General features: G+C 47.8%; 84 protein-coding genes and 1 riboswitch (2 of these 85 running past the window's edge). Of the genes, 74 read left to right on the forward strand and 10 right to left on the reverse strand.

The features are described from left to right. On the reverse strand, positions 1–127 hold the beginning of the coding sequence (gene asnB / locus KB186_RS19540) for an asparagine synthase (glutamine-hydrolyzing) (protein WP_173611501.1). The gene continues 1,799 nt to the left of window position 1, outside the view; 127 of the gene's 1,926 nt are visible here — the first part of the coding sequence; its start codon is at positions 125–127; its stop codon lies beyond the left edge, outside the window. 204 nt (positions 128–331) lie between these two features. On the opposite strand from asnB, the gene KB186_RS19545 reads away from it, so the two are divergent. The 4 genes from KB186_RS19545 to holA all read left to right on the forward strand — a co-directional run bounded on the left by KB186_RS19545 (position 332) and on the right by holA (position 5,464). Next, the gene (locus KB186_RS19545) at positions 332–2,734 is read left to right on the forward strand and encodes a DNA internalization-related competence protein ComEC/Rec2 (RefSeq protein ID WP_370646708.1); all 2,403 of its coding nucleotides are present in this window, start codon (positions 332–334) and stop codon (positions 2,732–2,734) included. A 53-nt stretch (positions 2,735–2,787) separates the two neighbouring features. Continuing rightward, the gene (locus tag KB186_RS19550) at positions 2,788–3,333 is read left to right on the forward strand and encodes an RNA polymerase sigma factor (RefSeq protein WP_012685711.1); all 546 of its coding nucleotides are present in this window, start codon (positions 2,788–2,790) and stop codon (positions 3,331–3,333) included. Beyond that, positions 3,333–4,184: an anti-sigma factor family protein gene (locus KB186_RS19555; protein ID WP_173611500.1), complete on the forward strand. Its 852-nt coding sequence runs from the start codon at positions 3,333–3,335 to the stop codon at positions 4,182–4,184. The genes KB186_RS19550 and KB186_RS19555 overlap by 1 nt, the downstream gene beginning before the upstream one ends. A 242-nt stretch (positions 4,185–4,426) precedes the next feature. Continuing rightward, positions 4,427–5,464 (forward strand): DNA polymerase III subunit delta, encoded by a 1,038-nt coding sequence (gene holA / locus KB186_RS19560; RefSeq protein WP_173611499.1) that lies wholly within the window; start codon positions 4,427–4,429, stop codon positions 5,462–5,464. 61 nt (positions 5,465–5,525) lie between these two features. Here holA and rpsT read toward each other — a convergent pair whose 3' ends face one another. Continuing rightward, positions 5,526–5,801 carry a 30S ribosomal protein S20 gene (gene rpsT / locus KB186_RS19565; protein WP_005833151.1) on the reverse strand — a complete coding sequence of 92 codons (276 nt, stop codon included), beginning with the start codon at positions 5,799–5,801 and terminating at the stop codon, positions 5,526–5,528. Positions 5,802–5,979: 178 nt separating this feature from the next. Between rpsT and gpr the strand changes: the two genes are divergently transcribed. The 8 genes from gpr (at position 5,980) to KB186_RS19605 (ending at position 14,795) form a co-directional block, all read left to right on the forward strand. Then, positions 5,980–7,080: a GPR endopeptidase gene (gene gpr, locus KB186_RS19570; protein WP_173611498.1), complete on the forward strand. Its 1,101-nt coding sequence runs from the start codon at positions 5,980–5,982 to the stop codon at positions 7,078–7,080. A 140-nt stretch (positions 7,081–7,220) separates the two neighbouring features. Next, positions 7,221–8,399, forward strand: coding sequence for a stage II sporulation protein P (spoIIP, locus tag KB186_RS19575; RefSeq protein WP_221868941.1), 1,179 nt, complete (start codon positions 7,221–7,223; stop codon positions 8,397–8,399). Positions 8,400–8,404: 5 nt separating this feature from the next. Next, on the forward strand, positions 8,405–8,713 hold the full coding sequence (locus KB186_RS19580) for a YqxA family protein (RefSeq protein ID WP_007727739.1): 309 nt from the start codon (positions 8,405–8,407) through the stop codon (positions 8,711–8,713). A 313-nt stretch (positions 8,714–9,026) separates the two neighbouring features. Next, positions 9,027–9,995: an ABC transporter ATP-binding protein gene (locus KB186_RS19585; RefSeq protein ID WP_088906854.1), complete on the forward strand. Its 969-nt coding sequence runs from the start codon at positions 9,027–9,029 to the stop codon at positions 9,993–9,995. Positions 9,996–10,013: 18 nt separating this feature from the next. Beyond that, positions 10,014–10,985, forward strand: coding sequence for an ABC transporter ATP-binding protein (locus KB186_RS19590; protein WP_330873248.1), 972 nt, complete (start codon positions 10,014–10,016; stop codon positions 10,983–10,985). A gap of 129 nt (positions 10,986–11,114) precedes the next feature. Further along, positions 11,115–12,770, forward strand: coding sequence for an ABC transporter substrate-binding protein (locus tag KB186_RS19595; RefSeq protein WP_173611495.1), 1,656 nt, complete (start codon positions 11,115–11,117; stop codon positions 12,768–12,770). Positions 12,771–12,862: 92 nt separating this feature from the next. Beyond that, the gene (locus tag KB186_RS19600; protein ID WP_370646706.1) at positions 12,863–13,873 is read left to right on the forward strand and encodes an ABC transporter permease; all 1,011 of its coding nucleotides are present in this window, start codon (positions 12,863–12,865) and stop codon (positions 13,871–13,873) included. A gap of 16 nt (positions 13,874–13,889) precedes the next feature. Beyond that, positions 13,890–14,795, forward strand: a complete 906-nt coding sequence (locus KB186_RS19605) for an ABC transporter permease (protein WP_173611494.1) — start codon at positions 13,890–13,892, stop codon at positions 14,793–14,795. Between the two features lie 55 nt (positions 14,796–14,850). On the opposite strand, the gene KB186_RS19610 is transcribed toward KB186_RS19605, so the two are convergent. Continuing rightward, positions 14,851–15,621, reverse strand: coding sequence for an alpha/beta fold hydrolase (locus KB186_RS19610; RefSeq protein WP_173611642.1), 771 nt, complete (start codon positions 15,619–15,621; stop codon positions 14,851–14,853). A gap of 124 nt (positions 15,622–15,745) precedes the next feature. Between KB186_RS19610 and KB186_RS19615 the strand changes: the two genes are divergently transcribed. The 9 genes from KB186_RS19615 (at position 15,746) to KB186_RS19655 (ending at position 26,196) form a co-directional block, all read left to right on the forward strand. After that, positions 15,746–16,837 (forward strand): M24 family metallopeptidase, encoded by a 1,092-nt coding sequence (locus KB186_RS19615; protein WP_232774235.1) that lies wholly within the window; start codon positions 15,746–15,748, stop codon positions 16,835–16,837. Positions 16,838–16,853: 16 nt separating this feature from the next. Next, positions 16,854–17,053: riboswitch (cobalamin riboswitch) on the forward strand. Between the two features lie 169 nt (positions 17,054–17,222). Further along, positions 17,223–18,242, forward strand: coding sequence for an ABC transporter substrate-binding protein (locus KB186_RS19620; protein ID WP_232774236.1), 1,020 nt, complete (start codon positions 17,223–17,225; stop codon positions 18,240–18,242). 24 nt (positions 18,243–18,266) lie between these two features. Beyond that, positions 18,267–19,325, forward strand: a complete 1,059-nt coding sequence (locus KB186_RS19625) for a FecCD family ABC transporter permease (protein ID WP_229088213.1) — start codon at positions 18,267–18,269, stop codon at positions 19,323–19,325. Continuing rightward, positions 19,322–20,134 (forward strand): ABC transporter ATP-binding protein, encoded by an 813-nt coding sequence (locus tag KB186_RS19630; protein WP_232774210.1) that lies wholly within the window; start codon positions 19,322–19,324, stop codon positions 20,132–20,134. Before KB186_RS19625 ends, KB186_RS19630 begins: the two co-directional genes overlap by 4 nt. A 219-nt stretch (positions 20,135–20,353) precedes the next feature. Then, a complete protein-coding gene (locus KB186_RS19635) occupies positions 20,354–21,397 on the forward strand; it encodes a dipeptidase (protein ID WP_232774211.1) in 1,044 nt (347 codons plus the stop codon). 24 nt (positions 21,398–21,421) lie between these two features. Next, positions 21,422–23,596 carry a CocE/NonD family hydrolase gene (locus KB186_RS19640; RefSeq protein ID WP_232774212.1) on the forward strand — a complete coding sequence of 725 codons (2,175 nt, stop codon included), beginning with the start codon at positions 21,422–21,424 and terminating at the stop codon, positions 23,594–23,596. 6 nt (positions 23,597–23,602) lie between these two features. Next, complete coding sequence (locus tag KB186_RS19645) at positions 23,603–24,616, forward strand: methyltransferase domain-containing protein (protein WP_173611490.1); 1,014 nt, start codon at positions 23,603–23,605, stop codon at positions 24,614–24,616. Between the two features lie 57 nt (positions 24,617–24,673). Beyond that, positions 24,674–25,222: a sigma-70 family RNA polymerase sigma factor gene (locus KB186_RS19650; protein ID WP_173611489.1), complete on the forward strand. Its 549-nt coding sequence runs from the start codon at positions 24,674–24,676 to the stop codon at positions 25,220–25,222. Then, complete coding sequence (locus KB186_RS19655) at positions 25,192–26,196, forward strand: hypothetical protein (protein WP_232774213.1); 1,005 nt, start codon at positions 25,192–25,194, stop codon at positions 26,194–26,196. The genes KB186_RS19650 and KB186_RS19655 overlap by 31 nt, the downstream gene beginning before the upstream one ends. A 53-nt stretch (positions 26,197–26,249) precedes the next feature. On the opposite strand, the gene KB186_RS19660 is transcribed toward KB186_RS19655, so the two are convergent. Then, a complete protein-coding gene (locus KB186_RS19660; RefSeq protein WP_232774214.1) occupies positions 26,250–27,128 on the reverse strand; it encodes a GNAT family N-acetyltransferase in 879 nt (292 codons plus the stop codon). Between the two features lie 237 nt (positions 27,129–27,365). On the opposite strand from KB186_RS19660, the gene lepA reads away from it, so the two are divergent. The 13 genes from lepA (at position 27,366) to KB186_RS19725 (ending at position 41,229) form a co-directional block, all read left to right on the forward strand. Further along, complete coding sequence (lepA, locus tag KB186_RS19665; RefSeq protein WP_232774215.1) at positions 27,366–29,183, forward strand: translation elongation factor 4; 1,818 nt, start codon at positions 27,366–27,368, stop codon at positions 29,181–29,183. A 437-nt stretch (positions 29,184–29,620) separates the two neighbouring features. Next, on the forward strand, positions 29,621–30,763 hold the full coding sequence (gene hemW, locus KB186_RS19670; RefSeq protein WP_232774216.1) for a radical SAM family heme chaperone HemW: 1,143 nt from the start codon (positions 29,621–29,623) through the stop codon (positions 30,761–30,763). A gap of 153 nt (positions 30,764–30,916) precedes the next feature. Then, positions 30,917–31,942 (forward strand): heat-inducible transcriptional repressor HrcA, encoded by a 1,026-nt coding sequence (gene hrcA, locus KB186_RS19675; protein WP_088906868.1) that lies wholly within the window; start codon positions 30,917–30,919, stop codon positions 31,940–31,942. 58 nt (positions 31,943–32,000) lie between these two features. Continuing rightward, a complete protein-coding gene (gene grpE, locus KB186_RS19680; RefSeq protein ID WP_173611481.1) occupies positions 32,001–32,543 on the forward strand; it encodes a nucleotide exchange factor GrpE in 543 nt (180 codons plus the stop codon). Between the two features lie 51 nt (positions 32,544–32,594). Continuing rightward, positions 32,595–34,424, forward strand: coding sequence for a molecular chaperone DnaK (gene dnaK, locus KB186_RS19685; protein WP_232774217.1), 1,830 nt, complete (start codon positions 32,595–32,597; stop codon positions 34,422–34,424). Positions 34,425–34,574: 150 nt separating this feature from the next. Then, positions 34,575–35,702, forward strand: a complete 1,128-nt coding sequence (gene dnaJ, locus KB186_RS19690) for a molecular chaperone DnaJ (RefSeq protein ID WP_173611479.1) — start codon at positions 34,575–34,577, stop codon at positions 35,700–35,702. 99 nt (positions 35,703–35,801) lie between these two features. Next, positions 35,802–36,743, forward strand: a complete 942-nt coding sequence (gene prmA, locus KB186_RS19695) for a 50S ribosomal protein L11 methyltransferase (RefSeq protein WP_221868949.1) — start codon at positions 35,802–35,804, stop codon at positions 36,741–36,743. A gap of 18 nt (positions 36,744–36,761) precedes the next feature. Continuing rightward, on the forward strand, positions 36,762–37,514 hold the full coding sequence (locus KB186_RS19700) for a 16S rRNA (uracil(1498)-N(3))-methyltransferase (RefSeq protein WP_221868950.1): 753 nt from the start codon (positions 36,762–36,764) through the stop codon (positions 37,512–37,514). 107 nt (positions 37,515–37,621) lie between these two features. Beyond that, positions 37,622–38,980, forward strand: a complete 1,359-nt coding sequence (mtaB, locus tag KB186_RS19705) for a tRNA (N(6)-L-threonylcarbamoyladenosine(37)-C(2))-methylthiotransferase MtaB (RefSeq protein WP_173611476.1) — start codon at positions 37,622–37,624, stop codon at positions 38,978–38,980. Continuing rightward, the gene (locus tag KB186_RS19710; RefSeq protein WP_232774218.1) at positions 38,977–39,405 is read left to right on the forward strand and encodes an NUDIX hydrolase; all 429 of its coding nucleotides are present in this window, start codon (positions 38,977–38,979) and stop codon (positions 39,403–39,405) included. The genes mtaB and KB186_RS19710 overlap by 4 nt, the downstream gene beginning before the upstream one ends. A 4-nt stretch (positions 39,406–39,409) precedes the next feature. Beyond that, positions 39,410–40,075 carry a deoxyribose-phosphate aldolase gene (gene deoC, locus KB186_RS19715; RefSeq protein ID WP_048032270.1) on the forward strand — a complete coding sequence of 222 codons (666 nt, stop codon included), beginning with the start codon at positions 39,410–39,412 and terminating at the stop codon, positions 40,073–40,075. Between the two features lie 100 nt (positions 40,076–40,175). Further along, positions 40,176–40,571 (forward strand): CidA/LrgA family protein, encoded by a 396-nt coding sequence (locus KB186_RS19720; protein WP_047072553.1) that lies wholly within the window; start codon positions 40,176–40,178, stop codon positions 40,569–40,571. Next, positions 40,564–41,229, forward strand: coding sequence for an LrgB family protein (locus tag KB186_RS19725; RefSeq protein ID WP_221868952.1), 666 nt, complete (start codon positions 40,564–40,566; stop codon positions 41,227–41,229). Before KB186_RS19720 ends, KB186_RS19725 begins: the two co-directional genes overlap by 8 nt. Here KB186_RS19725 and KB186_RS19730 read toward each other — a convergent pair. After that, entirely contained in the window at positions 41,195–42,178 is a 984-nt protein-coding gene (locus KB186_RS19730; RefSeq protein ID WP_232774219.1) for a Na/Pi cotransporter family protein, read from the reverse strand. The two genes, KB186_RS19725 and KB186_RS19730, sit on opposite strands and share 35 nt — an antisense overlap. Positions 42,179–42,267: 89 nt before the next feature. On the opposite strand from KB186_RS19730, the gene KB186_RS19735 reads away from it, so the two are divergent. Next, a complete protein-coding gene (locus KB186_RS19735) occupies positions 42,268–43,563 on the forward strand; it encodes a class I SAM-dependent rRNA methyltransferase (RefSeq protein ID WP_232774220.1) in 1,296 nt (431 codons plus the stop codon). A gap of 64 nt (positions 43,564–43,627) precedes the next feature. On the opposite strand, the gene KB186_RS19740 is transcribed toward KB186_RS19735, so the two are convergent. Continuing rightward, complete coding sequence (locus KB186_RS19740) at positions 43,628–43,816, reverse strand: DUF4177 domain-containing protein (RefSeq protein ID WP_007727654.1); 189 nt, start codon at positions 43,814–43,816, stop codon at positions 43,628–43,630. A 100-nt stretch (positions 43,817–43,916) separates the two neighbouring features. Continuing rightward, entirely contained in the window at positions 43,917–44,408 is a 492-nt protein-coding gene (locus KB186_RS19745) for a hypothetical protein (RefSeq protein ID WP_173611471.1), read from the reverse strand. Positions 44,409–44,642: 234 nt separating this feature from the next. Between KB186_RS19745 and KB186_RS19750 the strand changes: the two genes are divergently transcribed. The 9 genes from KB186_RS19750 to KB186_RS28480 all read left to right on the forward strand — a co-directional run bounded on the left by KB186_RS19750 (position 44,643) and on the right by KB186_RS28480 (position 54,523). Further along, positions 44,643–45,770, forward strand: coding sequence for a D-alanine--D-alanine ligase (locus KB186_RS19750; protein ID WP_173611638.1), 1,128 nt, complete (start codon positions 44,643–44,645; stop codon positions 45,768–45,770). A 220-nt stretch (positions 45,771–45,990) separates the two neighbouring features. After that, the gene (locus KB186_RS19755) at positions 45,991–47,796 is read left to right on the forward strand and encodes an IucA/IucC family protein (protein ID WP_232774221.1); all 1,806 of its coding nucleotides are present in this window, start codon (positions 45,991–45,993) and stop codon (positions 47,794–47,796) included. A 40-nt stretch (positions 47,797–47,836) separates the two neighbouring features. Then, positions 47,837–49,705: an IucA/IucC family protein gene (locus tag KB186_RS19760; protein WP_232774222.1), complete on the forward strand. Its 1,869-nt coding sequence runs from the start codon at positions 47,837–47,839 to the stop codon at positions 49,703–49,705. 1 nt (position 49,706) lies between these two features. Beyond that, positions 49,707–50,951, forward strand: a complete 1,245-nt coding sequence (locus KB186_RS19765; RefSeq protein WP_232774223.1) for an AMP-binding protein — start codon at positions 49,707–49,709, stop codon at positions 50,949–50,951. Then, entirely contained in the window at positions 50,948–51,214 is a 267-nt protein-coding gene (gene asbD, locus KB186_RS19770; RefSeq protein WP_232774224.1) for a petrobactin biosynthesis protein AsbD, read from the forward strand. The genes KB186_RS19765 and asbD overlap by 4 nt, the downstream gene beginning before the upstream one ends. A 32-nt stretch (positions 51,215–51,246) precedes the next feature. Next, positions 51,247–52,230, forward strand: coding sequence for a DUF6005 family protein (locus tag KB186_RS19775; RefSeq protein ID WP_232774225.1), 984 nt, complete (start codon positions 51,247–51,249; stop codon positions 52,228–52,230). Positions 52,231–52,237: 7 nt separating this feature from the next. After that, complete coding sequence (locus KB186_RS19780; protein ID WP_232774226.1) at positions 52,238–53,074, forward strand: sugar phosphate isomerase/epimerase family protein; 837 nt, start codon at positions 52,238–52,240, stop codon at positions 53,072–53,074. 113 nt (positions 53,075–53,187) lie between these two features. Beyond that, positions 53,188–54,327, forward strand: a complete 1,140-nt coding sequence (locus tag KB186_RS19785) for a TolB-like translocation protein (protein ID WP_232774227.1) — start codon at positions 53,188–53,190, stop codon at positions 54,325–54,327. Continuing rightward, positions 54,314–54,523 carry a histidine phosphatase family protein gene (locus KB186_RS28480; protein ID WP_221868962.1) on the forward strand — a complete coding sequence of 70 codons (210 nt, stop codon included), beginning with the start codon at positions 54,314–54,316 and terminating at the stop codon, positions 54,521–54,523. The genes KB186_RS19785 and KB186_RS28480 overlap by 14 nt, the downstream gene beginning before the upstream one ends. Positions 54,524–54,668: 145 nt before the next feature. Here KB186_RS28480 and KB186_RS19790 read toward each other — a convergent pair whose 3' ends face one another. After that, positions 54,669–56,051, reverse strand: a complete 1,383-nt coding sequence (locus tag KB186_RS19790) for a UDP-N-acetylmuramoyl-tripeptide--D-alanyl-D-alanine ligase (RefSeq protein ID WP_173611462.1) — start codon at positions 56,049–56,051, stop codon at positions 54,669–54,671. A 145-nt stretch (positions 56,052–56,196) separates the two neighbouring features. Here KB186_RS19790 and KB186_RS19795 point away from each other — a divergent pair, with 145 nt between their 5' ends. The 25 genes from KB186_RS19795 (at position 56,197) to KB186_RS19915 (ending at position 77,420) form a co-directional block, all read left to right on the forward strand. After that, entirely contained in the window at positions 56,197–56,520 is a 324-nt protein-coding gene (locus tag KB186_RS19795; RefSeq protein ID WP_012685763.1) for a histidine triad nucleotide-binding protein, read from the forward strand. Between the two features lie 113 nt (positions 56,521–56,633). After that, positions 56,634–56,807, forward strand: coding sequence for a 30S ribosomal protein S21 (rpsU, locus tag KB186_RS19800; RefSeq protein WP_007727630.1), 174 nt, complete (start codon positions 56,634–56,636; stop codon positions 56,805–56,807). 17 nt (positions 56,808–56,824) lie between these two features. After that, positions 56,825–57,271 carry a GatB/YqeY domain-containing protein gene (locus KB186_RS19805; protein ID WP_007727628.1) on the forward strand — a complete coding sequence of 149 codons (447 nt, stop codon included), beginning with the start codon at positions 56,825–56,827 and terminating at the stop codon, positions 57,269–57,271. A gap of 165 nt (positions 57,272–57,436) precedes the next feature. Next, positions 57,437–58,780, forward strand: a complete 1,344-nt coding sequence (locus KB186_RS19810; protein ID WP_173611461.1) for an NfeD family protein — start codon at positions 57,437–57,439, stop codon at positions 58,778–58,780. Positions 58,781–58,787: 7 nt separating this feature from the next. Next, complete coding sequence (gene floA, locus KB186_RS19815; protein ID WP_173611460.1) at positions 58,788–59,792, forward strand: flotillin-like protein FloA; 1,005 nt, start codon at positions 58,788–58,790, stop codon at positions 59,790–59,792. Positions 59,793–59,803: 11 nt separating this feature from the next. Further along, complete coding sequence (locus KB186_RS19820) at positions 59,804–60,307, forward strand: hypothetical protein (protein ID WP_173611459.1); 504 nt, start codon at positions 59,804–59,806, stop codon at positions 60,305–60,307. 172 nt (positions 60,308–60,479) lie between these two features. After that, positions 60,480–60,650: a sigma-70 family RNA polymerase sigma factor gene (locus KB186_RS19825; protein WP_173611458.1), complete on the forward strand. Its 171-nt coding sequence runs from the start codon at positions 60,480–60,482 to the stop codon at positions 60,648–60,650. A gap of 206 nt (positions 60,651–60,856) precedes the next feature. Then, positions 60,857–61,153 (forward strand): sporulation protein YqfC, encoded by a 297-nt coding sequence (gene yqfC / locus KB186_RS19830; RefSeq protein ID WP_007727617.1) that lies wholly within the window; start codon positions 60,857–60,859, stop codon positions 61,151–61,153. A gap of 27 nt (positions 61,154–61,180) precedes the next feature. Beyond that, positions 61,181–62,365, forward strand: coding sequence for a sporulation protein YqfD (yqfD, locus tag KB186_RS19835; protein ID WP_232774228.1), 1,185 nt, complete (start codon positions 61,181–61,183; stop codon positions 62,363–62,365). Positions 62,366–62,421: 56 nt separating this feature from the next. Then, positions 62,422–63,393 carry a PhoH family protein gene (locus KB186_RS19840; RefSeq protein ID WP_173611456.1) on the forward strand — a complete coding sequence of 324 codons (972 nt, stop codon included), beginning with the start codon at positions 62,422–62,424 and terminating at the stop codon, positions 63,391–63,393. Between the two features lie 33 nt (positions 63,394–63,426). Further along, positions 63,427–63,906 (forward strand): rRNA maturation RNase YbeY, encoded by a 480-nt coding sequence (gene ybeY / locus KB186_RS19845; RefSeq protein WP_173611455.1) that lies wholly within the window; start codon positions 63,427–63,429, stop codon positions 63,904–63,906. 9 nt (positions 63,907–63,915) lie between these two features. Continuing rightward, entirely contained in the window at positions 63,916–64,287 is a 372-nt protein-coding gene (locus KB186_RS19850) for a diacylglycerol kinase family protein (protein ID WP_173611454.1), read from the forward strand. Between the two features lie 123 nt (positions 64,288–64,410). Then, positions 64,411–64,809, forward strand: a complete 399-nt coding sequence (gene cdd / locus KB186_RS19855; protein ID WP_173611453.1) for a cytidine deaminase — start codon at positions 64,411–64,413, stop codon at positions 64,807–64,809. Continuing rightward, a complete protein-coding gene (gene era / locus KB186_RS19860) occupies positions 64,802–65,719 on the forward strand; it encodes a GTPase Era (RefSeq protein WP_047072508.1) in 918 nt (305 codons plus the stop codon). Before cdd ends, era begins: the two co-directional genes overlap by 8 nt. A gap of 104 nt (positions 65,720–65,823) precedes the next feature. Continuing rightward, positions 65,824–65,979, forward strand: a complete 156-nt coding sequence (locus KB186_RS19865) for a YqzL family protein (protein WP_012685773.1) — start codon at positions 65,824–65,826, stop codon at positions 65,977–65,979. Beyond that, entirely contained in the window at positions 65,970–66,743 is a 774-nt protein-coding gene (gene recO, locus KB186_RS19870) for a DNA repair protein RecO (RefSeq protein WP_173611452.1), read from the forward strand. The genes KB186_RS19865 and recO overlap by 10 nt, the downstream gene beginning before the upstream one ends. A gap of 309 nt (positions 66,744–67,052) precedes the next feature. Further along, entirely contained in the window at positions 67,053–67,985 is a 933-nt protein-coding gene (gene glyQ, locus KB186_RS19875) for a glycine--tRNA ligase subunit alpha (protein WP_173611451.1), read from the forward strand. Continuing rightward, positions 67,978–70,047, forward strand: coding sequence for a glycine--tRNA ligase subunit beta (gene glyS, locus KB186_RS19880; RefSeq protein WP_232774229.1), 2,070 nt, complete (start codon positions 67,978–67,980; stop codon positions 70,045–70,047). The genes glyQ and glyS overlap by 8 nt, the downstream gene beginning before the upstream one ends. 122 nt (positions 70,048–70,169) lie before the next feature. Continuing rightward, positions 70,170–70,814 (forward strand): transcriptional regulator CcpN, encoded by a 645-nt coding sequence (ccpN, locus tag KB186_RS19885; RefSeq protein WP_173604593.1) that lies wholly within the window; start codon positions 70,170–70,172, stop codon positions 70,812–70,814. Positions 70,815–70,825: 11 nt separating this feature from the next. Continuing rightward, positions 70,826–71,662, forward strand: a complete 837-nt coding sequence (locus KB186_RS19890) for a pyruvate, water dikinase regulatory protein (protein ID WP_173611449.1) — start codon at positions 70,826–70,828, stop codon at positions 71,660–71,662. A gap of 203 nt (positions 71,663–71,865) precedes the next feature. Continuing rightward, positions 71,866–73,740 (forward strand): DNA primase, encoded by a 1,875-nt coding sequence (dnaG, locus tag KB186_RS19895; RefSeq protein ID WP_173611448.1) that lies wholly within the window; start codon positions 71,866–71,868, stop codon positions 73,738–73,740. 34 nt (positions 73,741–73,774) lie between these two features. Then, complete coding sequence (rpoD, locus tag KB186_RS19900) at positions 73,775–74,905, forward strand: RNA polymerase sigma factor RpoD (protein WP_047072497.1); 1,131 nt, start codon at positions 73,775–73,777, stop codon at positions 74,903–74,905. A 93-nt stretch (positions 74,906–74,998) separates the two neighbouring features. Beyond that, complete coding sequence (locus KB186_RS19905) at positions 74,999–75,913, forward strand: hypothetical protein (protein ID WP_173611447.1); 915 nt, start codon at positions 74,999–75,001, stop codon at positions 75,911–75,913. 63 nt (positions 75,914–75,976) lie between these two features. Beyond that, complete coding sequence (locus KB186_RS19910; protein WP_173611446.1) at positions 75,977–76,141, forward strand: hypothetical protein; 165 nt, start codon at positions 75,977–75,979, stop codon at positions 76,139–76,141. Positions 76,142–76,280: 139 nt separating this feature from the next. Then, a complete protein-coding gene (locus KB186_RS19915; RefSeq protein WP_232774230.1) occupies positions 76,281–77,420 on the forward strand; it encodes an acyl-CoA dehydrogenase in 1,140 nt (379 codons plus the stop codon). 78 nt (positions 77,421–77,498) lie between these two features. Here the strand turns inward: KB186_RS19915 and KB186_RS19920 are convergent, their stop codons facing one another. Then, complete coding sequence (locus tag KB186_RS19920) at positions 77,499–78,776, reverse strand: S8 family peptidase (RefSeq protein WP_173611444.1); 1,278 nt, start codon at positions 78,774–78,776, stop codon at positions 77,499–77,501. A 385-nt stretch (positions 78,777–79,161) separates the two neighbouring features. Between KB186_RS19920 and KB186_RS19925 the strand changes: the two genes are divergently transcribed. The 5 genes from KB186_RS19925 to KB186_RS19945 all read left to right on the forward strand — a co-directional run bounded on the left by KB186_RS19925 (position 79,162) and on the right by KB186_RS19945 (position 86,146). Then, entirely contained in the window at positions 79,162–79,896 is a 735-nt protein-coding gene (locus KB186_RS19925; protein ID WP_173611443.1) for a tRNA (adenine(22)-N(1))-methyltransferase, read from the forward strand. Further along, positions 79,872–80,987, forward strand: a complete 1,116-nt coding sequence (locus tag KB186_RS19930) for a Nif3-like dinuclear metal center hexameric protein (protein ID WP_173611442.1) — start codon at positions 79,872–79,874, stop codon at positions 80,985–80,987. The genes KB186_RS19925 and KB186_RS19930 overlap by 25 nt, the downstream gene beginning before the upstream one ends. A 56-nt stretch (positions 80,988–81,043) precedes the next feature. Next, complete coding sequence (locus KB186_RS19935) at positions 81,044–83,044, forward strand: S-layer homology domain-containing protein (RefSeq protein WP_173611441.1); 2,001 nt, start codon at positions 81,044–81,046, stop codon at positions 83,042–83,044. Continuing rightward, positions 83,041–84,537 (forward strand): S41 family peptidase, encoded by a 1,497-nt coding sequence (locus KB186_RS19940; protein WP_173611440.1) that lies wholly within the window; start codon positions 83,041–83,043, stop codon positions 84,535–84,537. The genes KB186_RS19935 and KB186_RS19940 overlap by 4 nt, the downstream gene beginning before the upstream one ends. A 124-nt stretch (positions 84,538–84,661) precedes the next feature. Continuing rightward, positions 84,662–86,146, forward strand: coding sequence for an alkaline phosphatase family protein (locus KB186_RS19945; protein ID WP_232774231.1), 1,485 nt, complete (start codon positions 84,662–84,664; stop codon positions 86,144–86,146). On the opposite strand, the gene KB186_RS19950 is transcribed toward KB186_RS19945, so the two are convergent. Beyond that, positions 86,100–86,240 carry the 3' portion of an endonuclease/exonuclease/phosphatase family protein gene (locus KB186_RS19950; protein ID WP_232774232.1) on the reverse strand. Its footprint extends 540 nt past the window's final position, so only the last 141 of its 681 coding nucleotides appear in the window; its start codon lies off the right edge, out of view; its stop codon occupies positions 86,100–86,102. The two genes, KB186_RS19945 and KB186_RS19950, sit on opposite strands and share 47 nt — an antisense overlap.

Here is an 86,240-nt window from a genome sequence, read left to right on the forward strand (position 1 = left end):
TGTTGTCTTCAAGGTGAAAACCATCGTCATCTGGACCACGGTGCAGGATGACACCCGTCATTGCACTAATCGCTTCTTGTTGAACAGGCTTTTGCCGCTTGTTATAGAGTGATACGATTCCGCACATAAGAAATGACTCTTCCTCTCACTGGATTGCTCCTGCTAACTCTATCATGTATCGACCATCAGCGCAATCTCTTATGAGTGCCAGTGATTGACCTCGAAAACGCTGATTCTACAAGGGAATTAGCCTTTCTTCTTTTCTATTTTTGTCCCCATTCGGTTAGATATACTCCCTGAGGAGACCATGAATCGTTCGACAAAACGGTTCATGAAAGAACAGGACGGGGGGATTGCAGTGTCAGTATGGATAGCAAGCCTAGCGATGATGATTGGTCTTATTCTGTCCGCCTATTTGCATCCTGCTTGGCTGCTGTTGGCTGCGGGCGTATCATGGGCACTCGTTGCATGTATCCCGTTACCATACCGCAAATACGTCGCATACTACTCACTGATTTCTATTCTAGCAGGTCTCTTTTTTTATGGGTACGAGAATCTCCACAGCTCTGAAGTGAAACCATTGGCAGAAAGGGAGCAGAGCATTTGGATAGAAGGAGTCATTGATTCTCCTGTGAGACGGGACGGGGATGTAGCACGTTTTTTTGTCACGATAACATCCTGGGGTGAAAACGAGCGTGATCAAAATGAGCATCGGTCTTTCGAAAAAATCGCGCTTCGTGTTAAACTTGCTTCTTTCCAGGAAGCTGTACAAATAGAGCAGTGGAGTCGTGGCAGTGTTGTCGTGGCACCGATTCGACTATCCTTACCGGCTCCCGCGCGCAATCCTTATGCGTTCGACTACGCTAGCTACTTGTATTGGCAAGGTGTCCATGTCACAGGGGAAACAAGCTTTCAATCGGTAGCGATGACACCTGCTTTTTCCGTGTGGGCGAGCTTCCAAGAATGGCAGGACTCGGGTGCCAAGCGAATTGAATCATTATTTACAGATACAGAAACGGCGGGATACATGAAGTCGCTCCTGCTTGGTCTTGGACAAGAGGTGAACCCTGAGCTTGCGGCGATGTATTCGAATTTGGGCTTAAGTCATATCCTCGCGATTTCCGGTTTGCATGTGACATTGGTCAGTTCCATGTTTATGTGGTGTTTGGAGCGGATTGGAATCAGACGCAGACTGGCATTTGTCGTAACGATTTTGTTCTTGATCGGGTATGTTCTCCTGGTGGGAGCAAGCGCGTCCGCGATTCGATCTGGATTGATGGGAAGTGTAGGTCTTCTCTGTCAAGTAATTGGAAAGAGGTTGGATGGCAAGGACGTTTGGGCTGGGGCACTTATTCTGATGCTGGTGGTAAATCCGTATCAGCTGTGGCATGTCGGTTTTCAGCTTTCTTTTGCGGTGACACTTGGTCTGATTATTTTTGTTCCATATAGCTTGCATGTGTTTATCCGGGTACCCGTCTGGATTCGTACACTTGTGGCGGTTACTTTGTCAGCCCAGCTCGTTTCTTTTCCGTTTCTCATCTACCATTTTCATCTGTTTTCACCTGTGTCATGGCTGGTCAATTTGGTGGTGACACCGATTCTTTCGGCCATAGCGCTACCATTCGGGTATATCGCGGTTGTCCTCGATTTCGTCCACCCGTTTTTGGCGGTGCTCCCTGTTTGGATATCGACGGCAATGTTGAAATGGATTCATCTCCCGTTGTTTGCTATTGAAAAAATAAGGCTCCCCTTCACTTATTGGCCGCATCCTTCGTGGTGGTGGCTTGCTTTGTATACCTGTTTTTTGGGGGTACTGCCCATTGCATGGAGGTTGGGCTATCATCGAAAGCGTGATATAATGCTTACTTTCGTTATATTTCTCTCGTTCATAGTAGTGGCCAGACAGCCGTTTTCAGGAGTCGAAGAAGTGCGAATTACCTTCCTTGATGTCGGACAAGGGGATTCCATCGTTGTCGAAATTGGTGATAAGAAGGTATACTTAATGGATGCGGGTGGGACAATGCGGTTCCCAGCGGCTGAACCATGGATGGAAAAGCGTGACCCATTTGAGGTGGGGAAAGACGTCGTTCTGCCGTTTTTGATGGCCAGAGGAATCGAGAAAATCGATCGTGTCATCATGACGCATGGCGATCTGGATCACATCGGGGGATTCAAATCGCTTGTTCCTCATTTTTCTTTTGGAGAGGTATTGGTGAATGGAACAGTACCTTCGAAATTGGAGGGCGAGATTGTCCGGCTTTTCCAACAGGAAGGAGTTCCGATACTAACCGGGCTTCCGGGTCAATCATGGTCAGATGGACCGGGAATCGAGTGGAAGTGGCTGCACCCAGGCGAATCGACCTTCTCAGGAAATGATGCATCCGTAGTACTCCAGCTGACTGCTTTCAACAAGTCTGTATTGTTTACGGGTGACATTGAAAAGGATGGAGAAAGTCAGCTTGTTCAAAACGGTTTGACTTCTGTGGATGTTTTGAAAGTAGCTCATCATGGAAGCAATACATCGAGTACCGAAGAGCTCCTTGCAGTCATAGCACCAAAAGCTGCTGTCATCTCTGCCGGGGTGAAAAATCGATACGGGCATCCTTCGTCCGAAGTGCTGCTTCGCTTAAAAAAATCGGGTTCTGCTGTGTACAGAACGGATGCTCATGGAGCGATTACGCTGGTTATTACACCTGCGGGATTGTATTGGCAGACCCAAATAATGGATACATAATCTGTTTGCAACTTTTTCAATGAGCGAACCGTCTGTAGGGGGGAGAAGCGAATATGCATGAGGCAGAGTTGATCAGGATGGCGCAATCCGGGGATCATGACGCGCTAGTCGAACTGCTTCGATCTATTGAGACCTCCGTTTACCGAAGCGCTTATTATATTCTAGGGAACGAACAAGACGCGCTTGATGCCTCCCAGGAAGTCCTCATTCGAATTTATCGAAAGTTGGACACCTATCAGGAAAAAGCAAAGTTCTCTACCTGGGTACAACGCATTGTCAGCAACGTCTGTATGGATAAATTTCGCGCGAAGAAGGAAACGGTCTCAATTGACGAGCACGAGTTGATCATTCCTGATCGTAACAACGTAGAAGAAGAAATCCTTCTCACCGGGCTGTCGAATGACATTCAGGAAGCCATCGGAAGATTGCCAAAGCAATATCGGATGGTTGTAGTACTCCGCTATCTGGAGGATTTGTCCTATCAAGAAATAGCGGAGGCGCTAGATTTGCCGCTTAACACGGTAAAGTCGTACTTATTTCGGGCTAGGCAACAGTTACAGGAGCTGTTGTACGACTACCAGAAAGGGGGGATCGGTTGATGACCAACGAAGAGATTTTTGAACTCATGCAGCGGGATCTGGATGGAGATCTGTCGGAGTCCGAGCAAGAACTGCTCCTACGTTTGATCCAGAAAGATGCTGATCTGCAGCTTATGTACAACCGTTTGAAAGATGTGTCACAACAATTAGAACATCTGCCCCCTGTCGTACCTCCGATCAGCATCGTAGATTCTATCCTGCCCAAGCTGGAGTTAGCCGCTGCAAAGCCTGTTGCGGTGAAATCTACGGTGAACGAGGAAATCCTGCCCACTCTGGAAGTTAAGCGCGAGTCGTCTTCGCTGCCGGAATCAAAAAAGTGGAAGCGGATGAAAGTGTGGATGGCCAGTCTTGGTAGTACGGCCGTCGCTGCTAGCTTATTGGTTGGCGTGCTGTTTTCGGGCGGTGATGGTAAGAAGCATGAAGTCGATTCGTTCCAGAACGGAACGGACATGACGCCAGCGGTCGTGGAACAACCCAAAGTTCCAGTCGATCCTACTCCTCAAAGCAATAATCCAATACCTTCAAATCCAAAAGAGGAAGAGGGCAAGGCCAAAAAGTCTACTGGAGCGGCTACTCAGACAAAGAGTAAAAAGCCACCGGCAAAGAACGTTCAAAAGCAAACACAGCCACCGAAGAAAACGAATCCGACACCACCACCAAAGAAAGCTGTACCTCCAACTCCAGTAGTTACAGAGGATCAACCAACGGGATGGCCGATCGGACTGGACGAGAATCCGGACAGAGAAGACAAAGAACCTGCTAATGACGATAAGGACGACGGCGGGGACAAGCAAGAGGAGAAAGACAAGGGAAAAAATAAAGAGAAGAAAAAAAATAAAGATAATGACTAACTTTTTTCCGCGTATGGACCGGCACCGCTTGCGGGGATTTTGCGTATAGTACATTATCAAGCACCCCCTGCTTACCGTTTGGGGAGGAGGAATCCCGGGGCTTTTCCCTAAACGTTTACATAGAGGTGCCAACGGATGAAAAAACCGCTACTGATTCACTGGTGGCGGTTTTTTTTCGCTTTGCCCTGATCAACATGTGCTATAATAACGCAGGTAAGAAGGAAGGAAAGGGGAGAAAACGTATGCCACTCCTATCGGCTATTCGCGAAATACGGCAAAAACAATTCTCGCCGATCTACGTCTTATACGGTCCAGAGTCTTTTATGGCCGAAGATTTATTGGCGTTGGCTCGCAAAGAAATGATTGATCCAGAATTTACGGATTTGAATTTGAGTGTGTACGATTGTACGGAAACAGGATTGAGTGAAATTTTGCAGGATGCGGAGACCTTGCCGTTTATGGGTGAGCATCGATTGGTGATTGCCAGACAAGCCTACTTTTTAACAGGAAGTAAGCCTTCGACCAAGGTAGAAAGCGATCCGGATGCTCTGCTCGATTATTTGCAAAATCCACCTCCGTATACCACACTTATTCTACATACAGAAGCTGACAAGCTCGATGAAAGAAAAAAGCTGGTCAAAACACTGCAACAAAAGGCGAAAGTGATCCCATTTCCGTTGCTAAAAGACGGAGATTTGTACGGCTGGGTGGAGAGGCAAGCAGGTAAATACCAGGCGAAAATCGATCGTCAGCAAGCCATGAAGCTTGTGGAGCGAGTGGGAGCCGAGCTGCGTCTTCTGGACAAGGAAATCGAAAAGATGGCTCTGTTTGTCGGGGTGGGTGAAAGCATCACGGACGACGTCATCGAGCTGCTCGGGGCACGTACGCTGGAGCAGGATGTATTCGCCCTGATTGAACAGGTCGCTTCGGGGAGATTGGACAAGGCACTCCGGATGATGTACGACTGCATGAAAACAGGAGAGGAGCCGATCAAGCTGCTGGCACTCTTGGCGAGACAGTTCCGCATGCTGTTGCATGTAAAGCAATTGGCTCCACGAGGTTATTCGCAGCAACAAATGGCAGGCATGATTAAAATGCATCCTTACGCGGTGAAAAAAGCAATGGAGCAAGCGCGTCATTTTTCCGAGGAGTCGTTGAAAAAGCTGTTGGGCATTCTGGCAGAAGAAGATTTTCGGATGAAGTCGGGGCAAGTGGACAAGCGTCTCGCCCTCGAATTATTCGTTGCACGTGCACACGACGAACGAACAAAACGGTCGTGATATTTTTACAGTAAAAAACCCCTAGAACTAGATGTTCGCGGGGTTTTTTGCGCTTGGTCTCTTACGCTACAGGAGCGCTCAGAACGTTAAGCTTTTTCATCAAACGAGACTTTTGACGGTTTGCTGCGTTTTTATGAATGAGACCTTTCGAAGCGGCCTTGTCCAGCTTTTTCACAGCCACCAGAAGAGTAGATTTCGCTAATGCTACATCGGAAGCAGCGACAGCTTTCTCAAAGCTCTTGATGGAAGTACGCAGATCAGACTTTTGAGAAGCACGGTGTGCGCGACGCTTTTCGATTGTTTTGGTGCGTTTAATCGCGGATTTAATGTTTGGCATGTGTGTCACCTCCTTAATACGACCATAGACATACAGTCATACAACAAAGTAATTCTAGCATGGGGCGAACCCATTTGCAAGAAAGGATTCGGAATAAAAATGAAGGATTCAAGCAAGCTAGTAGCAGGAACAAAATGGTCAGTACTTTTTTCACTTCGGATCAAAGGAGCTGAAGAACATGGCACATAACATTGACTTGTCTGGTTATTCCATTCGAACGGATCTGGCTTTGGAGGCCCACGAGCTTGCCCAGCAGCAAAACCAGAGTGATATTGAGGGGATTTGGCTGCAAGCTGACGACAGCGAGCCGAATGTGAAAGTAACGAGATTGCATGTGGAAACAGAGGAAGCGGGGAAGGAAATCGGCAAGCTCCCGGGGCATTACCTTACGATTGAAGTGCCCAAGCTGCGGGATAACGATACATCGATCGAGGAGCAGGTGGCCAAGCGATTCTCCGTCGAATTTGCAATGTTCCTCAAGCAACTGGGAATCACCCCAGACAAAAAGGCTCTCGTCGTTGGTTTGGGTAACTGGAATGTGACTCCCGATGCGCTTGGACCAATGGTTGTAGAAAATTTGTTGATTACACGCCATCTATACACGCTGGCGCCTGAAACCGTTGGAGAAGGGTATCGGGAAGTCAGTGCGCTATCACCGGGTGTCCTTGGGATAACAGGTATAGAAACGAGTGAGATTATTTTTGGTGTCGTGGAAAAAAGCAAACCCGATTTTGTCATCTGTATCGATGCTCTTGCGTCCCGCGCCTTGCACCGGGTCAACACGACGATTCAAATATCGGATACAGGGATTCATCCCGGATCAGGGGTCGGAAACAAGCGCAAAGCGATTGATCAGAAGACACTTGGTGTGCCTGTGATTGCGATAGGAGTCCCTACGGTTGTTTTTGCCTCCACGATTGTAAATGATGCGATTACATATTTGCTGGGGCATTTTGGACAATCGATGGTGGAGAGCAAGCGGGCGTTTAACAAACTGGCATTGAGTACGCTGCCCGAGCGGAAGGAACCGTATACGGAAGAGGATTTGCCTGACTTGGAATCCCGCAAGACATTCATGGGATTGGTAGGTTCACTGCCGGAAGAAGAGAAACGGCAACTGATTCATGAGGTCCTCCGACCGCTGGGACAGGATCTGGTCGTCACCCCAAAAGAAATTGATGATTTTATTGAAGGCGTGGCGAATGTGATCGCAACAGGTCTGAATCGCGCCTTGCACAGTGCTGTAAATGCAGAAAATAGCGGCTCGTATACCCACTAAGCCGTGAAAAGCTAGAGTGAGAGAGAAAAGCTAGAAAAGGGTTCTATCGTCTCTATGAGCCTCATAAGCTAAAGCATAGACAAGCGCGAGGGAAAGTTCTCCCGACGTGCAACCATGCTACAGCTAGAGGAGTGAGACAGATGGCGACTCTCATTCAACGCCAATTCGTTGTTCTTTCATTTATAACCGCCTTCCTGTTTGTCATGACAGGAGTGCTTTCGCTCGGCGGTAACCGAATCGCAATTTCGTCCTCAGCCATTCAACAGGCCGCTTCTCATATTTCCAGTCTGGCGATTTTGGGATGGATGGGGCAGGAGATTCCGGTTTTGTCCGAAACCGTGCAAGCACAGGCCGATGATCGCACGAATAGCGTAACCGGTTTTCTCTTTCGCTTGGCAACCAATATACAGCCGGGAGACTTGCGTAGCCTGTTAGGCAGGGAATTGCCTGGGATGGTGACGACAGAGGATGCCAGATTTGTCGTACAGGGAAAGGGAGCTTCTCTCGCAGATTTTTACTTGGAGTATCCCGCCCATCCGGGACAGGTAGCAGATCAATCGCAAGTAGTTCCAATCGTAGAGCCAAAGCCGGAGGATACCACAAAGTCAGGCGAAGCAAAGCCAGCACCTGTTCCCAATTCAATTACGGATGGCAAGAAAATCGTGTACATCTACAACTCGCACAACCGGGAATCGTGGTTTAGTGAGACGAAGTCAGTGGGAACCTCGGTCGATCATCCTACGAGAAATATATCGTTAATCAGCAAGCATTTATCAGAAGCGTTGAATGACAGAGGAATTGGTTCCGATGTGAGCACCGACGACATCTATCAGCAGCTGTTGAACAAAAAAATGCATTACTCTTTCTCCTACGCGGAATCTTTGCAAGTGGTCAAAGCCGCAACGGAGAAAAACAAGGAACTGTACTACTTCTTTGATTTGCATCGAGACACAGCGCCACGAGAGCGTACGACGGTCACAATCAAAGGAAAAACGTATGGAAGAGTATTGTTTGTCATCGGAAAAAGGAATAAAAGCTACGAGAAAAATGAGGCGTTTGCGACTGAACTACATGAGTTGATGGAAAAAATGTACCCAGAGCTTTCGCGTGGCGTAATGGAAAAAGGCGCAAAAACGGATCATGGCGAGTATAATCAGTCCCTCTCCCCGGGAAGCCTGTTAATAGAAATAGGTGGTACGGAAAACAGCGTGCAGGAAAGCAAGAATACGGCAGAGGCACTGGCTGACGTTTTCGCAGCCTATTATCAGCAAGCTGAAAAAGTAGGCAAAACAGTTTCTGACGAGCCTGCAAAGAGGTGACGGGCATGAACGTGACGATGAAGCTGACTGGACTGTTAATCATCTTGCTGGTCGGGGTAGTTTTGGGATTGCAAACGGCTGAGCGCGGAATATCCAAGGTGAGTGGAGTGCCTGAGGGGCAAGCGCAAACCTTTTCCATCAAAAAAGTGGACCAAGGTCAAGTGGAGATTGCGGTAATGGGAAAGCAGGTTCAGACTGCTAATCCGAAGGAAATGGTCAACTACGTCAGTCGGATCGGTTTGACTTTGGGCGGAAGCATTAAAAGTGGGGCGCAGAGTTTTGTCGATTGGGTCGGGAGTTTTTTTGAACCGTGAAAATGGTTTATGCGCAAAAAGAAGGGGTGCAGAAAGCCCCAGTGACAAAAGACCCGTACAGGCGGGTCTTTTGCATGTGACCACAGATACATCATACGATCTGCTAAAACAGTGCAAGTGAGGCTACATCAACAATGAAAGGGCTATCATAAAATTCCCCTAGATCATTTTTTAGTGCAAGCAAAATATTCTTTTTAGTCAGTAAAGAGCTAATAGTTTGAATTTATTGTGTTGCGAAAAAATTGAATAAATGTCATAATGTCTATTGATAGGGCTATTTTGGAAGTATATATCGGTGAGAGAGGTGAGCCACGTGTCACATCCTGTCCTGCAAATCGAAAACCTGCAAACGCACTTTTTCACGGACCGCGGCCAAATCCCTGCCGTTGATGGCGTGACGATCACGGTACAAAAAGGAGAAGTAGTCGGTATCGTAGGCGAATCCGGCTGCGGAAAGAGCGTTACCTCCCTTTCCGTTATGAAGCTAGTACCCAACCCCCCAGGGAGAATCGTGGGAGGCTCGATTAAATTCAAGGGGGAGGACCTCGTATCTGTTGACGAAAAGCGAATGAGAGACATCCGCGGAAATGAAATTGCGATGATCTTCCAGGAGCCGATGACGTCTTTAAATCCGGTGTTTACGATTGGAGACCAGATAGGAGAATCAGTCCGATTACATACGAAGGCGAGCAAAAAGGACGCAAGAGCACGTGCTATTGAGATGTTGAAAAAAGTCGGAATTCCTCGAGCGGAAGCGATTGTCGATGAATACCCGCACCAGCTTTCCGGAGGCATGCGGCAGCGTGTCATGATTGCGATGGCAATGGCCTGCAATCCAGCGCTTCTGATTGCAGACGAGCCTACTACTGCGCTCGACGTGACGATTCAAGCGCAGATTTTGGACCTGATGCGCCAACTCAACCGAGAAGCTGACACAGCCATTCTCCTCATCACCCACGATCTTGGGGTCGTCGCGGAAATGTGTCACCGCGTCGTGGTGATGTACGCAGGGAACGTGATTGAACAAGGAGATGTTCGTACGATTTTAAAAAATCCGAAGCATCCTTATACGATCGGCTTGTTGAATTCGTTGCCGAAGCTGGAAGGATCACAGGAGCGTCTCTATTCGATTCCAGGCAACGTCCCGATTCCGGGTTCTCTTACTGTCGGATGCCGTTTTGCACCAAGATGCGATAAAGTATCAGACCGATGCCGCAGTGAGATGCCAGAATTAAAAGTGGTAGGGGACAATCACCTTTCCCGTTGCTGGCTGACCGAATAACCCGAGAGGAGCATGCAGGTGGCTGAAGATCTTCTGATTGTAAAAAATTTAAAAAAATACTATCCAATCACAGGCGGTGTTCTTGGAGGGGAAATAGGTGTAGTAAAGGCGGTAGATGACGTATCGTTTACCGTTAAGAGTGGCGAAACTTTGGGGCTGGTAGGGGAGAGCGGCTGTGGAAAGTCCACGACGGGGCGTTCCTTGCTGCGACTGATAGAACCGACCTCAGGTGAAATCAACTTTGACGGGACAGATGTCATGTCACTTTCCACAGATGCAATGAGAAAGATGAGACGTGACATGCAAATTGTCTTTCAGGATCCGTTTGCTTCACTTAATCCTAGACATAATATTGAGAAGATATTGGAAGAGCCTCTGATTGTACATGGTTTGGGTTCTTCGGCAGAGCGAAAAAAGCGCGTGCAGGAAATGCTGGAGATCGTTGGTCTGAGCAGCTATCACGCGAGCCGCTATCCGCATCAATTCAGTGGAGGACAGAGGCAGCGGATCGGCATTGCGAGAGCACTGATGCTCAAACCCAAATTGATCGTTGCGGATGAGCCTGTGTCTGCACTGGACGTGTCGATTCAGTCGCAGGTGCTCAATCTCATGCAGGATTTGCAACGCGAATTCGGCCTTACATACTTGTTCATTGCCCACGATTTGAGTGTAGTGCGTCATATCAGTGATCGGGTAGGCGTGATGTACCTCGGCAGAATTGTCGAGCTGACGACGAGCAGCCAATTGTACGCCAATCCGCTCCATCCGTACACGAAAGCATTACTGTCGGCGGTACCTTCGCCAGACCCTGATGCAGTACGTGAAAGAGTTATCCTCCAGGGAGATGTGCCGAGCCCTGCAAAACCTCCGAGTGGTTGTACATTCCATACGAGGTGTCCCCATGTGACAGAGGAGTGTCGTACTGTCCGACCAGAATTTGCGGACACAGGCGACGGTCACTTTGTTGCTTGTCACTTATACAAGTCCTAATCGACAAAAGGGAGTTTGCCTGCCGAATAGGAAGTCTTGTAAAGGGGGGATGCAAAGCAGGAGGTATTGTATCGACCATCAACCAAAAAGGAACATGCGACCATTCATTAGAAAAAGGGGGATGTTTTCATGAAGAAGAGGGTTCTCTCCGCAACCATGACTAGCCTAGTGGCGCTGGCCATGCTGATTGCAGGATGCTCTAGCACTTCTACGACACAAGCGCCGGCAGAACAACCAAAGACAGAAACTCCGGCACCTGCAACTGAGCCTGCAAAAACTGGACCGAAGCAATTAATCGTCGGTCGCGGTGCAGACACAAAAGGGCTTGACCCAATCACGCAAACAGATGGTGAGACATTTAAGGTAACCGAGAACGTTATGGATACATTGATTGGCTTTGCGGATGGCTCAACAGAGCTCGCTCCATCGTTGGCTGAGAAATGGGAAGTAACTCCTGATGGTCTCGTTTATACGCTGAAACTGAGATCAGGCGTGAAATTCCACGATGGAACTGATTTCAATGCAGAGGCGGTCAAATACAACTTTGAACGCTGGAGCGACAAGAGCCATCCACAGCATTCACCAGAGGGCTTCGAGTACTACGTAAGCCAATTTGGTGGTTACAAGGGTGACGCGACTCATATCATCAAATCCGTGGAAGCAGTCGATCCGACCACTGTAAAATTCACGTTGAATCGTCCACTGGCTCCATTCCTTGCCAACCTGGCAATGTCTCCTTTCGCGATTGGCTCGCCTGAGGCATTGAAAAAGGATGTTAAGAAATTTAATGAGCATCCAATCGGTACAGGACCTTTCAAATTCGTAGAGTGGAAGCGCAACGACACCATCACACTCGAGAAAAACCCTGATTACTGGAACCCAGGATATCCGAAGCTGGATAAATTGGTGTTCAAGGTCATCCCAGAAAACACTGCACGTCTGACTGCATTGGCATCTGGTGAAATTGACTTGATGGATGGTCTAAACACAGACGATATCCCGGCAGTAAAAGACAATAAAGACTTGCAACTCTTCCTTCGTCCTACTAATAACATTGGATACATCGGCTTTAACGTAGAGAAGAAGCCACTCGACAATCCAAAAGTTCGTGAAGCTATTGCTTATGCGATTAACAAACCTGAAATCGTAACTGCCTTCTTCGATGGGGTTGGAGAACCAGCAGTCAACCCAATGCCAAAAACAATGTGGGGACATAACAACGATATTAAAGATCGTGAGTTCAACCTCGATAAAGCAAAACAATTGCTGGCCGAAGCAGGACATCCAAACGGTTTTAAAATCAAGTTTTGGGCAATGCCAGTTCCACGTCCGTACATGCCAGAGGGTGTGAAGATTGCAGAAGCAATCCAGCAAGACCTGAAGAAAATCGGGGTTGATGCTGAGATCGTGACGATGGAATGGGCAACGTATTTGGAAAAGACTCGTTTGGGTGAGCAAGAAATGTTCATGCTTGGTTGGACAGGTGACAATGGCGACCCTGACAACTTCCTGGCTGTCTTGCTCGACAAAAATAACATCGGAAGCAACAACTATACACGCTGGGCAAACGAAGAAGCACATCAATTGATGATGAAAGCACAGTCCACTCCAGACCAAGCAGAGCGCGAAAAAATGTACAAACAAGTACAAGAGATCATCTTCAAAGATGTGCCAATGGTTCCGCTGGCACACTCTACACCAGCATTGGCAGGAAAAGCGAATATCATAGATTACAACCCGCATCCAAAAGGGTCTGAAAGTTTGGAAAAGGTAGATTTCAAGTAAGCTGATTCATCGTAAAAGGGTAAGAGGAGTGCATACCTCTTCTTACCCTTCTTTCATTATTTGGCGATTATTTTATGCAGGAAGGCGAGGAGATGGCATTGCTAGCTTACAGCATTCGAAGAATTTTAATGCTCATTCCTGTCTTAGTGGGCATGTCAATCATCGTTTTTTCCATTATTCGTGCCATCCCTGGTGATCCGGCTTTGACGATTTTGGGAGAAAAGGCAACACCACAAGCGATTGCAGACATACGAGAAGCGTTGGGATTGAATAATCCGTGGTACATACAGTATTTCGATTATATGAAAGATATTTTGAGCGGAAATCTTGGGGAATCGTTACAAACGAATGCGCCGATTTCAGATGAAATCATGCCTTATTTGGCGGCGACGACTGAACTTACGATTGTGAGTATGCTGATTGCGGTGTTTATCGGTGTAAATGCAGGGATTCTTTCTGCGTGGAAGCAAAACTCCTGGTTTGACTACTGTGCGATGTTGATCGCCTTGGTTGGTGTATCCATGCCAATTTTTTGGCTAGGTTTGATGGAGCAGTGGGTGTTTGCCCAAGAGCTGAAATGGCTGCCATCAGTTGGTCGCGACGATTCGCGTAATCCCGTAGAGGCCATTACGCACTTTTATATACTGGATACGATGATGGCTGGTCGCTGGGATCAGCTATGGGAAGTTATCAAGCATTTGATCCTGCCAGGCATTGCATTAGGTACGATCCCGATGGCGATCATTGCACGTATCACTCGTTCGAGCATGCTGGAAGTCATGCGTGCCGACTACGTCAGAACCGCTCGTGCAAAAGGGCTGACACAGTTTTGGGTCGTGTACAAGCATGCGCTGAAAAATGCAATGATCCCTGTTTTGACGGTAATTGGTTTGCAAACAGGGTTGCTGCTGGGTGGAGCTGTTTTGACAGAGACGATCTTCGGATGGCCAGGTGTCGGTCGTTATATTGTGACCGCCATTGGAAACCGTGACTATCCGGTTATCCAATCCGGTATCCTTGTGATCGCGACGATTTTCGTCCTGATCAATCTCTTGGTCGACCTTCTGTATGCCTATATCGATCCTCGCATCAAATATCGCTAAGGAGGGACGAAGAGACATGGCACAACCACAATTACAACCACAAGATCAGGTAGTACCTTTAAAAGTGAAGCAAGAAGAAGTAGTCTCTCCTTGGAAGGATGCATGGAGGACACTACGAAAAAACAAGCTGGCGTTGGTGGGCTTCGGGATTATTTTGTTTTTCATTGTTGTGGCGGTATTAGCTCCATGGATTGCTCCGTATCCGTACGACGAAGGTCAGCTCGTAATGAAAAACAAGCCCCCTTCCGAAGAGCATTGGTTTGGAACAGATTACAATGGTCGTGATGTGTTTAGTCGCGTTATTTATGGGGCACAAATCTCCCTGTGGGTAGGGACGTTCTCTGTCATTGGCTCCGTTCTCGCAGGGACCTTGCTCGGTCTTTTGGCAGGATATTATGGCAGATGGATTGATACGATCATTTCGCGTCTCTTTGATATTATGCTTGCATTTCCAAGTATTCTTTTGGCAATCGCTGTCGTTGCCATCTTGGGGCCTTCTTTGCAAAACGCCTTGATTGCCATTGCGATTATTAACATTCCGACATTTGGACGGCTAGTACGTGCCCGTGTATTGAGTTTGAAGGAAGAAGAATTCGTCATGGCGGCACGGGCAATCGGAATGAAAAATTCCCGGATTATCATGCAGCATATTTTGCCGAACAGTCTCGCACCAATCATTGTGACCGGGACAATGGGGATCGCAACAGCGATTATCGAAGCAGCTGCACTTGGCTTTCTTGGACTGGGAGCACAAGCGCCAGAACCAGAATGGGGAAAAATGCTCGCTGATTCACGTCAGTACATTCAGAAAGCACCATGGACCGTTATTTTTCCGGGGCTCTCTATCATGCTGACCGTTCTCGGCTTTAACTTGATTGGGGACGGCCTGCGCGATGCACTTGACCCGCGGATGAAAAGCTAGTCCAATCGCAAAAAGACAGAAGGGAATGTGATGCCGTCCTTCTGTCTTTTCTTGTTTATTCTTCTTCCATGAAGGTGCGGCACAACTGATTGAAAGCAGGAGCAGCTTTCGTGATGACTTGATGCTTTACGTTCGGGATCATTTCGAGTCTTGCTTTTGGCAATTTCATGCTAAGCGTCTGCGCATAATGGTGCATCCGTTGATCACGTTCGCCATAGGCAAGTAAAATCGGAAGCTGGATGTTGCTCAGGCGCTCTGTACATTGATATCGATGTCCGGCAGCGTAAAGGTATTTCACGCTAGTAGGATCTGTTTTGGAGGCGTGTGCCGTCCATTTTTCGCGCATTTCTGGGTTATCGACATGTGAGGAAGCAATGGAACGGGCAAGAAGAGGAACTCCGTGAAGCATCGACAACGCCTGGGCCATCCAAAATCGTCCATGTAAATACAGGTCATTCACTTCGGAAAATCCGCTCACGAGTATACCGCCTTGTGCATGATCAGGATAGCGAAGACAATATTCAAGGGCGATAGAGGCACCTTGGGAGTAGCCCAAAATAAAGGGACGCTCAATGCCGAGTGCCGGGATCAGCTTATGGAGCCGTTCTGCCAACTCCCCAATGGAAAAGGGCTTCTCCATCGGAGAACTGTCGCCATGTCCGGGTAAATCAGGGACAATGAGCTGATATGTATCTGCGAGTGTTTGCTGATAAACAAAATTGATAGAGCCGATACATGGCGCATGGATACACAATAACGGCTGGCCTTTTCCTGATATGTGAAAAGCAAACTGTTTGCCATCCTGATGGACGAGTATTTGTTCCATTTTCATTTTCACCCCACTTATAGGTTGTCCGATCCAAGGGAGATTTTTCAATTGAACTCTTCTTTTTTTGATGGGGAAGTGGTATTCTCGCAATAGAATAATTGGTGAAAGCAGGGTGAAGAAGTTGTTTCAAGAGCGCATTTCGAAGCTCCACACGTTTTTGACAGAGCAAGAGCTGAACGCGGTGTTGATTACCTCTCCCAAGCACGTCTACTATTTGACCGGATTTTTTACTGACCCGCATGAACGTTTTATGGGTCTTGTTATTCCTGCTGAGGGAAAGCCTTCCTTGATTGTACCTGCTCTTGATCGTGAAGCAGCGGCAGAAGCTTCGTTCGTTCAAGATATCCATACACATACGGATATCCAAAACCCGTATGAAATTCTCAAGCAAGTGTTGCCAGCGAACTTGGCGAAGCTCGGTATTGAGAAAAGTCATATGACTGTCGAGCGCTATGAAGCACTTGGACAAGTTGTTCTGGCGTCAAGCTATGTGGACGTGGAAGAGCCTCTCCGTGAAATGCGTTTGATCAAATCCGCGGATGAAGTGGATCGTCTGAAACACGCTGTTCAGTTGGTCGAGGATTCCTTGCGGGAGACCCTGAAGAAAGTTCAGAAAGGCATGACCGAGACAGAAATCGTAGCTGAGCTGGAATTCCAGATGAAGCGCTTGGGCGCAGAAGGCCCATCCTTTACGTCCATGGTATTGGCAGGGGAGAAGTCGGCACTTCCACACGGAAAGCCAGGAACCCGCCAGGTGCAAGAAGGCGACTTGCTTTTGTTTGATATCGGAGTAGCTGCAAACGGATATGTATCCGATATTACTCGTACCTTTGCTGTAGGCGAGATCAGTGCCCAGCTGCAAGAGATTTACGAGACGGTATTGGCGGCCAACGAAGCGGCAATTGCTGAGATTCGTCCGGGTGTGACCTTTGCGCATTTGGATAAAACCGCTCGCGATGTCATCACTGCAAAAGGCTACGGTGAATACTTCATGCACCGTCTTGGGCACGGACTTGGGATGGACGTACATGAATATCCATCTGTTCACAGCCAGAACCAAGAAGTGCTTCGACCAGGGATGGTTTTTACGATCGAGCCGGGCATCTATTTGCCAGGTGTAGGCGGCGTGCGGATTGAAGACGATGTATTGGTTACGGAAACGGGCGTTGAAATACTCACGCAGTTCCCGAAAAAACTGACTTCCATCAACTAATGAAGAAATCATAAAAATTGAATACGTATCGAATGGTGCTGGATGGCATATGCCGTCAGCTTAAAAGGGAAGTCCGGTGAGAAACCGGCGCGGTCCCGCCACTGTAACGAGGAGTGCCTAGCAAATAGCCACTGTTTTTTGGAAGACAAAAAATGGGAAGGTAGCTGGGTGTGTTGATCCGTAAGCCAGGAGACCTGCCATGCGATCCTATACAATCGACCCACGAGGATGGGGCAGATGTGGAAGCAGTCTATGAAAGGGCGCCTTTATGCCTGCTTATAGTTATATCTACGTTTGTCATGCACCTCCCGATTGAAATGGGGGGTGCTTTTTTGTGGAGGATTTGGTTCAAGCCATCATTTCCAAACAGAAAAGAGGATTACAGATGATGAAGGCAAACAAAACGCATACAGTAATAAAAGGACTAGCTTTCGGTATTATGACAGCTGCCATGCTTTTGGTTTCGGCATGCGGCTCCACTACGACAACACAGGCTCCAGCCAAAACAGAACAAACAGCTGCTCCAGCAGCAGAAGGCAAGCCAGTAACACTAACCAATAATGGTATCGAAATGACTTATCCAACAGCACCTGAGCGTGCAGTGACTTTGAACCAGCACGTCACCGAAATCATGCTGGCATTGGGCCTTGCTGATAAAATGGTCGGAACTGCTTACCTGGATGATAAAATCCTTCCTGAGTTAAAAGCAGATTACGACAAGATTCCGGTACTGTCTGACAAGTATCCTACGAAAGAAGTGCTGCTGGCAGCGAACCCAGACTTTGTCTACGCCGGATGGAAAAGTGGATTCGGCGAGAAGGGCGTAGGATCGATGCAAGATTTGGAAAAGGTTGGCATCAAATCGTATCTGCAAGCGTCATCTAGCATGCCTGGTCCGACTATCGACGATGTGTTTGCGGACATTACGAACATTGGACGCATTTTCCGTGTGGAGGACAAAGCCAATGATTTGATCCATAAAATGAAGAGTGAAATGGATCAAACCATGAGCAAAATTGGCAAGATTGACGAGCCACTAAAAGTGTTCGTGTACGACAACGGGGAAGATAAACCATTCACAGCAGCCAACAACTACATGACATCCTTAATCAAAAATGCAGGCGGTAAGAACATTTTTGACGATATTCAAAAGGGGTGGGCAGAGGTAAGTTGGGAACAAGTAGTAAGTCGCAATCCAGACGTGATTATTATCGTAGATTACGGGGACAGAACCGTCGAGCAAAAACGCAATTTCCTTTTGAGTAAAAAAGAATTGGCGGATATCCCGGCGATTAAAAATCAACGACTAATGGTATTGCCTTTGTCCGCAGCTTCTGAAGGTGTTCGAGCACCGATTGCGCTGAAAATTTTGGCGGAAGGACTCTACCCGGATAAATTCAAATAGAGTACGCCCCTTTTAAGGGAGGGAATAGCACTGCAACAGATCAAGTTACCTTATATCATCATTACTTTACTGGTCGGACTTTTCCTCTCGATTACGTTCGCAGTTACCCTGGGATCAGTAGAGATTAAGCCGACTACGGTATGGAAAATCGCCTTATCAAAAATTCCGATGTTGACCCAATGGATCGAAGTGGATTGGTCCAAAGGTGAGCAAACGATTATTTGGGATATTCGCTTTCCTCGTGTACTCTTGGGGGCAATCGTCGGCGCAGGTCTGTCTGTCGTGGGAGTAGCGATTCAATCGTTGGTTCGCAACTCCCTGGCTGACCCGTATGTGTTAGGCGTATCTTCAGGTGCTTCGGTTGGCGCTACCTCGGTAATTATTTTTGGAGCATTCAGCATGTACGGGCAGTATGCGCTATCCTTTGGCGCTTTTACAGGCTCCCTTGTGTCCATCATTCTTATTTTTACGCTATCCCGTATTGGTGGACAAAACTCGACGGTACGCCTGCTCATGGCTGGAATTGCGATATCTGCGATCTTGTCGGCCATTACCAGTCTGCTTGTTTTTTCAGCGCCAAATGAGCATGGAATTGGGACGGTTCTGTTTTGGTTAAGTGGCAGTCTGGCTGGCGGGAAATGGGAGTACCTGACGATCCCTACAATGATTGTCGTCATCTGTCTCATCGTTTTAATGGCCCAATACCGCTCGCTCAATGCGATGCTGATGGGCGAAGAGTCAGCGGGGACATTGGGGGTGAATACGGTACAATTCCGCAAGCTTCTCCTGGTGATCACGGCACTGCTTACGGGTGTGATCGTGTCCATCGCGGGATCAATCGGTTTTGTCGGATTAATGATGCCCCACATCGTCCGTGTAATGGTTGGATCAGATCACAGACGTGTCCTGCCTGTCAGCGCTTTGTTTGGCGCGATCTTTCTCATCTGGGTTGATGTAGTTGCCAGGCTTGCCTTTGCACCGGAAGAGCTGCCGATTGGTATTTTGACAGCATTGTGTGGAGGTCCATTCTTTATCTGGTTGATGCTGCGGAGTTCTTATTCCTTTGGAGGTAGCGGACGATGAATTTGCAGGTTGAGAATATATCGGTCGAACTGGTGAAAAAGGGAATCCTGCACAACGTCAGTCTGGAGGTGCGCTCTGGAGAGTTTGTGGGGCTGATCGGGCCGAATGGCAGTGGGAAGTCCACGTTGCTAAAAAGCATTTATCGCGTACTGAAGCCGCGTTCGGGATGGATCTCACTCGATGGCGACGACGTATACAAGCTAACCTCACGCCAAAACGCTCAGCGAATGGCGGCAGTACGGCAGGAGACCTCTGTCGAATTCGATTTTTCGGTGACCGAAATCGTGAATATGGGACGTGCCCCGCATAAGCGACTATTTCAGTCCGATGACGCGGAAGACGTTCGGATTTGTGAAGATGCACTACAGCGGGTAGGGATGCATACATACGCTGATCGCAGCTTTTTCAGTTTATCCGGTGGGGAGAAGCAGCGAGTGCTGATTGCCAGAGCTTTGGTGCAGCAAGCGCAGTTTCTTGTTCTTGATGAGCCGACGAATCATTTGGATGTTCGATACCAGTTGCAGGTCATGGATCTCGTCAAAACGTTGGGGATTACGGTCTTGTCTTCGCTGCATGATCTCAATATCGCAGCGATGTACTGTGATCGGCTGTACGTAATCTGTGAGGGGGAAATCGTTACATCGGGAACGCCAGAGGAGGTCTTGACACCTAATCTGATCCGGGATGTTTTCGGAGTAGAAACAGAAGTGATGACCCATCCTATTACAGGAAAAAAGCATGTGTATTTCTACTCGGAAGCGATCCGTGTAAAGCCACCTATCCAGAAGGTAATGAGTGGAGCCAATTAATAGGGTGCAAGTTGAGTTTCTTTGATTTTCATAAGAGGGGGATGCCTAGTCGGCGTCCTTTTTTGTTAAGCCGACGGCAGAAAATTCAATCTTTCCACCAGTTAGATGAAAGGGTCTCTTATTGATCAGAGGAGCCGTGCAATACGTCGCGAATTTGTTGGATATAGCCAAATTTATTTCGATCAGAAAATTCATAGAACAAGATGGGAGATGACCCGTATGACGGAAGTAACGAGAGAACAGGCGCGCAAATTTCACGACGGTGTTCACGTTTTCGATGGGCATTTTGATCTGCTGATGGATGTGGAGATTCAGCGTGGATATGGTCGAACCAAAATGATCGAGACGGAGTACTTGCCACGGTTCCAGCAGGGTGGCGTGCATTCCATTGTGGCAGCCGTGTTCGTCGAGGATGCTTTTGTACCAGAGATGAGTCTTCGCAAGGCGCTCAACCAGATCAGTGCTTTGCATGCAGAGGCGGCAGAGTCTCCCGAGCACATCGTCATCGCCAAAAATCTGGGTGATTTGCAACGGGCAAGAGCGGAGCAAAAAGTATCGTTCATTCTGTCGTTGGAAGGGGCAGAGCCACTGCATAACGATTTGAGTCTCTTGCGTGTCTTTTATGAGCTCGGAGTACGGATGATGGGGCTGGTTTGGAGTCGGCGCAACTTTGCTGGGGACGGCAGCTTTTTTGCACCGGTTCGGGAAGGGAAAAAAGGAGGCATCACCGATTTCGGTGTTCGTCTTATCGAGGAAGCGGAAAAACTGGGTATCGTCATCGATGTGAGCCATTTGAATGACGAAGGGTTCTGGGACGTGATGGAGATCGCAGAAAAACCGGTGATCGCTTCTCACTCCAACAGTCGAACAATCGTGCCGACAATGCGCAATCTGACAGATGAACAGATCAAAGCAATTGCGGAAAAGGACGGACTCGTCGGGTTGAATGCGTGTAGCATGTTTACAGCGACTAACAGTGCCGACTCAACTATCGAGAGACTGATTGATCATGTTGACTATATGAAAAAGCTTGTCGGAGCAAGGTACATCGGTATTGGCTTAGACCTGTGCGATGATTTGACGAAATATTTGCCCTTGGACAAGATTGCCAAAACGAAAGAGATGCCATTTGACGTAGTAAAAGGCCATGCGTCACTGCCGGAAATTACGCGTGAGCTATTGAAGCGCAGATACACCGATGCAGAGATCGAAGGAATCTTGGGTGGCAATTTCCTCAGAGTGTATCAGCAAGTGTGGAAGTAGATCAGGTAACAGGAGGAATGACGGGTGGCACAGACTGGGCACAAACAAGCTTTTTTTGGCTATTATCAATCTGGCATCAAGGTAGCTGATATACGCTTTGAGGATGGGGAAGTTTGGCATCGGAGCACAGGTTGGGATACGGGTGGTGCGGTTGACGGTCCGTTTTTACTACTGGCTGAAGGGGAAGCAACCTACGAGTTGCCACTCCTTACCCTGGCACAGAAGCTTCCGGAATGGGAGCGAATTGACTGGGAGAGCGAATCAGTTGTGTTTCCGGGAAGTGGAGGGCACTACCAACGCCATCTATCCATCGAAGGAACAGGGCCCACAAGGCAAAAGCAAGCTTGGGTCTGGGCGGTGCGCGAAGCAGCGCAGCCAATTGACTTGATCATTTGTGAGAACGAAGTCATCGCGTTTGTGCTGACAGGTCGTGGTGATAGTGTCGTATTGGTGAAAACAGGGTGGGAAGATTTGACTCCGCTTACGATGTGGCAAGACCCTACGCTGTCTGAAGTTAACTACGGCGTACATCATTTGGGTAGGCATGATCTAGCGATGAGAGATGGCGTTCGGCTGGCTACCGAGGTATGGCTACCCGCAGGCTTGGCGGAAGGACAGCGGGTTCCAACAATTTTCATGCGCACTCCCTATGGACGGATGGATGGCATTTTTCGCCGTTTGCCCTTTGTAGCTCGTGGATATGCGTTGGTTGTTCAGGATACGCGCGGACGGGAAGATTCCGAAGGAGAGTGGATTCCACTCGTTCATGAGCGTAATGATGGAGATGACAGCCTCAACTGGATCGCGAGTCAGGAGTGGTCAGATGGCAACGTAGGGATGCTGGGCGGCTCCTATGTGGGGTACGTGCAATGGGCTGCGGCCGCAAGCGGAAATCCGTATCTGAAGGCGATTTTCAGCTACGTGACAGTAGGAACACCTTATGTGGACATCCCGCGCAAAGGGGGGACGATTCTTGGTGGCCTGTCATGGATTTTCATGATGGCTGAGAAGCGTCGAAATGTCGCGGCTCTTTCCCGAGATGACTGGAGTGAGGTCATCAAAGTGCGTCCGATCAAGGACATCCCGCAAAAAGTGCTGGGGAAAGAAATCCCGTTTTGGACAAAATGGATGGAACACCCGAATGGAGACGAGTTCTGGACCATGTCGGACTGGAAGCGGCATGCGGATCAGGTAAAGGTGCCTGCTACCCTGGTATCTGGCTGGTATGACGACAACGGGATGGGGACGAGCGAATCATGGGAGGTTGTCTCCCGAAATGTGCCAGAGCACGCCAGACTCATCTTGGGGCCATGGTATCACAAGGCGAATACGACACGAGAAATCCATCATGTGCCCTTTGGAAACAACGCCATCCGCTACGATCTGGATATAACGCAGCTACGGTGGTTTGACCGCTATCTAAAAGGAGTGGAAAATGGCGTCGATCAAGAGCCGCGGGTTGAGTACTACATGGTGGGAGAAAACGAATGGAAGACCTCGCAGACTTGGCCGCCAGCGGAGACGACGCTGACGAATCTGTATCTGAGCAGTGGGGGAAACGCCAATACGAGCGGCGGAGATGGAACACTGACCCTGTCTATCCCGGATGAACAAGCGGTGGATACATACAGTTATAATCCGCTAGACGCAGCACCGTATCTGTTGGATTTGTCCGAAAATGAAAATAGTGTTCCGGAAAACTATCGTGATGTGGAAGAACGAGCAGATGTACTTGTCTACACATCAGAGCCATTGGAAGAGGAAGTCGTCATCGCGGGAGAAATCTCGGCTATTATCTACGCATCCAGCTCGGCGCGGGATACTGATTGGCTGGTCCGGCTATGTGATGTAGACGAGGAAGGCAATTCGATTCGTCTATCGGACGGGATTATTTGTGCACGCTACCGACACTCATTCGCGGAGCCAGAGCTACTTGTTCCAGAACACATCGAACGCTATGAGATTCGCATGACCAAGATCGCCAATGTCTTCCGAAAAGGTCACCGTATTCGCGTCTCCGTTACTTCTGGTGCCGAGAACTTCTCGTTCCCCAATCCGAATACAGGCAACGATCTGGCAACGGAAACCGAGACGGTCATTGCCTCGCAACGTATATATCATGACAGCCAGTATCCGAGTCATATCAAACTCCCTCTCTTGCATTCTGGGGGAAGCAAGCAATTTTCAGGAGGTATCTAAATCATAATGACTGTTTATAGTTGCAGAATATGCAAGTTCCGTTACGACGAGTGGCTAGGTGATACGAAAAATGGCGTCCCGCCCGGGGTGCCTTTTCCTCATTTAGCAGGTTCTGTGTGTACTGATTGTGGGATGAATGAGGAAGGACGGCACTTGCCGCTTCCTGAAACGAAGTACACGAACGTAGAAGCAACGTATTACGATCAGTTTGCCGGGAAGGCTAGCATCGCTTTTTATCGAAACTGGTTGCTGCAGGAAGCGGAGCAATCTTCAGTCTCGGTGCTGGAGCTGGGTGTTGGAACAGGGAGAATTGCCATTGAGCTGGCACGGAATGGCTTGTCCGTCTGCGGGATTGATTGGAGCCCGGATATGCTTGCGATGGCCGCCAAAAAGAAACGGCGCATGTTAAAAGGGAAAGAAGAACTGTTGGAGCTGGTAGAACAAAATATGTGGGAGCTGGAACTTGATCGGCAATTTACACATGCGCTACTTCCGGAAGGGATTTTTCAGCAGGCCACCTGTAGAGACAAGCAACGTCAATTGCTTTCGGTCATCCACGATTACATAATGGAGGACGGAACAGTGGCAATTGATCTACTCTTGCCGCCAGTAAAAAATCAATGGACAACGATGCAACGCAAATTCGTTTTCCCAGACCGAATGGTATATCAAAAGGTAGAAGGTGAAACCTCGCTCTTGGATCAAAAGTTCCGCTACACGCTTACTTATGAGACTTTTCTTGATCAGATCGAGCAGCCGAGGTATCGCGTAGAGCGAGAGATGGCGTTGCTTTTGCCTACAGAGCTTGAGCTGTTACTGGAAGGATCAGGCTTTCGCGTCACCTATAGCAAAGAGAATGTCTTCCACAAGCAAGACTTCGAGTCGAGTCAAGCGGACGAGGGCTATGATATGGATCGTTGGCAGCATGGGGGATATCCATTCGCTGAACCTGTCGGGAAACCGGGTGGAGCTACCCGCTGGACGATTTTGGCGAAAAAAATTTCTTCCTCCTCTTTGTAACAAAAAGTTTGTAGCTGCATCTAACCAGTATGATAGCGAGTGAAGGAGGTCGCGCCCTTGGAAAAATTGCAGCAGACGACTGATGCTGCGTTTGAACAAATCATGAGGGAATATGGGACCCGTGTGCTTCGACTCGTCACCTTTCTGGTCAAGGATCGCAGCTTGGCGGAGGACATTACCCAAGATGTATTCGTTAAGGTGTACCGGCATCTTCCTCGCTTTCGGCAGGAGAGCAGTGTGCACACGTGGTTATATCGAATCGCGGTTAATGAGTGCAAAGGTTATTTGCGTTCTTGGTCGTTCCGTCATATCCTTCCCCGCTCGTGGATGAGACAGAATGGGGAGCTTTCTACAGAAAGTCTTGTTCTCGATCGAGCCGAGAGGGACCAACTCGTAGCAGAAGTGTTGCAGCTCCCCCCGCTCTATCGCCAAGTGATTGCCCTTCATTACTATGCGGATTTATCCATCGGAGAGGTGGCTGAGGTGCTAGGAGTAACGGAAGGAACAGTCAGAACCCGGTTGCATAGGGCCAGGCAGCAACTACGGCAGAGTATGGGAGAGGGGAGGGACTGGGAATGGACGAAAACCGATGGCTCACGGGCTTAAAGGAACGGGCAGATCAGACCATTTTTCGTGATGTACAGTTCACTGCATCGATGAAAGAGCATGTACAGCAGAGGGTGAGATCTGGGACTAGGTGGATGACTGGCTGGAGGAAGCTAGCCTTGCCAGGCGTTGTACTGACGTTGGGCTTGCTATTGTGGCTGGGGCTCCCCATTCAGGAGGAGAGACAATCTGCACAGCATGAGATGATACCTCCACAACAAGAGGCACGTATACCCTCCCTGTTGCCAGGGGGACAAATCGTCGAAGCGGATTTGTGGAAGCTGTCGCCTTCTTTGTCCTCCACTTACAACAATCAGTCCTTTTCTTATTTGGGAGAAAAACCTGTCCGGATCATGACAGATCAGGACGGTTTCTATGAAGGACAGACGCGGCGGGTGATATGGCTGTTGAATGGGAATTACGCACAAAAAGTAGAGATCGCTGCTTACAACACCGATGGGACCCGTTTGTCATTGGGCAGCTACGAGGTCATGGACCCGTTATACGATGCAGATGGTCATTTTCCTTCAGGGATCGTGTTGCCTGAACCGGGAAAGTGGAAGCTGGAAGTAAGATCAGGAGGCAAACATCTCGGACAAGTTTTTGTTGAGGTGAAAAAAGGGATAGCACCTGCGAATCGTCAGCTCGTCGGGCCTATCATTCAGCGGTATTTGGAGACGGAAAGCGATAAGTTGGGGTGGCTGGGAAAATATCGAGAGATGAACGTTGAGCTACTCGGAGTGGAAGCGCCAGACGCTGCAAAACGAACCGTATACGCTTGGGTGAAAATAACGGGTAGCAATTCTTCCGCACTCAGTGTACCGATGGTCTTTCAAATCGTCTACAATGGGAATGATTATCGGGTAACGGACTTCCAAATGCCCGAGGAAGGCAGCAACTACCAGAGCAGCCTGCAAAAACTGTTTCCATCTAAAGTGCTCGAGCAAGTTCACAATCGATCAAAAACAAAGTAAGGATGACAAAACGGACCTTAGCCTAAAAAAGGTCCGTTTTTCGCTTTTCATATCTATCCGTATATTTGAGCACCTATCGCCCAGTACGTCCCATTGCGGCGGGGCAGGTTACTAGCATTTGCAACCATCACTGGGGGATGAGAAACTTGAGTGAAGCCGTTTTGCTCCAAATAAGCGTGAAACGCTGCTTGTTCATCCGGTACGTCTATCCGTACGCGTCCGGTATGACATTGTGTCAGCTTGTACAGGATGTGTTCAGCTATGACGGCATTTTCTGCGACGATCGGTCCAGCGATAAGGTTGACGGGGCCTTGAACGGCAAAGCCATATCCAATGACCTTACCAGAGCGATTTTTGGCTACCAGACAGGTACTAGCTTGTTTCATGCGTTTCTCGAGAAAATGCGAGCGTTTACTACCCAGTGCTGCTTTGTCCAATTCAACCATACTCGAGAAATCGTCCAACTCCATTGACACAATTGCAAACTCATCATTGGCTTCGTTTTGCGGAGGAGCTTTAGGTACAAAGCGTTCAGCTATAAACTTTCGAATACGATCGACTGTCTGGAACCCGAGATTTTTGTACATTGGTTCTCCTTCTGGAGTTGCAATGAGCATGATGGTTGTATCGGTCGAAACAGACGCCATGCACGCCTTCATGAGCTGGCGACCATAGCCTTTGCCTTGTGACAAGGGATGGACAATCACCATGCCAATGCTCGCAAGCTTGTCATCGTACGGGATGATCGCCGCACATGAAAGTAGGGTGCCGCTCGCGTCTTTGTGACCAAAAACGGTTCCGATAGACAGAATTGTGTGAATTTCCGCTTCGTCGTAATCCCAGCCTACGGAATCAGATAAGGCAATGAGTCCGGGAATATCCGATATCGTTAAGGAATGCAAGCCAGAGTCAACGCTGTTCACTTTGATCATTCTCCGTTTCTTTCTTTGTGTTCGCGGCTGTGTTGCCAAAGAGATCGTTTCATGCTTCCGCCACCTTTTACCACTTTATCACAGAGAAAGTTTGGATTCGAGAAAAAGGAGGCAAATGCCTGATTCTCTTTGGTTGCTCTTTATATCATCGGTTTGTTATAATTACCGTTAGTGTATTTTTTGCGAGGCGCAATCTGAACGTTTGAATGGATTCGCGTGGGAGGGAACGAACAACACATGGATCGTCGTGAAAGACAAAAAAGGATACGAAATTTTTCCATCATCGCCCACATTGACCATGGAAAGTCGACGCTGGCAGACCGCATTTTGGAGCTGACCGGTGCTTTGACTGCACGTGAGATGGAAGCCCAGTTTCTTGACACGATGGAGCTGGAAAAAGAGCGCGGGATTACAATTAAGCTGAATGCCGTGCGTTTGAACTATAAAGCAGATGACGGTGAGGAATACATTCTCCACCTGATTGACACTCCTGGGCACGTCGACTTTACGTATGAAGTATCCCGCAGTTTGGCTGCCTGTGAAGGGGCTATTCTCGTCGTGGATGCGGCACAAGGGATCGAAGCCCAGACATTGGCTAACGTGTATTTAGCGTTGGACAGCAATCTGGAGATCATTCCAGTTATTAACAAGATCGACCTGCCGAGCGCAGAGCCTGAGCGCGTGAAGCAAGAGGTTGAGGACGTGATCGGTCTGGATGCCAGCGATGCGGTTTTGACTTCTGCCAAAGCGGGTATCGGGATTAAGGAAGTACTGGAAGCTGTTGTGCAAAAAGTACCTGCTCCAGAGGGAGATCCGGATGCACCTCTCCAAGCTTTGATTTTCGACTCCTATTTTGATGCGTATCGCGGCGTTATTGCCTCCATTCGTGTCATTAACGGAACCTTGAAAAAAGGTATGAAGATCAAGATGATGGCGACAGGCAAGTCGTTCGAGGTAACCGAAATCGGTACATCGACTCCACGCCAAACACAAGTAGAAGAATTAACGGTTGGAGATGTAGGCTACGTAGCTGCTTCCATTAAAACAGTGGGAGACACCAGTGTGGGGGATACCATTACAGATGCAAATCGCCCTGCAACTGAACCGCTACCAGGTTATCGCAAAATCAACCCGATGGTTTTCTGCGGTTTGTACCCAATCGAAACGAACGAGTACAATGATTTGCGCGATGCATTGGAAAAGCTTCAGCTAAACGATGCGTCCTTGCAGTTTGAACCGGAGACTTCCCAAGCACTTGGCTTTGGTTTCCGTTGCGGTTTCTTGGGTCTTCTGCATATGGAGATCATTCAAGAGCGCATCGAACGGGAATTCAACATTAACTTGATTACGACCGCGCCGAGCGTTATTTACCGCATTACCAAAACGAACGGCGAAGTATTCGAAATCGACAACCCGTCCAAAATGCCGGAAGCGCAAAAGATCGAAATGGTCGAGGAGCCTTACGTTACGGCGACTGTTATGGTACCGAAAGAATACGTCGGTGATGTTATGCAGTTGTGCCAAGGTAAACGCGGTGAGTTTCTTGACATGCAGTATATGGGTGAGAACCGTGTGCAGCTGAAGTACGACATGCCTTTGTCGGAGATCGTTTACGATTTCTTTGACATGCTGAAGTCGGGTACAAAAGGCTACGCATCCTTTGACTACGAGCTAGGTGGGTACAAAGCATCCAAGCTGGTGAAAATGGATATTCTCCTCAACGGCGAAGTGGTGGATGCTCTGTCGTTTATCGTTCACAAAGACACGGCTTATCCTCGTGGAAAAGTCATCTGCGAAAAGCTGAAGGAATTGATTCCGCGTCAGCAATTCGAGGTGCCGATTCAAGCGACTATCGGACACAAGGTTGTTGCTCGTGAAACGATCAGTGCGTTGCGTAAAAACGTTCTTGCTAAATGTTACGGCGGGGACATTTCGCGTAAACGTAAGCTGCTCGAAAAGCAAAAAGAAGGAAAGAAGCGCATGAAGTCTGTTGGTTCCGTAGAGGTACCGCAAGAAGCATTTATGGCTGTATTGCGCATGGATGATAAGAAGTAGGCCTGACCTTGTGTCAGGTCTTTTCCATTAAAAGCGGTGGTCAAAAAGTCGGCTTTTGATCACGAAGTAGTAATGAAAGTTGATTCGGCATCGAAAATGGCGTTCACCTTTGAAGTCCGGTGCTCATGTAGGTCCCCTACACTCCGCTCCTCCTTCTTCAGGTTCTCGCCACTTTCTCGGTGCTGAAAAGCCGATTTTTTGACTTTTATTGAAAAAGGTTGTCAAAAAGTCGACTTTTGATCACGAAGTCATTTATGAAAGTTGATTCGGCGTCGAAACTGGCGTTCACCTTCGAAGTCCGGTGCTCATGTAGGTCCCCTACACTCCGCTCCTCCTTCTTCAGGTTCTCGCCACTTTCTCGGTGCTGAAAAGCCGATTTTTTGACTTTTATTGAAAAAGGCATTCCAAAAGTCGTTATTAAAAGGAGGGAAAGGGACATGATGCCACAATCGGTTTACATTCACATTCCCTTTTGTACGAATAAATGTTACTACTGTGACTTCAACTCATTTGTGACGAACAATCCGCAGCTTATTTGGGATTACTTAGACGCATTGAAAAGCGAAATGGAGATCACCTTCAGTCAGCAGCCGATCGAGCAGGTGAAAACGATTTTTGTCGGCGGAGGGACACCTACGTTTCTCGATCATGCCCAAATGCGCGCGTTTTTGGAAATGGTACAAAAGCAATTGGGCAAGTACTTGGCGGATGATATCGAGTTTTCGATGGAAGCGAATCCGGGAACGACAGACGTGGAAAAGCTGCGGATCATGCGTGAACTGGGTGTCAATCGGCTGAGCTTTGGTGTGCAGTCCTTTGACGACGCGCTCTTAAAAAGACTAGGACGAATCCATGACCAGGAAGCCGTGTACCGCAGTATCGACAATGCGAAAAAAGTAGGCTTCGACAACTTCAGCATCGACCTGATGTTTGGATTGCCGGATCAGACACTCGACATTTTCCGTCAAACATTGGACAAGGCATTTAGGCTAGGCACCACCCATTTCTCCGCGTACAGTCTCAAGGTGGAGGAGAACACGCTGTTCCACACCCTTTACCAAAAGGATCAGCTGCCACTGCCATCTGAAGAGACGGAGCTCGAGATGTATATGGTATTAATAGAAGAGATGGAGCGGCATGGGTACAAGCAGTATGAAATCAGCAATTTTGCAAAACCGGGCTTTGAGAGCAAACATAATAAAACCTATTGGCTCAATCGTGAATACTATGGGTTGGGTGCAGGTGCCCACGGCTATGTGTGCGGCCACCGACACGTGAATGCAGGCCCGCTTGCGATTTACTTGCAGAAGTGCAAGGAAGGGCTGCCGCGTGTAGAACAATTCGAGGTACCGCGCGAGGATGCCATGGAGGAACAGATGATTTTGGGACTGCGGCTGAGAGAAGGAGTTGATCTTTCGGCGTTTGCTTCCCGTTTTGGCGCAACTGTTCATGATGTTTTTGGGACAATAATAGAAGAAGAGGTAGCCAAAGGAATGCTGGAAGAACAGGACGGGTTTTTGAAGCTGACGAAGCAGGGGCTTCCGCTCGGAAATGAGGTATTTGCGCGCTTTCTCCGTTGAGGATAAAGCGAAACTCGCGAAAAATGAGATTTTTTGTCTCTGGAACTAGCTCAAGTTCGTTGACAAATCCTTCTACTATTGATACCTTAGTATATAGATTTAGCACTCGATAAGCATGAGTGCTAACAATCCAACAGGAGGCGAGCGACATCCATGTTATCAGACCGTCAACAAATGATTTTAAATGCGATTGTCGATAATTACATTCATTCTGCCGAACCTGTTGGCTCCCGAACCATTTCCAAACGGGACGACATCGGATTCTCTTCGGCAACGATCCGCAACGAGATGTCTGACTTGGAGGAGCTGGGATACTTAGAACAGCCCCACACATCGGCCGGACGTGTTCCTTCTACAAAAGGATATCGCTTCTACGTCGATAACCTGATTCAGCCTCATCTTTTGGAGGAAGCTGAGTTGGGTAAACTAAAACAGTTGTTTGCCGAACGTATTCTCCACGCAGAACAAGTGGTAGAGTACACCGCCCAAATTCTCTCTCAGTTGACAAACTACACGGCGATTGTCTTGGGTCCAGAGATTTTTGAGCATCGGTTAAAACATATTCAAATCGTTCCTCTCAATGCTGAACAGGCTGTCGCGATTGTGGTGACACATACCGGACGAGTGGAGAACAAGCTGATCGATCTTCCAGAAGGCATAGGAGCCGGGGAAATCGAGAGACTCGTCAATCTGTTGAATGCAAAGCTGACCGACGTGCCGCTATGGCAGCTTCGGCAACGTCTTTATCAAGAGATCTCCGGTGAAATGCAACGTCATACCGAGCAGTATGAAGAAATCCTTCAGCTCCTCAACAACTCGCTGACACAAGAAGAAGAACGGGTATACTTACGCGGTGCGACCAAGATCATGAACCAGCCGGAATTCCGAGACGTGGATAAGGTCAAGGATATTCTCGAGCTATTAGAGCAGCACGATCAATTGATGAATGTGATCGGCATGCAAGGTGATGGTCTCACGGTACGCATCGGCCAGGAAAACCAGCTGGACGCGATTAAGCAATGCAGTATTATTACCACTTCTTATTCGCTTGGAGGCAAGCCGGTAGGAATGGTGGGGATACTTGGTCCGACGCGGATGGAATACGGCAAGGTCATTACTGTGCTCAACCATTTGGCGGAAGGACTATCGCGCATGCTGACTTCGCAGTTTGAGAAATAAATGGAGTGAATGGCTAAACAGTCTTTTGACTGGGGAAAGCCGCCAGGAGGTAGTGACGTTGAGCGAGGAAAAAGTAACGCAAGACCCGACTCTCGAGGAAGAACAAGTAGCAAAGGATGCAGACCAAGCGGAAGCAACCGAGATGAACTGGGAGCAAGAGGCTGCTCACTGGAAGGCTCAGGCTGAGGATCACCAAAACCGCATGCTGCGCGCCATGGCTGATATGGATAACCTCCGTCGCCGTGTTCGCAAAGAGCAGGAAGATCTGGCGAAGTACGCTTCACTTAAAATCGTGGAAGAGCTTCTGCCAGTTCTCGATAACTTCGAGCGAGCACTTGCCGCTGACAAGGAATCCATGACAGTAGACTCTCTTTTAGAGGGGGTAAACATGGTATATCGTCAGATGGTCCAAGTTTTCGATAAAGAAGGCTTGGCTGCAATCGAAGCACAAGGAAAACCATTTGACCCACACATCCACCAGGCGGTTATGCAAACACAAAACCCTGAGTTTGAATCAGGCGTTGTGGTAGCCGAGCTGCAAAAAGGATATATGTTCAAAGACCGCGTCGTTCGTCCGGCGATGGTTCAAGTGAACGAGTAATTTCAAAAAACGTAAATTCACTAGACGTAAAGTGTTAGGAGGACATTTTGTATGAGTCGCGTAATCGGAATTGACTTGGGAACAACCAACTCTTGTGTAGCAGTAATGGAAGGCGGCGAGCCAGTCGTTATTGCCAATGCGGAAGGTAACCGCACCACACCATCCGTGGTAGCATTCAAAAACGGCGAGCGCATCATTGGGGAAGCGGCAAAACGCCAAGCGATCACCAATCCAGACAATACCGTAATCTCCATCAAGCGCCACATGGGTAGCACCTATAAAGAAACGCTGGAAGGCAACCAGTACACACCTGAACAAATCTCTGCTATGATCCTGCAAAAGCTGAAAGCAGACGCTGAAGCCTACCTTGGTCAATCTGTGACGCAGGCAGTGATTACGGTTCCAGCTTACTTCAATGACAGCCAACGCCAAGCAACAAAAGATGCTGGTAAAATTGCTGGCTTGGAAGTACTGCGTATCGTGAACGAACCAACCGCGGCTGCACTTGCATACGGTATGGAGAAAACAGAAGATCAAACCGTTCTCGTATTCGACTTGGGCGGCGGAACCTTTGACGTATCCATTCTCGAATTGTCCGATGGCTTCTTCGAAGTAAAAGCGACTTCCGGAGATAACAAGCTGGGCGGAGACGACTTCGACGATGTCATCATGAACTACCTGGTGAGCGAATTCAAAAAAGAGCATGGCATCGACCTGTCCAAGGATCGCATGGCTCAACAACGTTTGAAAGATGCTGCGGAAAAAGCGAAGAAAGACCTCTCTGGTGTATTGACTACGACCATTTCCCTGCCGTTCATTACAGCAGATGCAACAGGTCCAAAGCACTTGGAGATGAACCTGACTCGTGCGAAATTCGAAGAGTTGTCTGCTGAGCTGGTTGAGCGTACAATGGGCCCAACTCGTCAAGCACTGAAAGACGCTGGTCTGACTCCAAGCGAACTGGATCGCGTTATCCTGGTGGGTGGTTCTACTCGTATCCCAGCGGTACAAGAAGCAATCAAGAAATTTACAGGAAAAGAACCACATAAAGGTGTAAACCCGGACGAAGTAGTAGCACTGGGAGCAGCTGTTCAAGCGGGCGTACTGACTGGTGACGTAAAAGACGTCGTTCTTCTCGACGTAACGCCACTGTCCCTCGGTATCGAGACATTGGGTGGCGTATTCACCAAGCTGATCGATCGTAACACGACGATCCCAACAAGCAAATCCCAAGTGTTCTCTACAGCTGCGGACAACCAAACATCTGTAGAAATTCACGTTCTCCAAGGGGAGCGTCAAATGGCAGCCGACAACAAATCGCTCGGGCGCTTCAACTTGTCCGATATCCCGCCAGCGCCACGCGGCATCCCGCAAATCGAAGTATCCTTCGATATTGACGCGAACGGTATCGTAAACGTACGTGCAAAAGACCTGGGTACAGGTAAAGAACAACGTATCACGATCACTTCTAACTCCGGTCTGTCCGACGACGAGATCGATCGCATGGTAAAAGATGCTGAGTTGAATGCAGAAGCGGACAAACAACGCAAAGAGCAAGTAGAAGTTCGCAACGAAGCAGACCAACTCGTGTTCACTACCGAGAAAACATTGAAAGAAGTAGAAGGCAAGATCGATCAGGCTGAAATCGATCGCGCTAACGCTGCGAAAGATAAAGTGAAAGCTGCTCTGGAGGGTGGCAACATCGAAGAGATCAAGACAGCGAAAAATGAACTGTCCGAGATCATCCAACAAATTTCGGTGAAGCTCTATGAGCAGGCTGCTCAAGCGCAAGCAGCACAAGGCGGCGGCGCTGAAGGTCAAGAGCCGAAGAAAGACAATGTCGTTGATGCTGACTACGAAGTGGTAGACGATAAAAAGTAACACGCTGGAATTGTGAGGGGAGAGATTTCTTCCCTCACTTCCCACGATGTGACCCATGAAAGTCAAAGTCACGGAATGCTGACTTTGACTTTTTTTCAAGTCTGTCACATGCTATGATAACAGTTGACTGTCATGGGAGTGATGTAGGAGATGAAACGTGATTTATACGAGGTTCTGGGCGTAGCAAAGGATGCGGACGCTGATGAAATCAAAAAAGCGTATCGCAAACTGGCACGTCAGTACCATCCCGATGTAAATAAAGAGGCTGACGCGGAAGAAAAGTTCAAAGAAGTTAAGGATGCGTACGACATCCTGTCCGAGCCACAAAAACGTGCGCAATATGACCGTTTTGGTCATCAAGATCCGAATCAGGGCTTCGGTGGCGGAGGTTTTGATGGATCAGGCATGGGCGGCTTCGGAGATATTTTTGATATGTTCTTCGGTGGTGGCGGCAGACGTTCGAATCCAAATGCACCTCGCAAAGGATCTGATCTGCAATTTGGCCTTAGCATTGACTTTATCGACGCGATTTTTGGAAAAGAAACGGACGTGGAAATTCCAAAAGAAGCAGAATGTGATACATGCCTTGGTTCCGGTGCAAAGCCTGGTTCCGGTGTCGATACTTGTAAGACTTGTAATGGTACAGGACAACAAGAAGTGGTGGCGAACACGCCATTCGGTCGAATCGTCAATCGCCGTGTTTGCTCGACTTGCGAAGGCAAAGGGAAAGTTGTCAAAGAAAAATGTTCAACTTGCCGTGGAAGTGGACGTGTCAAGGTACGCCGCAAAATTCATCTCAACATCCCAGCAGGTGTGGATGATGGAGCACAATTGCGCGTAACAGGCGAAGGTGAACCGGGAGCAAACGGTGGACCTCCTGGAGATTTGTACGTCGTTTTGCGCGTGAAGAGTCATGAGTTTTTTGAGCGAGAAGGAAATGATATTTACTGCGAGGTTCCGCTTACTTACGCACAGGCAGCACTTGGAGATGAGATCGAAGTGCCGACTGTCGATGGTCGCGTGAAGTTGAAGATCCCGGCGGGTACCCAAACAGAAACATTCTTCCGCTTGCGTGGAAAAGGTGTTCCGCATTTGCGTGGAAACGGCCGCGGTGATCAGCATGTGAAAGTGCGCGTCATTACGCCGACCAAGCTGAGCGATAAACAAAAGGAATTGTTGCGTGAGCTCGCCGAACTGTCTGGAGAAAAGCCAGGACAGCATGGAGGAGAAGACGAAAGCTTTTTCGAAAAAATGAAACGGGCATTCCGCGGCGAGTAATCCGTCGCGGTTTTGTCCGCTTTTTGCCTAAAGTTTCATGTAGCGAAGTCGATTAAATGAAAAGCCCGAATGGGAGCTTATGTGGGGAGTGGTAGATTCGTGAAATGGTCAGAAATCAGTATCCATACTACAGCGGAGGCTACGGAGGCGGTGTCAAGCCTCTTGTATGAATTGGGTGCAAATGGTGTCGTAATTGAAGACCCGGAGGTGCTCTATCGTGAGTGGGATACCCCTTTTGGCGAAATCTACCAGCTTTCTCCTGATGATTTTCCGGCCGAGGGCGTATTCGTTAAAGCATACCTGCCGGTTGACAGCAGCGAACTGCTAGACGTTGTAGAAGAGCTAAAAGAGCAATTGGCGCAGTTGATCGAGTACGGTTTGGACATCGGCAAGGCATCGATTGCTGTAAACGATGTCCATGAAGATGAATGGGCCCACGCCTGGAAAAAATACTACAAACCGGTTCATGTGTCTGAACGCATGACCATCAAACCAGTATGGGAAGAGTACGTGCCAAAGCATCCAGATGAGATCATTATTGAGATGGACCCAGGCATGGCTTTTGGAACAGGTACACATCCGACGACCATTCTTTGTCTGCGTGCACTTGAGAAGTATCTTACCAAAGGCGATCAGGTGTATGATGTTGGGACAGGCACAGCTATTTTGAGTATTGCTGCCATCAAGCTCGGAGCAAAAGATGTGCTGGCGATGGATTTGGATGAAGTAGCCGTTCGTTCTGCGCAGGCCAATACCGAACTGAATGGTGTGCACGAGCATATTAATGTGAGACAAAACAACTTGCTTGACGGCATCGAGGAGCAGGTAGAAGTGGTCGTGGCCAACATTTTGGCAGAGGTCATCGTGCGTTTCACCGACGATGTATTTCGCGTGTTGAAGCCAGGTGGAACCTTCATCTCGTCGGGTATTATTGCTGCACGCGAAGCGGATGTGAAAGCGGCGTTGGCGGCTTCAGGCCTTGAGGTCGTGGAAACCATTTTCATCGATGACTGGGTAGCAATTGTAGCAAAAAAACGATAGAATAGTGGGGTTGGCGAGATGCAACGATATTTTGTCGAGCCACATTCCTTTACTGAGAATGAGCTAACGATTGTCGGAGACGATGTACACCATATCGTAAATGTAATGCGTGCTCGGGAAGGCGAAGAAATCATTGTTTCTGATGGAGCGGGCAGGTCTGCAAGAGCCAAACTGGTCTATCTTTCTGCCAAGGAAGTACGGGCAGAAGTAGTGGAAATGCTTCAAGAAGAACGAGAATTGCCGATCCGGGTCACAATTGGTCAGGGGCTTCCAAAAGGCGAGAAGCTGGAGTGGATTTTGCAAAAGGGGACGGAACTTGGGGCGTACTCCTTTTTCCCGTTTTCTTCTGAGCGAACCATTGTAAAGCTAGACGCCAAAAAAGAAGCGAAAAAACTGGAGCGTTGGCGCAAAATTGTCAAGGAGGCTGCTGAACAGTCTCATCGTGCTGTTTTGCCAGAACTTTTATCTCCTGTTTCATTTCGTGAGATACTTGAAGCTGGCCAATCGTATACGCATTGCGCAATTGCCTATGAAAAAGAAGGCAGTACCACGATTCATCACGTGCTAGAAGAGATGACTGCGGGAGATTCACTTCTCGTCCTCGTTGGACCGGAGGGAGGCTTCTCTCCAGAGGAAGTGGCTCAGGCAGAGAGCAAAGGGTTCCTGACGGTTTCCCTCGGCCCGCGTATTTTGCGCACGGAAACAGCAAGCCAGTACGTCTTGGCCTGCGCTTCCTATCAATTTGAACGAAAGGCTTCATCACTTCGCTAAGGATGAGCAGGAACGAAACGGTTATGATCGTTTCGTTGACCGCAAGCGGTCGCATCCACTTTTATGAAAAACGTTGAGACGTTTTTCACGGAAAAGGAGGAATGGCAATGTCTACCGTTGCTTTTCATACATTAGGCTGCAAAGTAAACAGCTATGAGACAGAGGCCATCTGGCAATTGTTCAAGGCAGACGGCTATGAGAGAGTCGACTTTGAACAAGATGATGCAGATGTTTATGTGATTAATACTTGTACGGTTACGAACACCGGAGATAAGAAGAGCCGCCAAGTGATTCGTCGTGCGATTCGCCGGAATCCTGAGGCGATCGTAGCCGTAACTGGCTGCTATGCGCAAACCTCTCCAAGTGAGATTGCGCAAATTCCCGGTGTAGATATCGTAGTTGGTACACAAGGACGCGAGAAGCTGATCGAGTACGTGGATCAAATTCGTGCAGAACGCAAGCCGATCAACGCAGTGGGCAACATTATGAAAGCTCGCGAATTCGAAGAGCTGGATGTTCCTAACTTCACGGATCGCACACGTGCTTCCCTTAAGATTCAAGAAGGCTGCAACAACTTTTGTACGTTTTGTATTATTCCGTGGGCACGCGGTCTGATGCGTTCCCGCAAACCGGAAAGCGTCGTCGAACAGGCCCAAAAGCTGGTGGAAGCGGGCTATCTGGAAATCGTTTTAACTGGGATTCATACAGGTGGTTACGGCGAGGATCTGGAAGACTACAATTTGGCCAAACTGTTGCTTGACCTTCACCAAGTGGAGGGACTCAAGCGCATCCGCATCAGTTCAATCGAAGCGAGCCAAATCACCGATGAAGTGATCGAGGTCATCAACAACTCCGATCGAGTCGTGCGCCATCTGCATGTACCGCTGCAAGCGGGCGATGATGAAGTGTTGAAGCGCATGCGCCGCAAGTATACCACTGCTGAGTTTTACGAAAGAATGGTCAAAGTACGCGAAGCATTGCCAGGAGCAGCGATTACAACAGACGTTATCGTAGGCTTCCCAGGTGAGACCGAAGAGCAATTCTGGAACGGATACGAGTTTATGAAGAAAATCGGTTTTGCCGAGATGCACGTATTCCCGTATTCTATGCGTACAGGTACACCAGCAGCGCGTATGACGGATCAAATTCCGGAAGAGGAAAAGAACGAGCGCGTAGCGAAGCTCCTGGAGCTTAATCAGGAATTGACCTTGGCATACTCCAAAAAATTCGTAGGAGATGTACTGGAAGTCATTCCGGAGCGTCCGTTTAAAGAAGCACCAGATAGCGGTCTTCTGATGGGCTATTCGGACAACTACCTGAACGTCGTCTTCCCTGGCGATGAGAGCATGATCGGCAAGATTTGCAAGGTCAGACTGGATGAACCAGGCTCGGAATACTGCAAAGGAACTTTTGTTCGTGTAGTGGAAACAGAGGCGCTGCCTTACCTGAAGGAGCGAGCTATATGAGGGAGATATCGGCAGGAGGCGTTGTATATCAGAAGCAAGACACAGAGTACATGCTCCTATTGATTGAAGACCGCTATGGCAAAGTAACACTCGCAAAAGGGAAGCAGGAGATGGGCGAGACCATCGAAGAAACGGCTCTGCGCGAGGTTTTGGAAGAAACAGGCGTAGCAGGACGATTGGGGTCCAAGCTCGACATGATCACCTACGTGTATACGCATCCGGTAACGAGCGAATCCATCGACAAAGAAGTCCATTATTATTTGGTGGAAGCCTACAACACAGAGATCACCGTCCAGCTAGAAGAAATCAATGATGTTCATTGGCATTCTGCAAAGGAAGCATGGGATTTGCAGCTGCAACGAGGATACCGTAACAATGACAGCATTTTTCGCCTTGCATTCGAACAATTAGGGATAGAGGTGTAGTTCTATGAACATGAACAAATATATCGACCACACGCTGTTGAAGCCTGATGCTACACAAGAGATGATTGACAAGCTGTGCGCTGAAGCAAGAGAGCACGACTTCATGTCTGTTTGCGTAAACCCTTATTGGGTAAAACGCTCTGCTGAACTCTTGGCAGGCTCCGATGTGAAAGTGTGCACAGTTATCGGATTCCCTCTGGGAGCGAGCACGATTGAGTCCAAAGCAGCCGAAACCCGCGATGCGATTGCAAACGGAGCGACTGAGGTAGATATGGTACTGAACGTAGGTGCCTTGAAATCCGGCGACCTGGAAACTGTCAAAAAAGACATCGCTGCTGTGAAGCAAGCTGCTGGCGATATTCTCTTGAAAGTGATTCTGGAAACTTGCCTCTTGACCGAAGAAGAAAAAGTAGTTGCGTGCAAGCTCTCCGTAGAGGCTGGTGCTGATTACGTAAAAACCTCCACAGGATTCTCAACAGGTGGAGCAACGGTTGAAGATATCGCCCTGATGCGTAAAACCGTAGGACCAAATGTAGGCGTAAAAGCGTCTGGTGGCGTTCGTGACGGCGAGACAGCAGTTGCGATGATCGAAGCAGGCGCGAGCCGTATCGGTACGAGCTCCGGTGTTTCCATTGTAACTGGAGCAAAAACAACAGGCAGCGGATACTAATACGAAAGAAAGCCTGGCCGAGGTAAGGCCGGGCTTTTTCCGTCCTGCATGCTGATGTTCCTATAGAGAGAGGATAGGGAGCGGGGAGGAGATTAGCAAAATGAAATTTGTTAAAGGAATCGTCATCCTGTTGGCTTTTTATGGGGTAGGCGTAGCTGCGAGCAAATGGCTGCATATTCCCCTGCCCGGTAACCTGGTGGGAATGCTGCTGTTAACACTGGGACTGTGTATGGGATGGATACGAATGGACTGGGTAGAACAAGCGGGTACTTTTTTAATTAGACATATGTTGCTCTTTTTCGTACCGATCATCGTCGGAGTTGCTTCCTATTTAAACGTATTCACGCAAAACCCATTGCCAATCATACTATCGATGGTTCTCGGTCCTTTGCTCGTCATGCTTGTAACTGGCGTGGTTGTGCAATGGTATTTGAAGCATCATAAACAAAAATCAGAATCGTCCTTGCCGCAAGAGGGGAGGACTCTGGATGCTTAGTCAATTTTTCGCCATTTTGGTATCGATAGCAGGGTACAAAGGCGCAACCATGATCAACGCTCGATTCCAACGGTTGCAGCCTCTTTTGGTGGCTGTGATCTTGGTCTGGACCATGTGGTGGGCGTTTAGCGGCGATTGGGAGGCGTTTGCTGCAGGAGGATCGTGGATTTCCTTTTGGCTCGGTCCTGCCACGGTGGCACTCGCTATTCCGCTGGCTAAACAGATCAAGGAGTTTGCCCATATTTGGCGCGGTGTTTTGCTTGGTGTATGTGCAGGCTGTGCAGTTGCGATCTTTGTCGTTATGGGGGTTCATTGGTGTTTGGGTTCAGATGAGCTCGTATACAAAAGCATGCTCAGTAAATCCGTGACGACCCCGATTGCGTTGGAGCTAAGTCGTTCCATAGGTGGGGAACCTGCACTTGCAGCCTTTTTTACCGCATTAACGGGGATGGTCGGTGTCATGATTGCCCGTCCTGTTCTCAAATGGGGAAAAATTACCGATGATTGGGCAATCGGGATCGCCATCGGTACGAGTGCACATGCCATTGGTACGGCCAGCTTAAACCGCGTTTCTCCTGTTCAAACGGCAGCGTCCAGTGTCGCAATGATCGTGGCGGGTGTTATTACTTCCATCTACTTGATACCATTTTCTTTCTAATAGTGAGGTCAGTAGGACGACGCTTATCGGGGATCAGCCATTGAATAAACCGGGCTATTTGCGGGACGAATGGGAGCGCGACCAGGGAGCAGACGAGATTGAAGATCGTCTGCGAATGGGCGATCTGCATAGAAGGACTATCCGTTAAAAATGCACTAACGAGGGCAAGCTGGGAAAGAAACGGTAAAAAAATAATCGCGCCTGCGACGTTGAAGAGCGTATGGCACCATGCGACCTGCTTGGATGCCGTATTCGTCCCAATAGCAGCAATGACAGCGGTAAAGCAAGTTCCGACATTCGCGCCCAATACGATGGCAAGTGCCGTTTCCATCGAAAGAATTTGATGACTGAGCAGGCCCATCGTGATCACGGTCGTAGCGGAACCGCTATGAATGAGAGCGGTGAAAATAATCCCGGTAATCAAACCGATCCAGATGGAATGGCTGCTCTCCAGAAAAAGCGATCGAAACGTCTCAGACTGCTCCAGAGGCTTCGCCATGACTTTTAATGTATCGATTCCAAGGAAGATCAGTCCGAAGCCGGCGACGACGAGACCAATGCAACGAATATTGCGGCGCGGCATGAGCCAAAGAGCGACTCCGATGAGAAGCATGGGGATGGCAAAAGACTCAAGCTTGAGTGCAACCAGCTCCGTTGTCACAGTCGTGCCCAGATTGGTTCCCAATATGATGCCGACGGTTTGTGTGAACTGAATGATGCCTGCATTCGTCAGCCCAATCGTCAGGACGGTTACCGCACTGGAGCTTTGCAAGACAAAAGTAGCGAGTAGACCAACCCAGAAGCTATGGAGTGGGGTACGAGTAAAGCGCCCCATCCATTCTTCCATTTTTTTGCCGGCAAGGTTTTGAAAGCCGGAACGCATGGCATACATACCGAAAAGAAAAAACGTGAGCCCAAAGGCAAAAGGGGCGAGGATGGAGACTATCACAAGATACGTTCCTCCCTGTCCATTTTTAGCAAGTTACTATAACGCTATGCCTGTACAAGGGCAAGCATGACAAGAGGAGGAATAACTGCATGGCACGTGTGCTATTGAATCAACATCGGAAAAAGCGGCTAGAAGTTGGACATCCGTGGATTTTTCAATCAGAGGTATTAGAAATTCAAGGGGATGTAGAGCCAGGTGAAATCGTCGAGGTCACGAATCACAAAGGACATTTTTTGGCAAAGGGCTACATCAATCCAGCTTCACAAATGATCGTGCGCATTTTGAGCTACGACCAAAAGGAAGAGATCAACTACGACTTTTTCTTGCGCAAAATCAAGGAAGCGGCAGAATTCCGGACGAGATTTGTAGACAATCCGCGGGCTTGCCGTGTCATTTACGGGGAAGCTGACTTTTTGCCAGGATTGATCGTTGATCGCTACGAAGATACATTGGTTGTCCAAGTCCTCTCATTGGGGATAGAGAAGCGCATCGATTGGATTCGGGATGCATTGGTAGAGGTATTTGCACCGACCGGTATTTATTTGCGCAATGATGTGCCTGTCCGTGAACTGGAAGGGCTGACACAGGGCAAAGAAGTCCTGTACGGAGAGTGTCCGCGTGAGGTTTTGATCGAAGAAAACGGATTGAAATACTATGTGGATATCGTAGAGGGGCAAAAGACAGGTTTTTTCTATGATCAGCGGGAAAACCGTGCCTCCATCGCGCCTTTGATGAAGGGCTGGGGCGAAAAGCACGGCATTTCCCTGACGAGCATGGAAGTAGACGGCGAGACAAAGCAGATTCCTGTAGACAAGCGCGGTAAAGTCGTCAAAAATCCGTTTTGGGATGGCGCTGAGGTATTGGAATGCTTTACTCATACCGGTTCCTTTACGCTGAATGCTTGCAAGCACGGTGCGAAAAAAGTGACGGCCCTCGATATTTCCGATCACGCCATCGAAACAGCGAAGCGTAACATTACACTCAATGGCTTTTTGCATCGAGTTGATTTTGTGGTGGCCAATGCATTTGATTACTTGCGTGAAAATGTAGAGGCAGGCAAAAGCTGGGATGTGGTGATTCTTGACCCGCCAGCGTTCGCGAAATCGCGTGGAGCAGTGAAAGGCGCTTGCCGCGGTTACAAGGACATTAACTTAAACGGAATGAAGCTCGTTCGTCCGGGCGGATTTCTCGTTACCGCGTCTTGCTCGTACCATATGTCACCTGAGCTGTTCTTGCAAACGATCCAAGAAGCAGCGGTCGATGCGAAAAAGATATTGCGTCTGATTGAATGGCGAGGCGCGGGCAAGGATCATCCGCAAATCAGTGGGGCTGATGAGGCTCATTACTTGAAATTTGCCATCTTTGAAGTGAGAGATCGTCGATAGAGAAAAAGAAAAACAGCGTCCGCTTAAGAACGGCGCTGTTTTTCTTTTTGGCTTTCAGTCTGATTTAGGACTTTGGTTTTTCGAAAATCAATTCGAAGTATTTGGCCATACCGTCGCCCCCGATGCTTGGCGCAAAAATTTGCACCAAACGCCAGCCTTCCTTGGCGTGCTCGTGGACAACGGTCTGATAATCTTCTTTTGGTTGGCGTCGAAAAGAGGACAGCTCAACTCGGACGAATTTGTATTCAAACATGTTCTTTCCCCCCGCTTGTATCGTCTCTCTTTTTATACGCGCGTCGTGCGGAAAGAGTTGCACAAAGAATGTGAATCATTTCGAATAAAGAAATAAGTGCTCATGACAATTGCTTGTCATTTTTTACACGCCTGACGAGATCGAGAGCCTGCTTGAACCCCAGTTCTTTGCCTAAAAAGACTTGTCCTTCGGCGGGGGTAGAAGCGCGGGCCTGGCTTAAGTTTTGAAGCTCGTGGGTCAAGAGATGCTCGACCAGATATAGCTGTACCTGACCAATTTCCCGTTCGCTTTTCCGATCACGCTCCTTGAACTTTGCCCGCTGCTGACTTTCCTCCACATACTTGTCGATATCATCCTCTAAAAAATGTGAGGCATTGGAGATGATATGGCGGTAGTCATCCGTCTTAGAGGGAATGGTACGGATGGTGTGACCGAGATGGGCGAGGAGAAATTTGTTCAAGACGATTGGGTCACGGGTGTAGTTGTTATGCAGCAGGGAGTATTCCCCCAAGAATGAACCGCTGTCCTTATCATAGCTGTGCAATAACGTGTAAGAAGCGCAGTACGTGCAGTACAGTAAATAATCTCTCATGGAAATCCCTCCAAAAAATAGCTCCATGACAGGAATTTTATTTATATGGTATGAGAAAAAACGTGAGCAGGTGATACTTGCTTCTCTTGTTTTTGGCGTTTGGTTTGTGTATGCTAAATGACGGGCTCGGCCCGGTAAATAGAGCAGATGTTGGGCTTTTGCATAGCATAGGAGAGAGTAGAAACTGGGTAGACTCTCCGGGTATCGTACGGAGGGGAAAGGAGCATGACACAGATGGGAAATCAAAAGATTCGACTGGGCATTATTTATGGAGGAAAATCCTCAGAGCATGAAGTTTCATTGCGTACGGCCATGTCCATTATGCAGGCTGTAGATGCAAATAAATATGAGGTAACCCCTGTGTACGTTCAATTGGATGGCTCTTGGGTGACTGGAGAAACACTGGCAGGTCAACTGCCGGATAAGATCGAAGCGTTGCGCTTATCAGCAAAAACACCAGCGATTACCGAGGCAGCAGAGACAGGGCAAGAGCTGGCAGTAACAAGCAAGTCGGGGTCGCTGTTTGCCATGAATGAGCAAATGGATGTTGTTTTCCCTGTGGTTCACGGACCATTTGGGGAAGATGGGACGATTCAGGGGCTGCTGGAATTGGCGAATATCCCGTACGTGGGAACCGGAGTAATGGCTTCCGCTGTCGGAATGGATAAATGGATGATGAAGACCGTCTTTGCACAGGCTGGACTTCCGCAAGTGAAATATGTAGGCTTGCTGCGCTCGCAATGGGAAAAAGGCCAGGACGATGTCATGGATCGGATCGAGCGTGAACTCGGCTATCCGTGTTTCGTCAAACCGGCGAATATGGGCTCCAGCGTAGGGATTAACAAAGCGAAAAATCGTGAGGAGCTCAAGCACGCATTAGATGTCGCTGCCAAATTCGACCGCAGATTGATTGTGGAAGAGTTCGTTCAAGTCCGTGAGTTGGAGATTGGCGTTTTGGGGAATGAAGAGCTGATGACTTCTGTCGTTGGGGAAGTCATTGCCGCTAAAGAATTTTACGATTACGAAGCCAAGTACAAGGGGGCGGGAACAGAGCTCTCCATTCCTGCCATCGTTCCCGAGCATGTATCCGAACAAATTGCGGATATTGCCAAGCAGGCATTCCAAGCACTCGATGGCTCTGGCCTTTCTCGCGTAGACTTTTTCTGGGATGAGAAAAACGACAAGCTCTATATCAACGAAGTGAATACGATGCCAGGCTTTACGCCGTTTAGCATGTATCCAATGCTTTTCCAAGCAGCGGGTGTAAGCTACAGCGAGCTGATCGATCGTCTGGTGCAACTCGCTATCGATCGACATGCAGATAAAGGTCGCAACGTCGTAGATGCGGAAGAGTTGGATTAATCATGAGAAAAAAGATGCTGATGAATCGGCATCTTTTTTCTTTTTATGTAGGAGGGAGGAACTAATTTCGGTCAGCGCATCTCTTTGAATTGTATAAGACGAATTTTATTGCTTGAAATGAGAATGATAATCGTTTACATTATACATGGGACGTTTTACCAGTTATGTAAGTTGCAATGCTTGAAATAAAAAAATTGGATCAAGCAAGAGGAGAGGTAACATGTTCGTAGTCAAGCATATCGCAGAGCATGCAACGATGCAGAGCTTTCTCAATTGTTATCTCCGAGAAACAGGTAGGGGCGAGTGGATCAATCGGAAAGACGAGATTACGAAGCAGCTAACGAAAATCATACAGCCGAGTACAACAGGTACGTACCTTCATTGCGAACTCCCGCATCAGGGGATTTCCCTCTATGTCGGTGTCAAATATTATTCGGTGACAGGCAGGCATCTGTTTCATTATCCAGCTTGCTATCGAAGTGGTGACTGTACTCGATTCGTCAAAGCGGACTATTTGACATTAGCGGTTCTTTTGATTAAAGAGCTAACGCTTCAGCATGGGGAAAATGCAGTTCCAGATGAATTGGTCTTGCGTATGATTCAAAGCTGCCAAAGCATTGAGAAGTTTGTTCGGACTCGCCAAAGTAATGCGGAGATTTTATATGGCGTAGAACAAAGCTTCATCGAAGCAGAACAGGCACTTTTGTTCGGTCACTTGTTTCATCCAACCCCGAAGAGTCAGCAAGGAATTCCTGATGCCAAGCAAGCGTTGTATGCACCGGAGTGTTGCGGGAAGTTTCAACTCCACCTGTTTGCTGCCCATCCGTCGATTGTTCACGAAAAATCTGGACTAACAAAATCCGCTACGCAATTACTGAAGGATGAGTTTCCTTCGATATCTGATGTCGATCCGTCATTTTCAATCGTCCCGATTCATCCGCTTCAAGCAGAATGGTTGCTCGAACAGGTAGCCGTACAATCCTTGATCGGGAAAGGGTTGCTTCTATACCTGGGGCCAACGGGTGAGGAGTATATGGCGACATCTTCTCTTCGAACGGTTTATCATCCTGAGAAGAAATACATGCTCAAGCTGTCCGTCCCAATCAAAGTTACGAATTCATTACGGATCAACAAGTTAAGTGAGATGGAGATCGGTTTAGAGGCGAAGCAACTTTTTGAAACAGGGATCGGTGAAGTGAGTCACAAGTATCCAGGCTTTGGCTTTATCTCTGATCCGGCTTACATCACGATCACGTTGGATCAGGCGAAAGAATCCGGATTTGAAGTGATCCTGCGTGATAATCCCTTTATGGGGAGGAATGCAGAGCAAGTCACGCAAATCGCGGCACTCGTTCAAGATCCACTTCCCGGTTACAAGAGTAGGTTGGCAACGATCATTCACCATCTGGCACAAAAAGAAGGGAAGTCACAGGAAGTAGTTAGTTTGGAATGGTTTAAGCGGTATGTAGATATTTCTTTGAAGCCAATGGTATGGCTTTATCTAAAATACGGAATCGGCTTGGAAGCCCATCAACAGAATAGTGTTGTCATGCTTAAAGACGGATACCCCGATCAGTTCTTTTATCGTGATAATCAAGGCTACTATTTCTCAGAATCGATGCAAGAAGTATTAGAGGCAGAATTGCCTGGGGTTGGCAAGGCGAGCAGGAACATTTACAAAGACAATCTAGTAGATGAGCGAATCACTTATTACATGATTTTTAACCATATGTTTGGACTCATTAATGGATTTGGAACGGAAGGATTAATTGACGAACAAATCTTATTGGCAGAGATGCATGAGGTTTTGACGGAGTTTTTACCGATGAATCGAGAGGCGTCGAAGTTTCTGGAGAATCTACTCACGCGCGAACAGCTTCCGTGTAAGGCGAATTTGCTCACGCGCTTCTATGATTTGGATGAATTAACCCAACCGGAAGAGAGATCATCTGTTTTTGTTTACATAGATAATCCTTTAGCAAAAGTAAAACAGACGGAAAAGGCAGGGCTGCATGCTTTTGGATAGCTTACTAGCATCTAGCTTGAAGAGACTTGGAGGATAACGTATGGAGTTAACAATACAAGATTTCTCGATTGAAGAGGCACTTCACTCGCCCCAGTACGTGCAGGTGAGAAGACGGGTGTTTCGACAATGCATCGAGTCTTTATTATATGAGGGAATTTTGATCCCTGAGACCCTTCAAGAGGGGGACGAAACGATTTACACCCTGCATGGGCTTGATGAGGGTGAACTGCCTGTTCGCTATCTTTGCCGAGGGCGGAAAAGTGCCAGTTTTGGGCTTGTTCGTTTAGGGAAGGACCCCGTTACCCGTGTTGTTTACGATCAAAACGGGGTTGAAAAGCAAGAATCTGAAGCGGTATCCCTCACTCGTTTTTTAGTGGAAGTCTTTCGAACGAACACGGTAGATGAACAAAGACTGAAGCTATTTGCCAATGACTTGGAACAAACGCTGTTAAAGGATACATTGTCCCAATACTATCGGATACAAAATGATATTCGGATGCAGGGCAAATCGTACGATGAGCTGGAAGGTGATCTGATGGATGGTCACCCTTACCATCCTAGCTATAAATCACGTGTTGGCTTTAGCTATGTAGATCATTTTGCCTATGGTCCTGAATTTAAGCAGGAAGTTCATTTTCTTTGGTTAGCAATACATAAGCAATATTCTCAAGTATCCATTGATCAAGGAAGGAATTTCGATGACCTTCTTTTGGATGAAATAGGGCGAGAGCAAAAAGAAGCCTTTCAACAAATCATCGTCAATCATGGATGCGATCCTGATCAGTACGCCTTTGTGCCTGTCCATCCGTGGCAGTGGCGCAATCATATCGTGCCTGGGTTCCAAGACGATATCCATCGCAAACAGATCATTGTGCTAGGTGCAGGCTCTGATGGTCATCGTCCACAACAATCCATCCGCACATTTGCTAACAAAAGTAATCCGCATAAACCGTATCTGAAACTCTCGATGAACGTAGTGAATACTTCAGCTCCACGTCATCTCACGCCGCACTCACTGGCTAGTGCCCCCATTGTTTCGAGGTGGCTCAAGGGGATTACGGACGCAGATGCCTATTTGCGAGATGTGCAAAAGGTGATCATGCTCCAGGAGTTTGCGGCAGTGGCATACGATCCTCCACCTGCTTCTGAACTAGTGGAAATGGTTACATTCGGGGTAATTGGGTGCATGTGGAGAGAAAGTCTCATCCCTCATCTCGAAGCCGGAGAAGAGGCGGTTCCTTATAACGCATTAGCGGCAGTAGAGGTGGATGGGATGCCATTCATTGACCCTTGGGTTCGTAAGCAAGGGCTAGAAAATTGGCTTGTGCGATTATTGGAAAGCAGTGTATTGCCAGTCGTTCATATTCTTGTGAAACACGGAATTGCAATGGAAACCCACGCGCAGAATATGGTCTTGGTGCATCGGGATGGTGTCCCTACTCGGGTAGCATTGAAGGATTTTCATGAAGATTTGATTTTTTGCCAACCGTTCTTGAGTGAGCCAGACAAATGCCCGAACTTCGCGGAAGTGCACGAATATTACGCAACAAAGCCCGATGATGTGATGTTTCACATGAATCAAACATCAACAGTCAGGGATTTGACATTGGAGACTTTATTTATGATCAATCTGGGGCAACTTGCACGGCTATTAGAGGAGCATTACGGCTATGCCGAAGAGAACTTCTGGGAGATGGCCGTTCAGGTATTGGAGGGTCACCAACAACGATTCCCGGAATTGGTGGAGCGATTTAAGCGATTTGATCTGTTTGTTCCATGCGTGCAAGTAGAGAAATTGACCAAGAAAAAGCTATATACAACGAAGGAGAACTATCATTTACATGAAGTTCCCAATCCTTTGTTCGAGGCAAGGAGAAGGCTTCATTCCATGGCTGTGGGAGGTTACTAGCATGTTCATTGTAAATCAAAACGAGATTTCTGTGCATGAATTGGAGAGACATAAGCAAGGGTTCGAAAGCATGGATCATTTTCGGCAGCCAGAAGGAAAGAGGTATGCAGTCTGCTTGGCTGACCCACTTGACGTGATTAGTCTTGTTCAATATTTACGTGAGCATAATGGCTCGGTGTTGTTAATTCATGGGGAAACCCCGATGGAAACAGCCTATCAAATGGCAGTGAAGGCAAGATGTTATGGGCTTGTCTATCAAGAGACGAAGCACTTCTTGTCCATCACGGATAAACAACAGAGCGAAAAACCATCGCTCTACCAATATAGCTCAGGTACGACGGGAGACGCGAAGCTAATCGGAAGAAGCTGGGATGATATCCAAACAGAAATTCATGCTTACAACCAGTTATTCCAAGGTGAGGAAGCGTTAACCCCGATCGTGCTGGCATCTGTGACACATTCGTATGGATTGATATGTGGAGTATTGGCAGCCCTGGAACGGGGAAGTAAGCCTTCGATTGTGACGCACAAAAATCCGAAGTTTGCTTTGCAAGTGATTCAAGATACTCCCCAGCATATTGTTTATGGTCTGCCAGTCTTTTATCACATCTTATCCAGCTTTACGCGAGAGCAGGTACGCTTTCACCGGTTAATGACATCAGGAACCCCCATGCCAGAAGGCTTGTTTCTAAAGCTGCAAGGCATGAGCGACATCTTGATGCAACAATATGGTTGCTCTGAGGCGGGGTGCGTCAGTATGAGCAAACAGATGCGGTCGCATACAGATCTGGGGGTTCCCCTTTCCCATGTAACCATGACAACAGGCGAAAAGGAAGACCAACCTGATGAAATTAAGATTTGGAATGGACAGAACGAAATAGCGACGCAGGATTTAGGTTTTTGGACAGGAGAAGGACACATTCAATTTGTATCAAGGATGGATGATGTAATAAACGTCTCTGGCTTAAAGGTATTTCCTTTAGAGGTCGAGGATGTCATTTTGAAAATGAATGGGACAAAAGAAGTGGTCGTGTATCGTGGACGTCATCCAGTCATGGGAGAGATTGTGAAGGCGCAGGTTATTACAGAGGGAGGAACGACTCCTGAACAAATCAGGGAATGGTGCCAAGATCGTTTGCCAGGCTATAAAGTCCCATTTGACATCCAATGTGTGACGAGCATTCCTAAGACAGCCACCGGAAAAATCAGCCGTCGATTAGTAGAAATGGAGACGATCAGCAAATGACACGAACAGAAAGAATCGAGCAAATTCATACGATCATGACCGAAAAATTAAAATTATCGTATATCGTCACGCTAGAGGAGTCCATGCGATTGAATGAGGATCTACATATTGATTCGATCATGCTATTGCAACTGATTGTGTATATCGAGGAAGATTTGAAATTGGTCGTACCTGCTCATGAGTTGGATCCACGAATCTTCCAAACGGTCGGATCACTGCTTACTTTTGTTGAACAGCTGGAACCGCAGCATGTAGCGAATTAGCGTCTATACAAACATCGAGTGGGGGATACAGAATGGTTAAGGTTCATTGCATTATTTCATGCCTATGCGAAGTGATAAAGCGCCGCACAAAAATTGATTATCGTCCCTATTATTTTGGCATATGGGATGCCGAGTACTCCATTACGGATCAAGGTGTGGTCACCTATTACATTGATAACCATGAGGAGATTATCAAGGGATATGAGCGGCTTTTCCGAGCGAAAGTAACGGAATGGTATGATCATTCCCGAGATAAAGCCTCCAATTTGGACATGTTCTTAGAGTTAATTGATAAGCGTACCGAGGATCAGTTTGTCCTTGTTCAGATAGACATGTCGCTGGTTCCAGAACGAGATAATAAATTTGCATTGAAGCCATTCCCACATTTTTTGATGATTTCAAAGACGGAGAATGAAGATGAGTGGTTTATGTTTGACCCGGATTTTCGTTGGGAGGGCAATGTGAAGAAGGAGACGGTGATCAAAGCCTTCTTGGAAAATCCGTTTGGTGGCGGCTTTATGGTGGATGCGAGTGAAATTAAGGAACCAACCTATGAAATGATCCATGACTATTTCTACGACACACTCAAGCGTGATCATAACCCATTTACCCTTGAGTTGAAGCAATTGATTACAGACATGGCAGAAGGGCGCAATGGATACAACTTGGACATGTTGCTTGCGGCAGTGACTCAGGTAAAAGTGATTGCGATCCGTAAATACAGCTACGAGTATGCATTTCTCTATCTGCAAGATTACCTGCAGTACCATCGTGATGAGTTTTTGCGTATCGCCTATAAAGTGGAGGACATCTACCAAGGGTTTACAACAGCTCAGTACTTGTCTGTCAAAATGGCGATGACCAAGAATCTGGCGTTGTTGCCTCCAATTATCGATGCGTTAGAAGAGATTGATCTGATTGAACTAGAAGTGAAAAAAGAGCTGGAACGTCAGTTTGTACTGTGGACCCAAATGGATAAAAGTCTCGTCACTGTAGACGAAAAAGGGTGGAGGTAAAGATCAAATGAAACTCTCATTGTGCACAATTACTTTTCGCCACCAGTTGATTTCGTTTGAACAGATTGTTCGGTTTGCTCATCGTCATCATTTTGATGGAATCGAGTTATGGGGAACCCACGCTCAACATCTGTACGATCATGATCGATTAGAGATGGAGGAGCAGGTAAGGTCGGTCAGGGATCAGGGCATGAGTATCTCCATGCTTAGCGATTATCTGGATATTGCTACTTCGTCAGGATTTCAGCGTACGCTGGAAAAAGCAAAAAGACTCATTTCACTGGCAAATTGGCTACATGTGAAGCAAATCAGGACGTTTGCCGGACAAAAGGCAAGTCAAGAAGTTGGGCCAGAAGAGCGTGCAGGCTATGTGCATCATTTGCAAATCTTATGTAAGATGTGTCAAGAGCACGGGATTCAGCTTTTGGTCGAAACACATCCGAACACGCTTACAGATTCGCTGAGTTCTACACTTGCTTTGTTGCGGGAAGTCAATCATCCTGCACTAAAAGTGAATCTTGATTTTCTTCATGTCTGGGAATCCGGTGCTGATCCGATCGATGCGTACGAGCAATTGAAACCGTGGGTAGCTCATTATCATTTGAAAAATATTTCTTCATCGAATCATCTGCCGGTATTCGCTCCGCATAATGTATATGCCCCTAACGGTGATCGTGAGGGAATGGTACTGCTTGGTGAAGGTGTTGTAGACTATGGGCCAATTTTAGAAAAGATTGCGGATACGGATTATTTTGCATCTATTGAATGGTTTGGTCAGAGTCCGCAGCGTGTATTAGTGGAAGAGATAGAATGGTTGCGAAAGGCAATGATGGTTAGTGCGTAAGTGAGAAAAGGTCGGAGGCGCAGGGGTGCTTCCGATTTTTTTTTTATGTAAAAGGAAACCAAGTGCTCCCAGCGAGCGTCTACGTATTGATTACTTATTCGGGAGGACCCTTGATGAAAAAACACCTATTGCTCTCATGTTTGCTGATTTCCTTGCTGGGCATCCTTGTTCCTGGACAAATCAATGCTTCTGCTCCTGCAAAGGCAGACCCTCGCAAACCAGAGCCAGTCGTCATCTATAAAGTCACAGTAGATGGAAAAGTGACAAAAACCGTGACGAACATGCCCTTGATTCACCGGGCGAACATGTCGCCATCGGGGCGGTTTGTATACGGGGAGCGAATCGGATACGGAAAGGCAGACCGAACCATACCGTACTTGTACGATATGCAAACAAAAAAGATGACGCAGCTATCCGGCTATGGCAAATGGTCGCCAAAGCAAGACGTACTCTACGTTCGTGAAAATGGCGGTATCGTAAAGCTCAGTCTGCCAGACAGCAAAAAAACGGTACTCGTCCCGGCAGCAGCTCAGTATCCTGTCCTTGATTTTTCCGTTTCACCGGATGAACAGTACATGGTGTTCACCCGTATGGACATGCTCTCTTCCAATTCCAAAGTAAGCGGTCACTTGTACTTGCAGCACCTGCCAACACTCAAAATGAAAAAGAATGACCAGTATGAATGGAAGGTAGATCAATACGCACCACAAGAGAAGTTTTATTGGATGCCAAATTCCAAAAAGCTGTTTTACCGGACGCAAACAGCCTTCAAAGAGCTTGATTTGCCAACGGGGTTAAAATACGAACACAAAATGACCGACTTTCCTTCTTATTCGAATGATATGAAGTACCGGTATATGCGAACGGAAAAAGAAGAATACATGCTGGATCTGCCAGCGGGGAAAAAATTGATTTTGAAGTCGTCCTTTTATCCTGATAACGATTTGAAACAGATTTTCTGGTCACCGGGAGGGAATCAGTTTGCAGCAGAAGTATATGTACATCCATCAAATTCACAAGACTCGTATGGGGCCATCCGCTTTTGCAAGCAGGTGAAAAATTGCAACGATCCATTCAGTGATCCGAAGAAAGGCTTACCAAACCCGTATTTGAGCTCTGCTGATAACTATCGCATCATTGGCTGGGCAAAGGATGGGAAATCGTACTACGTAGCCGATCTTGCTTCTACTCACTATACGGCTTTCGCGCTTGATAAGCTCGATATTTACAACGAAATCTATGAGCAGCGCTAACCAACAAATTCGGCTAATCTTCAGGTTCGCTTTCGCAGGGGGAGAATCCAATGAAGTAGCGGGGGAAAGAGGAATCGCTGCCTTTCAGGAAGTTTTGGATCACCATCAAGGCAAAAAAGTCGCGATTGGCATCCATGGAAACATCATGACGATCATTATGAATCACTACGATCCATCATACGATTTCTCCTTTTGAAAAAAGACCTCGATGCCCGATATTTATCATCTAAGCTTTGAGGAAGATCGATTAATCCAGGTAGAACGTCTGTGGAATGATAATGACAAGCGCTAAAAAACAAGCCGTCTCCCGTATGATACGAGAGGCGGCTGTTCTCTTACTATTATTCGTGACCTTCGAGATCAGTAATAAGCGTCCATAAAGACATACCTTTGGAAGCCTTGAACAAAAAGGCATGTTTTTCATCCCGCAGCGGCAGCAGAGCAGCCAATGCCTCTGCTTTGGTCGAGAAATGCAGCTTTTTGCCCGAATAAGCATCATGGAGATGACGTGAATCCTCACCGATTGTCACGAGCAGCTCGAAGCGCTCAGCGATGTCTTGAAGCGAGGCTCCGACGCCCGCGTGCATAGCCGCACTTTCTGGACCGAGCTCATACATGTCACCTAGCACAACGACTCTCGCGCGCTTAGGGTACAGCTCAGCAAAGGTCCGTACGGCGGCTTCCATGGAAACGGGGCTGGCATTGTACGCATCACTGATATACACAGTACCGTGCTTCCCGTTCATTTGCTCAAACCGCATGGCGGAGAGCTGAACGGTGGACAAAGCGTGAACAATTTGCTCCGTATCCATTCCGAGTCTCTTGGCAATCGCGACAGCAGGCAGTGCATTCAGGACACTGTGGCGGCCATGCAACGGCAGGAATGCCTCGAAATTCTCCCCGGAGGCTAAGCATACTTTGAAACGAGTCCCGCTTTCAACCGTTTCGATTTGCTCGGCCCAAATATCCGCCTTCTCATTAACAGAGTAGTACATGATTTCACCCGGATACAGATGGGCTATCATCCGTAGATACTCCGAATCCTTGTTGAGCAGCACGAGCCCGTCCAGAGCGGTATGAGGAAGCAGCTCTGCCTTTGCGAGAGCAATTTTTTCACGCGTGCCAAAATACTCAATATGAGACTCTCCGATAAATGTAATCACGCTAATATCTGGCTGAACCAGCGATGCGAGCAGATCGATTTCACCGGCGTGGTTCATCCCGAGCTCCAGTACAGCAGCTTGATGTTTTTCTTCCATCTGCAATAATGACAAAGGTACACCGATGTGGTTGTTGAAGTTTTTATACGTCTTGTATACGGGCGAACGGCTGGCAAGTACGTGTGCCACGATGTCCTTTACGGTTGTTTTCCCGATACTTCCTGTAATGGCGATGCGAGGGAAAGAAAAGCTTTTCCGATAAGCGGCAGCCAGCTTTTGAAAGCCACGCAGTGTATCGTTGACGAGAATTAATCCAAAATCGTTTGGCAAGTTCCCAGGAATCTTATCCTGATTCGAAACGAGAGCAGCTACAGCTCCGTGTTCAGCGGCTTGTAACAAAAAATCATGTCCATCCCGTGCGCCGCCTGTCAGCGCTACAAACAAAGATCCCGCAGTCAGCTCGCGGGTATCAAAGTGAACGGATGACAAGGCAAGCCCTGGGGAACCAGCGAGCAAAATCCCTTCTGCGTTGATTGCTGCCTGATCCAGTGCAATTGGTTTCATCTGCACGAACTCCTTTGATCCGTAGTAACCTCGAAGTCATGCTACCATGCGTTAGGTAGCGCCGCAAGACAAAAGTGAGGGAATGTGATACGATCAATTCTTACATACATAACGATCCACATACAAAAAAAGAAAGGAGTCTCCCATGGAAAAAAGTATTTTTACCAAAATCATGGACGGTGAAATTCCTGCTCGTATCGAGTATGAGGACGAGCACGTCATTGTCATCCACGATATTGCACCAAAAGCACGCGTTCACTTGTTGATTATCCCGCGTAAGCCGATTCCCACGCTCATGGATGTAAGCGCCGAGGATCTGCCGCTGATCGGGCATATCCACCATGTAGCGCAACTCTTGGCGAAAAAGCTGGAGCTGCCAGGTTTTCGCTTGATTAACAACTGCGGCAAAGAGGGTGGACAAGAGGTTTTCCACATCCATTATCACCTGTTGTCCGGTTTTTACGAATAAAATTGAAGTAAAGGTTGACCTTCTTTAGTCAATTATCCTATAATGAAGTGTGACAGTCTGTTCGTACGTTCGACTCAGGCGTCCCACGGTTTTAGCGGAGGGAGGGAAGACAAATGGCAGAAATTCGAGTCAAGAAAAACGAGTCTTTGGATAGCGCACTTCGCCGCTTCAAGCGTGAAAGCGCAAAATCCGGGGTGATGGCGGAACTGCGTAAACGTCGCCACTTTGAGAAGCCTAGCATTAAGCGCAAGAAGAAATCCGAAGCAGCTCGCAAACGCAAGTTTTAATTGACGGAGGGCTCATCATGAGTGTAATGGAGCGACTCGATCAAGATATGAAGCAAGCAATGAAGGACAGAGCTGCTCTAAAACTCTCTGTTATTCGCATGGTGAAAGCCGCATTAAAGAACGAAGAGATTAACAAGGGCAGACTTTTGTCTGAAGACGAAGTGCTGACCATCTTGACTCGTGAGTTAAAACAACGCCGTGAATCCCTCCACGAATTTGAGAAGGCAGGCCGCGTGGAACTTGCCTCGAAAACGCGCGAAGAGATCGACGTGCTCTCCGCTTACTTACCCGCTCAGCTTAGCGAAGACGAAATTCGTGATATCGTTCGGGAAGGTATCGCAGCTACCAATGCCTCCTCCAAAAAGGAGATGGGCAAAGTGATGGGTGCGATCATGCCGAAAGTGAAAGGCAGAGCAGACGGAAACCTCGTGCAAAAGATTGTATCTGAGGAACTACCATCGTAGACGAGAGTAACACCTCATATAGATACGAACAGAAAAACTCAACCTGTAAAGGTTGGGTTTTTCTTTTTTTCCAAATGTAAAATAAATATGAAACGATTGCCAACCTCTTTCGTATACCTTATTGCACACACGTTGAAGCTGATAGAAGGAAAGGAGGTACATGCAATGAGTGCAACAAGGCTAGTAAAAAGCCGCGTGCGATTGCTTTTTTCACTTCTTTGCCTGATTATGGGAATGACCATGCTTCTTGCTCCCGCGTCCACAACAGCCAAGACCTATCAAAAAGCTGTCTGGATTCCAGTAGATAGCACCATCGAGCGAGGGCTGGAGAGCTTTTTACACAGAGCATTTGCTGACGCACAGAAGCAGCAGGCAGACCTTGTTATCTTGCATATCAATACGCCAGGTGGAGAAGTTAACGCTGCCGACCAGATTGGGCAGTTGATCCGTCAGGCTCCCATGCATGTGATAGCCTACATTGATAATCAGGCTTTTTCAGCGGGAACTTACATCGCCCTGAATGCAAATGAAATTATTATGACTCCAGGTAGTAGCATGGGGGCAGCCGCACCGATTGACATGGCAGGGAATGCGGCAGACATTAAGTTCATTTCCGGTTGGAGCAATAAAATGAAGGCGGCAGCTGAGCTGAACAATCGCAATCCTGACGTTGCTCGCGCGATGGTGGAAATCGATACAGAATTCCCGGGATTAAAGCCAAAAGGCACGGTGCTTTCTCTTGATGCCCAACAAGCGAAGCAGTTGGGTTATGCAGATGATGTGGTGTCCAATAAGGAAGAACTGCTCAAAAAGCTCGGCATTCAGTCAGATTCCCTCCAGGCGATTGAGCCAACTGGTGGAGAACTGGTAGCAAGATGGGTAACGAGTCCCATTGTGATGAGCCTTTTGCTCATCATTGGTTTGGGAGGAATTGTAGTAGAACTGTTTGCCCCTGGCTTTGGTGTTGCGGGGACGATTTCGCTCTTCGCGTTTAGTCTGTACTTCTTCGGGCATTATGTAGCGGGATTTGCCAACTGGTTGCACATAGGATTGTTTGTCATCGGAATCTTACTGATGCTTCTGGAAATTTTTCTTCCGGGCGGCATTGTCGGTGCGATTGGCTTCCTGAGCATTGTGACTGGTCTCGTAATGGCAGCCTACGACACGAAGCAAGGGCTGGCATCCCTGGGTGTGGCTGCTTTGATCACGGCAATTGTTACGTTCCTGTTAGTGAAGAAATACGGGGTCAAAGGTCTATTCAGCAAGTTTGTCTTGGGTGAGACGCAAAGCAATGAAGAAGGTTACGTAGCTCCGCGCGATCAGCGTGAGCTGGAAGGAAAATCAGGCATCGCCCTGACACCATTGCGCCCGGCAGGGGTCGTCAAGGTGGAAGGAAAACGTGTGGATGCTGTATCGGTTGGTGGTTTCATTGAAGCAGGTACCGCCATCACCGTTGTGCAAGTAGAAGGCACGCGTATCGTCGTTGCCGAACTAGAACAAAAGGAGTGAGCTCTACATGTTTGAAAGTGGTTTGATTCCCCTTATTTTTATGGTGGCAGTAGCCATCGTTGTACTTTCAGTTTTCTTCTCATTCGTACCAGTCATGCTCTGGATTTCTGCACTGGCTTCCGGTGTGAATATCGGGATTATTACCCTCGTCGCAATGCGCTTGCGTCGCGTCATACCATCCCGTATCGTGAATCCGTTGATTAAAGCGCGTAAAGCGGGCTTGCAGCTGGATACAAATCAATTGGAGAGCCATTATCTCGCAGGCGGTAACGTAGACCGTGTAGTAGATGCGCTCGTAGCAGCACAACGCGCAGATATTCCACTTGGCTTCGAACGCGCAGCAGCCATTGATCTGGCAGGTCGTGATGTTTTGGAAGCGGTACAGATGAGTGTTAACCCAAAAGTGATTGAAACACCTGTGGTAGCAGCCATGGCAAAGGACGGTATCGAGCTGCGCACTCGTGCCAAAGTAACGGTTCGTGCCAACATCGATCGATTGGTCGGTGGTGCTGGTGAAGAAACAATTATCGCCCGTGTAGGTGAGGGGATCGTATCGACTATTGGTTCGTCAAAAGGACATAAGGATGTATTGGAAAATCCGGATCTGATCTCCAAAACGGTATTGAACAAAGGTCTGGATGCCGGAACCGCTTTTGAAATTCTCTCGATTGATATTGCGGACGTAGATGTAGGGAAGAACATCGGAGCACAATTGCAAACCGACCAAGCAGAAGCAGATAAACGTATTGCCCAAGCGAAAGCGGAAGAGCGTCGTGCCATGGCGGTAGCCCAAGAGCAGGAAATGATCGCGCGCGTACAAGAAATGAAGGCAAAAGTAGTAGAAGCCGAAGCGCAAGTACCACTCGCTTTGTCCGAAGCATTGAAAAGCGGCAAAATGGGCGTAATGGATTATTACAACATGCAAAACATTGCTGCTGATACACAAATGCGTCAATCCTTCGGGCATGCAGGTGACAAACAAGATCCTGCTACGCCAGACGAGAAAGAATAAGGGCGATTGCCATGGAAGATCTTATGGATCTCGTCGCAGATTTACTGGATTTAGTCGAGTGGATCATCCCGCTCATCGGCAAGTTCTGGTTTGTCATCCTTGGTTACTTAGGATATAAAGCTCTTGGAAAAACCGGAAAGAAGAAGATGTCTCAAGGCAAGAAAATGCCTCCGCTTACCCCGGCTACAACGTCGGATATCCCGAAGGAAACAGAGGATTATGGCAGGGAGACGGTGCGAGCATCCTCCAAATACGAGCCACTTCAGCAAGAATCGATGGAAGGGATTGGAGTCGAGCAGGAATGGGCATTTTCCAGTCCAGCTCGTGCTTCAACGGGTCCGACCATCACAGTGAAGCAATCGGAATCAATGAAGGTTGCTGATTTAGACCGAGCGAAAACACTCACATCAAAACACGGCAATCCCCGTGATGGCATGAAATGGGCGCTCATTTTTGGAGAGCCGCGCTCAAAGGCTCCGTACGCTAAGCAGGTTCGGCAAAGAAAGATTTTATAAATAGTAGCTAGTCAAACAGGTGAACTTCGGTTCGCCTGTTTTTCATTGATTGATACGCAATGTTTTCATGTCGAAATATATCGAATAACTTGTCTTGTTTCTCATATCCTTGTTGACTATCCTGAATGTAATGAAAATTCCTCCAAATAGAAGAAGGGACAGAGGTCAAGCGATGAATCAACAAATTTTTGAGCAAATGGGGCGGTTTCGTCAAAAAGTGATTCGGCTTGCCATCTTCGAAAACAAATCAGTATATGAAACAGCGATCGCATGCGGTTGTTCAGCTGAGAAAGTAAAGCGAGTCATGAAAAAATGGAAGGCGCTTACAAAAGAAAGCAAATAATCAATGGGTTTTGTGGAATGTATTTCAAAGTATGAGTCCTCATCTGCTTGCTAAATCGCGAGCGATGAGGGCTCTTTTTTTGTGACTGTTTTTGATGAATGCCACTTTATGCTCGCGCATACGCATAGATAAGAATGGTTTTGCACCTGCAAACAGATGAGATCGTCATATTCGCCAATATATAGAACGAGAAGGGGGGCTAATCCATGAAGCGTTGGAGCCGCCGTCTGCGCCAGCTGGCCGGAGGGGTGTTGGATCTGCCGCAAGATGTAGTCCTGGAAGTCCCGCGCATCACGATGATCGGTCATTTGCAAATGTATATAGAGAATCATCGAGGAGTCTTGCATTTTAGCGAAAAAGAGCTTCGTCTGTTGTTGACGAACGGTCAAATGATTGTTTCAGGTGAACAGCTTGTCATCCGAGCGATTTTGCCTGAGGAGGTTCTGTTAGAAGGCAGAATCGGTGGTGTGAAATTTTTGGAGACAGGACCACAGAGCTCGTAATCTTGGTAAAGGTAGGGGGCGGCACGTATGCGGTATGGAATCAAGGAGTGGGTGGATGGACATGTAACCATTACCGTTCGGGGAAAACGGTTTGAGCGGATGCTGAATATGGCCGTACGGGATGGAATTCGAATCTGGAATATTCGCAGGGTAGGAGAAGAGGTGACTCGCTGCGATATTTTGATTCGGGATTATTTTCGTTTACGTCCGCTTTTAAAAGAGACAGGCTGTCGCAGTCACGTGGAGGCAAGAGACGGGCTGCCTTTCTGGCTGCTGCGTATACGTAGACGATCTGGATTGGCAATTGGGGCTGCCCTTTTTTTCATTGGATTGTACATGCTCTCCTCCTTTGTCTGGAGTGTTGAAGTGAGCGGGACGAAAATGGTAGATCCGCGTCGAGTGATTCAAGCTGCCGAACAAGTGGGGATTAAAGAAGGGGCATGGAAGGTCAAACTAAAAGAACCGTTGGTATTGCAAAAAGAGCTGTTGAGTCTGCTGCCGGAAGCGTCCTGGGTTGGAATTGAGATTCAAGGAACCAAGGTCATGCTTCAAGTGGTTGAAAAAGAGGCTCCCGTAAAGCCGCTTGCAACTGGTCCTCGTCATCTTGTAGCGAAAAAGAGGGCTGTCGTCCATAAAATTCTCCCAGAGGTTGGCCGCAGTCAGGTTGTGAGCAATCAATTGGTAGAAAAAGGCCAAGTTCTCATTTCCGGGATCATTGGCAATGATACCCGACAACAAGCCGTATCAGCGCGAGGCAAGGTGCAAGGGGAAGTGTGGTATATGAGCAACACATCTGTCCCGCTAAAACAAACGATGCACCGTTTGACGGGAGAAAAGCTGCAGCATCAATACCTTCTCGTAGGACCCTATGCGGTATACGTGTGGCCATTTGAAAAACAGTCCTTTGCACAAGCCGAAATGGCAGAACAACGGTATTTGCCCTCGTATGGGGGATATACCTCACCACTTGGCTGGAAGACAGTAACGTACGCGCAAACAGAACCCGTTCAAACAGAAATGAGCGTGGAGGAAGCGACGGAACTGGCTAAAAAATTCGCCAGGGAGGATATCTTGAAAAAAGCTGGAAAAGATGCGTTCATTCAGGACGAAAAAGTTTTGCACGTCACAACAGAGAATGGTAAAGTTTACGTAAGCATTCATTTTTCCGTCATTGAAGATATTGCCATTGAACAGCCTCTCGTTGGGCAGTGAGGGATGGCAAGCAAATGACGCATTGCTGATTACCGTTGCAAGGAGATGGAAGCCTGTTGCACGTACAAGATGAGGTAAGAATCCCGTTTTCAGACGCATCTGAGGCCTTGCTGTTGTTCGGACCACATGACGCGTACCTAACACTGATCGAGCAAAGAAGTTCCGCCAAAATTATGACCCGAGAAGGCGAACTGGTTATTAGCGGGGATAAGCCGGAAGTGGACAAACTGACAGCGTTGATTGAAACTCTGCTACAGTTGATTCGCAGAGGGATTGCCCTGTCCGAGCGAGACATCTCTTATGCGATGTCGTTGATTGAACGGGGAGAAGGTGCCCAACTGCTCGATGTGTATGATGAAGAAGTCGCTCGTACCCAACGTGGCAAAGTAATCAGGGCAAAGACTTTGGGCCAGCGTCACTATTTGTCTGCGATCAAGAAGCATGACATTGTGTTTGGAATTGGACCAGCTGGTACCGGAAAAACGTATTTGGCTGTTGTCACAGCAGTAAATGCGTTGAAAAATGGGCGTGTCAAACGGATCGTTCTTACCAGACCGGCCGTAGAAGCGGGGGAGAGCCTTGGATTTTTGCCAGGAGATTTGCAGGAAAAAGTAGACCCTTACCTGCGTCCGCTCTATGATGCCTTGTACGACATGCTGGGTAACGAACAAGTCGCCAAAATGATGGAACGCGGACTCATAGAGGTTGCACCTTTGGCGTACATGCGTGGTCGTACGCTCGAAGATTCCTTCGTTATTTTGGATGAAGCCCAGAACACGACTCCCGAGCAAATGAAAATGTTTTTGACCAGGCTTGGCTTTGGTTCCAAAATGGTCATTACGGGTGATGTGACCCAGGTGGATTTGCCAAAAGGCAAGAAATCCGGATTGCGAGAAGCACAGCGCATCTTAAGTCCGATTTCAGATGTAGCCTTTATTCATTTCCAAGAGGGAGACGTCGTTCGCCACAGTCTGGTACAAAAAATCATTGCTGCATATGCCAAGGAAGAAGTAGAACACGGCTATTAATAAATGGCGTCACAAAAAGGAGATCGTTTACCTGTGTTATCTGTAGAAATCCTACATGAAGAAATCGATGCGATCGATGAGAATTTGCAAAACCTGCTCGTTCGTTGCCTGGAAGCAGCGGCAAAGCTGGAAGACGTACAAGGAGAAGTAGTTGTCACGCTGGTGAACAACGAGCGCATCCACGAGTTGAATCGCGATTATCGTGGCGTTGATCGGCCTACGGATGTTCTGTCCTTTGCGATGAACGAACCGGGTGAAGGAGAAATGGAAATCTTCATCGATGAGGAAGAGGCCAGCGAGTTTCCGAATATGCTTGGAGATATCATTATCTCAGTGCCAAAAGCACATGAGCAGGCCGAAGACTATGGCCATTCATTCGAACGCGAACTCGGATTTCTCACGGTTCATGGTTTTCTTCACCTTCTGGGTTATGATCATGGAACACCAGAAGAAGAGAAGGAAATGTTTTCACGTCAAGAAAAGGTGCTGGAAGAAATCGGCTTGACGAGGTAGGAGATTACGTTGAAGGAATGGCGACGATTGATTCGCAGCTTCGCCTACGCTTTGCAAGGAATTTCCTATACCGTACGGACACAGCGAAACATGCAAATCCACGTAGCCGCAGCCATTTTGGTGCTGGCGGCAGCGTGGTGGCTGCAGATACCCCGCAGCGATGTTTTGCTGGTCCTTTTTTCTATCGGTCTGGTCTTCTCCTTGGAGCTGGTAAATACCGCGATTGAAGCAGTCGTTGATTTAGCTTCCCCGGAATGGCACGCCAAGGCAAAGATTGCCAAAGATGTGGGAGCAGGAGCTGTGCTTGTGGCGGCAATCCTGTCCCTCATCATCGGAGTCCTCGTATTTGGACAGCCACTGTTGCAAAAAGTATGGGGATAGTTTTTACTAGTGGTACCGGACGGGTCATTCCAGTTGACCTTTCAGTCTGGTTTCTTCGTGTCTCTTTGGACACATCTTGCTATGAAATGATGTTAAAGATCAATCATATGAGGAATGATGAGAATGGATAAACAATCATTGTTAGCACAAGCAATCGAAGCCAGAAAGCTTGCTTATGTACCGTACTCCAAGTTTCAGGTAGGTGCAGCTCTTTTAGCTGAGAGTGGCAAGGTTTATTTGGGAGGCAATATTGAAAATGCAGCGTACTCGCTGTGCAACTGTGCAGAGCGTACGGCTCTTTTCAAAGCGTATTCGGAAAATGATCGGACTTACAAGGCTTTAGCTGTCGCTGCCGATACTCCGCAAGCTGTATCACCGTGCGGGGCTTGCCGACAAGTCATCGCGGAGCTGTGCCCGCCGGACATGCCTGTATTTTTGACGAATCTCAAAGGCGACCTTTGGGAAACGACAGTATCTGCCCTGCTTCCAGGCGCATTCACCAAGGAGGATTTACGTGGATAATCGCAAGACCAAGCAATCGTTTAAATCTGGCTTTGTCTCCATTGTGGGACGTCCAAATGTTGGAAAATCAACCCTGTTGAATCATATTGTGGGACATAAAATCGCCATCATGTCGAATAAGCCGCAAACGACACGCAACAAAATTACGGCGGTTCATACGACAGAAGAAGGACAAATTATTTTCTTGGATACACCTGGGATTCACAAGCCCCAATCCAAACTCGGAAACTATATGGTTTCGGTTGCCGAAAATACATTGAACGAAGTAGACCTCGTTTTGTTTGTTGTCGATGCAACAGAAAAACGCGGAGCTGGGGACGACTACATCATCGAGCGGTTGAAGCAGGTCAAAACGCCAGTATTTTTGGTCATCAACAAAATTGACAAGGTGCACCCGGAAGCACTGCTGCCAATTATTGACGATTACCGCAAATTGTATGATTTCAAGCAAATTGTTCCAATCTCTGCTCTGGAAGGTAACAATACAGGATCATTGCAGCAGGCTATTTTGGGTGAAATGGAAGAGGGCCCGATGTATTACCCTGCCGACCAGGTGACAGACCATCCGGAACGCTTTGTAGCAGCCGAGTTGATTCGGGAAAAAGTTCTGCATTTGACCAGAGAAGAAGTACCTCACTCCATTGCGGTCGTCATTGAAGAAATGAAGCGAGGCGAAAATGGCAAAACGCTTTACATTTATGCGGCTATTTACGTTGAGCGGGATTCCCAGCGGGGTATTTTGATCGGGCAAAAAGGCCAGATGCTCAAAGAAATTGGTCAACGCGCCCGCAAGGATATCGAGCGACTGATGGGGGACCAGGTATTTTTGGAGCTCTGGATCAAGGTGAAAAAGGATTGGCGCAACCAAGAGCGGATGCTGCGTAACTTCGGTTTCTACGACGAGCAATAATATTCCCAACGCGATGTGTTAATTTTTCCAAGGCATAGAATAACGGGCAAAGGTGATTCTAAGAAGGAAGTGGATAGACCCGATATAGGAAAGGATGATGCTCCTTGCTTCGTGACTTTTCTTGGAGAGTTTTCGCTTCAACCGGTGACATCCATGCTTACCTTCTCTACCGTGATCACCATCAAACGGATGTTTCCAGTGAGGAGACCTCGTTTGATCTCGCCCAGGAAGAATTGGGTGACACGCAGGCATGCTTGTAAAGTGGGAAGGGATTGTCATTCGCAGTGTGGACTATGGCGAGTCCAGTAAAGTGATGACATTGTTTACCCGGGAGAACGGCAAATTAGGCGTGATGGCCCGTGGTGCCAAAAAGACCAAAAGCCGTCTTGCCGCCGTCTCCCAGTTGTTTTCGCATAGTTATTATCTATGCAAGGCAGGACCCGGTACGGGAATGCCTGATCTCTCTCAGGGAGATATGCTGGATTCGTTCCGGGATATGCGGCAAAGCCTGACTGCTACGGCTTATGCCGCATACATAGCAGAGCTTTTGGATCGACTGACGCAGGAAAGAGAGCCGAATCCCTACTTGTTTCAGCTACTCCTTCATACGTTCCGCTATTTGGATGAAGGACGAGATGCTGAGATCCTGTGTCGGATTTTTGAGACCAAGATGCTAATGGTAGCGGGTATCTCCCCGCAGCTCACGGCGTGTGCAAACTGTGGCGAACAGCGCGAGCCCTATGCGATCAGTGTAGGACAGGGCGGCCTGTTGTGCCCAGTTTGCCTGCCTTCCGATCCATACGCTATGGCAGTTACACCCTCGACCTGGAAGCTGTTACGGCTGTTCCAGGTATTTGATTTGGAGCGTCTTGGTGACATTGAAGTAAAACCGGCTACACGCAACCAGCTCAAGCATGTGCTGCGGAGTTTCATGGACGAGTATCTGGATCTCAGGCTGAAAAGTCGAGCATTTCTGGAACAACTGGAGCGTATGGAAAGAATGACGCAAACAGATCAGGACTAATTGACATACGAATTTGTTTTCGTTATGATAAGAACCAAACTTGTATACCGAATGTTGCCATGAAGGAAAAGAGTAGTCGGCCACTGGCTGTGAATAGCGAATCGGGGATAGTGGGAGCCCGGTCACCATGCTGATGAAGGGCGTTCTGGAGCAATTTAATTGTAAGGTGGGCGAAGAAGTCATTCGCCAAGTAGGGTGGAACCGCGAGAATCCTCTCGTCCCTACACTGTCGCATCAGGCAGTGTAGAGGCGGGAGGTTTTTTTAGTTTCGACTTAAAGCCTAGTAAATCATTTAGAGGAGGAAAAAGCATGAAAATGACATTTCAAGACATCATTTTGACGCTGCAAAACTTTTGGGCAAAGCAAAACTGTCTCATTGTCCAGCCGTATGACGTTGAAAAAGGGGCAGGTACGCTCAACCCAATGACCTTCCTTCGTTCCATTGGACCTGAGCCGTGGAATGTGGCATACGTGGAGCCTTCCCGCCGCCCGGCAGACGGACGTTATGGGGAAAACCCGAACCGTCTGTATCAGCATCACCAGTTCCAAGTAATCATGAAGCCATCTCCGGACAACATTCAGGAGCTGTACCTGGAGAGCTTGCGTGAACTCGGAATCGAGCCACTGGAGCATGATATCCGATTTGTAGAGGACAACTGGGAGCACCCAGGGCTTGGCGCATGGGGTTTAGGCTGGGAAGTTTGGCTGGACGGTATGGAGATCACACAGTTCACGTACTTCCAGCAAGTGGGCGGTCTGGAATGTAAACCAGTAGCAGTCGAGCTGACTTACGGACTGGAGCGTTTGGCCTCCTATATTCAGGAAAAAGAAAATGTATTCGATCTGGAATGGTGCAACGGGTATACGTACGGAGATGTATTCCTGCAACCAGAATACGAGCATTCCAAATACACATTCGAGCTGTCTGATGTCGATATGCTGTTCTCTCTTTACAATACGTATGAGTCTGAAGCAAAAAGACTGATGGCGGAGCGACTGGTTTACCCAGCATATGACTACGTACTGAAATGCTCCCACACCTTCAACTTGCTGGATGCGCGTGGAGCCATCAGTGTGACGGAGCGTACAGGTTACATCGCTCGTGTACGCAATCTGTCTCGTGAAGTAGCACAAACCTATTATAAAGAGCGTGAGCGCCTCGGTTTCCCGCTTTTGCAAAAAGGCAACGCGGACGCTGCGGATCAAGTGAATCAGGTGAAGGGAGAGGATACAAATGAGTAAGCGCGATCTACTCGTAGAGGTTGGTTTGGAAGAAATGCCTGCTCGTTTTGTCGCACAGGCAGCGGCACAATTCAAGGAAAAAGTAGAAAAGTGGCTGACTGCTGAGCGCGTGCCGTTTGATCAAATTACGGCATTGGAGACACCTCGTCGTTTTGCCCTGTTGATCAATGGACTTGCAGAAAAGCAACCTGACCGCAATGATGAAGCGAAGGGTCCTGCACGCAAAATCGCACAAGATGAAGCGGGGAACTGGTCAAAGGCAGCACTCGGTTTTGCACGAAGCAACAATGTTGAGCCTGACCAACTGTATTATAAAGAAGTAAACGGGATCGAGTATGTTCATGCTCGCAAATCCGAAGCGGGAAAACCAACTACCGAGCTTTTGCCGCAACTGGCTGAAGTGATCATTGGTATGAGCTTCCCGAAAAACATGCGTTGGGGCGCACGCGATTTGAAATACGTTCGTCCGATTCGTTGGCTGGTTGCTTTGTTCGGTGATGAATTGATCGATCTGGAGATTGCTGGCGTAAAAAGCGGACGCGTTTCTCGTGGACACCGCTTCTTGGGAACAGAGGTTACGTTGAATCACCCAAGCGAATACGCGAGCAAGCTGGCTGAGCAATTTGTCATGGTGAATCCTGACGAGCGCAGAGCAGCCATTGTAGAACAAATTCATCGCTTGGAGAAGGAAAATGGCTGGACAATTCCAATGGACGAAGGGCTTCTGGATGAGGTAGTCCATCTTGTAGAATATCCGACCGCTCTTTACGGTACGTTCGAGCAAGAATTCCTTTCCATTCCACGTGAGGTTTTGGTTACCTCCATGCGTGAGCACCAGCGTTATTTCCCTGTTGAAAACGCACAGGGTCAATTGCTGAATCATTTTGTGACAGTGCGAAATGGAGACAGCCGCGCTCTGGAAAACGTAGCGAAAGGGAATGAAAAAGTTCTTCGCGCACGCTTGTCTGATGCTCGTTTCTTCTATGTAGAGGACCAAAAGCTGTCCATTGAAAGCTGCCTGAAACGCTTGGAGACAATCGTTTATCACGAAGAGCTGGGAACAATCGGTGATAAAGTTCGCCGTGTACGCAAAACAGCTGCGCAAATGGCAAGCAAGCTGGGTGTGAGCGCGGAAGAAACCCAACAAGTAGACCGTATTGCCGAAATCGCAAAATTTGACCTCGTTACCAACATGGTAGGCGAGTTCCCTGAACTGCAAGGGATCATGGGTGAAGATTATGCGCGCAAAGCGGGTGAGTCCGACCTCGTTGCGAGTGGCGTATTTGAGCATTACCTCCCGCGTTTTGCAGGGGACAAAATGCCTGCTTCTGCTCAAGGCGCTATCGTCAGTTTGGCTGACAAGATGGACACGATCGTAGGCTGCTTCTCTATCGGTATTGTGCCTACTGGTTCTCAGGACCCGTATGGTCTGCGCCGTATGGCAGCGGGAATCGTTACGATTTTGGTTGAGCGCGACTGGCAAATTTCTCTTGCCGATCTGTGGGATGCTGCGATGGAAGGCTATGTTGCACAAGGCGTAAACAAGAGAGCGGCAGAAGACGTGAAAAAAGACCTCGTAGACTTCTTCGCACTCCGTCTGAAAAATGTCTTGCAGGATCATGGCGTTCGTTACGATGTCATCGACGCCGTGCTTGCTGCCGACCTGACATTGGTTCCAGAGGTGCTGGCAAAAGCAAAAGCACTGATGGGAGCGGTACAAACAGAAGAATTCAAGCTGATTGTGGAGCAGTTTAACCGGGTGAACAACCTGGCGCAAAAAGCGGAAGCAGACAAGGTCAATGAAGCTCTGTTCGCTGAAGATGTGGAGCGTGCCTTGTATCAGGCATTCCAAGCTGTTCAGAAGGACGTAGACAGTCTGAAGGATCAAGAGAAGGTGCTCGCAACCTTGTCAACCTTGCGCCAGCCGATTAACGCATTCTTTGATAAAGTAATGGTCATGGCAGAAGATCAGGCAGTTCGTGCGAATCGTCTGGGGCTGCTCTTGCAACTTTCTCGTGTGCTTTATCGCTATGCGGATTTTTCCAAAGTTGTATTCGCGTAAACAAAATAAAACCGGTGCCTTCGTCTGAAAATCAGGCGGGGGCACCTTTTTTCCGCGTGAAAGAAGGAATATCCCGTCGAATAGAGTAATACTAGGAAGAGGTAAAGACAGAACCGGGGTGATTGGTCATCGAGCTTACCAAACGACAAGAGCACATCTTACAGATAGTGAAGGATGATGGACCGATAACAGGAGAACATATCGCGGAGCGACTGAATTTGACTCGCGCGACGCTGCGCCCTGATTTATCCATCCTCACAATGTCAGGATATTTAGAAGCCAGACCTCGGGTCGGGTATTTTTATGCCGGCAGACCCGCAAGCTCAGTCATAAGTGAACGGCTTCACAAGCTTCTCGTCAATGACTACAAGGCGGTACCGATTGTGGTTTCCGAATCCGCCTCGGCTTACGACGCTATCGTTACCCTCTTTTTGGAGGATGTTGGCACGTTATTCGTCGTCAATCAAAAAGGATACTTGGCTGGCGTGATCTCACGAAAAGACCTCCTGCGGGCTTCTTTAGGGAATAAGACGCTGGAGGATGTGCCGGTCAGCATTATCATGTCTAGGATGCCGAATATCATTACATGTGCACCTGATGAGACCTTGTACGCAGCCGCCAAAAAGCTGATTGATTTTCAGATCGATTCTCTGCCTGTCGTGAGGCCGAGCGAGGAAGATCCGAAGCATATGGAGCTGTTGGGGCGCGTCACCAAGACGACGATCGCGAAAGCATTTGTAGAATTGGGTAGCGAACCGAAAGTGTAGGAGGAGAAGCGATGCAAGGTAATCAGCGAGGACAGCTCATCTATGTAGTCTCAGACTCCATCGGCGAAACGGCCGAACTTGTCGTTCGCGCAGGAGCTAGTCAGTTTGATCGTTTTTTGTTTGATGTACAAAAGTATCCGTATATTGAAGACAAGGAATCGATTGACGAAATCATTGCTTCGGCAAAAGAATCGCGGGCAATGATCGTATTTACTCTGGTCATTCCGGAGCTTAATGCGTATATTACAAAACAAGCTGCTCTTCACGGAATTCCGGCTCTTGATGTTATGGGGCCTTTGATGAATACATTGCAGGGCATGTTGAAAGAGCCGCCAACAGGAAGACCGGGCTTGGTACGTCGACTGGATGAAGAGTATTTCCGCAAAGTAGACGCCATCGAGTTTGCCGTCAAATACGACGATGGTCGGGACCCACGCGGCCTGTTGCGAGCAGATGTGGTTTTGATTGGCGTTTCGCGTACTTCCAAGACGCCTCTTTCCATGTATTTGGCTAACAAACGACTTAAGGTTGCCAATGTTCCGCTTGTCCCGGAGGTAGAGCCACCGGAAGAATTGTTCCAACTGCCAGTAGAGCGGTGTATCGGTCTTACCATCAATCCGGAGCAATTGAACGGCATTCGGACAGAGCGTCTGAAGGCACTGGGATTGACTGCACAAGCAAATTACGCCAATCTCGAGCGGATTGCCGAAGAACTGGCTTATTCCAAACGCATTATTGAGCGCCTCGGATGTACTGTTATCGATGTTTCCAACAAGGCAGTAGAAGAAACGGCAAACATCATTTTGGAGATGATTCGAAAAAACAATCTCCGCAATGAAAGGAAATAGGCCAAAAGAAGGATTTTGGCGTTTTTTGTAGAAAATCAATTAGCCGGGATACTTATCATCCGTGATTTTCTCAGCGTTTATTGCCCTAAGAAATGTGGAAAAGTAGAAAAGAAGAAAAGAAGTTTGATGCAAAGAAGGAAATTGACGAATTTTGACGAACTAAATATTCTCACGTGCGATTCTCCTTATAAAGGTGGAAAGACATGACTGGTCCCACTTCAGATGAATTTGTAAATCAAGTGCGTGCCGCTGTCGACATCGTAGACGTTGTAGGAGAGTACGTTCAACTGAGAAAAAGCGGTCGTGCCTTTCTCGGTCTATGTCCGTTTCACTCTGAAAAGAGCCCTTCCTTCAACGTAAATGCAGAGCGACAGTTTTTTCATTGCTTTGGCTGTGGAGCAGGTGGGGATATCTTTTCCTTTTTAATGAAACTGGAGCAATTGACTTTTCCAGAGGCACTGCACAAATTGGCGGAGCGTGCCGGAATAGCTGTGCCCCAGCCGCAGCAAGTAGAGGATTCACCTGAAAAACGGATGAAGCATGCGATGCAGGAAGCGCATACGTTCGTTTCACGCCTCTACCACTACGTGCTAACGAAAACCCCCTATGGCGCAGAAGCGATGAAGTATCTCGCAAAGCGCGGAATGTCTGAGGCGACAATAGCCGAATACCAAATCGGATTCGCCCCGGATTCCTGGGATTTCGTGACGCAGCAGTTGACAAAGCGGGGATTTTCACAGGAATTGATGGTGGAAGCAGGGCTTTTGGCCAGGAGCGATGCAGGAAAAATCTTTGATCGCTTTCGAGGTCGCATCATGTTTCCGATCCAGGATTCCCAAGGTAACGTCATCGGATTTGGAGGGCGCTTACTGCAAGGATCGAAGCCCAATTCCAACCAAAAGTCTCAACCCAAGTATCTGAATAGCCCGGAAAGCCTTTTGTTCAACAAAAGTGCTACGCTGTTTAATCTTCATCGTGCGCGCCCCATTATTAGAAAGAGAAAAGAGGCGCTGTTGTTTGAAGGATATGTCGATGTCATATCGGCATGGCAGGCGGGTTTTATGCAAGGTATTGCCACTTTGGGAACAGCCTTGACGGAGCAGCAGGCCAGAATTCTTCGTCGCAATACAGAGTCAGTCGTACTTTGTTATGACGGAGATGCTGCAGGACAAGAAGCAACGAGCAAAGCGATTCACGTTTTGCAGCAAGCCGGTTTGATCGTTCGAGTAGCTCCACTTCCACAAGGAGTGGACCCGGATGATTACATCCGCCAGCATGGGGCTGAAGCATTTTCCCAGCAGGTATTGTTACAGGCGATGCCGATTACGGCTTTCCGTCTGAAACATTTGCGCAGTCAGTTCGTAATAAAAGATGAGACGGACAAAGCTCGCTTAATCGCGAAGGCGGTCGAGATCATCAACGAGCTTAGCAGCCCGGTGGAACGGGACATGTACCAACGGCAATTGGCTGAAGAATACTCCCTTACTCTCGGTGATCTCAAATGGGAGTCCAAACGCGCCTACAATCAGCAAAAAAGTGAGCGCCAAAGGGATAAAGTGACGCCAGCATGGAATAATAGTATAAATAATGGCAAAGTTACGCTCGCGAAATCACTGCCACCCGCTTATCACACGGCTGAGCGCATGCTGCTTTACTACATGATGCGGAACGTAGAAATCGCTGCCCGCGTCCAACAAGAATGCAGCGCCCACTTTCAGGTGGATGAACACGATGCGCTGGCTGCCTACCTGTACGCCTACTATGCAGAGGGAAACCCGGAAGACCCTGGAAAGTTTATACATTATGTGCAAGACGATTTGTTAAAGCAATTAGCCTCGGGATTGGCCATGATGGAGTGCAACAACGACGTATCTGAGTTGGAGATCGGTGACTACATCAAACAAGTGAATAACTACCCGAAGCGTGCCGAGTTGGAACGATTGCGCGATGAGCAGCGGAGCTTACACCTCCAAGCGGCCGCAGCGGACAGCGAGGATGCGCGCAAACAACTTGAACTTCAAGCAGCCGTTACAGGGATGAAGATTCTTGAATTGGAAAATGCTTTAAAAGAAGGGTAGCTTCAGATCATTCCCGGGGAAGGAGGGAAAGTAGATGAACAAGCAAAATATCACTTCCGACATGGAAGCAATGTCCATCGAACAAGTGAAGGAACAGTTGGTCGAATTAGGCAAGAAACGCGGCGTGTTGTCGTATAAAGAAATTACGGATCGCCTGGCAGGTTTTGAGCAGGATTCTGATCAAATGGATGAGTTTTTTGAATATCTTGGTGATCAAGGCATTGAGATTAACAACAATGAGAATGAAGATGACGATGATGAAGTCGATCAAATGATCATCAAGGACGAGGACAACGAAGAATTTGATTTTGACGATCTCTCCGTTCCGCCTGGAATCAAGATCAATGACCCTGTACGGATGTATCTGAAGGAAATTGGTCGAGTTCCTCTGCTCTCCGCAGAAGAGGAGATTAAACTGGCACAGCGAATTGAACAAGGTGATGAGGAAGCCAAAAGACGTTTGGCTGAGGCGAACTTGCGATTGGTTGTATCGATCGCGAAGCGTTATGTAGGACGCGGTATGCTATTCCTCGACTTGATTCAAGAAGGGAACATGGGCCTGATTAAAGCGGTGGAAAAGTTTGACTATCGCAAAGGCTACAAGTTCAGTACGTATGCGACCTGGTGGATTCGCCAAGCGATTACCCGTGCTATTGCAGACCAGGCTAGAACGATCCGGATTCCGGTTCACATGGTGGAAACGATCAATAAATTAATCCGCGTTTCCCGTCAGCTTCTGCAAGAGCTAGGTCGTGAACCTATGCCAGAAGAAATCGCTGAAAAAATGGATCTTACTCCGGAAAAAGTTCGGGAAATCATGAAGATTGCTCAAGAACCAGTATCCCTGGAGACTCCAATTGGGGAAGAAGACGATTCCCACTTAGGTGATTTCATTGAGGATCAGGATGCATTGGAGCCATCTGATGCCGCTGCCTATGAACTTTTGAAAGAACAGTTGGAAGACGTTTTGGATACATTAACAGACCGGGAAGAAAATGTACTGCGTCTGCGTTTTGGGCTAGATGACGGACGTACACGGACGTTAGAAGAAGTAGGCAAAGTGTTTGGCGTAACCCGTGAACGGATTCGTCAGATTGAAGCAAAAGCTCTTCGCAAATTGCGTCATCCGAGTAGAAGTAAACGCTTAAAAGATTTCTTGGAATAACCGATATAAGAAGTATGTGGCCTACGTTAGCCGACGTAGGCTTTTCTTATTCATGAAGGAAAACACTTTTTGTCGTAGTTAGGAGGGGCCGCGTTGGACGACCAGCGCAAGCGCACAATCATCGCCGAAATTGAAAACTGGCGGCGCAACCATTTACTGCCTGAACATTACTGCATCTTCTTGTTAAACCTGTATACAGAAGGGGATCGGCCAAATACACCGGCGTCCGCAGGCGGGAATGAGCGAATGGGAACGGCACCGGGTGTGCTGTCAGGAAAAGTCAATTCAACATCATCTGTCACAAATACATATGCACCTAGAACTGTCTCTCCAGTGACGGGGAAAATGGTAGTGGCATGGCTCCTTGGTGCCTTTGTCATTGCTGGTTTGATCTTACTTGCTTTTCATTTTAACCGTTTTCAAACCCCAATGCAAATTACCATCTTTGCCTGTTTCGCACTCGTTTTCTATATTCTGGGACTCGTTTATCGAAGGTCGGCCCCGCCATTGACGCATTTATTCCTGGCTTTGTCTTTTCTGATCTTGATCGCGGGAGGCGTTTATTGTATCCAAAAATTGGATGGTAGCATGCCGTTCGTTCTGTTCTATTTAGGCTTTGTTTGCATGTTACTGTGCATCAGTGCTATTGTTTTCGGTTATGCTTATTTGCTCTATGCAGGCTTACTGGGTTTGGCCATCTTGTATGGCATTACAACCGTTCATCGGGTAGGGATAGACTATACTTGGTGGACATCGGAGTTGTACTGGGTACCGCTTGCGTGCTTGCTCACGGGTATGGGCTTCTTGATGAATAAGGCTAATTCGAAATGGGCGGGAGTATTTGCTGTATGTGGACTTGCCTTTTTCTTTGGTGCAGAGATACAGGCTCTGTATATTCCAGCAGCGAAGCGGGATATGATTCAATTGCTGTTGTTCATCAAGGTGTTCATCGCGTCCATTTTGTTTTTCTTCACGCGTGGATATTGGTATGCATGGTTGCGGCTGTAAGACTCGTTTTCCTCTCGCTGCTTATTTGTTACAATTTCTGAAGAGCGCAAACGGGGTGAATAGATGAACAACAAGTGGAAAGTATTAGTCGGTATTTTGCTGGCGGCTTTTTTTCTGGGTGGAGAAACAATAGCCAAATTTATGGGTGTACATACATACAGCATCGGATTCATAGCAGCATCTGTATCTTTTTTGGGAGCGATTTTATTAGGAGCACGCCGATCTTAGGCGTGTTTTTTTTTAGAAATTACCACATGAATCCAAAATCGTGGTGTATAATGGTAAGAGTATTCTGAACAAACGCTCAGTCAAAATTGTGTGTTTCTTGATAGTTCTTAACTAAAGCGTTTTCAAGGGGGCAGCGATTATGAACTTCGATTTGACTTCAGAACAACAAATGTTGAAAAAAATGATACGCGAGTTTGCTGATGAGGTAGTGGCGCCAGGAGCAGATGAACGCGATCAAACTAAACAATTTCCTGTCGAAATATTCAAGCAGATGAGCGAGCTGAACCTGATGGGTCTTCCCTTCTCTGAAAAATACGGGGGTGCGGGAGCTGATTCCACGAGTTTTGCAATCGTTGTAGAAGAGCTAAGTCGTGCATGTGGTTCTACAGGAATCACGTATTCGGCGCATATCTCGTTAGGTGGCGCTCCACTGGCTTTGTTTGGAACGGAAGAGCAAAAGCTGAACTATTTAAGCAAAATCTGTTCCGGCGAGAGCTTTGGCGCATTTGGCTTGACGGAACCGAATGCAGGATCTGACGCAGGTGGAACGAAAACGAATGCGGTCTTGGCTGACGGGGAGTGGACGATTAACGGCTCCAAATGCTTCATAACCAATGCTTCCTATGCTTCATTTCTCGCCTTGACAGCTGTGACTGACAAAGATCAGGGCTCACGTGGTATTACTGCTTTTATCGTTCCGACAGATGCACCGGGTTTTCAAGTACTGGCGAACTATGAAAAGCTCGGCTTGCACAGCTCTAATACAACCGAGCTCGTTCTTGAAAATGTGAGAGTGCCAGAGGAAAACGTCCTTGGAAAGCGAGGCGAAGGCTTCAAGCAGTTCCTCATTACACTTGATGGTGGGCGAATTGGGATCGGAGCGATGGCAGTAGGAATTGCTCAGGCTGCCTACGACAAGGCACTGCAATACTCGAAGCAGCGTACAGCTTTTGGGAATTCCTTGAGTCATTTTCAAGCGATCCAGCACAAGCTGGCGGATATGGCGATGCAAATAGAGCTGGCGAGAATGATGGTGTATAAAGCAGCGTGGCTGAAGGATCATGGTCGCAAATTTACGAAAGAAGCGGCTATGGCAAAATTGTATGCATCGGAGATTGCCATGTCTGCTACTCATCAGGCTATTCAGATTCACGGCGGCTATGGTTATATGCGGGAGTATCAGGTAGAACGATTTTTCCGCGATGCCCGACTGTTAGAGATCGGAGAGGGGACTTCAGAGATTCTGCGTAATGTTATCGCAAGAGAAATCGGTTGCTAGCCTTTTTGTGTTTGAGAACAAAGAGCATGACTGCCAGTGTTAACTGACAGCCATGGCTCTTTTTTTGTTTTTTACTTTTTATTGATCGCCAGGCTGTACAGTTGGGAATCCAAATCCACTAGCAATATCGTCTCCTAGAGCAGCGCTTGAGCCACCTTTGATGTCATTTCCTTTCGCGCGTTTTTGCAATTCCACGCGAACATTTTGAGAGCTCCAAGATGGATTGGAAGCCCAGATTTTTGCAGCCAAACCTGAAATGTGTGGAGTTGCCATGGAGGTTCCGCTGATGGAATTATAGCCTCCGTTATTCCATGTAGATTGAATAGCGCGTCCTGGTGCTGATACTTCCACATCGCGTTCTTGAATCACGTAGTCTCCCGCCTGCCCGCTCTTGCCACGAGAAGAGAAGTCAGCCACACGGTAGGTACCGTTTTGTTGAACATTCTCTAACGCTGCTACGGCTACTGTATTCACTAATGCTCCAGGGTAGCCAATGCTATTCACTGTCGGTCCAGAGTTACCAGCCGCAGCGACGACTAATACACCTTTTTGGTTTGCATACGTGATGGCACTTTCCATAAGGGTGCTCTTACCGCTAGAGCCAAGAGACATAGAGACGATCGTTTTCACGCCTAATTGAGCGGACTGGTCAGCAGCGTAACGAATAGCATAGGCAATGTCATCCTCATAGCCGGAACCGGAGTCATCCAATACTTTATATGCCCATAGCTTTGCATCTGGTGCTACACCATAAATACCTGCGCCACCACCGCCGTTAGCGAGAACAGTCCCGGCGACGTGTGTTCCATGACCATGCGCATCATTGCAAGCGCCGGTAACAACAGGAGAAGCTTGCGTGAAATCGTTGCACTGCTCTGCGTTAGCGGTTAGGTCCGGATGTTGCGTATACACGCCAGTATCCAGAACTGCAACACGAACATCTGCACCGCCAGTCGTAGAGGAGAGGGACTGGTTCTTATAGATTGCTTTAATTCCCCACGGAACGACTGCCGCAGGAGAGAACTCTGGCTCGCTTGCCTGATCTTCTTCTATATACTCAGCGATCTTTAATTTTTGCAATACTGTAATTTTTACATTGGGATCGCTTTTCAGTTGGTCAAGTTGATCGCTATTTACATCGAGGGTAAAGCCATCTTCGCCAAAATCATGGCGTACTTCCAAAGGTCCAGCAAAATAACCGGTTCTCACATCCGAATCTGACTGAATTAATACCCGTTCAGTTCCAAATTCATTGAATGAATCGTTACTTGCTGCCCCCACACCTGTGAAGACACTCATCACTAGCGCCGATGAGAGTAATCCCATTCCCCACCACTTGCCGGTTCTTTTTTTCATACTGTTCTCCTCCTTAAAGAGTATTTAGTTTATGTAGTTCGTGATGTTCATGGCGTTAATATACATATCTGTAAAAAATTTGTAAATATTTATTTATTAAAATAAAGTTCACAATTTAATAAAAATTAAGTTAAATTACATAAAACATCAAAAAAACAACGTCATATTTAAAAAAATCGCTTGTAATTCCGAACATTACATCCAACGTAACAGTCACCTGAAGCTTCCTGACTGTCACACATGGTTCCCCCTTAGTTGCCATATCTTTTGTTGGGTGCAACAGCGAGGATTTTGTCGTTCTTTGCTGAGTATCTGTTAGGGATTTAGCATTTCGCAATTGCTGCCAAATAGGGTAGAATAGAGGCAACGGAAGGTGAGTATACAGATGACATCAGTATCAATATCCAAGCGGCTACAAACGATTGCCCGCTATTGTCCAGAAGGAGCCCGCGTCGCCGACATCGGGTCGGATCATGCGTTGTTGGCTTCTTATTTGCTTGTAAAAGGAATTGCTTCTTTCGTAATCGCAGGCGAATTGAATGAAGGGCCTTTTCAAGCGGCACAAAAACAAATACATACATTGCAGGTAAAAGACCGCGCTTCGGTGCGTAAAGGAAACGGGCTCGCGGTAGTACAACCAGGCGAAGCAGATGTGATCTGCATTGCTGGGATGGGCGGACAATTGATCGTTTCCATTTTGGAAGCAGGAAAAGACAAACTGGAAGGCGTACAACGCCTGATTCTGCAACCAAACGTAGGAGAAGAAGCGGTTCGCCTGTGGATGATAGAGAACGGTTGGCAGTTAATTGCCGAGTCCATTTTGCAGGAAGACGGCGTGATTTATGAGATTCTCGTCGCAGAACGAGGCAATCCTACCTTGCCGTATGAGGGCAAAGATCGTACACAGCAAGAGCTCCTGCGCATTGGTCCATTTCTTTGGATGGAAAAATCAGAGGTATTACAAGAGAAGTGGCTGCATGAGCATGAAAAATGGCAAAAGATCATCGTTCAATTAAAGCGTTCGGACAAGCCGGAAGCAGCAGAACGAATAAAAGAAATCGAAGCAGAAGTAAAATGGATCGATGAGGTGATCGCATGCTTGCGCACGGACAAACAGTAATTCAATATATAGAACGTCTGGCACCTAAATCGTTGGCGATGGAAGGCGACAAGATTGGTCTTCATGTAGGCACCTTGCAAAAAAAGGTAAAAAAAGTGATGATCGCACTAGACGTACTGGAATCTGTGGTGGATGAAGCAATCGCAGAGGGTGTCGACCTGATTGTGGCCCACCATGCCGTCATATATCGACCACTGAAACACCTGAGGACGGATCTCGCCGCAGGACGCGTGTTCGAAAAGCTGATCAAGCACGACATTGCGGTATATACAGCCCATACCAATTTGGATGTTGCGTACGGGGGAATGAACGATTGGCTTGCAGAAGCGGTTGGACTCACTGACGTAGATGTACTGGATGTTCTTTCACGAGAGGCTTGGAAGAAGCTCATCGTATTCGTGCCTGCTACCCATAAGGAAGCAGTGTTTTCTGCACTTGCTGAAGCGGGTGCTGGGCATGTAGGTAACTATAGCCACTGTTCTTTTCAGACAGAAGGCACTGGAACCTTTTGGCCAGGGGAAGGAACGAATCCCCATATCGGTTCGAGAGGTCAACTGGAAAAAGTAGAGGAAGTTCGCATCGAGATGATTGTTCCTGCGTCCAGGCAATCGGCTGTGGTCAAAGCAATGCTTGCTGCCCATCCCTACGAAGAAGTCGCCTATGACATCATTCCACTAGAGCAATCAGGAACTGTGTACGGAATTGGGCGTATCGGCAGTCTGCCTACACCACTGACGCTCCGTGAGTTTGCTTTGCTCGTCAAAGAACGGTTTGCCCTACATGGTCTTCGCGTAGTTGGTGACTTGGATGCGACAGTCAAAAAAGTAGCGGTAGTAGGTGGAGACGGCAGCTCCTTTGTTTCCAAAGCCATTTTTAAAGGCGCGGATGTTTATTTAACAGGAGACATTGGCTATCACACCGCACACGATGCGCAAGCGGAAGGCTTGTCGATCGTAGATGCTGGTCACAATATCGAAAAAATCATGAAGGAAAAGCTGGCAACCATCTTGCTTGAGCAATTGCAGGCAAATGGTTACGAGACAGAGGTTATTCCTTCGCGCGTGCACACAGATCCGTTCCAGTTTGTTTAAGACGTAGCAGGACCAACCTTTTGTTGCCTGCCAGATGAAGTGTAGGAGGATTTTATGTGCAAAAACTAATCCGGACGATTTCTTGTGGATTACTGACATTAAGCTTACTCTCCCCCGGCGTCGCATCAGCGGCTGGGGGCTTATTGCCATACAATGACATCAGCAAGCACTGGGCGAGAAAAGCAATCATTCAAGGTGTGCAGCTCGGTTTGTTTGAGGCTGGTCCCAATGTTCCGAAGTTTTACCCAAATCGTGACATGACGCGTGCGGAATTTCTTGTCATGGTCGATCGTCTTTATTACGGCGGGCAGTATCAGATCTATCCCCTTACTTTCTTATCCGAGCATTCGGAGTGGGCGCGGGCAGAAGGTTTTCAGGAACCGTATTTGCCGTATAAAGATGTTGATCGCCTGACGTGGATGTACAAACCGACGTTGCGCGTCTCCACGATCTTGGATAGACTGTACGGTCCAAATGCGATTCAGTATATTTTTCCTGGTGAGATGATGAATCCGAATCAACCGATCACCAACGAAGAAGCTGCCAAGATATTGCAAATGTTCACGATGTCTCCAGATAGTAAAAATGCTTGGGAAGAAGTGAGTTCCTGGGGATGGCTAAAGGGAGAAAAAACGGATCGGGTGAAGCGGGGAGATGCTGCAGTCGCTGCTGATCGCATGGTGGATTATTTCCTTCAGGATGGAATCATGCCTCTGCTGGATTACGACGGGAAAAAGTTCCCCATGGTCCCGGATATCGATGAGGTATTGCCGTTATTCGCAACCTATACAGATCCCAAAACAACAGAAGAACAGATTTATGTAGATGCGGCTGCCGCTATTCGCAGTAGAAATGATAGTGAAGAGACCTTCGAACAGTTACGCAAGCTGGCGGATTCCTCCTTCCCTAATCAAGTCGGTGTTCACTATTTATTGAGCTGGAATCCTGAAACACCGATTGAAACCAATCTCGAGGAAGCTTTTCTTGCTATCGATGCTTACTTCGAAGACAAAATCATTCTCCCGGACACACTCGGGCTGTTGAGTGCCAATGTGTATGATATTTCCTTGCAGCTAGGGAACAAGGATCAAAGCCAATACAAAAAAGTGCTCGACCGACTTGGTGCTTATGAACAAAAAGTGAAGCAAGATTCCAAAGAATGGGAATCGCTCGCCATGTATTTGGGGGCAATGGAAATCAGGAGTGGTCAGGGAGACCTGGCGATGGCACGTTACAAGCGATTTGCCGACAGGAGCCCGGAGGCATTGTTGAATACTTCCTATTATTATTTGCAGGAAGGACGCATGCAGGAAGCAGAAGAAGTTCTTGCTACGATGAAACCGAAAGCGTCAGACAGCAGAATGAATCAGCTGCACAAAATGTTGCGTCAAGAGTTCGCATCTTTAAAAGATCAGCCAGCTATTATTTCTGATTTGGGATACTCTTTGCGCCTGTTGGATAATGCCGACACCTACCAAGTGAAGGGTGAAGCGGTATTGAGTGGATTGACGTTCTCCTATACGCAGGATGTTAACAAGGAAAAACAAATAAGCAAAATATCCGGCTTTTATCAATCTCCGCAAAAGCTAATATCAGACAAGCTGCTCTCCTATACAGATGGGAAAACAAACACGCAATACTCGTATGATACGGATCGGCAGACATGGGACAAGAGCAAAACGGACAAAGTTGACTTCTTGCACGAGTGGGTTGGTGCTGTCAAGGTAGCTGATCGGGCCAAGGAGCTTCATGCACGCTACTACAAACAATCATACGGGAAGTACGACGTCATTACGGAGTGGATTCCGGGCTCTATGCTGGTAGAGAAATCAAAGAAGGTTATGCTCGGACAAGGAAAAGTGAAAGAGGTTCCCTTGTTCATGAACAAGTATTATATTGATCGAGCTAGCGACCAGATTGTCAAACATACATGGCGTTATGAAGAAATTTATGAGGGCGACGAATACGTAGCCTATTCGGGTACCGACCAGTATGACTTTACAAGCAATGTTGAATTCTCGATACCTGATGATGTTCGAAAAGGGGTGGCGCCATGAAACGAATTAGTCAATGGGCAGTAGCAACAGTACTGCTATTCACAACTGTTCTTCCCGTGCAAGCGGCAGAGTATCCTTTCGAGGAAACAGAAGAAGTGTTCCAGCATGTCATAGAAAGCCACTTGAGCAAACCGACAGCCAAACAATTGGTAAAAGGAGCTTTAGAGGTGGTCAGTGAGCAGGCCAAAGAGAAAAAACAGCTTCAGTTCAAATTTTCAGAAGAAGATGACACCTGGGATGAGTTGGAATTGAGGCTCGAAGAATGGCAGAAGAAAGGCGGGTTTGATACGCCGACGATGAACACTTGGGCGATTGATGGAATGCTTTCCACGCTGAATGACCCACACAGCGTATTTTTTACTCAAGATGAATTGCGTCTGTTTCAATCTGACGTTGAAAATCAATTCGTTGGATTTGGCTTTCGTCTGCGGCGTCAAAATGATCATATTATCATCCGTGAAATCGTTCCGAATTCTCCAGCAGCCGCATCTTCTTTGCAACGAGGCGATCAATTGATCAAAGTCAATGAGACCTCGTTGGTCGGAAAGACTTTTGAAGAAGCGTATGCTTATTTGAAGGGCAACGAAGGGACTGAAGCCGTTCTTACAGTATATCGTCCATCTGACAAACGGGAGCACCAGGTAAAGTTGAAGCGTGTCTCCATGACCTTGCCGGAAGCGGAAGGACAGATGTTTACGAAAGGCGCGGTTGGCTATATCAGTCTTGAAACATTCGGATCAGAAGGAGCTATCCAGGTAAGGGATAAGCTTGCTGAACTTTCCCGTGTGCAAAAGCCGTTGTCCGGATTGGTGTTAGACCTGCGGGATAATGGCGGGGGATACTTGTCCACAGCACGGGATATCGCGAGCCTCTTTATGGAAGAAGGCTTGCTCATGTATACCACGAATCGCAATGGGGTAGAGGTAGAGACGTGGGTACGAAATGGACAGGATATCGGCATTCCTGTGCGAATTTTGGTAAACGGTGGAACAGCTTCTGCATCTGAGCTGTTGTCGGGTGCGCTGCGTGATCATGGCATCGCCAAGCTTGTGGGTACCAAAACATTTGGAAAAGGAAGTGCCCAACAAGTTATTCCGTTGTCGGACGGTGACGCACTCAAGCTAACACTGAACGAATATTTTACGCCTAAACATACTGTTGTGAATCACGTAGGCCTTCAACCTGATATGGTTGTGGAGGATTATGGAGCACAAGTGGTTGAAGCCCTCCATTCATTAAAGGTCAATACGTGGGAACTGAGTGACGCAGAAGGCGATACAGTCATCAATGGAATTCCTTTCCCGACGGTGGATCCTCTCTTTAAACAAACGCCTCAAGGGCTGCAAATCCGAGCTGCTGTACTATCGCATTTGCTGGGGGATTCGTCCATTGGGGAAAAAGATTACGTAGCACTAGCTCCGTTTTTGAAGAAGTATCCTGCACTGAAACTGCAAACGAAAAATGGTGTCAACATCCTCACATTTACTTCGTGAGCATGGTCCCCTGTCGCTATTGGCGAGCGGGGGCTTTTTCTTTTTCAGGCGTATACTCGGTCATGCAAAATCGAACACTATCAAGTGCGACTATGACTATTACGACAAGAAGGGTGGCAGCTGAATGAAAAAGGTCATACTTTTCCTGATCGACTCCATGATGCCTGATGTTCTGGAGCGATGCATTGCTGCCAATAAAGCACCGGCACTTCGGTTTTTCATGGAGCATAGCCAGTACATACCAGATTGTGTGACCGTGTTCCCTACAATGACGGCTTCGATAGATTGCTCCCTCATTACGGGGGTTTATCCCGATCAGCACAAAGTGCCGGGGTTAGTTTGGTATGATGCCGAACAGAAAAAAATGGTGAATTATATTAATGGGGCCGCTTCAATCCGAAAAATAGGCATTTCGAGCTGTGCGGGAAACGTCCTTTTTGATTTGAACGAACGTCATCTGAGCAAGGATGTAAAAACAATTCATGAGGTACTGGAAGAAAACAATCTCGTATCCGGTTCCATCAATGTTATCGCCCACCGCGGACATAAGCAGCATAAGGTGAAAATGCCGACCTTGCTGGATACAATTACATCCTTTTCCCTGCGCGAAAAAATGAGTGGTCCAACGATCATGAGTATGGGGACACTGGTAAGCCCGGCGTTATTTCGTACCGTCCCGTGGGATTTCTCCCAATCGGCTTTGGAAGGCTACGGAATTAATGATACGTATGCAATCGATGTTATGATTGAGGTGATTCGCAGCGGTCAGCAGCCACATTTTACGCTGGTCTATCTGCCGGAAAATGATCATAAACTCCATAATTCCCCGGAGGATGCCGTACAGCACTTGGCAGATGTAGACAAGCAATTGGCTCGTTTGCTGGATAGCTTCGCATCATGGGAGCAAATGCTTGAGAGAAATGTATGCATTCTGATTAGTGATCATGGACAGACCGTCATCGGAGAAAGTGAGGACCACAATATACCGCTGGATCGTCTTTTGGCGAATTTTTCGATCCATGCGCTTGGTACTGATGTGACATCAGAAGTGGAAGTGGTCATTTGCAATAATGAGCGTATGACTTATTTGTATCCAGTGAATGAGACAGATCCGCTTTCTATTGTAAAAGCGGTTAGTGTGGAAGAAAGAATTGATTTGATTGCTTGGAAAGAGGGCGAGAAGGTAAAGGTGCGTCGGGGAGGAACACAACAGGAAATGTGTTTTTGGCGAAACGGGGAGTATCAAGATGCGTACGGTTCTTCTTGGTCCGTTGAAGGGGACGTTTCCGTGTTGGATGTGCAATATGATGGAGAAAGTCTTTCTTTTGATACATACCCGGATGCTTTTTCTCGACTATACGGGGCATTGTTCTCGCAGACCGGTGACGTGGTAGTTGTTACTGCGGCCAAGAGCTATGAATTTTTATCGGAATGTGCTCCCACGCATTTAGGTGGAGGAAGTCACGGATCACTGCATAAGCAAGATTCGCTAATTCCGTTAGTAATTGCAGGTGCTTCAGAGATGTTTCCACTTCCAGCAAGACTGGTAGATGTCAAAGACTTTATTCTCCGTGAGCTGGGGATTCTGTCAAACTCAGATCCACAATGACCGGGACATGATCGGACCAATTGACAGGTAGCAGCTCGTAATGCTCAATATTCCAGTGATGGGAAGCGAAAATATAGTCCAAACGTCGGCGGAA

This window comes from Brevibacillus sp. AF8 (assembly GCF_021270385.1).
In the GTDB taxonomy this organism is placed as follows: domain Bacteria; phylum Bacillota; class Bacilli; order Brevibacillales; family Brevibacillaceae; genus Brevibacillus.

Bases quoted from the DNA above. Each gene is read 5' to 3' on its own strand.
- deoC (WP_048032270.1), top strand. From the start codon at position 39,410: ATGAACATGAACAAATATATCGACCACACGCTGTTGAAGCCTGATGCT.
- KB186_RS19600 (WP_370646706.1), top strand. From the start codon at position 12,863: ATGGCATTGCTAGCTTACAGCATTCGAAGAATTTTAATGCTCATTCCT.
- cdd (WP_173611453.1), top strand. From the start codon at position 64,411: ATGGATAAACAATCATTGTTAGCACAAGCAATCGAAGCCAGAAAGCTT.
- KB186_RS19645 (WP_173611490.1), top strand. From the start codon at position 23,603: ATGACTGTTTATAGTTGCAGAATATGCAAGTTCCGTTACGACGAGTGG.
- rpoD (WP_047072497.1), top strand. From the start codon at position 73,775: ATGAACAAGCAAAATATCACTTCCGACATGGAAGCAATGTCCATCGAA.
- KB186_RS19890 (WP_173611449.1), top strand. From the start codon at position 70,826: ATGCAAGGTAATCAGCGAGGACAGCTCATCTATGTAGTCTCAGACTCC.
- KB186_RS19580 (WP_007727739.1), top strand. From the start codon at position 8,405: ATGAACGTGACGATGAAGCTGACTGGACTGTTAATCATCTTGCTGGTC.
- rpsU (WP_007727630.1), top strand. From the start codon at position 56,634: ATGGCAGAAATTCGAGTCAAGAAAAACGAGTCTTTGGATAGCGCACTT.
- lepA (WP_232774215.1), top strand. From the start codon at position 27,366: ATGGATCGTCGTGAAAGACAAAAAAGGATACGAAATTTTTCCATCATC.
- holA (WP_173611499.1), top strand. From the start codon at position 4,427: ATGCCACTCCTATCGGCTATTCGCGAAATACGGCAAAAACAATTCTCG.
- KB186_RS19750 (WP_173611638.1), top strand. From the start codon at position 44,643: ATGGGAAATCAAAAGATTCGACTGGGCATTATTTATGGAGGAAAATCC.
- KB186_RS19795 (WP_012685763.1), top strand. From the start codon at position 56,197: ATGGAAAAAAGTATTTTTACCAAAATCATGGACGGTGAAATTCCTGCT.
- KB186_RS19810 (WP_173611461.1), top strand. From the start codon at position 57,437: ATGAGTGCAACAAGGCTAGTAAAAAGCCGCGTGCGATTGCTTTTTTCA.
- yqfC (WP_007727617.1), top strand. From the start codon at position 60,857: ATGAAGCGTTGGAGCCGCCGTCTGCGCCAGCTGGCCGGAGGGGTGTTG.
- KB186_RS19825 (WP_173611458.1), top strand. From the start codon at position 60,480: ATGAATCAACAAATTTTTGAGCAAATGGGGCGGTTTCGTCAAAAAGTG.
- KB186_RS19735 (WP_232774220.1), top strand. From the start codon at position 42,268: ATGGCACGTGTGCTATTGAATCAACATCGGAAAAAGCGGCTAGAAGTT.
- KB186_RS19915 (WP_232774230.1), top strand. From the start codon at position 76,281: ATGAACTTCGATTTGACTTCAGAACAACAAATGTTGAAAAAAATGATA.
- glyQ (WP_173611451.1), top strand. From the start codon at position 67,053: ATGAAAATGACATTTCAAGACATCATTTTGACGCTGCAAAACTTTTGG.
- KB186_RS19655 (WP_232774213.1), top strand. From the start codon at position 25,192: ATGGACGAAAACCGATGGCTCACGGGCTTAAAGGAACGGGCAGATCAG.
- KB186_RS19660 (WP_232774214.1), bottom strand. From the start codon at position 27,128: ATGATCAAAGTGAACAGCGTTGACTCTGGCTTGCATTCCTTAACGATA.
- KB186_RS19920 (WP_173611444.1), bottom strand. From the start codon at position 78,776: ATGAAAAAAAGAACCGGCAAGTGGTGGGGAATGGGATTACTCTCATCG.
- KB186_RS19620 (WP_232774236.1), top strand. From the start codon at position 17,223: ATGATGAAGGCAAACAAAACGCATACAGTAATAAAAGGACTAGCTTTC.
- floA (WP_173611460.1), top strand. From the start codon at position 58,788: ATGTTTGAAAGTGGTTTGATTCCCCTTATTTTTATGGTGGCAGTAGCC.
- KB186_RS19940 (WP_173611440.1), top strand. From the start codon at position 83,041: ATGAAACGAATTAGTCAATGGGCAGTAGCAACAGTACTGCTATTCACA.
- recO (WP_173611452.1), top strand. From the start codon at position 65,970: ATGCTTGTAAAGTGGGAAGGGATTGTCATTCGCAGTGTGGACTATGGC.
- KB186_RS19765 (WP_232774223.1), top strand. From the start codon at position 49,707: ATGTTCATTGTAAATCAAAACGAGATTTCTGTGCATGAATTGGAGAGA.
- mtaB (WP_173611476.1), top strand. From the start codon at position 37,622: ATGTCTACCGTTGCTTTTCATACATTAGGCTGCAAAGTAAACAGCTAT.
- KB186_RS19630 (WP_232774210.1), top strand. From the start codon at position 19,322: ATGAATTTGCAGGTTGAGAATATATCGGTCGAACTGGTGAAAAAGGGA.
- KB186_RS19610 (WP_173611642.1), bottom strand. From the start codon at position 15,621: ATGGAACAAATACTCGTCCATCAGGATGGCAAACAGTTTGCTTTTCAC.
- KB186_RS19780 (WP_232774226.1), top strand. From the start codon at position 52,238: ATGAAACTCTCATTGTGCACAATTACTTTTCGCCACCAGTTGATTTCG.
- asbD (WP_232774224.1), top strand. From the start codon at position 50,948: ATGACACGAACAGAAAGAATCGAGCAAATTCATACGATCATGACCGAA.
- KB186_RS19755 (WP_232774221.1), top strand. From the start codon at position 45,991: ATGTTCGTAGTCAAGCATATCGCAGAGCATGCAACGATGCAGAGCTTT.
- KB186_RS19785 (WP_232774227.1), top strand. From the start codon at position 53,188: ATGAAAAAACACCTATTGCTCTCATGTTTGCTGATTTCCTTGCTGGGC.
- KB186_RS19635 (WP_232774211.1), top strand. From the start codon at position 20,354: ATGACGGAAGTAACGAGAGAACAGGCGCGCAAATTTCACGACGGTGTT.
- dnaJ (WP_173611479.1), top strand. From the start codon at position 34,575: ATGAAACGTGATTTATACGAGGTTCTGGGCGTAGCAAAGGATGCGGAC.
- KB186_RS19550 (WP_012685711.1), top strand. From the start codon at position 2,788: ATGCATGAGGCAGAGTTGATCAGGATGGCGCAATCCGGGGATCATGAC.
- rpsT (WP_005833151.1), bottom strand. From the start codon at position 5,801: ATGCCAAACATTAAATCCGCGATTAAACGCACCAAAACAATCGAAAAG.
- KB186_RS19545 (WP_370646708.1), top strand. From the start codon at position 332: ATGAAAGAACAGGACGGGGGGATTGCAGTGTCAGTATGGATAGCAAGC.
- KB186_RS28480 (WP_221868962.1), top strand. From the start codon at position 54,314: ATGAGCAGCGCTAACCAACAAATTCGGCTAATCTTCAGGTTCGCTTTC.
- KB186_RS19740 (WP_007727654.1), bottom strand. From the start codon at position 43,816: ATGTTTGAATACAAATTCGTCCGAGTTGAGCTGTCCTCTTTTCGACGC.
- yqfD (WP_232774228.1), top strand. From the start codon at position 61,181: ATGCGGTATGGAATCAAGGAGTGGGTGGATGGACATGTAACCATTACC.
- KB186_RS19925 (WP_173611443.1), top strand. From the start codon at position 79,162: ATGACATCAGTATCAATATCCAAGCGGCTACAAACGATTGCCCGCTAT.
- KB186_RS19605 (WP_173611494.1), top strand. From the start codon at position 13,890: ATGGCACAACCACAATTACAACCACAAGATCAGGTAGTACCTTTAAAA.
- KB186_RS19790 (WP_173611462.1), bottom strand. From the start codon at position 56,051: ATGAAACCAATTGCACTGGATCAGGCAGCAATCAACGCAGAAGGGATT.
- KB186_RS19745 (WP_173611471.1), bottom strand. From the start codon at position 44,408: ATGAGAGATTATTTACTGTACTGCACGTACTGCGCTTCTTACACGTTA.
- KB186_RS19820 (WP_173611459.1), top strand. From the start codon at position 59,804: ATGGAAGATCTTATGGATCTCGTCGCAGATTTACTGGATTTAGTCGAG.
- KB186_RS19775 (WP_232774225.1), top strand. From the start codon at position 51,247: ATGGTTAAGGTTCATTGCATTATTTCATGCCTATGCGAAGTGATAAAG.
- KB186_RS19720 (WP_047072553.1), top strand. From the start codon at position 40,176: ATGAAATTTGTTAAAGGAATCGTCATCCTGTTGGCTTTTTATGGGGTA.
- spoIIP (WP_221868941.1), top strand. From the start codon at position 7,221: ATGGCGACTCTCATTCAACGCCAATTCGTTGTTCTTTCATTTATAACC.
- dnaG (WP_173611448.1), top strand. From the start codon at position 71,866: ATGACTGGTCCCACTTCAGATGAATTTGTAAATCAAGTGCGTGCCGCT.
- gpr (WP_173611498.1), top strand. From the start codon at position 5,980: ATGGCACATAACATTGACTTGTCTGGTTATTCCATTCGAACGGATCTG.
- KB186_RS19760 (WP_232774222.1), top strand. From the start codon at position 47,837: ATGGAGTTAACAATACAAGATTTCTCGATTGAAGAGGCACTTCACTCG.
- hemW (WP_232774216.1), top strand. From the start codon at position 29,621: ATGATGCCACAATCGGTTTACATTCACATTCCCTTTTGTACGAATAAA.
- hrcA (WP_088906868.1), top strand. From the start codon at position 30,917: ATGTTATCAGACCGTCAACAAATGATTTTAAATGCGATTGTCGATAAT.
- KB186_RS19700 (WP_221868950.1), top strand. From the start codon at position 36,762: ATGCAACGATATTTTGTCGAGCCACATTCCTTTACTGAGAATGAGCTA.
- KB186_RS19930 (WP_173611442.1), top strand. From the start codon at position 79,872: ATGCTTGCGCACGGACAAACAGTAATTCAATATATAGAACGTCTGGCA.
- KB186_RS19910 (WP_173611446.1), top strand. From the start codon at position 75,977: ATGAACAACAAGTGGAAAGTATTAGTCGGTATTTTGCTGGCGGCTTTT.
- dnaK (WP_232774217.1), top strand. From the start codon at position 32,595: ATGAGTCGCGTAATCGGAATTGACTTGGGAACAACCAACTCTTGTGTA.
- KB186_RS19595 (WP_173611495.1), top strand. From the start codon at position 11,115: ATGAAGAAGAGGGTTCTCTCCGCAACCATGACTAGCCTAGTGGCGCTG.
- KB186_RS19945 (WP_232774231.1), top strand. From the start codon at position 84,662: ATGAAAAAGGTCATACTTTTCCTGATCGACTCCATGATGCCTGATGTT.
- glyS (WP_232774229.1), top strand. From the start codon at position 67,978: ATGAGTAAGCGCGATCTACTCGTAGAGGTTGGTTTGGAAGAAATGCCT.
- KB186_RS19725 (WP_221868952.1), top strand. From the start codon at position 40,564: ATGCTTAGTCAATTTTTCGCCATTTTGGTATCGATAGCAGGGTACAAA.
- KB186_RS19710 (WP_232774218.1), top strand. From the start codon at position 38,977: ATGAGGGAGATATCGGCAGGAGGCGTTGTATATCAGAAGCAAGACACA.
- KB186_RS19805 (WP_007727628.1), top strand. From the start codon at position 56,825: ATGAGTGTAATGGAGCGACTCGATCAAGATATGAAGCAAGCAATGAAG.
- KB186_RS19555 (WP_173611500.1), top strand. From the start codon at position 3,333: ATGACCAACGAAGAGATTTTTGAACTCATGCAGCGGGATCTGGATGGA.